Annotated in this window: 65 protein-coding genes, 1 pseudogene and 1 other annotated feature (1 of these 67 cut by a window edge); of the genes and pseudogenes, 54 read left to right on the top strand and 12 right to left on the bottom strand. The window is 54.8% G+C overall.

Annotated elements, in window-relative coordinates; all coding sequences use genetic code 11:
• Positions 1-360: 360 nt before the first annotated feature.
• From D3P08_RS11280 to pruA, 3 genes are all read left to right on the top strand, one after another.
• A complete protein-coding gene (locus D3P08_RS11280) occupies positions 361-1293 on the top strand; it encodes a manganese-dependent inorganic pyrophosphatase (RefSeq protein ID WP_119599786.1) in 933 nt (310 codons plus the stop codon).
• 102 nt (positions 1294-1395) lie between these two features.
• Positions 1396-1698 (top strand): DUF6509 family protein, encoded by a 303-nt coding sequence (locus D3P08_RS11275; protein WP_119599785.1) that lies wholly within the window; start codon positions 1396-1398, stop codon positions 1696-1698.
• 103 nt (positions 1699-1801) lie between these two features.
• On the top strand, positions 1802-3349 hold the full coding sequence (gene pruA, locus D3P08_RS11270; RefSeq protein ID WP_119599784.1) for an L-glutamate gamma-semialdehyde dehydrogenase: 1548 nt from the start codon (positions 1802-1804) through the stop codon (positions 3347-3349).
• A 33-nt stretch (positions 3350-3382) separates the two neighbouring features.
• On the opposite strand, the gene D3P08_RS11265 is transcribed toward pruA, so the two are convergent.
• Positions 3383-4027 carry a metal-dependent hydrolase gene (locus D3P08_RS11265; RefSeq protein ID WP_119599783.1) on the bottom strand — a complete coding sequence of 215 codons (645 nt, stop codon included), beginning with the start codon at positions 4025-4027 and terminating at the stop codon, positions 3383-3385.
• Positions 4028-4086: 59 nt separating this feature from the next.
• The gene (locus D3P08_RS27290) at positions 4087-4248 is read right to left on the bottom strand and encodes a hypothetical protein (RefSeq protein ID WP_162848435.1); all 162 of its coding nucleotides are present in this window, start codon (positions 4246-4248) and stop codon (positions 4087-4089) included.
• A 255-nt stretch (positions 4249-4503) separates the two neighbouring features.
• Here D3P08_RS27290 and D3P08_RS11260 point away from each other — a divergent pair, with 255 nt between their 5' ends.
• The 18 genes and pseudogenes from D3P08_RS11260 to D3P08_RS11180 all read left to right on the top strand — a co-directional run bounded on the left by D3P08_RS11260 (position 4504) and on the right by D3P08_RS11180 (position 30206).
• Positions 4504-5874 (top strand): ABC transporter substrate-binding protein, encoded by a 1371-nt coding sequence (locus D3P08_RS11260; protein WP_119599782.1) that lies wholly within the window; start codon positions 4504-4506, stop codon positions 5872-5874.
• Positions 5858-7678 carry a sensor histidine kinase gene (locus D3P08_RS11255; RefSeq protein WP_162848434.1) on the top strand — a complete coding sequence of 607 codons (1821 nt, stop codon included), beginning with the start codon at positions 5858-5860 and terminating at the stop codon, positions 7676-7678. The genes D3P08_RS11260 and D3P08_RS11255 overlap by 17 nt, the downstream gene beginning before the upstream one ends.
• Positions 7656-9680, top strand: a complete 2025-nt coding sequence (locus D3P08_RS11250; RefSeq protein ID WP_119599780.1) for an RICIN domain-containing protein — start codon at positions 7656-7658, stop codon at positions 9678-9680. Before D3P08_RS11255 ends, D3P08_RS11250 begins: the two co-directional genes overlap by 23 nt.
• Before the next feature lie 191 nt (positions 9681-9871).
• Positions 9872-12706, top strand: coding sequence for a beta-galactosidase (locus D3P08_RS11245; RefSeq protein ID WP_162848433.1), 2835 nt, complete (start codon positions 9872-9874; stop codon positions 12704-12706).
• Positions 12703-13665: an ABC transporter permease gene (locus tag D3P08_RS11240; RefSeq protein ID WP_119599778.1), complete on the top strand. Its 963-nt coding sequence runs from the start codon at positions 12703-12705 to the stop codon at positions 13663-13665. The genes D3P08_RS11245 and D3P08_RS11240 overlap by 4 nt, the downstream gene beginning before the upstream one ends.
• A 12-nt stretch (positions 13666-13677) precedes the next feature.
• Positions 13678-14589 carry a carbohydrate ABC transporter permease gene (locus D3P08_RS11235; protein ID WP_119599777.1) on the top strand — a complete coding sequence of 304 codons (912 nt, stop codon included), beginning with the start codon at positions 13678-13680 and terminating at the stop codon, positions 14587-14589.
• Between the two features lie 71 nt (positions 14590-14660).
• Positions 14661-16259 (top strand): ABC transporter substrate-binding protein, encoded by a 1599-nt coding sequence (locus D3P08_RS11230; RefSeq protein ID WP_119599776.1) that lies wholly within the window; start codon positions 14661-14663, stop codon positions 16257-16259.
• A gap of 778 nt (positions 16260-17037) precedes the next feature.
• Positions 17038-17169: a hypothetical protein gene (locus tag D3P08_RS27875; protein WP_276311148.1), complete on the top strand. Its 132-nt coding sequence runs from the start codon at positions 17038-17040 to the stop codon at positions 17167-17169.
• Positions 17170-17420: 251 nt separating this feature from the next.
• On the top strand, positions 17421-18347 hold the full coding sequence (locus D3P08_RS11220) for a carbohydrate ABC transporter permease (protein WP_119599774.1): 927 nt from the start codon (positions 17421-17423) through the stop codon (positions 18345-18347).
• A gap of 18 nt (positions 18348-18365) precedes the next feature.
• Positions 18366-19202, top strand: a complete 837-nt coding sequence (locus D3P08_RS11215) for a carbohydrate ABC transporter permease (RefSeq protein WP_119599773.1) — start codon at positions 18366-18368, stop codon at positions 19200-19202.
• A 126-nt stretch (positions 19203-19328) separates the two neighbouring features.
• Positions 19329-20732 (top strand): ABC transporter substrate-binding protein, encoded by a 1404-nt coding sequence (locus tag D3P08_RS11210; RefSeq protein ID WP_420819028.1) that lies wholly within the window; start codon positions 19329-19331, stop codon positions 20730-20732.
• Between the two features lie 193 nt (positions 20733-20925).
• The gene (locus D3P08_RS11205) at positions 20926-22689 is read left to right on the top strand and encodes a cache domain-containing sensor histidine kinase (RefSeq protein ID WP_162848432.1); all 1764 of its coding nucleotides are present in this window, start codon (positions 20926-20928) and stop codon (positions 22687-22689) included.
• Positions 22682-24277, top strand: coding sequence for a response regulator transcription factor (locus D3P08_RS11200; protein WP_119599771.1), 1596 nt, complete (start codon positions 22682-22684; stop codon positions 24275-24277). Before D3P08_RS11205 ends, D3P08_RS11200 begins: the two co-directional genes overlap by 8 nt.
• 26 nt (positions 24278-24303) lie before the next feature.
• Positions 24304-25533 (top strand): annotated as a pseudogene (locus tag D3P08_RS27510) (alpha-L-fucosidase); the annotation flags it as partial.
• Positions 25534-25542: 9 nt separating this feature from the next.
• Entirely contained in the window at positions 25543-27375 is a 1833-nt protein-coding gene (locus tag D3P08_RS27505; protein WP_206098950.1) for a glycoside hydrolase family 35 protein, read from the top strand.
• Positions 27376-27392: 17 nt separating this feature from the next.
• Complete coding sequence (locus D3P08_RS11190; protein ID WP_119599810.1) at positions 27393-28514, top strand: glycoside hydrolase family 88 protein; 1122 nt, start codon at positions 27393-27395, stop codon at positions 28512-28514.
• Between the two features lie 85 nt (positions 28515-28599).
• Positions 28600-28971, top strand: a complete 372-nt coding sequence (locus D3P08_RS11185) for an ArsR/SmtB family transcription factor (protein WP_119599769.1) — start codon at positions 28600-28602, stop codon at positions 28969-28971.
• Between the two features lie 233 nt (positions 28972-29204).
• On the top strand, positions 29205-30206 hold the full coding sequence (locus D3P08_RS11180) for a cation diffusion facilitator family transporter (protein WP_119599768.1): 1002 nt from the start codon (positions 29205-29207) through the stop codon (positions 30204-30206).
• Positions 30207-30279: 73 nt separating this feature from the next.
• Here D3P08_RS11180 and D3P08_RS11175 read toward each other — a convergent pair whose 3' ends face one another.
• The 3 genes from D3P08_RS11175 to argS all read right to left on the bottom strand — a co-directional run bounded on the left by D3P08_RS11175 (position 30280) and on the right by argS (position 34156).
• On the bottom strand, positions 30280-31398 hold the full coding sequence (locus tag D3P08_RS11175; RefSeq protein WP_240647426.1) for an ABC transporter permease: 1119 nt from the start codon (positions 31396-31398) through the stop codon (positions 30280-30282).
• A 3-nt stretch (positions 31399-31401) separates the two neighbouring features.
• Positions 31402-32331: an ABC transporter ATP-binding protein gene (locus tag D3P08_RS11170; RefSeq protein ID WP_119599767.1), complete on the bottom strand. Its 930-nt coding sequence runs from the start codon at positions 32329-32331 to the stop codon at positions 31402-31404.
• A 109-nt stretch (positions 32332-32440) separates the two neighbouring features.
• Positions 32441-34156 carry an arginine--tRNA ligase gene (gene argS / locus D3P08_RS11165; RefSeq protein ID WP_119599766.1) on the bottom strand — a complete coding sequence of 572 codons (1716 nt, stop codon included), beginning with the start codon at positions 34154-34156 and terminating at the stop codon, positions 32441-32443.
• A gap of 56 nt (positions 34157-34212) precedes the next feature.
• Positions 34213-34437: a binding site (T-box leader), on the bottom strand.
• Positions 34438-34600: 163 nt separating this feature from the next.
• Between argS and D3P08_RS11160 the strand changes: the two genes are divergently transcribed.
• Positions 34601-35533 carry an EamA family transporter gene (locus D3P08_RS11160; protein WP_119599765.1) on the top strand — a complete coding sequence of 311 codons (933 nt, stop codon included), beginning with the start codon at positions 34601-34603 and terminating at the stop codon, positions 35531-35533.
• 18 nt (positions 35534-35551) lie between these two features.
• Positions 35552-36589 (top strand): leucine-rich repeat domain-containing protein, encoded by a 1038-nt coding sequence (locus D3P08_RS11155; protein WP_147381797.1) that lies wholly within the window; start codon positions 35552-35554, stop codon positions 36587-36589.
• 55 nt (positions 36590-36644) lie between these two features.
• On the opposite strand, the gene D3P08_RS11150 is transcribed toward D3P08_RS11155, so the two are convergent.
• From D3P08_RS11150 to D3P08_RS11140, 3 genes are all read right to left on the bottom strand, one after another.
• On the bottom strand, positions 36645-37499 hold the full coding sequence (locus D3P08_RS11150; protein ID WP_119599808.1) for a Cof-type HAD-IIB family hydrolase: 855 nt from the start codon (positions 37497-37499) through the stop codon (positions 36645-36647).
• A 97-nt stretch (positions 37500-37596) separates the two neighbouring features.
• Positions 37597-38343: a twin-arginine translocase subunit TatC gene (gene tatC, locus D3P08_RS11145; protein WP_240647424.1), complete on the bottom strand. Its 747-nt coding sequence runs from the start codon at positions 38341-38343 to the stop codon at positions 37597-37599.
• The gene (locus D3P08_RS11140) at positions 38340-38594 is read right to left on the bottom strand and encodes a MerR family transcriptional regulator (protein ID WP_119599763.1); all 255 of its coding nucleotides are present in this window, start codon (positions 38592-38594) and stop codon (positions 38340-38342) included. The genes tatC and D3P08_RS11140 overlap by 4 nt, the downstream gene beginning before the upstream one ends.
• Positions 38595-38935: 341 nt before the next feature.
• Between D3P08_RS11140 and D3P08_RS11135 the strand changes: the two genes are divergently transcribed.
• From D3P08_RS11135 to D3P08_RS11100, 8 genes are all read left to right on the top strand, one after another.
• A complete protein-coding gene (locus D3P08_RS11135) occupies positions 38936-40537 on the top strand; it encodes a flavin monoamine oxidase family protein (protein ID WP_119599762.1) in 1602 nt (533 codons plus the stop codon).
• 33 nt (positions 40538-40570) lie between these two features.
• A complete protein-coding gene (locus D3P08_RS11130; RefSeq protein ID WP_119599761.1) occupies positions 40571-41125 on the top strand; it encodes a RidA family protein in 555 nt (184 codons plus the stop codon).
• A gap of 44 nt (positions 41126-41169) precedes the next feature.
• A complete protein-coding gene (locus D3P08_RS11125; protein WP_119599760.1) occupies positions 41170-41367 on the top strand; it encodes a twin-arginine translocase TatA/TatE family subunit in 198 nt (65 codons plus the stop codon).
• A 147-nt stretch (positions 41368-41514) separates the two neighbouring features.
• Positions 41515-43275, top strand: a complete 1761-nt coding sequence (locus tag D3P08_RS11120; protein WP_119599759.1) for a sensor histidine kinase — start codon at positions 41515-41517, stop codon at positions 43273-43275.
• A gap of 1 nt (position 43276) precedes the next feature.
• Positions 43277-44065, top strand: coding sequence for a response regulator (locus D3P08_RS11115; RefSeq protein WP_119599758.1), 789 nt, complete (start codon positions 43277-43279; stop codon positions 44063-44065).
• Positions 44066-44176: 111 nt separating this feature from the next.
• Positions 44177-45505: an extracellular solute-binding protein gene (locus tag D3P08_RS11110; protein WP_119599757.1), complete on the top strand. Its 1329-nt coding sequence runs from the start codon at positions 44177-44179 to the stop codon at positions 45503-45505.
• Between the two features lie 89 nt (positions 45506-45594).
• A complete protein-coding gene (locus tag D3P08_RS11105; protein ID WP_119599756.1) occupies positions 45595-46476 on the top strand; it encodes a carbohydrate ABC transporter permease in 882 nt (293 codons plus the stop codon).
• 47 nt (positions 46477-46523) lie between these two features.
• A complete protein-coding gene (locus D3P08_RS11100) occupies positions 46524-47384 on the top strand; it encodes a carbohydrate ABC transporter permease (protein ID WP_240647440.1) in 861 nt (286 codons plus the stop codon).
• Between the two features lie 75 nt (positions 47385-47459).
• Here D3P08_RS11100 and D3P08_RS11095 read toward each other — a convergent pair whose 3' ends face one another.
• Positions 47460-48485, bottom strand: coding sequence for an ABC transporter substrate-binding protein (locus D3P08_RS11095; RefSeq protein ID WP_119599754.1), 1026 nt, complete (start codon positions 48483-48485; stop codon positions 47460-47462).
• 196 nt (positions 48486-48681) lie between these two features.
• Between D3P08_RS11095 and D3P08_RS11090 the strand changes: the two genes are divergently transcribed.
• The 9 genes from D3P08_RS11090 (at position 48682) to D3P08_RS11050 (ending at position 59164) form a co-directional block, all read left to right on the top strand.
• On the top strand, positions 48682-49665 hold the full coding sequence (locus tag D3P08_RS11090; RefSeq protein WP_119599753.1) for a FecCD family ABC transporter permease: 984 nt from the start codon (positions 48682-48684) through the stop codon (positions 49663-49665).
• Positions 49662-50690: a FecCD family ABC transporter permease gene (locus D3P08_RS11085; protein WP_119599752.1), complete on the top strand. Its 1029-nt coding sequence runs from the start codon at positions 49662-49664 to the stop codon at positions 50688-50690. Before D3P08_RS11090 ends, D3P08_RS11085 begins: the two co-directional genes overlap by 4 nt.
• A gap of 156 nt (positions 50691-50846) precedes the next feature.
• The gene (locus tag D3P08_RS11080; protein ID WP_119599751.1) at positions 50847-52583 is read left to right on the top strand and encodes an ABC transporter ATP-binding protein; all 1737 of its coding nucleotides are present in this window, start codon (positions 50847-50849) and stop codon (positions 52581-52583) included.
• Positions 52580-54475, top strand: a complete 1896-nt coding sequence (locus tag D3P08_RS11075; protein WP_119599750.1) for an ABC transporter ATP-binding protein — start codon at positions 52580-52582, stop codon at positions 54473-54475. The genes D3P08_RS11080 and D3P08_RS11075 overlap by 4 nt, the downstream gene beginning before the upstream one ends.
• A 307-nt stretch (positions 54476-54782) precedes the next feature.
• On the top strand, positions 54783-56114 hold the full coding sequence (locus tag D3P08_RS11070) for an ABC transporter substrate-binding protein (protein ID WP_240647422.1): 1332 nt from the start codon (positions 54783-54785) through the stop codon (positions 56112-56114).
• A 34-nt stretch (positions 56115-56148) separates the two neighbouring features.
• Positions 56149-57777 carry an FAD-dependent oxidoreductase gene (locus tag D3P08_RS11065; protein ID WP_119599748.1) on the top strand — a complete coding sequence of 543 codons (1629 nt, stop codon included), beginning with the start codon at positions 56149-56151 and terminating at the stop codon, positions 57775-57777.
• A 6-nt stretch (positions 57778-57783) separates the two neighbouring features.
• Positions 57784-58164 (top strand): 4Fe-4S dicluster domain-containing protein, encoded by a 381-nt coding sequence (locus D3P08_RS11060; RefSeq protein ID WP_119599747.1) that lies wholly within the window; start codon positions 57784-57786, stop codon positions 58162-58164.
• 129 nt (positions 58165-58293) lie between these two features.
• Positions 58294-58938 carry a nitroreductase family protein gene (locus tag D3P08_RS11055; protein ID WP_119599746.1) on the top strand — a complete coding sequence of 215 codons (645 nt, stop codon included), beginning with the start codon at positions 58294-58296 and terminating at the stop codon, positions 58936-58938.
• Between the two features lie 43 nt (positions 58939-58981).
• A complete protein-coding gene (locus tag D3P08_RS11050; protein ID WP_119599745.1) occupies positions 58982-59164 on the top strand; it encodes a YezD family protein in 183 nt (60 codons plus the stop codon).
• A 136-nt stretch (positions 59165-59300) separates the two neighbouring features.
• Here D3P08_RS11050 and D3P08_RS11045 read toward each other — a convergent pair whose 3' ends face one another.
• From D3P08_RS11045 to D3P08_RS11035, 3 genes are read right to left on the bottom strand one after another with little or no spacing between them, the layout of a single operon-like run.
• On the bottom strand, positions 59301-60884 hold the full coding sequence (locus D3P08_RS11045; RefSeq protein WP_119599744.1) for an FAD-dependent oxidoreductase: 1584 nt from the start codon (positions 60882-60884) through the stop codon (positions 59301-59303).
• Between the two features lie 13 nt (positions 60885-60897).
• Entirely contained in the window at positions 60898-62292 is a 1395-nt protein-coding gene (locus D3P08_RS11040; protein WP_119599743.1) for an ABC transporter substrate-binding protein, read from the bottom strand.
• A gap of 14 nt (positions 62293-62306) precedes the next feature.
• Positions 62307-62654, bottom strand: coding sequence for a 4Fe-4S dicluster domain-containing protein (locus D3P08_RS11035; RefSeq protein ID WP_119599742.1), 348 nt, complete (start codon positions 62652-62654; stop codon positions 62307-62309).
• Between the two features lie 368 nt (positions 62655-63022).
• On the opposite strand from D3P08_RS11035, the gene D3P08_RS11030 reads away from it, so the two are divergent.
• The 14 genes from D3P08_RS11030 to D3P08_RS10960 all read left to right on the top strand — a co-directional run.
• Positions 63023-63832, top strand: a complete 810-nt coding sequence (locus D3P08_RS11030; protein ID WP_119599741.1) for an alpha/beta hydrolase family protein — start codon at positions 63023-63025, stop codon at positions 63830-63832.
• Positions 63833-64570: 738 nt separating this feature from the next.
• Complete coding sequence (gene cysK, locus D3P08_RS11020) at positions 64571-65515, top strand: cysteine synthase A (protein ID WP_119599739.1); 945 nt, start codon at positions 64571-64573, stop codon at positions 65513-65515.
• Between the two features lie 184 nt (positions 65516-65699).
• Positions 65700-66287, top strand: coding sequence for a thioredoxin family protein (locus tag D3P08_RS11015; RefSeq protein WP_119599738.1), 588 nt, complete (start codon positions 65700-65702; stop codon positions 66285-66287).
• A 353-nt stretch (positions 66288-66640) separates the two neighbouring features.
• The gene (locus D3P08_RS11010; protein WP_119599737.1) at positions 66641-68008 is read left to right on the top strand and encodes an ABC transporter substrate-binding protein; all 1368 of its coding nucleotides are present in this window, start codon (positions 66641-66643) and stop codon (positions 68006-68008) included.
• Between the two features lie 85 nt (positions 68009-68093).
• The gene (locus tag D3P08_RS11005) at positions 68094-69200 is read left to right on the top strand and encodes an ABC transporter ATP-binding protein (RefSeq protein WP_119599736.1); all 1107 of its coding nucleotides are present in this window, start codon (positions 68094-68096) and stop codon (positions 69198-69200) included.
• Positions 69201-69228: 28 nt separating this feature from the next.
• Entirely contained in the window at positions 69229-72210 is a 2982-nt protein-coding gene (locus tag D3P08_RS11000; RefSeq protein ID WP_119599735.1) for an extracellular solute-binding protein, read from the top strand.
• Positions 72200-73228, top strand: coding sequence for a carbohydrate ABC transporter permease (locus D3P08_RS10995; protein WP_119599734.1), 1029 nt, complete (start codon positions 72200-72202; stop codon positions 73226-73228). The genes D3P08_RS11000 and D3P08_RS10995 overlap by 11 nt, the downstream gene beginning before the upstream one ends.
• 1 nt (position 73229) lies before the next feature.
• On the top strand, positions 73230-74111 hold the full coding sequence (locus D3P08_RS10990; RefSeq protein ID WP_240647420.1) for a carbohydrate ABC transporter permease: 882 nt from the start codon (positions 73230-73232) through the stop codon (positions 74109-74111).
• A gap of 18 nt (positions 74112-74129) precedes the next feature.
• Complete coding sequence (locus D3P08_RS10985) at positions 74130-76289, top strand: YIP1 family protein (RefSeq protein ID WP_119599732.1); 2160 nt, start codon at positions 74130-74132, stop codon at positions 76287-76289.
• Positions 76286-78538 (top strand): DUF5696 domain-containing protein, encoded by a 2253-nt coding sequence (locus D3P08_RS10980; protein WP_119599731.1) that lies wholly within the window; start codon positions 76286-76288, stop codon positions 78536-78538. The genes D3P08_RS10985 and D3P08_RS10980 overlap by 4 nt, the downstream gene beginning before the upstream one ends.
• Before the next feature lies 1 nt (position 78539).
• Entirely contained in the window at positions 78540-79448 is a 909-nt protein-coding gene (locus D3P08_RS10975; protein ID WP_119599730.1) for a carbohydrate ABC transporter permease, read from the top strand.
• Between the two features lie 24 nt (positions 79449-79472).
• Positions 79473-80387 (top strand): carbohydrate ABC transporter permease, encoded by a 915-nt coding sequence (locus D3P08_RS10970; protein WP_119599729.1) that lies wholly within the window; start codon positions 79473-79475, stop codon positions 80385-80387.
• A 24-nt stretch (positions 80388-80411) separates the two neighbouring features.
• Entirely contained in the window at positions 80412-82166 is a 1755-nt protein-coding gene (locus tag D3P08_RS10965; RefSeq protein WP_119599728.1) for an ABC transporter ATP-binding protein, read from the top strand.
• Positions 82150-83598, top strand: partial view of an ABC transporter ATP-binding protein gene (locus tag D3P08_RS10960; RefSeq protein ID WP_119599727.1) — the 5' portion only. The gene runs 390 nt beyond the window's last position; the window shows 1449 of its 1839 coding nt (coding positions 1-1449); the start codon lies at positions 82150-82152; its stop codon lies off the right edge, out of view. The genes D3P08_RS10965 and D3P08_RS10960 overlap by 17 nt, the downstream gene beginning before the upstream one ends.

Below are 83598 nucleotides of genomic sequence, written 5' to 3'. Positions count from 1 at the left end.
TTGCGGGGGCTGCGGAACGTAACCGAGCAAGCGCTGATGACCGCAGCGGTCCAGAACATGAAAAAGATCGCCTTCCATCTAGACCGGAAGGCGAAAGAGGCGTAAGCCATCTTAAAACGCCTCAAAAACAACTGAAAAAACAAAAAAGAAACCCCGACGTTTGAAAAAACGTGGGGTTTCTCTACAATCTGCGGCTGCCCTTGGGGCAGCCGTATTTTTTTACGTGTAATTCAGTGTAAAGGTATAGGAATAAGGTGGACTTAAGGTTATAATCGGTAATAGTGTATAATCAATTCAAACGGGCCAAGCGCGAAGGGAACTTAGCGGAAGGCTAATCTATTGGTTAAGGAGTTAGTGGAAATGGCAAAAACGCTTATTTTCGGGCACAAAAACCCGGACACGGACACGATTACATCGGCAATCGCATATGCGGAGCTGAAAAAACAGCTGGGCGCTGACGTTGAAGCAGTCCGTCTTGGCGAAGTGAACGGCGAAACGGCATACGCGCTGAACTACTTCGGCATCGAAGCTCCTCGTCTAGTTGAGAACGTAGCGGACGAAGCGCAGGACGTTATCCTGGTCGACCACAACGAGCGCCAGCAAAGCGCTAACGATATTGAGAAGGTACGCATCGTCGAAGTTATCGACCATCACCGCGTCGCAAACTTCGAGACGGCTGGTCCTTTGTATTTCCGCGCGGAGCCTGTAGGCTGCACAGCTACGATCTTGAATAAGCTGTACAAAGAAAACGGCGTTGAAATCCGCAAAGAAATCGCAGGCCTCATGCTGTCCGCGATTATTTCCGACTCCCTGCTGTTCAAATCGCCGACTTGCACCGAGCAAGACGTTGCGGCAGCACGCGAGCTTGCGGCAATCGCCGGCGTAGACGCGGACAAATACGGCTTGGACATGCTGAAAGCAGGTGCTGATCTGAGCGACAAAACAATCGAGCAGCTGATCTCCATCGACGCGAAGGAATTTTCGATGGGAAGCTACAAGGTTGAGATCGCGCAAGTGAACGCGGTTGACGTCAACGATGTTCTGAACCGTCAAGCGGAGCTTGAAGAAGCGCTGAACGGCATCATCGGGGCGAAAGGCCTGGACCTGTTCCTTCTGGTTGTTACGGACATTCTGAATAATGATTCCGTCGGTCTTGCGCTGGGCAGCAAAGCGGAAGGCGTGGAGAAGGCGTTCGGCGTGAAGCTGGAAAACAACAAAGCCGTGCTGAAAGGCGTTGTTTCCCGCAAATCGCAAATCGTGCCTCCGCTGACAGAGACACTGAGCGCAATGTAATCTTTTCGAAAACTTCATTTTGTTTGAGGCAGTCCGCGGCTTCTTCACGAAGCTTCGGGCTGCCTTTGCGTTATTCAAGCGAAAGCACAGGAGGATGATGGCATGTTTGAAATTAGGGAATATACGATTGAACGGATGAGGGATCCGTACGGCATTTTGGCCGGCGAAAGGTACGAGCTTTTTTTGGAGCTGGAGGTTGACGAGGAGGACGAGCTGTATATGGAGGAAGGCGTGCGGCTCCGAATCGTATATATGAAGGGAGAAGACGGCGCTGCCCGCATCGTCAAATACGAGTTTTTGAATGCCGGAACCGGCGCTTATATCGATATGGAGATGACCGAAGAGGAAGAGGCGTTCATCGATTCGTTCTGCAAGGAGCAAATCGAGCAGCCGATCGAGGAATAACGACGCTCACAAGTGTTATGAGCCGGCCCGGCGCCGCATAAGTTTCATACAAGAGCCCTTTACACGCTTGGTAATGAACATTTATGCATAGGGGGAGATACTCATGCGGGAACCGTTCCGGAACGAGCCGTTTACCGATTTTACCGTCAGCGACTCCATTGCCGACTTCCAGGCTGCGATCCGTCTTGTGGAGTCTCAGCTTGGCCTTGAGTATCGCCTCAAAATCGGTTCCGACCGCATCGAAACGGCAACGAAGCGGAAGTCGGTGAACCCTTCCGATTTCAAGCAGACGGTCGGTATCGTCTCGCAGGCGGACGAGGAGTATGCGCACAAAGCGATTCTCGCGGCGGCGGCGGCCTTCGAGGAGTGGAAGCGGGTGCCTCCCGCGGCGCGCGCAAGAGTGCTGTACAAGGCTGCGGCTATTTTAAGGCGGCGCAAGCATGAGTTTTCGGCTTGGCTCGTCTACGAAGCCGGCAAAACATGGACGGAAGCCGATGCGGACACGGCGGAAGCGATTGATTTTATGGAGTTTTACGGCAGGGAAATGGAACGGCTTGCGGAGAAGCATCCGCTGGTGCCCTATGCCGGCGAGCACAACGAGCTTACGTACATCCCGCTTGGCGTCGGCGTTGTGATCCCGCCATGGAATTTCCCTCTGGCGATTATGGCCGGCATGACGATGGCTTCCGTGGTGGCGGGAAATACCGTCGTGCTGAAGCCAGCGAGTCCGACCGCCGTTATCGCGGCGAAGTTTATGGAGCTGCTGGAGGAGGCGGGGCTGCCGGACGGCGTCGTCAATTATTTGCCTGGAGCGGGCGGAGAGATCGGGGATTTCCTGGTGGAGCATCCGCTCACCCGGTTTATATGCTTCACGGGCTCGCGCGAGGTGGGGTTACGTATCAACGAGCGGGCATCGGCCGCGAAGCAGGATCAAAAATGGATCAAACGCGTCATTGCGGAGATGGGCGGCAAGGACACCATCATCGTTGCCGAGGATGCGGACTTGGATCTGGCGGCGGAGGCGATAACGGCATCCGCATTCGGCTATGCCGGACAGAAATGCTCCGCTTGCTCGCGCGCGGTCGTGGAAGAGCCGGTATACGAAGAGGTGCTGGAGAAGGTAATGAAGCGCGCGCAGGCGCTGAAGCTCGGCCTCGCTGTCGAACAGTCCACTTCGGTCGGACCGGTTATCGACGAACGGGCGTATCTCAATATTTTAAAATATATCGAGGTCGGAAAGTCGGAGGGGACGCTTGTGCTCGGCGGGAATGTGAGGGGCGGCTCCGGTTATTTCATCGAGCCGACAATTATCCGGGATGTGGCGCCTTATGCGCGGATCGCGCAGGAGGAAATATTCGGGCCGGTGCTTGCCTTCATTAAGGCGGGGAACTTCGACGCGGCTCTCGATATCGCTAACAATACGGAATATGGACTGACCGGGGCTGTTATTTCGCGCGACCGCGCCAAGCTGGAGAAAGCCCGCGAGGAATTTCACGTAGGCAATCTCTATTTCAACCGCAAGTGTACCGGCGCGCTTGTCGGCGTGCATCCATTCGGAGGCTTCAATATGTCCGGCACGGATTCCAAAGCGGGCGGCCGCGATTATTTGCTGCTGTTCACGCAGGCGAAGGTAGTGTCCGAGCGGTTTTAGAGGGTTGTTCAAAAATCCACCTTTAAACGTTTATTAGATTTTGATTTTAAAGGTGCGTTTCGTTAGCGGGTACAGCCACTTCACGCCGCTCGGCGTGAGGGTGTCCGCTACAAGATGGGACAAGTAGCCGGCTGCGGCCGTTACCGCCAAGCCCTCAAGACGCAGCTCCTGTTCAGCCCCGGAGGCCAGCCACCACCAAAGCGGAATCATCCAAACGGTGTGCGTCATGCCCCGGTGATTGAGCCAAGGCGCCCAAGCGACGAACGCGCCGAGTCCGGCAAGCCACCATTCGCCCCGCGATAAGCCGAGCCATATGATAAAAGCTCCGACCATGCTGACGAGCGCGTTACGGATGGCGCCGTTGCTCATCGTAAGGCCGATCAAAGCGGCGGCTACGCTTCCTCCCGCAAGAATAGGCGACACGGTGGAGCCGGTTACGTACAAAATAAGAACGGCCGCCGCGCACACCAGTCCTCCCCATAGCGCAAGCTGCCGGAGCTGCCTGCTCAGCTTGGTCAGCTTGCCGCTCAGCATGCTGGTCCCGTCCAGATCCGCGGCCAGCGCCGAAAACGCCGCGGCTCCGATATACGTTAAGCTATTCGATAAATCAGGCGAAAAGTAGACCGCGGCGCCCGCGCCGACGGCTGCTCCAATCGCCAGATGCGTTTTTCCCCTCATTATCGCAACCCCTTCCCTCTGTCTGTTCATTGCTGCTTTTTGTCATTACGACGACGATCCTATAAGTGCTCTTTGTTCACCTGCTCGTTGCGAACCATTTGCTCCAGCTTCTCCACGAGCTGGTCGTGAACGGGATCCTTTTTCCGGAATCCCCAGAACGATTTCCGTTTCTCCGCTTTTAGCAGCTTCAGCAAGTACAGCTTCTCTTTCAAGGTCAGCATGGACAGGCTGCCTCCTTTCTGTAGGGTAACGAGATGAAGATGCCCTCCCATTCTATCGGCTTCTACTATTATAATCAATTCGCAAGGCATGTGATATTTCCGCTAACGATTCGGTTGATTCCGAAAGAGGACAGTGAAGAAAATTTTTATAAGGAGTAAAAATTCAGTTATGCGCGAGGAAGGGGAATGCGTTACTATTAAAATGACACCGCTTACATTTCTGTAGAGAAGCTCAACGGAAAGTGGGGATGGTTGATGAAAACGAGATGGCTGCTAATCTCATGCTTCCTGCTGCTCACAGCCGCAGCGTCAGCAATGGCGCTTGCGGGCATGTTCCAAGACAGCAGCGAGCTGTCCGCGACCGGCAATGGGGCGGCAGATGCACCCGAGCCTGTCCGCCTTGTATGGCTGCATCATTTCGGAGAAGACGGCAGCCGCAAATGGATCGATTCGGGCATCCGTAAATTTCAGGAGAAGTACCCGGGCGTAACGGTAACGGTTGTGCCGCTCAACGGCGGCGATTACATGTCGATGCTCAGAATGAGGGTTGCGACGGACGAAATGCCCGATCTTTATATGATAGACAATATTCAAGGCGCTAGGGATCTAATCGATTCCGGCTATGCTGCGGATTTGACCGGCAAGCCGTTTCTGGAGCGCTTGAAGCCGGAATATTTGAACGGAGCGAAGACGGAGGACGGCCGCATATGGGCGCTTCCGATCGACGCGAACGGTCTTGGCGTGACGTACAACAAGGATGTTTTCGCAAGAGCGGGCATTACAACCGTCCCGGAGACATGGAGCGAATTTCTGGATGTATGCCGCAAGCTCAAAATGCGCGGCGTTACCCCGATTGCGGCCGGCTATAAGGAAAACTGGACCCTATTCTGGGACCTTGCCGCCGACCTCATCCCGTCCGCTCTTGTGGCGAATCCCCGTTTGATCGACGATCTAAGCACGGGCGCCGCGACGTTCGAGCAGAGCAAAGCCGTCTTTGAAGGTCCGTTCACGCGGCTCGCCGAGCGTTATCGGTACGTGAATGCCGATCCGTTCGAGACGAGCTGGGACGAAGCGCGTTCGATGGTGGCGGAAGGCAGGGCGGCGATGATGATCGGCGGCACGTGGAGCGTAGACGGCGTTCGGTCGAAGCGGGAGGACGCGAACATCGGCCTGTTCCCGTTTCCCGCCTCCGAAGTTCCCGGCGCCGCCAAATTCGCTATGAAATCGACGGGCGGCATTGTCGTTAATCCGCATTCGCGGCATGCCGATCTTGCAATGGAGCTGCTGGAGCTGTACGCCGAGCCGGAATTGGGCTTGTCGCTGCAGCTGAACAAAAAGGGCATTTCCGTCATAAAAGAGGTGAACGGCAATCTTGATCCTGCGCTTGCGGAGCTTAACGAGGCTTATATGAAGACCGGCAGAACGGTAGATTGGTCGGGCATTTTGCCGGACTTTACCGATCCGGAGCTGGGGCGCGCCTACAGCGCGGCGGTAGCGGATTACTTGCTCGATCCCGATCATGATCTGGATGCCGCGCTTCGGGGGCTGGATGAAGCATTCGGCCAAATCCGCCCTGCGGCCGTCCCGAACGGGGAGGAGGAGACCGCAGATGAGGAAGCTGCGTAATCTGTTCGGGAGTATGCTGATCCGCACTAAAATTTTGATCTCCAATTTAATTTTAATTGTACTGATGGCGGTCGCAGTCGGGAGTCTCGCGATTTATGCAGCAAGGCACTATACGGAAATACAGACGCGCGATTTGACGCGGCAGCTTGTTCATCAGGCATCCGACAACATTGAGTACCGGGCCAAGGAATGGGTCGGCTCGACGGTTGACCTGCTGGCTAATAGCCGTCTCAAGTCCATGATGGCAGTGGAGTCTTCGGCGGAGCTGGACAATCCGGCGTCAAATCGGCTTCGCGCGAATACGTTGCTGTCGGAATTCGCCAATAATAATGAACACGTCAGGGCGGTCATCGTCCGCAATACGCGCGGCACCGTTTATTGGTGGGAAAATCGAGACGGCGGAGCCGGGCAGCTGAGCGAGCAGGACGCGGCAAAGATGGCGGCTGATTCGGAGGCGAAGATAAAAGGGTCTGGTCCCCAGCTGCTATGGTTATCTTCCCCGCGCGGAGAGGACGAGATTTTGTTTGCGCGCGCCTTCATCGATTTGAGCAATGTCAGCCGCAGCTACGGCGTCATCGTCGTGCTGCTGGACTCCCGGTATTTCTGGAATCCGAATGCAGCCGGTTCGCTCATTGTGAGGGAGAACATGGCCATTATAAGCGGCTCCGGCGATTTGATTATGGGCGAATCCTATCCGAAGCTTCGGGAAGCGGCCGCACGGACGGCGGAAGTGCGGAATCATGCCGCTGCCTTCGCAGACAGCCGAATCGTCAAGATGAACGGAAGCAGCTACTTGATCACGCAGGAGAAGCGTTCGCCGGACGGATGGACGATTCTAAATATGATCCCGATGTCGCAGCTGTTCGGGAAGATCCGTCTGCTCCAGCTGGTGATCGCGCTTGCTTCTATTGCGGCAGTCATCGTTTCCGCCATCATCGCGGTTTATCTTTCGAAATCGACGACCAGAGGGATTAAGCTGCTGGAGAGGACGATGCGCCGGGTCGAGGACGGCGATTTCGGCATACGGATCAAGCCAGCCGGAACGGACGAGGCGGGCGTGCTCGCCCTCCGCTTCAACACGATGCTCGACCGCATCGACGAGTTGATCACGACGGTGTATAAAGAGCGCATGGAAAAGCAGCAGGCCGAATTTTCGGTGCTGCTCGCGCAAATTAATCCGCATTTTCTATACAACACGCTCGGCACGATCCGCTGGTACGCCCGCATGAAGCAGCAGCCGGAAATCGAACGGATGACGGCGGCGCTGATTGGCCTGCTCAAGTCATCCATAAGGAAAACGAGCGAATGGCATACACTTCGGGAGGAACTGCAGGATATCGCGCGCTATATTGAACTGCAGCAAATCGGCTATGGCGACGCCTTCACCGTTTCCTACGACTTCGACGAATCGCTGCTTTCGTTTCAGGTTCTTCATTTGACGCTTCAGCCGCTCGTGGAGAATGCTATCCTTCACGGAATCGAGATGTCGAAAGCAAGCGGCCTGATTACGATCCGTGGACGGCGGGCGGCGAATCGGCTGGTGCTGGAGGTCGAGGATAACGGCAAGGGAATGGAGGAGGAATGCTTCGCCAAGCTTCTGGCGGCCGACAGGCGCACGTCATATCCGGGTCTCCACAGCATTGGCATTCGCGGCGTCAACGAGAGGATCCGATTATATGCCGGCGAGGAGTTCGGATTAAGCTACCGGAGCGGGCCAGGCAAAGGAACGACGGCTATTGTCACGCTGCCCATTATTGAAAGCGAGAAGGGAGACGAGGTTCATGCTGAAAGCGATGATCGTTGAGGATAACGCCATATACAGGTACGCCATTAAAACGATAATCGACTGGGAGCGCTGCGGCTTCGAGCTGGCCGCGGAAGCCGTGAACGGCAGGCAGGCTCTGGAGCGTCTTGTTGATTGCCCTGTCGATCTCATCGTAACCGATATCAGCATGCCCGAAATGAACGGCATCGACCTTATCCATTCCGTAAAGCAGTCGGCGCCGGAGACGAAGGTCATCGTCCTTAGCTCGTATGACGACTTCCATTTCGTTAAGGACGCCCTCAAGCTCGGAGCGCTCGATTATTTGCTGAAGCATGATCTGGAGGAGGAGGGGCTGATTCAGGCGGTAACGCAGGCAAGGGAAAAGATCGAAGAGGAGCGGAGCAGACGCTCGGACGACAGACCGCAGCAGCGCCAGGCTGCTCTTCAGCTTTTGCGCGAGGCGCTGCTTAGCTCCGAAGACGCCAATGACTTGGGCCGGAGGGGAGAAGCGGCGGACGCAGCGCTGCGCGAATCCTCGATCGTTCTGCTTGCCGTCAGCATGGATGCCGCCGCATGTAAAAATATCGCTTCACTTGAGGCGGTCTTTGGATCCGCAATAGGGCAGATGACCGATGTCTGGCAATGCGTGACGCTGGCGCCCCACCGGGTTGCCGTTGCGCTGGATTTCGGCAGGGAGAGAAGCGAAGCGCGGCTGGCAGGCGCCGCGCATCAGGCTGCGGAGCGCATCAAAGCCTCTTTGGATGGCATGGGCATTGCGTGCAGCATCGGCATCAGCCGGGCAGGTCTCGGCCTTAAGGCAGCCCGCGGGCTGCTCGCCCAGGCGGAAGCTGCTTTATTCCGGAGCATTTATGCGGAACGGGAAAGCAGCCGGATCTTTGCGCCTCTAACCGAGCAAGGCCAGCCTGAGCCGGACCTGGGCGGCAGCGTCAGCTCGTTGTCCAAAGCGCTGAAGAACGGTTCGGCGGAATCGATTGAGCTTCATGCCCGGCGCCTGTTTCAAGATATGAGAAGAATGAAGCCGGGAAAGGGCGTTGTGCGCAAGGTGCTGCTTGATTTGTTCGCTCAGCTGGTTGTCCTCGCCTCAGACCGGGGAGTCGAGTGCGAGCCGATGGAGCATTGGCACGACAGAATTGCCCGCGCGCTGGATCGGCTTGAGGATATCAAAACGATTCAGTCCTTGTTCCTGGAGCAATGCTTGCGCCTGACGGGAGGACAGCCGCACGGGGAACGGACGGAAATTCGGCTGGCGCGGGAGTATATTCTCGCCAGGCTCGGCGAGGATTTGAATGTTGCGGATATCGCGGCCCGGCTAGGACTAAGCCCTAACTATTTGTCGGTCATCTTCCGGCAACAGACCGGGCAGCGGCTCGTGGAATTCATTCAGCATAGCCGGGTGGAAGCGGCCAAGAAGCTGCTTCGGGAAACGACGCTCAAAGTATACGAGGTTGCGGAGCGCGTAGGCTTCAAAGACACTTCGTATTTCTGCAAAGTGTTCAAGGAGTATGCCGCGATGACCGTATCCGATTTCCGATGCTACGGCCAGCCCGCCGGCGGCTTTTTGCCGGAAGCGGATTATTTGCTCGTTAACCGAGGCAGCGGTATGGCGCTCGACGTGCAAGGCGAAGCGAGGGAAGCGGGAGCGGAGCTCATCCAATATCATCCGCATGGCGGGAAAAATCAGCTGTGGCGTCTGCTGCCGGCGGGCGATGGCGTATTCAAGCTGGTTAACCGGTGGAGCGGGTTGCTGCTCGACGTGGAAGGTGCCTCGGCCAATGCGGGCGCACGGCTTGTTCAAGCCGCCGATCACGGAGGGGAGAGCCAGCGCTGGTCGGTCGTGAAGGCCGGCAGCTATTTCAAGCTGGTCAACATCGGCAGCGGGCTGAGGGCGGATGTTAACGGCTGCTCCAAGGAAGCGCATGCGCCCGTCATTCAGTGGAAAGACAACCATGGCGCGAATCAGCAGTGGAGCATTGTGAATGCGCACAGCGCAGGCATCGTAAAATTTTCATACATTTCATAGAAAAGTAATGGAACGCTATTCCTATCCGTCCCATCGACAAGCATCGAGGCTTTCGTCATTCCGGCCATTCGCCGGGAGATGGAAAGCCTCTTTGTTTTTTTCTATATTTCTTAGTTTATTGGAATGCCGTATGCTCGCCATGCTTCTAAAATAAAGATATGAAATCGCTTACAAAAAGGAGTCGATGTTGCGTGAACGTACAAACCACAAGTCCCGTCCAGCTGACGCCGTCCGGCATTCGAATCCAAGGCGAGAGCAGAATTCTGCTCTGCGCCTCTCTATTCTATTTCCGAATACCGCGCGGCTTATGGAAGACGCGCCTTGAGCAAGTCAAATCGTCCGGCTACGATTGCATCGACGTATATTTCCCGTGGAACTATCATGAACGATCCGAAGGCGAATGGGACTTCGCTGGCGACAGGGATGCGGAAGTTTTCCTGCGGCTGGCAGCGGAGACCGGTCTTCTCGTCGTGGCTAGGCCGGGACCCTACATCTGCTCGGAGTGGGATGGGGGAGCGCTTCCCGCCTATTTGTACCCGATGGAAGATGTGCGCTTAAGAGACAATAATCCCGGGTTTCTTCGGCACACGGCGAGGTGGTTCGACCGGATCATGCCGCTGCTTGCGAAGTATCAGCTAGGCGGACAAGGCACGGTTGTCTGCGTCCAGCTTGACAACGAGCTTGATTTCTACGGATGCAGCGATCCCCAAGGTTATATTGCGGCGCTGCGCGATATGGCGCTGTCGCACGGCGTGACGGTTCCGCTTATCGCCTGCGCAGGTCAAGGCGGGTTAGCAGAAGCTTCCGGGTTCGCCGAAGGCGTCGTGCCGACGTGCAACTTCTATCCGCATGACCGGGACCCGGAATTCGAAGCCAAGGTGCTGGCATACCGGCGCGAGCTAGCGGATATGGGGCTGCCGCTCATGGTGACCGAAACGAACCGCTCTCATTTTTTGCTGAGGCGCTTGCTTTCTTGCGGAGCGAAGCTGCTTGGACCTTACCTGCAAGCGTCAGGCCACAACTTCGGCTTTACCAATGCCACGAACAACTGGGGCAAGCCCCTCGCCTTCCTTGCCTCCGATTACGATTTCGGCGGCATGATTTCCCCGGATGGCGTCCTTAGGCCGGAAGCGTATGAAGGAAGGCTGCTGAGCCGTCTTATTTCGGCTTACGGCGCCGCGCTCGCCGAGGCTGCCCCGGACACCGGCAATCCGGCGGCGCAGCTTCTGCGGCGCTCCGGCTCCGCTGCCGGTCCAACCGAGCTGCGGCTTCATGGAGGCGGAAGGCTGCTGTTCGCCGCAAATACCGGAGCCGAGGACGCGGTGCTCGAGCTCCGGCCGGCATCAGCTCCGGAAGCAGCCGGAATGAGTCTGCTGCTAAAGCCGAATCGCTGTATGGCGCTTCCGTGGGAGGTGCCGCTCGCGCACTGGGGACTCCGCGGCACGCTTCTTTACGCAACCGCCGAGCTCTCGGATGTGCAGGCCGGCGAGCATAAGACGGTTATGCTTTTCCATACGGAGGGTCCGGCCGAGATCGCGTTCGCGTTCGCGGAGGACGTTCCCGCGGAAGCGGAAGGCATGACGGTCCGGAAAAGCGGGGGAGCTTTGAAGCTCGCGTTTGACGATTCGGGCGTCGCCGTGTGCCGGTTCTCTCTGCAAGGCGGGCATATGCTGGAGGTCGTCACGATGAGCCGGAAAAACGCGCTGATGGTGGAATCTGTAGACGAACAAACCGGTATCGTTTATTCCGCGGAGCCAATGGAAGGCAATTATGCGGATTCTTCTGTGCCGCTCGCCGCTCGGTGGTCCGCGGCCCCTGTCAACCCGGCCGAGCCTCTGACAACAACGGCGCCTTCAGCTGTCACCCACGCCGATTACTTGGAAAAACACGGCATTTATAGCGGGTATGCCTGGTACGAAGCCGAATGGAAGGCGGGCGCCTCGGAGGCGAAGGGGCTGCTGCTGCACAAAGCCGGAGACGTTGTCTCCCTATATGACGGAGGCCGGTATCTCGGCACATGTACGCCGGGAGGGGCTAGCCGGTATATCGAGCTCGAACAGCCGCTGTCCAGCGCTCATATAACGGCCCGCGCGGAAATCTGGGGCCACTCCAATTTCGACGACCCGAGACTGCCGGGGCTGCGGCTCGGCTCGATGAGAGGATTGCGCGGACTTACGGCTGTAACCCGTATCCGCGATTTAAGCGGCAACTGGCGGTATGCTCCATCCGACAACGCTTCCCCGGCGGAGCATCCGGACGATGTGTTCGGCGCCCCGGTATCCCGTCCGATCGTCGGCTTCGGGGGTTGGCTGTCGGAGCGCCGCTTCCGCCGCGAATGGTTCGCGCGAAGCTTTGACGCTTCTCCTGGCACCGATGCTTGGGCGCTTCATTTCGACGGGCTCGAAGGAACGGCCGCCGTCTACGTGAACGGCCGAGCGGCAGGGAACGTTCAGCCGCTTGATCCGATCGTCGACATTACGCCGTTCGTCCTAGCTGGCGAGGCTGTCGAGCTCGCCATCCTTCTGGAGCGCCACGTCGGCCGTCCTGCGGGACGCGTCAAGCTCCTTGAGGGAAGCGAAGCGGTGAGCTGGCGGCTTTCCGGCAGCGGTGAAGCCGAGCTCGCAGCGCATGCCTCTCGTTCCAAGCCGGCTGCGGCTGCGGCCGAGCTGCCGGTCACGATTCAACCCGGCGGCATGGCGTGGCTCTACGCGGGACTGGAACAGCTGCCGCATGCTGCCCGCGGCGGCTGCCGTATGACGATCGACGCAAGCTTCGTCAAAGTAACCGCTTTTATCGACGGCAGGCTCGTCGCGCGGCTGTGGACGCCGGGAGGAGCGTCCAGACCGCATATGACGGGCGGCAGCCAAGACTCGTTTTTTCTGCCTGGTCCTTGGCTTCATAAGGATAACGGCAGTCCGGCCGAATTGGCCTTGCTTCTGGAGGCGGTCGATACGGAACATGCGGCGGAGCTGCGGGCGGTTTCCGTTCGCTTCACGCCTGCTCCCGGGGAGGTGCCAACGGCATGAAGACGGCCACTCATGCTTCGGCTGCCGGTCCGGTCAAGCCGGTCCGGTCGCGTTTCAAGCGGTTCTGGAACAACAAGACGCTCATGCTGATGTGCGTGCCGGCCATCCTGTTTTTTATCGTATTCGCCTATTTGCCGATGCCCGGGCTGTATTTGGCCTTTATTAACTACAACTACTCGGACGGCATCTTCAAGAGCCTGTTCGTCGGCTTCGATAATTTCAAGTTTCTCGTCATGACGGGCGATCTGTGGCGCTTGACGCTGAACACGGTGCTGTACAACCTGGCCTTCATTCTGCTCGGGAACGTGCTGCAGATTGTCGTCGCCGTCTTCCTGAACGAGCTTCGGCTGAAATGGTTCAAGAAGGTGTCGCAGACCCTGATGTTTCTCCCGCATTTTATTTCGGCGGTGCTAATCGGCCTTATTGCGTACAACATTTTAAGCTATGATTACGGCCTGCTGAACGGCATATTGACCGCCCTCGGCTTTGAGCCCGTCAAAGTTTATTCCAATGCCAGCGTGTGGCCGTTCATCATCGTTTTGACTTTCCTGTGGCAATCCACGGGCTACGGCTCGATCGTCTATTTTGCGGCCATTATGGGTCTCGACAACGAAATTATCGAAGCATCGGAGATCGACGGGGCGAACGCTCTGCAGCGGATACGCTATATCGTGCTTCCATGGCTGAAGCCGACGTTTATCATCCTGCTGCTGTTCTCGCTCGGCGGCGTGCTCCGGGGCAACTTCGGCTTGTTCTTCAACCTTGTCGGCGCGAACAATACGGCGCTATACGCAACGACGGACATTATCGAGACGTACGTCTTCCGCGCGCTGATGACCAACTTTAACTTCTCGATTGGCAGCGCCGTCAGCCTGTATCAATCCGTGTTCGGCTTTATCGTGGTCATCACCGCAAACTGGCTGGTCAAAAAGTTTTCGCCGGAAAATTCACTCTTCTAGGAGGCTGATCCTATGGATGACGCACAGGAATCCCGAAGCATTCGGACCGATCTGAGCGGGCATGTCGTCAAAACCGTCGGCTACCTCTTCATTGGTCTCTTCTCTCTCTGCTGCCTGCTCCCGTTTATTCTGGTTCTGGGCACCTCATTCACGTCCGAAACGGCGATCAAAAAGTTCGGGTTCAACTTCTGGCCGCGAGAGTTCAGCACCTTCGCGTACAAGATCGTATTCGAGAACCCGGACATCATCGTGGGCTCTTACCTGGTGACGATCGGCATAACGGCGGTCGGTACGGCGCTTGGCCTGTTTCTCGTCGCCATGACGGGATACGCGCTGCAGCGGCCCGACTTCGAATACCGGAACAAAATATCGTTTTTTATTTACTTCACGACGCTGTTCACCGGCGGACTCGTGCCGTTCTATCTGCTTATCACGCAGTATCTTAGCTTGAAGGACAATTATTTGGCCGTGCTGCTGCCGGGACTCATGAGCCCTTTTCTGATCATCATGATGAAAAGCTTTGTCAGGAGCATTCCCCATGCCATTACGGAATCGGCCAAAATCGACGGAGCCGGCGACTTTACGATTTTCCTCCGGCTGATTCTGCCGATGACGACGCCGGCTTTGGCGACGATCGGCTTGTTCATCGCGCTCGGTTACTGGAACGAATGGTATAACTCGATGCTGTTCTTATCGCCCGATATGAAGTACCGCCCGCTGCAGCTGTTTCTGTACAACGAAATAACGCGAGCCGATTTCATTCGAAATTCGGCGGCGGCGTCCAACGTGCCGTTGCGCGATGTGCCGCTCGAATCGATGAAGATGGCGACGGCCATCGTCGCGACAGGGCCGGTCATTATGTTTTATCCGTTCGTGCAGCGTTATTTCATCAAAGGCATTACGGTGGGAGCCGTCAAAGGCTGAAGATGTGCCTGGAGCCGTTAACGCGGCTTCTTCACATAGGAAAGACCAAAGCGAAGGGGAGGCAAGTTGAGATGACCAACGTGAAAAAAGGAATGATTGCCGCGCTCGCTGCCATGCTTCTATTTATGCTGGCGGCCTGCACGGGGGGGAACAACGCGAACGTCGGGGGAAAACCGGACGCCACGAACGGAAGCGCAAGCTCGGAGCCGTCGGTCGATACAGAGGCGGACACGTCCAAGTTCGTAAAAATCAGCTACCTGGTGCTCGGCGATAAGCCTAAAAACGGGCAATTCGATAAGGTGCTGAAGGAAGTCAACGTCATCATGAAAGAAAAAATTAACGCCGAGCTGGAGTGGAAATGGATCGAGTGGGCGGACTGGCAGACGAAATACAATCTCGCTCTCGCCTCGGGCGAACCGATCGACCTGATTACGATCGGCACGGACTGGCTGGACACATGGGGCAACGCGCAGCGCGGCGCATTCATGAATTTGGACGATCTGCTGCCTAAATACGCGCCGGAGACCTGGAACTCCATTCCGCAGGAGGACTGGGATCAAAGCAAATATAACGGCAAAATCGTGCTCATCCCGGAGAACGACTACACCCAGTGGGTCAACCACGGCTTCTTCTACCGCGGCGACTGGGCGAAGGAAGCAGGCATCACGGAGCCGATCAAGGATTGGGAGGGCATCGGCAAGTACCTGCAGTACATTAAGGACAACAAGCCTGACGTGATTCCATGGGATGCGGCTTCCGGCACGCAGACGTTCGGCGGATTCGTGCAGTCTTATACCGATATGCTGGAGCTGCCGATTTCGACGGGCTTCCTGCCGGTATTCACAACCAAATCGTTCGAGGATAAATATACGGTCACGAGCCCGATCTACGAGGATGTATTCCTTCAGTACGCCACGATGATGAAGGATTGGGGGGACCGCGGGTTTTGGCGCGAGGACGCTTTGAACAACAAAGGCAACAACCGCGACGCGCTCAAAGCCGGTCTCTCCGGTCTCGACCAGCACCATACGCAGACATTCTCGGGGCTTCGCGTGGAGATGGATAAATTGCAGCCGGGCTCGGAGCTGCAGATGTTCCCGTTCTCCCGCACGCGCGGCACGAACCTGATGGAGCTGTCGATCACGCACGGAGGCACTTCCGTCGGCGCGCACAGCAAAAATCCGGAGCGCGCGCTTATGGCTTATGAGCTGATCCGCAACAATGAAGAGATTTACCACCTGCTTAACTACGGCTTGGAAGGCGTTCAATACGAGATTAAGGACGGCAAGCGTGTACGTCCGGCGGGCTATGACGAAGCGAGAGACGGCTTCTACTCCGATTTCTGGGGCGGCCGCGTCGACAAATTCGAAATTCCGAGCGAAACGACCTGGGATCAGATCGAAGAAACGCTGTACGCCGAATACGACCAAATCAAAAAACCTTACGTGTACGGACAGTTTGTCTTCGACAAAACGCCGGTCGACGCCGAACTGACGGCGATCTCTCAAGTAACGGGCGAGCTTGGCCCGGCCATCGTATTCGGCAAGGCAGGCGATCCTGCCGCGGCTGTCGAGGAGTTCCGGAACAAGCTGAAGCAGGCCGGCTACGACAAAGTGCTGGCTGAGCTGCAGAAGCAGATGGACGCCTATAAGGCGCAGATGGGAGAATAAAGCCAGAGGGTAAAATTGTAAAAAAGGCGGAATGGGAGCTTTACTCCTGTTCCGTCTTTTTTTCGTTCCGCTCCTGCAACTCTGGTAAGATGCCGCAGTGCTAGCGGACGCTGCAATGGCAAAAAACGCCGTTAGAGCTACGCGGTACGCCGTCCTTCTCGCTGCAATGGCGAAAAACGCCATTAGAGCAGCGCGACGGGCCTTTCCTCTCACTGCAATGGCGAAAAACGCCATAAGAGCAGGGCGAGGGGCCGTCCTTCTCACTGCAACGGCGAAAAACGCCATTAGAGCAGCGCGACATGCCTTTCCTCTCACTGCAATGGCGAAAAACGCCGTTAGAGCAGGGCGAGGGGCCGTCCTTCTCACTGCAACGGCGAAAAACGCCATTAGAGCAGGGCGAGGGGTCTTCCCTCTCACTGCAATGGCGAAAAACGCTGTTAGAGCGAGACCAGCAGCGCGAATTGAAGCTGCAATGGCGAAAAACGCCATAAGAGCAGGGCGAGGGGCCATCCCTCTCACTGTAATGGCGAAAAACGCCATAAGAGCAGGGCGAGGGGCCATCCCTCTCACTGTAATGGCGAAAAACGCTATAAGAGCAGGGCGAGGGGCCGTCCTTCTCACTGCAACGGCGAAAAACGCCATTAGAGCAGCGCGACATGCCTTTCCTCTCACTGCAATGGCAAAAAACGCCATTAGAGCAGGGCGAGGGGTCTTCCCTCTCACTGCAATGGCGAAACACGCTATTAGAGCGAGTCCAACGGGGCGAATCGAAGCTGCAATGGCGAAAAACACCGTTAGAGCGAGTCCAACGGGGCGAATCGAAGCCGTAATGGCGAAAAACGCCGTTAGAGCGAGTCCAACGGGGCGAATCGAAGCTGTAATGGCGAAAAACGCCATTAGAGCAGCGTGAAGGGCCGGCCTTCTCACTGCAACGGCAAAAAACGCCGTTAGAGCGAGTCCAGCAGGGCAAACCGAAGCTCCAGTGGCGAAAAACGCCATTAGAGCAGCGCGAGGGGCCTAATCTCTCACTACCGCCGCGATCCGATGAGCTCACCTGCTGAAGTCAAAATTTTACCCCTTCCAGGTCATAATCTCTCCTATGAAAACCCGGCGGCTATATTATCATTAGTCCAACAAACTAGACTGCTGAGGTGATTCAAGGTGGATGCTATCCGTACAGAAAATCCGCAGGCTGCCAAAAAGTTCTGGTCGCCGCGCCGCAAGGAAGCGCTCATCGGCTGGCTGTTTCTCCTGCCGGAAATTTGCGGCATGCTGCTGCTGAACGTGTTTGCGCTTCTATTTTCTTTATATTTAAGCTTCTCCGAATGGGACCTGCTGTCCGGCATTTCCGGCATCAAGTTCATCGGTATCGACAACTATGTGAAGATGTTCCAGGATGAGGCGATCGGCAAGGCGCTGACGAATAATCTGCTTTACACCGTGTTGACTGTGCCGCTTTCTATCGCGATTGCGCTTGTCATGGCCGTGCTCATTCACTCGAAGGTGTATGGAAAAGACTATTTCAAGGTCGTTTTTTTCCTGCCTTATATCTCGTCCATCATTGCGATCGCCGCGGTATGGAGCGTCCTGCTGCATCCGTCGCTCGGTCCGATTAACCAATTTTTGCTTGAGCTTGGCATCCAGAATCCGCCGAAATGGCTGGTCGATCCGAAAACCTCGCTGCTGTCCATCGCGATAATCAGCACTTGGGCAGGCATTGGCTATACGATCATTATTTATATGGCGGGCCTCGCGAATATTTCGAATGACCTGTACGAGGCGGCCGACATCGACGGCGCGTCCCAGATTCAGAAGTTTTTCAAAATAACGGTGCCGCTCCTTCGGCCGACGACGTTTTTCTTGTTCGTTACGATGCTAATCGGTTCCTTCAAGGTGTTCGATATCATCGCCTTCCTGACGGAAGGGGGACCTCACAATTCGTCGACCGTGGTCGTGTTCCGCATCTACGAAGAGGGCTTCCGCAACTATAATATGGGCTACGCTTCCGCCATCTCCTGGCTGCTGTTCGCGATCATCGGGATTTTGACAGCCGCTACCTGGAAGATGAGGAAAGAAGACGCCGCATAAACAAGGGAGGGATACTGCATGCTGGCACTGCGAAAGAATGCTTCAAGAATTATCATTACTGCCGTTATGGGCGCTTTGTCAATTTTTTTTCTTATCCCGTTTATCTGGATGATATCCTCCGCTTTTAAATTCGAAAATGACGTCATGCGATTCCCGATTCAATGGATTCCCGAATCCATTAACGTCGTCTACAATTTCAAAGCGGTGTGGATGGGCAATGTCCCGTTTTATTTGTTCTATTTCAACTCGATCAAAGTGGCGCTCAGCGTTACGCTTATTACGCTTGTGTTCTCTTCGATGGCCGCGTACGCCTTCACGAAGCTCCAGTTCAAAGGACGAGATCTTGTATTCCTGCTGCTGATTTCGTACATGATTATTCCGGCGCAAGCGACGCTCATCCCCAGATTTATGATGATTCGCTGGATGGGGTTGTACGATACGCACGCTGCGCTTATTCTTATGGATATGTTCTCGATTTATTTCACCTTCCTGCTTCGGCAGTTCATGATGGGGGTCAGCAATGACTTTATTGAAGCGGCCAAAATCGACGGAGCGGGCTATTTCCGCATCTTCTGGTCGATTATGCTGCCGCTCTGCAGACCGGTGCTTGCGACAGTCGCGATCATTAAGTTCATCTGGACCTGGAACGATTACCAGAATCCGCTGATCTTCCTGCTCGACAAGAAGCTGTACACGATTCAGCTCGGCATGGCGCTGTTCCGCGATGACTACACGAACAATTACGCCATTATGATGATGGCCTCCTTATCCGCGATCATTCCGCTGCTTATCGTATTCGTCATCTTGCAGAAGCAGGTGATCAACGGCATTGCGCTGGGCGGCGTGAAAGGCTAATCTAGGCAGAAGTCAAATATTTTCTCTCCCCACCTAAAAATTGTACACACCGGCGGCGAAAGCCGGTTCTATAATCAGAAGCATGCAAGGCCAAAGTGAGTTGACAACGACAAGGGGGAAGCGCAAGTGAAAAACAAAAGCTTTACGCTGATTTTGAGTCTTATGCTGGCGATCGTCACAGTCCTCAGCGCATGCGGAAATTCCGGCAACGGAGGCAGCAATAACGGCGGCAATACGGGCGGAGACAGCTCGGCGGCGCCAAGCGCGTCGGCGGGGACGAAGCAAGAGCAAGTGACAATCAAATATTACAACTGGGATAACGAAGCGCAGGCTCAGAGCACACGGGCTATGCTGGATCAATTCGAGCAGGAGAATCCGAACATCAAGGTCGAGCACGTCGTGCTTGTGCCGGGCAACTCGGTCGAGATGCTGAAGAAGCTTGACTTCCTGCTTTCCTCCGGCGAGGCGATCGACGTCATTAGCGTGCCGAGCCTGGATGCGGTAATTGAAAGAGCGTCCCGAGGCGCGCTGGAGCCTCTTAACTCGTTCTACGAATCGGAAGGGCTTGTTCCTGAGGAGGAGTATTACGTCAATCCAAAGATCGGTGACAAATACTACGGCATGCAGAGCACGACAACTTACCAGTTCGTGCTTCTGAACAAAGACGCGCTGGACGAAGCCGGACTGCCGGTTCCAACCTACGGCTGGACTTGGGACGACTTCCGCGAATACGCGAAAAAGCTGAACAAAGGCGAAGGCGTTGACAAGCGTTACGGCAGTTACTTCCACACATGGGAGCTTTACATGAACCCTCCGGCACAGACGGTGATGAAAAATCCGTTCCGTTACGAAGACGGCACAACGAACTTCTCCGATCCATCGTACAAATATTTCTTCCAGCTTCGCAAAGATATGGAGACGATCGATCAATCGGCCAAGCCATACTCCGATGTATTGGCAGCCAAGCTGAACTACCGCACGGAATTTTTCAACGGCGACGCCGCGATGGTTCTAGCGGGCAGCTGGATGGTTCCGGATCCGGGCAACCTGGAGCAATATCCGCATGATTTCGTCACGGCTTTCGCCCCGGTTCCACTGCCTCCTGCAGGCGCCGAGCCGAAAGATTACGAGGGCGGCAAATATTTCGTAGGCGGCGGCCATTTGACAATGGGCGCAACGTCGAAGCATAAAGAAGCTTCCTTCAAGCTGATGCGCTTTATGACAACCGCCGATTCCGAGCACCGCGCCGAGTTTAACGGCTGGAAAAAAGCCGATCCGAATCCGCTGCTTGACCGTCTGATCGGCGAGAACAAACAAATGTACGATGTGGAATCGCTGAAAAGCACGTTGTTCGGCGAAAACATTCAATATCTTGACGCCTCCCAGGTTGTCACGACCTTCGGCTCGCAGCTGGCGAAGGTGCTGGCGGACAACTTCAGCAAATTTATGCTGGGCAACGATTCCGTCGACGACATTCAAAAAGCGATGGTTGATGAAGCGACCAAAGTGATTCAGGAAAATACGAAATAAAGCCCACAAAGCTCCAAAGCGCCCGAGCAGGCCGTCTGCCTCTCGCGGCGCTTTTTTTTACGTCCGCTGCTGAATGAAGCAAAAAGGTAAAAATTTTACCCCCCGCTGCCAAAAATCGTACTATCTCTGAAAGGGCTTGGTACCTATAATGAGGGGTATATCAAGCGCAAGCGGACGAACGGGAGAGGCTTCTATGTCATCGAGATTAAAGAGACTGTTCCGCAGCACCTATTATCGAAAAATTCAACTATCGTTTATTCTTCTTATTTTACTGCCGATTGTGACGGTTACGGTCATCTCGTATACGATCAACCGAAACGCCAGCATGGAAAATATCGAGCTTACCCATCGCAGCATCATGCAGCTGATGGAGAAGGACATTGAAGAGACGATCAGCGATCTTGCTTACGCTTCCCTAATTGTTGTCGAGAACGACATGCTGAAGCCGTATTACAAGCATTACGCGGAATTGGAAAGCATCAGCAATTATGATGATTACGAGATATACAGCGGGATCGAAAGTCTGCTTAACCTTGTATCCTTCAAAGCGTCGCCGAATCATGTTCATTTGTTTATTACGAACGAGCAGGGACTGATCATTTCGACGCCGGGCTTTTTTGCCAAAGGCAAAAGCATTGAGCAGCTGCAGGATCATTGGGCGCAGATTCAAGCGAAGGAGCAGTTCACGAATTCGAGCCATTTCCAGTGGCTCGGGTCCGTTTCGTCGGAAGCGTATCCGGAGAGGTTCTTTTACGGCTCCAGGGTCATAAGGGAAAACGGAACGGGGCGCGTATTAGCCGTGCTCAATGTCGGAATCTCCGAAAATTATTTCAAAGAGCTGTTCGATCCGATCAAGACGGGGCAATTCGCCTTGTTCGACAGCAGCGGAGAACGGTTTGCGGGTTCGGCTGACGTAAGCCTAACGGATTCCGGCAATGATGACGCGACGATTCGCAGCAAGGCCTCCATCCCGATCGTCGATTGGAATCTCGTATTCGAAACGTCGAAATCCGATGTTGTCGGTCCGATGACGCAAACCTTTTATTTCAGCGGCATTATTATTGCCGTCTCGATGGTTTTGTTTTTGCTGCTGTCGCTGGTGCTCGCGCGGAGGCTTCACCGGCCGATTCATAAGCTTCAGCGGATCGCGGTTCAGTTCGGCGGGGGCAATCGGTCCATGCGGTTTGCCGTATCCGGCGACGACGAGATTAATGAGCTGGGACGAACGCTGAATCAGATGCTCGACCAAATCGAGGAGCTCATCGCGGATATGAACCGCGAGCAGGACGCCAAGCGCAGCATGGAGCTGCAGGCATTGGCGAACCAGATTCGCCCGCATTTTCTCCTGAACACGCTGAATGCGATCAAGATCAGCCTTATTATGGGCGCGGATTCGATGCATGCGGAGAAGATCAATTCGCTGATGTCGCTGCTTCGCAACTATTTGAGAATGGATGAGCGCTCCATGCTGAAGGAAGAATGCGAGGTGCTTCGGCATTACGTCAGCTTGATGGAGATGCGCAGCGATATGCAAATCGCGCTGTCCGTTGAATATTCCGACGAAGCGGGTGACTGCTATATTCCGAAGCTGCTGCTGCAGCCGGTTATTGAAAACGCGATTGTCCACGGTTTTATGGAGCGGGATGCCGATTCTTCGATAAAAGTAAAGGCTGAAATGATGGGCGGCAGGCTGATTATCGCGGTTGAGGATAACGGAATTGGCATGAAGGAGCAACAAATCGCGGAGATGAACGCGAGGCTTGAGGCGGTGAGCGCCGCGGACTATCGGGATCCCGAGCATATTGGTCTAAGGAACATTTTACAGCGCATGAAGCTCGTTTATGGCGAAGCGGCTTCCATGCGAATGGAATCAAACCCGAAAGCAGGCATTACCGTTTATTTGCATATTCCCATCGTAGAGCAATATTTCGCATTGGAGGGCGAGAGAAATGGTTAAGGTGCTGATTATCGATGACGACGCGTTGATGCTCAAATATTTGCGGGGATTGGTCGATTGGAAGGCGCTTGGGTTTACGGCCATGCTTGAGTCCTATTCCAGCGTCAAAGCGCTGCAGCTGTTCAAGAGGGAGAAGCCGGATGTTGTCGTGACCGATATTGGCATGCCTCAGATGAACGGCCTTGAGCTCGCGGAGAAATTCAAGCAGATAAAGCCGGATGTCCGCATCGTATTTCTCACCTGCTATGAAGAGTTCGATTACGTCAAAACGGCGCTCAAGCTGAATGCGGACGAATATCTGATTAAGGATAAGCTGGTCGGATCCCAGCTTGAGGAGACGCTGCAGAAATCGATCGCATCTGTGAAACGGCTGGCTAAAATCGAGGCGCAGGCGTCGTACGAAGAGGATTTTATCCGGAACCTGGATGTGCTGAAAGCTTCGTTCTTCGAACAGCTGACGAGAGGCGGCAGCGATGAAACGTCGAAAGTGAACTATGCCAGGCGCTTAGGGATCCAATGGACTTATCCGTCTTTCCGAATGAGCGTCGGTCAAATTCCCTATTCCAGTCTGCAGAACCGGTACCCGTTCAAAGATATCGAGCTGCTCCGCTATTCCGTCTATAATATCGCCGCGGAAACCGCCCTCGGGTACGAGGGAATTACGGTGTTCAAGCATAAGAACAGCATCGTTCCGATTCTCAATTATCGAAGCGGCGTCACTTCCACGCCTCAGAGCCATATGGAAAATTTCCTGCAGCAGGTTCAGCGCCAGGCGGATGAGCTTTTGAAGATTAGGGTGCATTTTATATGCCCGGCATCGGAGATGGCCATAAGCGATATACCGGACGTTTATCGAAAGCTGCAGCGGGAACGGCACGGGGTGTTCTATGCCAGCATGCCGATCGCGCAGTGGCGTCCGGATAGCAGGTCCGCCGTATATTACCCGGCCGTAAGCAGCTTCGATCTGTACAAGAAAAAGCTGACAGCGGCTGTGCTTGAGGAGGATAAAACGGCGGTGATGGAGCTGCTGCATGCGATGAACAAGGATGCGGCGGAGAAGCGGATTCAACCGAAGGATTATATCGGCGCAAGCTTGGAGATCATCCGCGCTTTGGAAACGCGCATTGGAATCAAAGCAAGGGATGACTTGTTTTATTACGCGTTGGAAAGCGCGGTTCACGCGGAGGATCTGCTGGGCCTTATGTCCGGCAAGCTTCTGGAGCTCCTTGAGGCCGGCCGAAAGCCGGCTGCGGCGAGCGCGCAGCCCGAGCCTAAGCTGCAAGCGATCGACCGCTATATCGCCGATCATTTGGAAGAGAACATCAGCTCCATCGATATCGCGAATTTTTTGGAGCTGAACGCCAGCTATTTTTCCCGTTATTTTAAGCGGGTGACCGGCATAAATTTCACCGACTATGTGCACCGGTATAAGATCGGCATCGCGGAGCAGCTGCTCAAAAACTCGGATGAGACGGTTGAGCTCGTAGCGGCTAAGCTGGGTTATTACGAACGCAGCTACTTCTCGAAGGTGTTTAAAAAATATACGGGAAAGACGCCGACAGAGCTTAGAGGGTCTTCGTCTGCATAGTTGTTACGAATAGGAGATGGAACGATATGAACCAATTATCAGAACTGCCCGTACTGACCGAAGAGCAGCTGCGCTGGCAGGACTATGAGCTCGGCATGTTTTGCCACTTCGGCATCAATACGTTCTGCGATCAAGAGTGGGGGGACGGCAAGGATTCGCCGGCGCTGTTCCATCCTCGGGAGCTGGATGCAAGGCAGTGGGTCCGGACCGCAAAGCGCGCCGGCTTCCGTTATTTCATATTGACGGCCAAGCATCATGACGGCTTCTGCCTGTGGCCGACGGCGACGACGGATTATTCCGTCGCGTCGAGCCCGTGGAAGGACGGCAAGGGCGATGTGGTGAAGGAATGCGCGGATGCCTGCCGCGAGGAAGGAATCGGCTTCGGCCTCTATTTGTCGCCTTGGGACCGGCATGAGCCTTGTTATGCCGATAAAACGGCGTATGACCATTTCTATACGAGGCAGCTGGAGGAGCTGCTGACAGGATACGGCCCGCTCGTTGAAATATGGTTCGACGGAGCGGGATCGGAGGGCCGGGAATATGATTGGCCATCCATCATCGGGCTCGTCAAGCGGCATCAGCCGGGGGCGATGATCTTCAACATGGGGGCGCCTACGATAAGATGGGTAGGCAATGAAGACGGATTGGCGCCGTATCCATGCTGGAATACGGCGGAATCGGCGAGGGTGAGCATGTTCAGCGACGCTTCGCTGGATTGGCTGCCGGAGACGCCGCGCTGGGTGCCGGCCGAATGCGACGTCCCGATTCGCAAGGACCGTTGGTTCTGGCATCCGAACGAGGAAGAGCTGCTGCTTTCCTTAGACGAATTGATGGATATTTATTACCGTTCCGTCGGTCATGGGGCAACGCTGCTGCTTAATGTCGCGCCGGATGACCGGGGATTGCTGCCGGAGGCGGACGTTTGCAGGGTTGTCGAGTTCGGCGATGAAATCCGCAGACGGTTTGGAGCACCGGTTACCGGGATGAGCGGGGAAGGAGACTGCTTGGAGCTTCCTTTGGCGCCCGGTAAGGCGATCGATCATGTCGTGCTGATGGAAGACATCCGTCATGGGGAGCGTATCCATGCTTATGCTCTTGAAGCTTATGCGGGCGGGGAATGGAAGGAATTGACCCGGGGCAGCGCAATCGGCCACAAACGGATCGAGCGGACGGACAGTGTCATCACAGAGCGCTTGCGGCTGCGGATACTGGAAAGCGTTGACCGGCCGAAGCTGAGGTGCTTTGCCGCTTATCGCAACGAAGTCATGAGCCGATTGGAGTGGAAGGAAGGACGGTATTTGCTGGACGGGGAGCCGTTTCGCATCATGTCGGGAGCGATCCATTATTTTCGGGTGGTGCCCGAATATTGGCGGGACCGGCTGCTGAAGCTGAAGGCTTGCGGCTTCAACACCGTTGAAACCTATGTCGCATGGAACGTTCACGAGCCGAAGGAAGGGGAGTTCCGCTTTGACGGCATCGCGGATTTGGAAAGCTTTATCCGTCTTGCCGGAGAGCTGGGGCTGCATGTGATCATTCGTCCGAGTCCTTATATATGCGCGGAGTGGGAGTTCGGCGGCTTGCCGGCATGGCTGCTCAAGTACAGCGATATGCGCCTGCGATGCAGCGATCCTTTGTTTTTAGAGAAGGTTGACCGCTATTACGATGAGCTGATTCCAAAGCTAGTTCCTTTGTTATCTACAAACGGGGGCCCGATCTTAGCTGTTCAGGTCGAGAATGAGTACGGCAGCTTTGGCAATGATACGAATTATTTAATGTATTTGCGTGACGGACTTCTCGCTAGAGGGGTAGATGTCCTGCTGTTTACGTCGGACGGTCCTACCGACGAGATGCTGATCGGCGGCGCGATCGACGGCGTGCACGCAACCGTTAACTTCGGCTCCCGCGTCGAAGAGTCGTTCGGGAAGTACCGGGAATATCGCTCGAATGAGCCGCTCATGTGCATGGAGTATTGGAACGGCTGGTTCGACCATTGGATGGAGCCTCATCATATCCGCGACGGCGAGGAAGTAGCGGACGTGCTGGATCAGATGCTGGCGAAAAACGCGTCGGTCAACTTCTATATGTTCCACGGCGGAACGAACTTTGGCTTTTACAGCGGAGCTAATCATATCCAAACGTACGAGCCGACCGTTACCAGCTACGATTATGACGCTCCGCTGACAGAGTGGGGCGACGTGACGCCGAAGTACGAAGCGATCCGGAAGGTGATGGCGAAGCATGGCTTCGAAGCGGGCTGCCCTCTGCCGGCCGCTATTCCGAAAAGGTCGTACGGCAAGGTTGAGTTGACGCAGAAGGGCAGTCTGTTCCCGCAGCTCGATGCGATGGCAGAATCGGTCGAAAGCGTTTGGACGCTGCCGATGGAGAAGCTCGGCCAGTCTTATGGCTTTATTTTGTATTCCACATGGGTACGGGGACCGAGAAAGGGACAGCAGCTGCACATTCAGGACGTGCGTGACCGGGCGCAAGTGTTCCTAAGCGGTAAGCCTCTGGGCATTATCGAGCGTTGGAATCCGAAGCCGATTCCGATCGAAGTGCCGGCTGAAGGCGCAAGGCTGGATATATTGGTCGAAAATATGGGCCGCATTAACTACGGACCGCTGCTCCGGGATGCGAAAGGCATTACGGAAGGGGTTCGCATCGACAACCAATTCCAATATCATTGGACGATAACGCCTCTGCCGCTTGAGGAGGAGATGAGAGCGCTCGTAACGTATGAAGCCGCATCGGGGAGCTCGGAGCATGCCGGGCCGGCCTTTTACAAGGGGACGTTCGAAGCGGAGGAGATCGGCGATACGTTCCTCCGATTCGATGGCTGGAAGAAGGGCGTGGCATGGGTAAACGGCTTTAATCTGGGAAGGTATTGGAAAGCCGGTCCGCAGCGCGCGCTGTATGTGCCGGGGCCTCTCCTCCGGAGAGGACACAACGAGATTGTGCTGTTCGAGCTGGAGGGCGCTTCCGAGGATCGGTGCGTAGCTTTCACCGATATTCCGGATCTGGGCGATACGGCCGCCGTTGACGATGCCGTACTGAATTTCGTGAGCGAGGATGAACGGGACAAGGAGGAGCAACCTGTATGATTAACGGCGACAATACGATGCTGCAAGCCGCGCTGAAGGATGCCATTGATAAAACGAGAAAAAATATCGCGAGGTTTAACGGAAAATTTCCGCATGTCAGCGAAAACGACGTCTATCAATTAAATGACAATACGGATTGGACGAACGGGTTCTGGTCCGGGATGCTATGGCTAAGCTATGAGCTGACGAAGGAAGCGGACTTTCGCGAAGCGGCGGTTCGGACAGTGGGAAGCTTCCGTGACCGCCTCGCCTCTCATACGGTGCTGGATCATCATGATATCGGCTTCCTCTATTCCCTCTCCGCCAAGGCGCAGTGGATCATAGAAGGGGATGAATCGGCAAAGTCCCTTGCTTTAGGAGCGGCCGATGTGCTAATGAAAAGATGGAGGCCGAAATCCGGTCTCATTCAAGCGTGGGGACAGGAAGGCCATGAGAAAAATGGAGGCCGGATTATTATCGACTGCTTAATGAACCTTCCGCTTTTATTTTGGGCTGCGAAGCATACTGGGGATGACCGTTATGCGGAGATTGCCGTGCAGCAAGCCGAAAAAAGCAGACGCTTCCTCGTTCGGGGGGACGACTCCTCCTACCATACGTTCTATTTCGACCAAGAAACCGGCGAACCGCTGCGCGGCGGCACGGAGCAGGGCTATGCCGATGGATCGACATGGACGAGGGGGCAGGCTTGGGGCATTTACGGCTTCGCGCTGCTGTATCATTTTACCGGGGACACGTGCTACCAAGAGACCTCGCTTCGAATGGCGAAGCATTTCCTGGAGCGTCTGCCGGAGGACGGGGTTGTGTATTGGGATTTCAGCGCGCCGATTACGCCGGAAACGAAGCGGGACAGCTCCGCTTCCGCCATTACCATTTGCGGAATACATGAGTTGTTGAAACGGCTTCCGAGCGGGCATCCGGACCGGGCCGTTCTCGAGGAAGGCGTTCGCCGTCAGCTGGACGGGCTGATCGGCAAATACGCGACAATTGGGAAGCCCGATGCGGAAGGTTTGCTGGAGCGGGGATCGTACAGCGTCCGAGGGAACGCTTCGCCGGATGACTACATGATCTGGGGCGACTATTATTACATGGAGGCGCTGGCGCGATTGACAGAAGGCCATAAAGGATACTGGTACGAATAACCGTCCTCTGATTGCTGCATGGTAGCGGCTGCGCCGGTCAAATGCTATAATGTCACTAATTCGATGAGGTTGGTGGGGATGCGGTATGACGGAGAATGGGGTAGCTTCCGCTACATGCGAGGACGCATGCGGAGGGACGGAAGCGGATATCGAAAGCGTTAAAGAACGGCTGGTAGACGATGCGACGGCGTCGGAGCTCGCGGACCTGTTCAAGGCGCTTGGCGATCAGACGCGTATTCGAATCATCCATGCGCTGCTGCAATCGGAGCTGTGCGTCCATGATTTGACCGAGGTGCTGGAGATGGGGCAATCCGCAGTTTCCCATCAGCTCCGGCTATTGCGCAATATGCGCATCGTGAAACGCCGCAAGGAAGGCAAAACCGTCTATTATTCGCTGGACGATGACCATGTCGAGCAATTGATCCGGTTGACGCTTCAGCATTTAAAGCATGAGTAATATTTCTTTCAAGAGAAAAACCGCGCGTATCGCTTGTTCCGGTAAGAAGGAACAAACGGCGCGTGGTTTTTTTATGTGGGAAGAAAGATAGCGAATAAAGGGTGTTAGGCGTATGATGCAACAAAAAAAGGGGATTAGTAAAAAGTGGTTGTCATGACGGAGCGGAAGTAATATAATACATATGAACATGTATTCATATATTAAATTGTACATCATAGACAGGAGGAGCTATCATGAGCAGTCGCCAACATGATTCAGAATGCTCTCATCATCACCAGCATAATGAAGCGGGCCACGGGGGCCACGATCATTCGCAAGGACATCATCATTCCCATGGGCATCATCACGGACATCACCATCATCACGGCCCCAACAACAAAGCCGGCTTAGCAATCGCGCTTTTTATTACGGCCGGCATCATGTTCCTTGAATTTGCAGGAGGTCTGCTGACCGGCTCGCTCGCGCTGCTGTCCGATTCCGGGCATATGCTGAGCGATGCGGGAGCGCTTGCGCTTAGCTTGGCCGCCATGTGGTTCGCGGCGAGACCCGCTTCTCCGAATAAGACATACGGCTATTACCGATTCGAAATATTAGCCGCTCTGCTTAATGGCGTCGCCTTGTTTGTGATCGCCGGCTTTATCGTTGCGGAGGCGGTCGAACGAATCCAGAATCCGCCGGAGGTTGCGAGCGGATCCATGATGCTCATCGCCGGTATCGGTCTGCTTGCTAATTTGATCAGCGCGTGGGTTCTCATGCGCAAAGGCGACGTGCACGGCAATTTGAACGTTCGCAGCGCTTATCTGCATGTGCTGGGCGACGCGCTCGGCTCGGTCGGCGCGATTATTGCCGGCCTGCTTATGATGCTGTTCTCCTGGTACATCGCGGATCCGATCATTAGCGTGATCGTGGCGCTACTTATTTTGAAAAGCGCGTGGGGCATCATTAAATCGACGGTCCATATCTTGATGGAGGGTACGCCAATTACGGTAGATGCGGACAAAGTAACGGCGTCCCTGCTGGCGATCGAAGGCGTCAAAAACGTGCATGATCTCCATATTTGGACCATTACTTCAGGACTCGATTCGCTCTCCTGCCACTTGCTTATCGAGGACAGCGCCAGCAGCCAACAGGTGCTGCAGCAAGCGGTCAAACGGATTGAAGAGGAATTCCGAATTCAGCACACCACGATTCAAGTGGAAAAATCGCAGCTGCAGCATTCGGAGATGAAGGTGTAGCGGGAGAAAAAAACAGCGTCCGATATCGTGATAGATTTCGAACGCTGTTTTGATTTCTCGAAAAAGGTATTCGTTACCTTACTGCAGAAATCGATTTGGACTTATAAACCTGCGAGGCGACGAGGTAGCAGGCAACGCCCCATATCGTCATGATGCCGATACCCATCCAGAAGGAGCTGGACGCGATGCCGTTCGCGTAGATCAGACCGTCGCGCATGCCGTCGACGAAATAGGTAAGCGGGATAATTTTCGGCACGATTTGAAGCCAATCCGGCAGCGTGTTTATCGGGAAGAAGACGCCGCTTAGGAACATCATGAGCATACTGGCGATGTTGGCCATGCCCATGTATGCCTCCATCGTTTTGCTGAAGGAGGAGAACAAGTAGCCCATGGCGCTGAATACAAGCGCGCCAACGATAAAGGCGATGACCAAGCTGAATATATTAATATGCAGCGTTGCTCCGAAGGCGAACACTCCGACCAGCGCGAGACACACGATTTGGATAATGCCGAGCATCAGCCTTACGAGCATGCCTGCCAATCCGAATAACCCCATTCTCGCCGGCGTCATGCTCAGACGTTTCAGCAGCCCGCGTTTGCGCATATCCACGATCTCCACCATGCCGAACAGGCCGCCCTGCGCGACGGATAAACCGATCATTCCGGTTAGGAGAAAGTCCTGATATTTCACATCGTCGGCAGCTGTCGTTATCGATTCCATGCTGACCGTATAAGTGGCTGTGGCGCCGACAGCCGAAAGATTCGCCTGCTGAACGATCGTATTCAGGATGCTGGATACCGCTTGCGTTGTCGCGCTTTGCTCGCTCGCGCGGTTGACGATCAGGCCGACCTCGGAGACGCCTTCGGTCTTTGGCAGGACGATAAGCGCGTCGACATCTTCCTGTTCGACCCAATCTCTGCCTTGATCGACCGTTACCGGCTGATCTTCCTTCAGCTCAAACACGGGGATTTGCTTAAGCGTCTCCAGAATCGCCGTGGAGGACGCGTTCGGCGAAGGATCGGCGACAGCGATCGTAGCCTTGAAGCTGCTTGAGCCTCCGCCTCCGAATATGATCATAAATAAGACCATCAGTATGATAGGGAAGAAGAGACTCCAAAACCAGGTCTGCTTATCGCGGAACATCGTTTTGACTTGCGCTGCGAACATGCCGGCGAATTGTTTGGCGGCCATAAGTTAATCCCTCCATTCCTTGCCCGTGAACGCGATGAATACATCCTCGAGGCTCATTTCGCGAATCGAAATTTGTTCGACGCGGAAGCCCCGGTCCTTCGTATAACCGAACAGCTCATACAGAGTCTCCTCCGGCTTGGTCGACCATAGCTTCAAGGAAGCGTCCTCCCGCTCTGTCCGCACGACGGAGCTTATTTGCCGGGCGGCTTGTTCCGTCTCGGCCGCGGCGGCTTCCCCGTCAAGGAACGACAGCCGGACCTCCCTCTCCATCGTAAGCCGTTCAATTAACGCGGCAGGCGTATCGAGCGTTACGATTTGGCCTTGATCTACAATACATACGCGGTCGCTTAGCTTCTCGGCCTCTTCCATATAGTGGGTCGTCAAAATGGTGGTTTTGCCCAGCTCCTTCAGCTTCAGAATAATGTCCCAAATGTTGCGCCGGGCTTGCGGATCGAGGCCGGTCGTCGGCTCATCGAGGAAAATAATTTTCGGATCGTTGATCATCGCAAGTCCGATTGCCAGCCGCTGCTTCTGGCCGCCGGAGAGCTTCTTCACATGCCGGCTTCGCTGATCGGTCAAATTGATCATGTCCATCACTTCTTCGGCGGAGCGGGAATGAGAATAGAAGGTGGCGAACAGCTTCAAATTCTCCTCCACGGTCAGCAAATCGAACAAGGCGCTGGACTGCGGCTGAACGCCGATATCTTGCTTAATCTGCTCCCCATTTTTCGCCCAGTTCAAGCTTCCGAACCGGATATCTCCGGCATCCGGCGGAAGCAGGCCTTCGATCATTTCCAAGGTTGTCGTTTTGCCTGCGCCGTTGGGGCCGATGATTGTGAATATCTCGCCGGGCTCCACGGCGAAGCTGATGCCGTTCACCGCATGAACATCGCCGAACGATTTACGCAATTGGTTCACTTCCAATACGGGCATCCTAATTTATCACTCCCACAAAATAACATATGCTTCCATTGTAAGGCTCGCGGAATGCTCCAGCTACCGTCCATGGTATGCTATTCCCTCCGTCTAGAGACGGAGATGCTTACATTTGCTTAGGCGCTTCAAGACCGATGAGGTGAAGGCCCGATTTTAGAACCATTCGGACAGCTTCGCACAACGCCAGGCGAGCCTCTCGGACATCCTTGTCTTCCGCATTTAGTATCGGACACTCGTGATAGAAGCGATTGAAGGCTTGAGCCAGATCGATCAAATACCTCGCAAGAATGGAAGGCTCAAGCTTTTTCGCCGCAAGCTCCACCCGTTCGCCGAATACCGACAGCTCGCGAAGCAGCAGATTCGTCGCGTCATTCTGCAGATGGAAGGAAAGCTGCGCAAGAGCGCTCTCTGAGGCGGGAGGAGCATCCTTTGCTTTGGCTAAAATGCTGCAAATGCGGGCATGCGTGTATTGGACGTACGGTCCCGTCTCGCCTTCAAAGCTGAGCACCTGCTCCCATGAAAAAACGACGTCCTTAATCCGGCTTGCGCTCAAATCATGGAAGATGACGGCTCCGACGCCCACCTGTCTCGACACTTCATCGATATTAGGCAAGGGGTGGTTTCTCGCTTCCATAACCTTTTTTGTTTTTGCAATGGCTTGCCCGAGCACCTCCTCCAGTTTGATGACATTCCCTTTACGCGTGGAGAGGCTCATGCCCTCCAGACTAACTCTGCCGAACGCCACATGGACGAGATCGCCCGACCATTCATATCCCATCAGCTCCACCACTTTGAACCATTGCTGAAAATGGAGATTTTGAGCATAGTCCGTCACATAAATCGCTTTGTCGAATGAATAGGCTTCCTTCCGGTAAATCGCGGCCGCAATATCCCGGGTATGGTACAGGGAGCTTCCGTCCTTTTTCAAAATAAGCGCCGGCGGCATGCCGTAATCGTCCAGTCTGACCAGCGAGGCACCGTCATCTTCTTCAAGCAGGTCTTTGCTCTTAAGCTCCCGGATTACCGCATCCATCTTATCGTTATAGAAGCTTTCCCCCGCGTAGGAATCAAAACGGATGCCGAGCAGATCATAAATGCGTTTAAATTCTTCTAGGCTAATGTCTACGAACCAGCGCCACAAGGCCAGCGCCTCTTCATTCCCTTGCTCCATCTTTGCGAACCATGCGCGCGCTTCATTCTCTAAAGAGGCGTTTCTTTCCGCTTCATCATGAAACTTGACATAAAGGCGAAGCAGCTCGTCTATTCCGCGCTGCTCGACATCCTGCCTGCTGCCCCACATCCGGTACGCGACGATCAGCTTTCCGAATTGGGTCCCCCAATCCCCCAAGTGGTTAACGCCAACGCATTCGTAGCCGAGAAAGGAATGGATTCTGTATAAGGCGCTCCCGATCACCGTCGATCGCAGGTGCGCGACGTGAAACGGCTTGGCGATATTGGGAGACGAATAGTCGATTACGATCGTTTTCCCTTCGCCCAGCTTTTGCGAGCCGTAATTCTCCTTCTGTCTCCGAATTTCGTTCAAGACGCTTTCCGCGAATAGCGGTTTGTTCAAATAAAAGTTCAAGTAGCCGGATACGGCTTCAATCCGTTCGAACGCATCCGACGAGACCGCTGCTTTTAACTCCTCCGCCACGGCGGCGGGAGACTTCCGAAGCTGTTTGCTCAGCTTGAAGCAGGGTACAGATAAGTCGCCCATTTGCGCATTTGCCGGATATTCGATGAGCTGGAAGATGTCCTCCGAAGAAATTCCTTCGTAGAGGGAGGAAACTTTGCCAGCTATCAGTCTTTTATACTTTTGCATGTCCGTCGCTCCTCTTATGCTTGTGATGAATGTAACGCAAAAAAGACCCTCGTCTCCTAAGAGACGAGAGCCTGATCGGTTCCCGCGGTACCACTCTAAGTGCCGGGCTTTTGCCCAGCCGCTCGTTTGTTGTAACGGTCGCATGACCGGATTTGCCTACTTCCGAATGGTTCGGCAAACCATCTCCCGGGTCCGTTTCCCGCATACGCACGTACCGGCTCCCACTAACCCGGCTCGCTTGGACTGTACGGAATGGGTACTCTCCCGTTCATTGATGTTGCTGTTTATATGGAGTTGAATGGTAAGATATCACATCCGGTGAGGGATTGCAACCTGAAAAATTTTTGATAAAGATGCGATCGATATGAACCGGGGCTCTTATTTCGATGTAGAATGAGATGCAGAGGAACAACATGATTTCGGGTGGAAGGAGAAGCGTTACTGATGTGGCTTACTTATTCCGTTTTGGCTGCGATTGGATTTGGTCTTAGGGGGATTCTGTATCATTGGACCAGTCAAAAACCGCTTAGCCGCAACGCGCTTCTATGCGGCACGTTCACGATGGGGGCCGTCATCAATTTGGCGCTTGCGCTGCTGCTGGATGCGGAATGGACGGCGGCTTGCCTGATCGGGGTTCAAATGGGGCTGTTTTCGTTCGGGGCCAACGCCAGCATGTTCAAAGGGTTCGCGGTCGGAAAAGCGTCGCTTGTGGCCATCTTGACGGCGCTGCCTTCCGTCGTTGTCGTAGCGGTCGCGTATTTTTTATGGGATGAAAGGCTGTACACCATGCAGCTCTTATCCTTTCTCATCATCATAGGCGGCGTACTGCTCGTCCGTTATTCGAACGATCTTTCCCTTCGGAACCTGCAAGGCGCGGGTTGGGGACTGCTGGCGATGCTGCTGTTTGCGGGCAACGATCTGTCGGGCAAATGGTCGACGATGATGGAGGCGTCCTTATATCCGACGATGTTCATGATGTTTTCGACAGGCGCGGGATGCTTCGGCTTATGGTGGTTGAATGACCGCCGGAAGGCGGCTGAAAAAGCGGCGGCGAAGGTCGTGATCGCCTCCGCGCTGCCGGACGAGGAAGACCGCGCTGACCGAGGAGTAACGGCGAGCTCCGCGAGTTGGAGCGGAAAAAAGGCTTTCGTTACGGGGATGGCGGTTGGCGTTACGAATGCGGCAGGGATGATGATGATTGTGACCGCATTCGATTTAGGCAAAGCGGGGCTCGTGTCGGCCGTTGTGGCGGCTAACGTGCTGCTTGTGCTGCTGTACACTAGATTCGTCGTAAAAGAGAGGTTCAAACGTACCGAGCTGGCCGGCATTTTCGTGGCTTTCGCCGGCCTCGTGCTGATGCGGCTGTTCGGGGAGTAAATGCGGGAGCTGATAGAGATGAGATTTTATACCGATCCAAGGGGCGAGGCGTACGAGCAAGTCATTGATTTGGCCATCAACCATTCGGAATGCTTTGTGCTGAAGGTACAGAAGGACAGATTTGCCGCTATGGTCCGGAGCGACGGTTACAACCGCATATTGGAAGCGTTGGAGCCTTTTCTGGTGAACAAAATCAAGCTTCATGGAAATGGGATGGGTGCGATTGAGCATGCGAGAGACGCCTACCAGAGCAGTGCTTTTTATACGGCGGGAACCTATCATATGTATAGATGCTGCGAAGAAAGCGGGGCTCTTCTTAAGCGAGCGGCGTACCGTCTGGCGGATTGGATATATCCAAAGCTTCCGGAGGACTTGTGCTTCGTGAAGAAAGACGGCGGAGATTACCTCGACTCCATTGTTCATGAACAAATGTACGGTCTGGAAGTAACGGAGGCGGAGGCGCTTGAGCTGCTGGACCGGATTACGGGGCTTTTTTTGGAGCTGGAATCCCACCGGGATCTAGAGCGCTTGCTGGACGATGCGATAAAGCATAAAACCGACAAGCTGTATGTAAGCGGACATAGGCTGACGGAGCTTCCCGAACGAATCAGGGAGCTTTCGGAATTGCGCGATCTTGAAATTTTCGAACAGGATGTATACCGTCTGCCCGAAGGGTTGTTCGAATTAAGCAAGCTGGAAAGCTTAAAAATTATGACGGCTAATTTGGAAAGCATCCCCGCATCCATCGCTAAGCTGAAAAATCTTAGAGAGCTCAGCATTTATTGCGGGAGCTCAGATCGGCCTGATCCCGGCTGGCGGGTTAAGCCGAAGGAAGAAATCAGCCTGAACCGCATACCGCCGGAAATCGGCGAGCTGGAAATGCTGGAGCGGCTGACCATTGTGTATTCGGCGATTCATGAGCTTCCGCCGGAGATGGAGAAGCTGAAGCGTCTGCGCTCCATAAACATTGGATGCTGCAGTATGAAGCGGAAGCCAGCCTTCCTGAAGCGGATGAAGCAGCTGGAGCATGTGCATGTGTCAGAGGGGTTATACTGAACAATTGGCAGCCTTGGGAGTTTATTCCCTAGGCTGCCTCTTATTTTTCGTGAGATCAGCTTGTGCTTTTTAACTCCCCTGCAAGCATATTGCGAATAAACCGCGCGACGCCGTCCTCATTGTTGCTGTCGGCATGGTGCGACGCCATGGAAATTAATGACGGATGCGCGTTCGCTACCGCAACTCGGATGCCTGCCGCTTCGAATAGCCCGACATCGTTCAGGTTGTCGCCGAATACGGTCAGCTGCTCCAGCCCGCATCCGACGAAGCTGGCCCATTTGCGGGCTCCTTCCTTTTTGTTCGCGTCGGGATGGCTGAATTCGAGAAAGTAGTGATCCCGAATATAGCTGTCTTTCATGAAGTGGATGCAAACTTGGCTTCCGAACTGCCGGCGAATGCGCGCTTCGAGCGGCTCGAGCTCGTTCAAGAGACCGATGTAAGTGATGATCAGCGTTCGGGAGTCGGCGGGACAGTTCAGAGATTTCTGCTCCGTAAACCGGGGGTCGTTCGGCCGGCTTTCATAAAAAGCTGCGTCGCCGGCGCGGCTGAGCCGTTCGTGATATACCTTCTCCTGGTCCTCCGAATCAAGCGCAAACAGCAAAGGCGTTAGGCCGAATGCTTTGCCGACCTCTATAATCTCGTTGGTAATCCCGCGGTCCAGCCAAGCGCCGCCGAGAACCTGCTCGGTGAGCGGGTCGACCACCATGGCACCGTTGTACAGCACGAGAGGATGCTTCCATGGAATCGCGCCGGCGGCGCGCTGCGAGCTGATGTAGCTTCTTGCCGTCGCGTAGCCGATTGTAGCCCCGGCTTCAATGGCCTCCGTCATGATTTGTTTGGAATAAGGCGATAATGTAGCGTCTGAACGCAGCAGCGTTCCGTCCAGATCGGTAAGTACATAGAGAGACATATTGAATTCGTCCTCCGCATCCGTAATAGGATCCTTGCTATCCAAGCATCGCACAGGCTTCGCGGAGCGTCAATAAGCGCGCTGTTTCGTTGGAAAGCTACACTGCGGGGAGCTCCGCCTGAAGCGCGGCGCGCTTTCGGAATGCGGAGCGCGAGAGCAGGACGCTGAGCTCGAATAAGGCGCTGAGCGGGATAAGAATGATAAATGCCGATACGAAGTCCGGCGGCGAAATGATGTTCGAGACGATGACGAGCACGAGATAGGCGTAACGGCGTGATTTGCGCAGCCGATCGGGCGTGAGCAGCCCGATGCGGGTGAGGAACATGACGACGATCGGCAGCTCGAAAGCAGCTGCAATCGGCAGGACAACGTTCATTATAAAGCTGAAATATTGCATCACGCCGTACGTTTCGACGAGATTCAGCTTATCCGAAATATCGCTGACGAAGGAGTAGCTGATCGGCAGAAGCACGAAATAACCGAATGCGATGCCTAATAGGAGGAAGAACACGCTGTAAGGAATGTACCGGAGCACGGCCGACCGCTCATGCGGATGTAGACCCTCCTTGACGAAGCCCCACAGCAGGTACAAGGCAATAGGCAGCGTAACGACGGCGGCCATAACAAACGCGAGATTCATATACATCCGGACCCCGTCGAACGGGGAGAAGGTGTTCCATTCCAGCTCGGAAGCCGGCGGCGTGCTTTTGATGTAATCCAGTAAATAAGGTGCGGCAAACAGTCCGCCGGTCAAACAGACGGTAAATACGATCAGGATTGTAATCAGCTGCTTTCGAAGCTCCAGAACATGGCTGAGCAGCGGCATAACCTTAAAGTTGATCAATGGCGTGCGCTCCCTCCGCGTCTGTCGTATGTCTTACTCAAGCCTTTGCGCAGCTCGAACGTGTGAAAGCCGTCTTTGAGCTTCCGGTGGATTTCCTTCAAAAGCTCCACGTCCTCGAACGAAAATTTTCTTGCTCCTCCATTCGATCTTTCCGGGAATACGAGCTGTCTGTCCTCGTAATACCGAATTTGACGTTCCGTCAATCCCGTCAGTTCTTTTACGGTGCCAATGCTCATGACCTTTAGACTCATTACTTCGCCTCCTTGAACGATTGATGAACCTTTCGGATGAGACCTTCCTGTTTGTCAGGTAAATGTAACAATAATTAACACCATATGCTGTTGGTTGAGATTTTAGCAAGCCGCCGATTAGTTTGACAATGGTTAAAGTGACCTAACCGCTTGCAAACCGTCCTGTTTTTTTGCCATTATTCTAGGATGATCAGCCTATATTCAGGAAGCTTATCGGCGCTGTTTATTGTTAAAGAAATAATTTATGTCAGATAATCTAACAAAATATTGGAAGCCTCTCGCGGCCTCATGGTATCTTCACGGTGTGTTCACAACGAAGCCGATGAATGGGAGTGAGCGGGATGGAAACGACAAAAACGCCGGATATGTCCAGGCGGCAATTTCTCAGCACAGTAGGAAAGCTCGGCGGAGGCGCGGCGGTGTTCAGCGTGATGGGGACGCTGGGGCTGCTGTCGCCGGAGACGCTGAAGGCTGCGGATTTCACACCACCGGATGGCAACGAACTCGCGATGACCAAGCGGAACGGCAAAAAAATCGTTATATTGGGCGCCGGGATCGCGGGGATGACGGCTGCGTATGAGCTGGGCCTCGCCGGGTTCGACTGCACGATATTGGAAGCCCGGGCCCGGTCGGGCGGCCGGATCTGGTCGGTCCGGCGAGGGACGACCGTTGCCGAGATCGGCGCTGCAAAGCAAGTGGCGAGGTTTGACGATGGTCTCTATCTGAACGCCGGTCCGATGCGAATCCCGCAATTCCACGTCACCATGGAATATATCCGCAAGTTCGGTATTCCGATCGAGCCGTTCAATAACGTAAACGACCATGCTTATTATTACAATGAGAATGTCGGCGAGCTATCGGGCAAAAAAATTCGAAAACGCGAAGCGAAAGCGGATGTCCGCGGCTACGTAAACGAATTGATGGCGAAAGCCGTGAACCAGAACGCGCTGGATATGCCTCTAACGCCGGAGGAGAAGGAAAAGCTGGTCGCCTATTTAAGGTCGGAAGGCGGACTGGATGCCGATTTATTTTACAAGGGTACGTCACGCGGCGGTTACAAGGATGAGCCGGGAGCCCGCCTTGATGCCGGCGTTATCCGGGATCCGTTCAGCATGAAGGCGATCATCAATTCCGGCTTCGGCAACTACTTGAGCAGCGAATACGGCTACGACCAGCAGATGATGATGTTCCACCCGGTCGGAGGCATGGACGCCATATCGAGCGCGTTCGAAAAGCGTCTTAAGGGCAAAATCAAGTTCCATTCGGAAGTGACCGAAATTAAGCAAAGCGGCAGCGGCGTCACGGTCAGCTACATAAATCTCGCGACGGGCGAGGCGAAGCAGATTGAAGGGGAATACTGCATCTGCACGATTCCGCTGTCCGTTCTGAAGCAGATCAAAGCGGATTTCTCGCCAGACATGAAGAAGGCGATCGACAGCATCGGCTATGCCTCCGCGGGCAAGATCGGTCTTCAGTTCAAGCGCCGCTTCTGGGAAGAAGACGAGCAAATCTACGGCGGCAATACGCTGACCAACATGGATATCTCGTCGATCTATTACCCGCCGACAGGTTACATGCAGAAAAAAGGGCTGCTGCTTGGCTATTATGCATTTGGAACGAGCGCAGACAGTCTCGGAAAAATGACTTTCCAGGAACGCGAGGCGCATGCGCTGAAGCAAGGCGCTAAAATCCATCCGCAGTATCACAAGGAGTTCGAAGCGTCCTTCTCCGTCGATTGGAAAAAAATTAAATACAACGAAGGCGGCTGGGTGTCTTATTCGGGCGATCAGCGCCAGACGGTCTATCCGACGCTCTGCAAGCCGGATCGAAGGGTGTACCTCGCGGGGGAACACATCAGCTACGTGACGGCATGGATGGCAGGCGGCATCGAGTCGGCTCGCGCGGTAGTCACCGATATTCACGAGCGGGTTATGAAGGAATAGCACTTATTCATCTAAATGAAAGGTCGTGAACCAATGGGATTGAATCGAAATATTAAAGTCGTGATTTTTACTGCGCTTGTGTCCTGCTTTGTCGGGGTCTCCGTCTACGCGGCCGCGACGCCGAACAAACTGCCTCTAACGCCGGTCCACGAGCCGGAATTTTACGGCAGCCCCAGCTCTTCCATCGCCAGCGCGGTTGCGGTGCCGGAAGGGGTGGCCACCTTTATGACGAGCGGTACGGTTCCGCCGCTGCTCAATAAGGACGGCAAGACGGTGTACGAGCGCTATGGCAACACCGAGAAGCAAGCCGAGGGGATCTTGCTGAACATCGAAAAGCAGTTGAAGGAGCAGGGGCTGTCGCTGAAGGATGTAATCTATCTTCGCGTATACGTGACACCGGACGCGGCTTTGGAGGGCAAGTTCGATTATACGGGCTGGTTTAACGCGTACGCGAAATTTTTCAATACGAAAGCGAATCCGGTTAAGCCGGCCCGTTCGACCGTCGGGGTGGCGGGTCTCGTCAATGCAGACTGGCTTATTGAAATCGAGGCAGTTGCCGCTTATCCAAAAGGTCACAATCAGGATTGATGCACGGCCGATAATTTCCAAAAAACGAAAGGGGATGTATGTTTATGCTGCAAAACATTGGGTTTCCTGGGTTGCTTATGATATTGGTTGTCGTGCTCATCATATTCGGTCCTTCAAAGCTGCCTGAGCTCGGGAGAGCGGTTGGACGGACGCTTCATGAGTTCAAATCCTCTGCGAAGGAGCTTGTATCCGATACGAAGGAAGACGTGATCGAAAAACAAGAAACGGCCAAACAAAGCTGATTCGAAGCTGGCGTCATCATCCGCAACCGATACAGCCGCCGCCCTCCGAAATGGGGGGAGGGGCTGTTTTTTTGTTTGCAGGGGGTATTTATTTTTGTGTCGATTTTTGTGTATAGTAATGGCTAGCATGGACGGGAGGTGCAGAAGTTGAATCGTTGGGGCAATATGAATACGCTCCGCAATCAAATTTTTATCGGATTTATGCTTATTATGGTCATGGTGCTTACTTCGGTGGGGTTATACGCTTATGACAAGGTGGCCGCTATGCTCCGCAATAACGCGGAGAAGCATATTCAGCAGACGGCGGTGCAGGCTTCCGGTCAGCTGGATGTGCTGCTCAGAGGAATTGACACGCTCACAGCGCAGATTGCGACCAGCGCATCGGTGCAAACGATGCTGACGCGCATGCTGGACGGCGATGAGATCACCTTCCCGGAAAGGCAGCTTTTGCAGCAGGATGTGCGCAAGCAGGAGGCTTACGGGACAGGGATTCGGTCTCTCGAATTATACACCACCGATTACCAGCGGGTGCTGCCTCTAACGAATGTCAGCCTCATTAACCGCGTTCGGCCCGATTGGATCTTTAAGGCAGATCTTGCAAGAGGCGATATCGTTTTTCTCGGCATGGATCCGGACTTTCCGGATGTCGTCATCGCGATGCGGCATGTCCGTCTCATTGACCGCTCTTTCGCGCATGCGGGATATTTGATGGTGCAGATCGACAAAAGCTACTTTGGGCTCACGGATGCGGCTGCAAATGCAAGCGCTGACATCAACTTGCGGGAATCGTTGGGACTCCTCGACGAGCAGGGCCGGATCATCGTTTCGGACTTTCAGGATGAGCAAAATATTGCGGCCCGCATCGGTGAAAATTCGGACGAGACCTTAACGTTAAATGACGATGAGTATTTCGTCGTTGAACGGTTATCCGAAAGAACGGGCTGGAAAATTATTATTTTGACGCCCGTGGCTTCCGTTATGGAAGGGATCACGGTGCTGCGAACCGCGATCATCGTATCGGTGATGGTAGGAGGCGTGCTGTTCCTGATTCTCACCTTTATTTTGTCGACGATGATTACGCGTCCGATTTTGAACCTGATCAAAGCGATGCGCGGCGCAAGGTTCGGGACGCTGAAGCCGATTCCGATCCAAACGGCGACGATGGAGATTAATGAGCTGGGCAATACTTACAATCAGATGGTTATATCGCTGAACGAACTGATCGAAGTGGTGTACCAGAAGGAAATCATTCAAAGCCGCACGGAGCTTAAAGCGCTGCAGGCGCAGATCAATCCGCATTTTTTGTTCAATACGCTGGAAGCTTTTTATTGGGCGCTTGATGAAAAAGGCGACGAAGAGCTGGCTCATATAGTGGTCGCGATGTCGGGATTATTCCGGTATGTGATCAGCAGGCCGGATGAGGATGAATGGGTCACCGTCGGCGATGAAATGGATCATGCGGAACGCTACCTGAAGATTATGGAGATGCGCATGCTTGATCGATTGTCATGGCGAATTGATGCCGATGAAGCAAGCCGCAAGGTGCCGATTCCGAAGCTGCTTGTTCAGCCGCTTGTGGAGAACGCGATTTTGCACGGGGTGGAGCAGCGGGTCGGGCACGGAACCGTTATCGTGAAGGTTAAACCGTCCGAGAAACCGGGATATACGCGCATTGAAGTATCCGATGACGGTCCGGGCATGTCGGATGAGAAGCTTAAAACATTGCTTGAAGCCCTGGAGAGGGGACAAAGCGAATCGGAAAAAGGCAAAGGCGTCGGATTAGCTAACGTCGAAAAAAGGCTGCACCTCTATTACGATTCCGATACAGGATTGATCATTCGGAGCGAGGCGGGAAAAGGAACGACGATGGCTTTTGAAATACCGGACGAGCTGGAGAGGAGAACGTAGGTTGAAGACGATATTGGTTGTGGACGATGAGCCAAGAACAAGAGAAGGCGTCCGCAAAGCGCTGGAAGCATGGTCGAACGGAAAGCATCGCATTGCGACAGCGACGAGCGGGGTGGAGGCGCTTGAATGGCTGAAGGAGAACGAAGCCAACTTGCTTGTTACGGATATCCGAATGCCGGAAATCGGAGGATTGGAATTGGTGGAACGCATTAGCCGTCTGCCCCATCCCCCGGTCACGATTATTATATCCGGCCATCCGGAATTCGACTATGCGCAAAAGGCGCTGCAGTTCGGGGTTGTCGAATATTTGCTAAAGCCGCTGGATAAATTAAAGCTAGTTCAAGCGGTTGAACTAGCCTTGAAGCGTGAGGAAGAGCAGAGCAGGATCGAGCGTATGGAGAAGCTTGTGGACAGGAAGCTGCTGGAATCAGCCGGTCAGGATAATCGGTATAGTCCTCCGGTTCAGGAAGCCATCAAATATTTGGATGATCACCTCGAGGAGCCTTTATCCATGAAGGAAGTGGCGGATTTTCTTCACATGAACGCAAGCTATTTCAGTGTCTTGTTCAAGGAGCAGACCGGTTTAACCTTTACCGAATATGTGACGCGGCGCCGAATTCAACGAGCCAAAGAGCTGCTGTCGGGGACGCGTCTGTCCGTAGCGGAAATAGCGGAACGCGTGGGCTATCAAACCGACAAATATTTTGTAAAAGTGTTTCGTTCCCTGGAGGGCACCAGTCCAGGGCAATACCGGAAAAGCGTCTCGGCTTCCGAAGAAACGATCCAATAAAAATAGAACTATTCCCAATCTGCATGACCTTATCGCGTGAGAGGCTCGTTGCTACAATAGGAGTGTGCAGGAGAGACTCCAAGACACATCAGCAGAAAAGGGGATGAAAACGTGTTCAAGAAAAAATGGACAACATTATTGCTGACAGCAAGCCTTGCATTCGCGGTTGCCGGCTGCGGTAACAACGGGGGCAACGCGAACGAAGGCGCGGCTAATGACGGCGCGAATGAAAGCGGTAACAAGGTGACGGTTAACTTCATGCACCTGTGGCCGGAAGGCGTATCCGCAGGTCAGAACAAAATCGTAAACCAAATCATTAGCGACTATCAGAATGAAAATCCGAACGTAACCATCAAGCAAGAAGTGCTGGATAACGAACAGTATAAAAATAAACTGAAGGTCCTTTCGGCTTCGAATCAATTGCCTGACGTAGGCGTAACTTGGGCGGCTGGCTTCATGCAGCCTTATGTGGAAGGCAACCTGTTCACGCCGGTTGACGATCTTCTGAGCGGCGAGCTGAACGGGAAGTTTGTGGCAGGCACGACGGAAGCTTACGCGATGAACGGCAAGACGTACGCGCTGCCGCTGGAATTCAATATCGCTCCTGTCTACTACAACAAGGCGATCTTCGAAAAATTCAACCTGGAAATTCCGCAAACGTACGATCAATTCAAGACGGTTGTGAAAACGCTCTCTGATAACGGCGTAGCGCCGATCGCCCTTGGCAATAAAGACCGCTGGACGGGCTCGCTCTGGTACATGTACCTGGCAGACCGTATCGCCGGCCAAGACACGCTGGCTAAAGCCATCAAAGGCGAGGCTTCCTTCACGGACGCCGGACTGGTACAAGCCGCTCAAGAAGTGCAAGCTCTTGTAGACGGCAACGCATTCGTGAAAGGCTTCAACGGCCTATCCAACGAAGAAGCAAAATCCGAGTTCATTAACGGCAATGCGGCAATGTATCTGATGGGTACTTGGGAGCTGCCGAACTGGACGACGAACGAAGACATTCCGCAAGAATTCCGCGACAGCGTAGGATTCTTCAAGTTCCCTACCGTTGACGGCGGCAAAGGAAACATCGACAGCTGGGTAGGCGGACCGGGCGTTGGCTTGTTCGTTAGCGAAAACTCAAAAGTAAAAGACGAAGCGAAAAAATTCGTTGAATACTTTGTAACGAAATGGGGAGAACAGTCTGTAACAGGCGCAGGCGTCATCCCTGCAACAAAAGTGGATACTTCGGCGATCGAACTGCCGCAATTGTATATCGACCTGTTCACCGAAATGAACAAAGCAAGCAGCATCACGCTGTTCGCAGATGTTCAAATGAAAGCGGACGCTGCAGAAACGCACCTGAACCAAATCCAATCGTTGTTCGGCAAAGCTTCCACTCCGGACAGCTTCGCAAAAGAACATGACGCTGCCATTAAAGCAGGCAAATAAAGAGAGAGAAGGGAAGAAGTTCGGCTTACTTGGCTTTAATGCCGGGTAAGCCTGATTTCTACCGCGTAAGAGAGAGGAGCCCTGATGAAGTGGACAAGGTGATGTCGAACAAAAAAATAATTGCGCTTTACGTATTGCCGGCTTTGCTTCTCATATTGGCCGTTGTCTATATTCCCATTATACTTACAGGCTATTACGGCTTGACGGAATGGAACGGAATCGGCAGTCCGGATTTTGTTGGTTTTGAAAACTATGCTGCGCTTTTGAAAGACTCGGCGTTTTGGAGCAGCGCATGGCATGCTCTGCTGCTGGCCATATTTTCAGCATTAAGCTTAATTATTTACTTGGCGGTTGCAATGGTTCTGGCCTCGAAAATTAAAGGAGCGAATTTATTCCGTAAAATTTATCTAATCCCAATGCTGCTATCGTCTGTTGCGATCGCGCAACTATGGCTCCGAATTTACCATCCTACAAACGGTATATTGAATAGCGTATTGGAATCCTTTGGCGTTGAAAATACTCCCGAATGGCTTGCAGATCCGAATCTCGTCCTATTCGCGATATTTATTCCGATCCTGTGGCAATATGCGGGCTTTTATATTTTGATCTACTACGCTGCGCTTAAGAACATCCCGGCTTCCTTGGAGGAAGCGGCGAAAATCGACGGCGCAAACGCCCTTCAAATCGCTTGGAAGATCAAGCTTCCGCTGGCGATGGAGGTGATCAAGGTTACGATCGTCCTTGCGGTCGTCGGTTCCTTGAAATATTTCGACTTGATTTATGTCATGACCAACGGCGGTCCTAACGGCGCGAGCGAAGTAATGGCATCTTATATGTATAAAGAAGCGTTTAAATCCTATGATTTCGGCTACGGCAGCGCGATCGGCTTCTTCCTGCTGCTCATTTGTTTGGTCGCGACTTGGATTATCCGCAAACTTACCGCAACAAAAGACACGATCCAATACTCGTAAGCTGAAGGAGGGACGACACGAATATGATGTCCGTATCCGCATCGCAGATGCATAATGGAAAAGCAGGCTCCGGTAAAAGCACCGCTTTAAAGCTCGGATATATCTTGCTATATGTTGTACTAATCGCCGTAGCGGTGTTTCAACTATTCCCGCTTGTATGGCTTCTGTTCTTCTCGCTGAAGAACAACCAGGAAGTGTTTAACCTGCCTCCTCTGTCGCTTCCGACAGATCCGAAGTGGGAAAACTACACCAAAGTGTGGGAAGCGGGAAATATCGGCGTTTATTTTTTGAACAGCGTATGGATTACGCTCGCGGCAACGGCGCTAACCGTTGTTATCGCCAGCCTCGTGACCTTCGCGATCACAAGGATGAAGTGGAAGGCCAGCTCGCTGGTGCTCGGTTTGTTCATGTTAGCGATGATGATTCCGGTTCACTCCACGCTGATCCCGCTGTTCAGCATGTTCAATAAGGTGCATCTGATCGACAATCCGCTGTCTCTGATCTTGACGTACGTGGCGTTCAATATGCCGATTACGATCATGATCCTGCTCGGCTTCTATTACGCGCTGCCGAAGGAAGTGGAGGAAGCGTCGGTCATCGACGGCTGCTCGGTGAATCGGATGTTCTTCCGGATCGTATTCCCGATGACGAGCTCCGTATTGGCGACAACGGCGATTATTAACATCATCTATAATTGGAACGAATTTATTTTCGTCAACACCTTCATTAGTTCGGATACGCTGAAAACTTTAACGGTCGGCGTGCAGAACTTCATCGGCCAGTATACGACGGATTGGGGGGCGATCGGCGCGACGTTGATGATCAGCATTCTGCCGATCCTGATCGCCTTCCTGTTCCTGAGCGACCGCATTGTCGAAGGCATCGCTGCAGGCTCGGTCAAAGGTTAAATCTCGTTTGCGCAGCATGAAAAAGGCAGTCCCTTCATATTCGATGAAGGGACTGCCTTTTATTTAATGAAGAGATTACTTCTGCAGGCCATAAATATCGTAAAGCTCATCCAGCATCAGGTTAGCCGCTTTAATGCCGCCGGCCGTGTTCCAGATCGCGTCGTCCACTTTGTACACTTGGCCGCTCTTCACTGCTCCGAGGTTTTTCCATAGCGGATCGTTCGTCCATTCTTGCTCCGTTTGGCTCGCTCCGCCGTCCCCTGTCTCGTACGTAAAGTAGAAGATGCGGTCCGCATCCGCTTCCGGCAGGCGCTCCTTCGTAATTTCGTCAACGAAGGCGTCCTTCGCGTTTTTCGTCATTTCATTGCGGGCAAGCCCGATCTTCTCAAATATAATACCGGAGAAGGTGTTGGTATGATAAACACGCGTTTTGCCGGCCATAAAGCGGACGACGGAAACCGTCTCGTTCAATTTGTCTCCGGCTTTCGACTTAAAGTCCTGGATGCGCTCGTCGAAAGCGGCAAGAAGAGCTTCGCCTTCGGCTTTTTTGTTCAGCGCCGTCGCGTACAGCGTAAAGTTTGTTTGCCATTCGCCGCGAAGATCCTCAGCGAACACCGTAGGCGCGATCGCTTTTAATTGCTCGTACACTTTTTCTTGACGCATTTTGTTGCCGATAATCAAATCCGGCTCAAGGCTTGCGATCAGGTCGATATTCGGCTGGCTTTCTTCGCCGACAACCGTAACGCCTTCCATATCGGCTTTAATATGCTCGTACCAAGGATCCCCCGTCCACGATTTAACCGCGCCGACCGGCTTCACGCCAAGCGCAAGCAGCGCCTCGGTTCCTTCGTTCGTCAGAATGACAACCTTCTGCGGCGTTCCTTCAATCGTTTCCGTTCCCATCGCATGAACAACCTCGTAAGATTGACCGGACGCGCTGCCGTTGTTTGCTGCGGCATTGCCGTTTTCCGCCGTATTCCCGGCATTGCCTGCGTTATTCTGAGCGTTATTTGCGCCGCATCCCGCCAGCACCAGGACCATGATGACGACAAGCGAACTCCACCATAATCCAGACTTCTTTTTCATACCCGAATTTCTCATCTTGTAAGTATCCCCCTTGGGTCTTTTCAATTGCTGATAATGATTATCACTGCCTGAGATCAAACTATAAAGAATAAAGGGAGCTTTGTCAATAAAAAATGAGAACGATTATCAAGTTCGTTGACAGAAGGAAAGCCTTCCCCTAAAATGCTAATGAACATGAACAACATTCTAATCAGCAGAAAGTGGAATCATTATGCGTCTATTCGGGTTAATCGTTTCCTTATTGGCCTTGGCGGCCGCCATGATGGGAAGCATCACTTTTGGAGTAACGGATATCCCCATTTCCACCGTGTGGGATTCGTTTGTCGCCTTTAATGGAGGAAACGAGCACCTTATTATACGTACGGCCAGACTGCCTCGGGCGCTAATCGCGGCGGCTGTAGGCGGAAGTCTTGCCGTGGCCGGCGCCGTTATGCAGGTCATTACACGCAATCCGATCGCTTCGCCCAGCACGCTTGGCGTCAACGCCGGAGCCGCTTTTTTTATCGTGATGGCGGCGGGCTGGCTTGGCGTAAGCGGGCTGCAGTCCTTCACTTGGATCGCGCTTATCGGAGCGGCAGTCAGCGGAGGGATCGTGTTTCTGCTGGGCAGCATGGGCAGAGACGGCATGACGCCCGTCAAGATTACGCTTGCTGGCGCTTCGATGGCCGCATTTTTCCATTCCTTAACGCAAGGCTTAATGCTTTCGGACGGTAAAATGTTCGATCAGGTGCTTATATGGCTGGTCGGCTCCGTCGCAGGGCGGGATATGGCTCAGCTGGCTGCCGTCTGGCCGTATATGGCGGCCGGGATGGTTATTGCCCTCCTGCTTTCCCGTCAATTGAACGTGCTGTCGATGGGAGATGAAATCGCCCAAGGCTTGGGACAGAAAATCGTCTATATGAGGATGATCTCTGCGGCTGCCGTTATTTTGCTTGCCGGCGGTTCGGTCGCCGCAGCGGGACCGATCGCGTTCGTTGGCATCATTATTCCACACATTGTCCGGCACTTGGTCGGCAACGATTACCGCTGGATCTTGCCTTACAGCGCGGTGCTGGGAGCGCTGCTGTTGGTCGCGGCCGATCTCGGCTCAAGATACATCGCCATGCCGAAGGAAGTGCCGGTAGGCGTAATGACCGCCATTATCGGGGTGCCGTTTTTTGTGTATATCGCTAGGAAAGGAAGGAAGGCGCTATGAGGAATAACCGCAGAGCCGTTCAAGTATCCTTCATCCTGTTAGCGATATGCGCAGCGGCAATTGTCGTCAGTACGGGGGCGGGCGCCCAGTTTATCTCGCCGCTGCATGTCGTGAAAGCTATCCTGGGCCAAGTTCCATTCTTGAAAGAGATCGTCGGTCATGTGCCGCGGGCCGAGGAGGTTGTGATTCTTAAGCTGAGACTTCCCCGCATCGCGGCCGCGGTGTTGATTGGAGCGGCGCTGGCCGTGGCGGGGGCGATCCTGCAAGGGGTGATCCGCAATCCGCTTGCGTCGCCGGACGTCATCGGGATAACGGAAGGGGCATCGCTCGGGGCGGTATTGTTTATTTTTATTTTTACGGGCACCGTTTCCATCCATTGGATGCCTGTGTTTGCGATTATAGGCGCATTTGTTATATCGGGGCTGCTGTACGTATTTGCCTGGAAAGGAGGCGTTTCGCCTCTCCGCCTCGTGCTGATCGGAATCGGGATATCGGCCGCTGTAAAGTCGGTCTCCTATATGCTGATCATTTCCGGCCCGCTGCAGCTTGCGGACCGTTCCTTGACCTTCATGACGGGAACCATCTACGGCATGTCATGGGACAAGGATGTGCTGACGCTGCTGCCATGGGTGGCGGTGCTGCTGCCAATCGCTTGGCTGCAATCGCGAAGCGTCGACATCCAAGCACTGGGAGACGAGATAGCCAGCAGCGTCGGCGCGCGCGTTCAGCTTCAGCGGCTGCTGCTGATCGGGCTTAGCGTAGCGCTTGCCGGCGCGGCCATCTCAATCGGGGGCGCGATTGCTTTCATCGGGTTAATCGCGCCTCATATGGCGCGCAAGCTGGTGGGGCCGGCCTTCGGGAAAGTGCTGCCGGTCAGCGCGCTGCTTGGAGCGATCCTGCTGCTTCTAGCCGATTTGGTGGCGCGCACGGCCTTCCTGCCGCGCGATGTGCCGGCGGGCGTCTTCACCGCGGCGATCGGCGCGCCGTTTTTCCTGTATCAGCTGTATCGCAACCGCAATCGATAGCAGACCATCATTCTTTAAGGGCTGCCGGTTATTCCGCGAGGATGCCGGCAGCCCTTTTGCGTTTCAGGAAGATTTGTATCCGGTATCATTTTCGTTATAATTAAACTATTGAAATGTTAAGGACTAAAGTATTACAGAGGGGGATGAAGCGAAGCGATGTGGAAGTTGTTCCGGTTTCTGCGGCCTTACCGCGCTTTAATCGCACTTGTTATGATTCTAATTCTGCTGCAGGCGCTTGCGGAGCTGTATTTGCCTACACTCATGGCGGACATTGTGAACAATGGCGTTCAGCTAGGGGATACGGCCTACATTTGGCGGATGGGAGCTTTGATGCTCGGCATTACGCTGCTTGGAACGGGGGTTGCGGTGGGGGCCAGCTTCTATGCCTCCCGTATATCTTCCTCTTTCGGACGCATCGTCAGAGGCAAGGTGTTCGCCCATGTCGAACGATTCTCTCTGCAGGAATTCGGGGAGATCGGTACCGCGTCGCTCATCACAAGAACGACAAACGACATCAACCAAGTGCAGCAGGTGCTGATGATGATGCTGCGACTGATGGTAATGGCGCCAATGATGTGTATCGGCGGTATTATTATGGCGCTTTATAAGGATGCGGAGCTGACGCTTGTGCTCCTTGTGGCGCTGCCCGTCCTCGCCGGCGCGATCTGGCTTATTACTTCAAAAGGCATGCCGTATTTCAAGGCGATCCAGAAAAAGCTCGACAGGCTGAACCTCGTGCTGCGCGAAGGATTGACCGGCATTCGGGTTATCCGTTCCTTTAACCGGACGGAGCACGAAGTGAAAAGATTCGAGCAATCGAATCGCGACTTAATGGAGACAGCGGTAAAAATCAATCAGATCATGGCGGTTATGATGCCGCTGATGATGCTCATTATGAATTTGTCGACCATTGCCATCGTTTGGTTCGGCGCTCACCGCATTGATGACGGAGCCATGAATGTCGGCGATCTTATGGCGTTTATCCAATATGCGATGCAGATCATGTTCTCTCTGCTTATGTTCTCGATGATGTTCGTGATGGTTCCCCGCGCTTCGGTGTCCGCAAGCCGGATCAACGAAGTATTGGAGAAGCATCCTGCCATTTCGGATGATGCCGCTGGCGGCATGCAAACAGGAAGCCGTCCGGCCGAAGGCGTGCTTGAGTTCGACGGGGTGTCGTTCAATTATCCGGGCGCCGAACGTCCCGCGTTATCCGGGATCAGCTTCCGGGCGAATCCGGGCGAAGTTACGGCGATTATTGGCGGAACGGGTTCGGGCAAAACGACGCTGCTTCATATGATACCGCGGTTTTTCGACGCGGCCGGCGGATCGGTGCGGATCGACGGCAAGGATGTGAGAGAGTGGCCGCAGGAGGAACTCCGCGGCAGCATTTCTCTTGTCCCGCAGAAGTCGGTGCTCTTTACGGGGACGATCGCGGACAATATCCGTTACGGCAAAGAGGATGCCTCGGACGATGAAGTGCGCAAGGCGGCGGAGACTGCCCAGGCGCTCGATTTTATTACGGCGATGCCGGAAGGCTTCGATTCCAAGCTGGACCAGGGCGGAGCCAATTTATCCGGCGGGCAGAAGCAGCGTCTGTCCATTGCCAGAGCGCTCGTGCGCAGGCCGAAGCTGTATTTGTTCGATGACAGCTTCTCCGCGCTGGATTACAAAACCGACGCGAAGCTGAGAGCGGCGTTAAAGGGAGAAACAACAGACGCAACCGTCATTATAGTCGCGCAGCGCGTAAGCACCGTAATGGATGCCGACCGCATCATTGTGCTGGATGAAGGACAAATTGCCGGAATCGGCAACCATAAGGAGCTGATGGAAGGCTGCGGCGTTTACCGTGAAATCGTTGCCTCCCAGCTGTCGGAGGAGGAGATTGCATGAGCCGCGAAGCAGGAAGAAAGGACGGTCAGCGCAGCGGTCCTCCAGGCGGGAGGCCGATGGGCTTCGGGCCGGGACCGGGCATGATGGGCATGCCGGGGCAGAAGGCGAAAAATTTCAAGTCGTCCTTCAAGCGGCTTGCCGGTTATTTGAAGCCGTTCCGGCTTCATTTGATCGCAGTATTTGTTGCGGCGATTTTAAGCACGGTGTTTTCCATCTTTACTCCGAAAATTTTGGGGAGAGCGACGGATAAGCTGGTCGAACCGATTATGGCAAGGCTTGAAGGCGCGGAAGCGGCAGTCGATTTCCGCGCGATAGCTTCTATATTGGCTCTGCTTGCGGGATTATATGTCATCAGCTCGCTGTTCGGCTTTTTCCAGCAATATTTGATGGCGGGCGTTGCGCAGAAGGTGGTCTACCGCCTGCGGAACGAAGTGAACGAGAAGCTCGGCAAGCTGCCGCTCAAGTTTTTCGACGCCCGTTCGAACGGCGATATTTTGAGCCGGGTCGTCAATGACGTCGACAATATTAGCAATACGCTCCAGCAGAGCTTGACGCAAATTATAACTTCCGTCGTTACGCTAATTGGCGTGATCGTCATGATGCTGACGATCAGCCCGCTGCTGACGCTCATTTTGGTGCTGACGCTCCCGCTTAGCTTTATCGTAATCGCAGCGGTTGCAAAGCGATCGCAGCTGTATTTCAAAAGCCAGCAGACCGAGCTTGGACTGCTTAACGGCCATGTCGAGGAGATGTATACCGGACACACGGTCGTGAAGGCGTTCGGCCGCGAGCGCCAGTCGATCGATCGTTTCGAGGAAATTAACGGCAGGCTGTACGCCTCCAGCTGGAAAGCCCAATTCATTTCCGGGATCATCATGCCGCTTATGAGCTTGATCGGAAATATTGGCTATGTCGCCATCTGCGTAGTCGGCGGGGTGCTGGTTACAAGGCAATCCATCTCCGTCGGCGATATTCTCGCCTTCATCCAATATGCGCGGCAATTTACGATGCCGATTACGCAAACGGCGAATATCGCCAACATCATTCAATCGACTATCGCGTCTGCGGAGCGCGTATTCGAGCTGCTTGACGAAGAGGAAGAATCGCCTGAAGCCGCCGGAAGCTTGAAGCAGTCTGCTGTGCGCGGGGACGTGGAGTTCCGCAATGTCCGTTTCGGCTATAAAGAAGACGCGCCGCTTATCGAAGATATGAATATCGAGGTGAAGAGCGGCCAAACGGTCGCTATCGTAGGTCCTACGGGAGCGGGCAAAACGACGCTTGTCAATCTGCTTATGCGCTTCTATGAGGTGAACGGCGGAGCGATCACGATTGACGGCCGCGATATCCGCGAGTTGGAACGCGGGAAGCTTCGCAGCTTGTTCGGCATGGTGCTGCAGGATACTTGGCTGTTCAACGGCACGATCCGCGACAATATCGCTTATGGACGCGCCGGCGCAACCGAAGCGGAGGTGGTGAGCGCGGCCGTCGCCGCTCATGCGGACCATTTTATCCGCACGCTGCCTGAAGGCTACGACACCGTGCTGAATGAAGAAGCCTCGAATATTTCGCAAGGCCAGAAGCAGCTGCTTACGATCGCCCGCGCGATATTGGCCGACCCGGCCATTCTCATTCTGGACGAAGCGACAAGCAGCGTCGACACGCGGACGGAGGTTCAAATTCAGCAGGCGATGAACAATTTGATGACCGGACGGACCAGCTTCGTTATCGCCCACAGACTGTCGACGATCCGGGACGCTGATCTGATCCTGGTCATGAATAAGGGCTCTGTCATTGAGCAGGGCACCCACGAGGAGCTGCTGGCAAAGGGCGGCTTCTATGCGGAGCTGTATAACAGCCAGTTTTCGGAAGAAACCGAAGTTCAGGCAGTATAGATTTCAAATAAATGACCGCGCGAATGGAATCCGTTCTGGATCCGGCCGCGCGGTTTTTTCGCGATTAATTGACGCTGGACGGAAGAAAAATAGGTTGTTGACACCTTAAAAAGTCAGTGCTAATATTAGGGCAAGAAATCACACTAAGTCGCTTGGTATTATAGGAATTTATAAATGGCATTGACCATTCCAATGGAGATGTATGTTCTCTTTTCTTATGGAGCCGCGTGTTTGCGCGCTGCATGAGACGAGAGAACATGCATCTTTTTTTTATCAATAGCAGCTATTGGAGAAGGAGGGAACGAACGTGAGGAAAAAGAGGGGGATCGGTTTATTGCTTGCGGCGGCTATCGGATTTGGGGTGCTGGGCGCTTGCGGCGGGCCGGCAGACACGAAGCAGGCGAACCAGGCGGAACAGAAGGAAGAGGAGAGGGAGCCCGTCACGCTGAAGTTCTGGAACTACGGCAACACGATTACGGATACGGAATTTAATAAGCTGATCGTGGAACCGACCAAGGCGAAATATCCGCATATTACCCTTGAGCGGATTAAGACGGATGCGGACACGACGCCTGAAGACCTGGTTGCGACTGGGGAAATCCCGGATATTATCTATACAAGCAGCGGGCCTGCGTACTATCGGTTTCTGGATATCGGCATTGTCCAGGAGCTGGATGAGCTGATTGAGAAGCACAAGGTTGATACAAGCCGCATCAAACCGGCCATATTGGAATCGATCAAGAGCTATACGCCCGAAGGGAAAGTGATTGCGATCCCGCTGTCATTCAATTTATTGATTACGTATTACAATAAGGAAATTTTCGATAAGTTCGGTGTGCCCTATCCTTCAGACGAACCGAAGACTTGGAGGGAATGGCTGGAGCTTGGACGGAAGCTGACGGTTCAAGATAACGGCGTGCAGTATTTGGGCATCGATCTCGGAGGGCCCGGCAATCTCGTCCGCAGCTTGAATCTGGGCAATGTGGATCCGGCGACGGGCCGTTCCTCCTTGGCGGACCCCGGCTGGTCCGAATTGTACGGCTTACTGAAGGAGCAATACGAGCTACCCGGCTTTATCGGTCCGGACAATCAAATCGTTTATGACCGGGTGACGTTTATGGAAGAACGCAGGCTGGCGATCAGGCCTTCGTTCCTTGCGAATATGGTCGGTCCGCTGGAGGAGCTGCGGCAGCAGGGGATAGAGCTGGACTGGGATATCGCGCCTGCTCCTCATTTTGGAAACAACGAAGTCGGAGGAAGCATTCACTCCTTGATCCTGTCGAATCAGAGCAAGCATGCGGATGACGCCTTTCTCGTGCTGGCCCTTATTTTATCGGATGAGACGCAGCGGCTAGTCTCGAGGAACGGGCGTGTGCCGTCCATTATCAATCCGGAGCTGGAGAAGGAGTTCGGCGCGGATATCGAGGTGCTGAAGGGCAAGAAGGTGGAAAATGTGTTTAAGCTGACGGCGAAGCCGAACAATCCGCCTCACCCGCTCGATAATGAGCTTGGCGAATTGCTGACGAAAGCGGCCGAGGAAATCGCGCTTGGCGGAAGAGATGTGAACTCCGCGCTCAGAGCGGCAGAGGAAGAGAGCAATCGGATTATAGACGCATGGGAGAAAACGGGAATCAAATAACGCGAAAACGCGATCGAGAGACGGAGGCATAGGGATGAGCGGGGAAACGGATGTGAAGCTGACAGCGGATGTGCTTGTCATTGGAGGAGGGCCGGCCGGCGCATGGGCGGCTTGGAGCGCGGCATCAAAAGGCGCCAAGGTTGTGCTGGTGGATAAGGGCTATTTGGGATCGAGCGGTGCGACCGCCCCAGGCGGAACCAATCTGCTCTATCTTCCCCCGGATAAGGAAATGCGGGAGAAGGCCGTGCAGCAGCGAATGCAATCAGGCGGCTTCTTGTCGGAAGAACGGTGGATTCACCGGGTGCTGGACCAGGTGTATGAGAACCTCGAGCTTGTCGAGCAATGGGGGTACCCGTTCGTGAAAGACGAGAACGGTGTTACGCAGCGTAACCATCTGCAAGGACCGGAGTACATGGCGCTTATGCGAAAGGTTGTCAAAAAAGCCGGCGTCAAAGTGCTGGATCAAGCTCCGGCGCTTGAGCTTCTTATCGATGACCATGGCGTAGGCGGAGCCCGGGGCGTTCTTCGCCAAGAAGGCAGGGATTGGGAAGTAAAGGCGAATGCGGTCGTGATCGCGACCGGCGGCTGCGCTTTTCTGAGTAAAGGGTTAGGCTGTAACGTGCTTACCGGAGACGGCTATCTCATGGGAGCGGAGGCAGGGGCCGAGCTTTCGGGGATGGAGTTTACGCGCAGATACGCGCCTGCCCCTGCCTTCAGCTCCAATACTCGCTCCCGGCTGCTCGGCTGGGCGACGTATTACGATAAGGATGGGAACGAGCTTCACGGCTCCCGCAGCGGAGATTTTTTGGCCGAGCGGCTGCTCGAGGGGCCGGTGTACGCCATTATGAACAAGGCGGATACGCCGGAGAAGCAAGCGATATTACGCTCGTCCCATGCGATATTTTTCCTTCCGTATGACCGCGCCGGCATCGATGTGTTCACGCAGCCTTTCCCGCTGACGTTAAGGTACGAGGGGACGGTCCGCGGGACGGGCGGCCTCCGCATCGTCGGCGATTATTGCGAGACGACGGTGCCCGGCCTCTATGCTGCCGGCGACGCCGCGACAAGGGAACGCGTGACGGGAGCCGCATCGGGAGGAGGAGCCTTCAACGCTTCTTGGGCGATCTGTTCGGGAACCTGGGCCGGCCAGGGCGCTGCGGTACATGCGCTGGGGCAGGGTGCCGGAGCGCCTGAGCGGAAGCTCCGTTCGGCGGGCCGGTACGGACTCGCTGACGGACGGACGAATTTGACGACCTCGCGGGCGGATACGCAGGAATTGATTCAAGCGGTTCAAGATCAGGTGCTTCCGCTATCAATCAATTACTTCCGGTCCGAGGCAGGCTTGACCGCCGCGCTGAATAAGCTGAACAGCTACTGGCCCGGCGTCAGCGAACAGGCTCCGGAAAGTGCCTACGATCGAATTAGGGCTAGAGAAGCGGCCGCGATGGCTGCAACCTCGAGATGGATGTATACGGCGGCGCTTGCGCGGAAAGAGAAGCGCGGCGAAGGGCTGCATGTGCTGGCGGGGTATACGGAACTGGATCCGAATCAGCATCACCGTATACTCGTATCGGGCTTCGAGTCGATACAGGTTAGACCGGATCGCACCTTTTTGGCTGGGGTTGCGGCAGGATCCCATCAGGGAACAGAACAGGGGGCTTGATGCGTCATGATTGAATTGGTTAGCGCCGAACGCTGCATCGGCTGCAATCTGTGCGTAAAAGTATGTCCGACGAACGTGTTCGACAGGACGGAGCATGAGCCCGTCATCGCGAGGCAAAGCGACTGTCAGACCTGCTTCATATGCGAGGCCTATTGTCCTGTGGACGCGCTTTACGTGTCGCCTTATACGGATGAGCAGGTAGATGTGGATGAAAGGCGCCTTGCGGAGGAAGGGGTCCTCGGGAGCTGGCGGGCGACGCTTGGCTGGGGACCCGGCAGGACGAAGCTCGCCGCGATCGATCAAACGCCCTTTATTAACCGGATATTGCCGGAGCGGCCGATACGCGCTGCAGGGATTTCCGATGTCCGGTCGCCCGCCACAAGTTAACACGGAAGCTCAATTGCCAGCTTGCTGTAACCCGGAGGCGTACCTATTCGGCGGAGTCAGTCCGGATTCCGCCGAATAGATGCCTCCTTGTCTTCAACCCCCCATATTATTAGAGAGGAATGATGAATAATGAGTCTATTATCGAATCCGTTTACCGAGCGGCAGGAACTGGAGCAAGCCTATACCCCCGAGGTGGCGGCTGCCAGAAAGCCGGATCGCCCGGTGCACCCTCTTATACTGAACCGGTGGTCCCCTCGCTCTTACGATGACCGCGCCCTAACGGATGCCGAGCTGTTCACGGTGCTGGAGGCTGCGCGCTGGGCGCCTTCCTCCGGCAACCAGCAGCCATGGCGCTTTTATGTCGCGCGGACGGAAGAGGAACATGAGCAATTCCGCAAGTTCATCAAGCCTCGCAATCGCCTCTGGACGGATAAGGCGCCGGTCCTGCTGCTGCTTGCCTCCGTTAAAACAAGGGAAAACGGGGAGCCGAACGGTGCCCATGCCTTTGACGCGGGAGCGGCTTGGGCGACGCTGGCGTTCCAGGCTAGACTGCTGGGCTTGTCGACCAGGGCGGTCGGAGGTTTCGAGTATGATGTCGCAAGAGAGATTCTCGAAACGCCGGAGCATGTCGCCCTGCACGCCGTCATCGCGCTCGGCCACCGCGGGGAGACGGAGGCGCTCGACGAATCCTTTCGCGAGCTCGAGAAGCCGAATGGAAGACGTCCGCTTGCCGAAAGCATTTTGCCGGTTCCAACTGAAAGCGCGAAAGTTTGAGCGGTACTTTAACGTTATAGACGAAAACGAAAGGATGATGGGCATGTCTCGTAAACTCGAAGTGACGAATACATGGTTGGACCGCATTGTTGAGCAGGTGCGCGGTTTGACGTACGGCGTCGTGCAAATTACGGTGCATGACGGGCAAATCGTTCAAATTGACCGGACGGAGAGAAGCCGCTTCGATAACGTGAAGCCGCCATCCTCGGGGACGAAGCGTAAATGACGAGCATGGCGGACGCCCTAATCGGGGATGTCTAGGCAGAAGCGAAAGCGATTGGCATTAGATTCACGTCGAAAACGGCCGTTTAGGAATTCGTTCCTGAACGGCCGTTTTGTTTAGCGGCTGCTATAGGATCCGCTTAGACCGGAACCTTGTCATATCTTACAGCAATTTGTTCGATTCCGCTGAGAACGATGCGATGGAGCTGAGCCGGATCCTGTTCCGGATATTCTTCCAGCGTATGCATGCCCCTCGTTTCTTTGCGCTCGAGCGACGCCGTATGCATCCATCTCGCAGTAGCCGTCATGGCTGCGATTTCCCTCGCTCTGACGCGCTGCTGCACATTATCTCCTCGAGCCGAGCTCCCGGCAACCCCCCAAAGCGCGTTTAACCGGTCAAGCGATGCGCGCAAATTCGGGACATTGCGGAAATAATTGATTTTGAGCGAAACCTCCTGCTGAACCGCTGTAACCAGCTCTTTGTTATCCGGGCGCCAGGTGGCAGGTCCTTCTGAATCATTCCGTTGCAAGCCATAACGGCCTGCTGCCCGCAGCCGGCGATGCCCGGCATGCTTGGCGAGCGATAAGGCGTAAGCGGCAGCGGCCTCGCCGGACCAGGTGCCGGAGCAGATCGCCCATGACGCGTTGAAGGCGCCGCCACCCGACATGCCGCCCATCAGCCGCTCCCGCGACGCGGCGTCGCCGGCGGCGTACAAACCGGCCACCGTCGTGGAGCAGTCCTCCGCCGCAAGCCTGATGCCGCCTGTTCCGCGCACAGTACCCTCGCAGCGGACGGTCAGCGGAAATTTTTGCGTGAACGGATCGATTCCGGTTCTATCGTACGGCAAAAAAAATACGGCATGAGAACGTCTTAGAATCGCTCTTTTTTCCGGCGTGTCCGCTTTATTCAGCATCGCGTATACGGTACGTCCCTCGCTGACGGCTCTTTGCAAAATTTGTCCGCGGTTGCCGTCCGCATTTAAGATGTTGCCGGCCTCGTCGTAATACGTTGCCCAGCCAAGCAGGCGGCCGCGCGTAATAGTGCCGAACGCGGCGCTTGGTGCGTATGCGCGGCTGAACTCCATGCCGGAGAGCTCCGCGCCAAGCTCGGAAGCCATTAATAATCCGTCGCCCGTCAGCACGTTGCAGCCGAGCCCTTTGCTCAGGAAAGCGCAGCCTCCGGTCGCCAGCACGACGGCGTTCGCCCGCACCTCCCATTCCTTGTTGTCGAGCCGGGATATGCCTCTCGCTCCGCCGACGCCATGCTCGTCGACGAGCAGCTCCAGCGACGGGTGATGGTCCAGCACCTTAACGCCGGCCTTCAGCACCACTTTGCGCATGAGATTCATATACTCCAAGCCTTGCAGGTGTCCGCGTTTCGGTACGCCCTCCTCGTCTCTTACGAAAGGGTAGCCCCATTGCTCGATGCGTTCAAGATTGATGTAGACTTGATCGAGAACGCGGTAAGTCCAGGAAGGCTCCGACAGAAACCCGCCTCCCTTGTAGCGCTGCTCGACGGCCTGATCCCGAAGTTTCTGGTCGGGAGGCAAGTAGAGCAGATTCGTCCCCCCGGGCGCGGTGGCGCCGCTCGTCCCTAGATAGCCCTTGTCGACCAGCACCACCTCCGCTCCTTTCGAGGCCGCACTCCAAGCGGCCCAAGCGGCAGCGGGACCGCCGCCGATGACGAGCACATCCGCCGTTAATCGGGTATCGAATTCATTCATCGTCATCGCTCCTTTACTCCGGCTTGGTCAGCTTAAGCGTCTCGAGTTCTTTGCGGATGGCGTCCTCCGCCGTGCGGATCGCGGTATTGACATCTGTGCCGCTTAACGCGATATCTTTGAAGGCTTGCGTCAAATATTTCGAAATGTCGTTTTCCCAGCGGTGCTGCTTCAGCACAGGAGGCTCGGCTTTAAAAATATTTTCGATTTTTTTGCCTTTCAGCACCTCAATATCGGCGCCGAATTCCTTCTCCAGCTCCGGATTATCGATCGCCGGGACGCGTCCGTTACGGGAGACGATCCGCTGCACGTCATCCGACAGTATGTTCGCGAGCACCTGAAACGCGATGTCCTTATGCTTGCTGACGCTTGAAATCGAGACGGAATGCACATTCGCCACTTTCCCTTGGCCCAAGTTGTCCGCAAAGTTAGGAATGGGGGCCAGATCCCAGTTAAGCGGTTTGCCTTGAGCGCGTAGCTCTTCCAGCGGGCCGATCAAGTTAGCAAGCAAGGTAGGGCGCATCGCTAGGTTTTGGTCGACCAAGAAGGAATCTCTGCTGTACTCAAACTGCTCGCCTTGCACGTATCCGGGAATTTGCACGCTTTTTTGTACGGTTTCAAACACGCGTCGCCACTGCTCGGACTGCAGCGTCGGTTCGCCGGTCTCCGAATCAAGCGCGAAGATGCCGTAGCTTCCCTGCAGCGTCGCGGGACCGTTGTTCAAGTCGGTGCCAATATATTGAACGCCGCCATCGTTTACGGTAAGCTTCTGCGCGATGGCAAGCAATTCGTCCCATGTGATCTGCTCGTCGGGGGGATAAGGAACGCTGAATTTATCGAAAATGTCCTTGTTATAAAACAATGCCGCTACGTTAGAGGAGAACGGCAGCGTAAACAGCTCGCCATTTTTGGAGAAGTTCAATACGGATTCTAGCAGAACAGGCTTCAGCCGCTTCGTGTCAAAGCCGTGCTTCTCGGCTAGCGGCGTTAAATCGGCCAGCGCTTCCAGCTCCTGAAAGGCGTAGTAGGAGCCGCTTGTCTGATAAATAATATCCGGCGGCTCATTGGAAGTGAGCACCTCCGCCGGGGTGACGCCTTCGGCCGGCACTATTTTTTCCAGCGTCACATGCGGGAATTTTTGCTTGGTCGGCTCGACAAAAAATAAGTTGAACTCCGTGTCGGTCAGCGTCCCCCCGCCGACATAAAAGGTAAGCGTAACAGGCTCCGCGTTCGCGCCTGCTTCTTGCGTCTCGCCTGACGGGGCAACGGACGGCGCGGCGGTCTCCTGGCTATTGCCGCCTGCGGTCCCGCTGCCGCTGTTGCCCCCGGCGCAGCCGGACAGCAGCAAGCTGAACAGAATGATGCCGGCAGCCGCGGAATAGGCTTTTTTTCGTTTATTGATTGTTTTCATAGGAGAAACCCCTCTCAAATGTTTGTTCGCCGTGGCGGCAAGATCCGGTCTATAAACTCCGTCGTGTCGATCGAAGCGAGCTTTGTGCGGCCGGGTCCCCAGCCGACTGTGGCGCGCCAGCTTCCAAGCAGACCGGACGCGATTAATTCCTCTTCCTCCACGTCGACGGAGACATCGGCGTAAGGGGAGACGTACAGCGCGTCCGCAGGACAATGCGCTTCGCAGACAAAGCAGGTTTGACAGTCCTCCTGCCGTGCGATAAAAGGCAAACCTTCTGCGTCAACGTCGAAAACATGCGTCGGGCATACTTTGACGCATATCCCACATCTGATGCACCGATCGTCGCTTACGAGCTCAATCATAGGGCGTAACCTCCTTTACTCGAGATAAAACCACGAGTCATGAAAACAAAAAAAGATGCTCCACGACTGTGGGCATCTCCGCTCATACGGTTGATTGGGGTAGAAAATTAATAATTTCCATAAGAATACTTGGATATATACGTATCATACCTTCGCTCGTTCGAATGGTCAACAATAAATATTTCTCTCCATTGACAAAGAAGGGAATCACTGTTAGCATGCGATTATAACCAAGTATTGTGATGGGGATAGAGTGAATCATGTATTTTTTAATTGAATGCTATTATGACCGTTCGAACGGAAGCTGCCTTGGCGTCAAGGTAAGTCTTCTGTTTTTTAATTTATACGAAGTGGAGGAGTGATGGAGAATGTCTGAACAAACATTGCGGTCCGCCCCGTTCGAAATTGCTGTTAGCGACGGGCTTAAGGTAAGAGGGCGGGTGAAAACGCAGGAGAACGGAGTTCGCAAGCCGATTGTCGTTGTTGCCCATGGCTTTAGGGGGTTCCAGGATTGGGGGTTTTGGCCGGACGTGACGGACCGGTTCGCTTCTCGGGGCTACTACACGGTCAGCTTCGATTTCTCTCGTATCGCGGCGAAGGAGGAGGGGCTGGACGATGGGCGTGTCGCCCGTGCGAGCACGCAGTCCCAAGACGTGCTGGATATTGAAGCTGTTATACGCCTTATCGGGGAAGGGCGTCTTCCGCTTCAGGAAGAAGCCGATTCGAACCGGGTCGCTTTGCTTGGACACAGCCGTTCGGGCGGAAGCGGCATATTGTATGCCAGCGAAAATCCCGAGCAGGTTGACGCGGTCATTGTGTGGAACGGCGGGCCTGCACCGGCGAAATCGTCGAAGGAGCCGGATTTGACGCCGGTGCAGTTGGCCGTGGCGCTCGATTACGAAGCCAATCCGGAGCGCTTTGATATCGCGTCACGATTCCAGGAGCTCAGTCAGCCGGCGCTTATCGTGCAAGGAGACAGCGACAGTGAGCGACTGCTGGCTTTCGTCGACAGGCTAAAGGAGCTTGCCCCCCACCAAAGCTATGTGTCGATCCAAGGCGCGAACCATACGTTCGGCGCGGTTCATCCTTACGAAGGGTCGAATGAAGGGCTGGACGCGGCCTTTGAGGAGACGGCTGCTTTTCTGGCCAGAACATTTCAGCCGAAAGCGGCGGTTTAAGAGCGGCGGGACCGCCTTATCGGCCCCGGAATGGCCATCGGGGGTGATGTAAGGCGGCCGGACCGCCTTATCGGTCCCGGATTGGCCATCGGGGGTGGTGTAAGGCGGCAGGACCGTCTTATCGGTCCCGAATTGGCCATCGGGGATGGTGTAAGGCGGCGGGACAGCCTTATCGGTCCCGGATTGGCCATCGGGAGGGGGGAAGGCGGCGGGATCGTCTTATCTGTCTATGAACGGCCAGTTGGTGGGGATTGAGTTGTCGAGACCGCCTTATCCCCTAAAGCAGCCGGACGAGTAATACGGCAGGACAAACGAAAGGGGCGTCCCCCGTCATTCGTGATGACTAGGGATGCCCCTTTCGTTACGCTAATCGCCTATACCCCTCAGTTCTCCATTCTTCAGCCGCGCGCCCTTGAATGAATATTTTTTTCTGCCTAAAGCGACTCCAGTCTGATAGTGAACGCCGTTATCGTTACGCGACAATTGCGATCCGAACGACAGCGCCTTATCCAAAGTCACTCGTCGAGAAGGTAAGGCACGCCGAATATATCAATACGTCTAATGCCCGCCTAAAAACCGGAAAATTGGTGTTGTACGCAGGAGTAGGCTATGCTATAGTGAATAAAGTGCAGGAAACCACTTGGATTAATAGGCATTAACGCATTCAACCGTACAAACGGAGATGCGCTTTCGATCATGGATCGGAGGCGCATTTTTTATTTTGAAGGAGGGAAGGATATGGCGCTTATTGCAAACAACATCACGGAACTGATCGGGGGAACGCCTTTGGTCCGCCTGAATAAGATCGTTCCGGAAGGAAGCGCGGAAATTTATGTGAAGCTCGAATTTTTTAATCCCGGAAGCAGCGTGAAGGATCGAATCGCCATCAGCATTATCGAGGAGGCGGAGCGCGAAGGAAAGCTGAAGCCGGGCGCGACCATCATTGAAGCGACGAGCGGCAATACCGGTATCGGCATCGCGCTCGTGGCTGCGGCGAAAGGCTATCGGGCGATTCTGGTCATGCCGGAGACAATGAGCATCGAGAGGCGGAATCTGCTTCGAGCTTACGGAGCGGAGCTCGTCCTTACGCCCGGAGGCGAAGGCATGAAAGGCGCGATTCGCGTCGCGAAAGAAATTTTGGATAAAAATCCGGACTACTTTCCCGCGCAGCAATTCGATAACCCGGCTAACGTCAAAATTCACCGCGAGACGACAGGGCCGGAAATTGTAGAGGCGATCGATTCGCTGGACGGACGGCTGGACGGCTTCGTAGCGGGCATCGGAACCGGCGGCACGATTACGGGCGCAGGCGAAGTGCTCCGCGCGCGCTATCCGGACATTCATATTGCGGCCGTCGAGCCGGCCTCTTCTCCGGTATTATCCGGCGGAAGTCCAAGTCCGCATAAGATTCAAGGCATCGGCGCCGGTTTTGTGCCGTCTATTCTGGATACGGGTATTTATGACGAAATTATCCAGGTGACGAATGAGCAGGCGTTCGAGACGGCTCGGCTCGCGGCCAAATCGGAAGGCATTCTCGGAGGCATCTCTTCCGGTGCGGCTATTTATGCGGCTCTTCGACTCGCGGAGAAGCTTGGTGCCGGCAAACGCGTCGTCGCCATCGTTCCGAGCAACGGCGAGCGCTATTTGTCGACCGTACTGTATGCGGAGGAGCAGCAAGCCTAGTCTAAAAAGCGGGCTGCCGCCTTTAAATCCTACTTGACAGATAGGAATTATGTGTTATTATCCGAATATAATCATTCATAAGTCGACTGGACGTCCAGAGACATGACCGAATCCTTATAGAGGAGAGGTTATGTCTCTTTTTTTCACCCGTCGTTCATTCCATTTTATTAAGGGGGAAGCAATGATGGCTTACACTTTGCAAATCGGGGAGTCCGCTCCTGACTTCAATCTGCTGGCAACGGACGGAAAGCGTTACAGCCTGGAGAATTTTGCGGATGCAAAAGCGCTTGTCCTATGGTTTACCTGCAATCATTGTCCTTTCGTTCAAGGCTCGGACGAAGTAACGCGCGAAACGGCGCTGAAGTATGGCCCGCAAGGCGTCGCGTTTGTAGCGGTCAACTCCAATAGCGCAACCTCGTATCCGGATGATTCTTACGAGAAAATGATCGAACGAATCGACGAGCATAAGTTTCCATGGACGTACCTCCATGACGAGAAGCAAGAGACCGCGCTTGCCTACGGCGGGCTTCGCACGCCCCACTTCTACGTATTCGACGCGGACCGCAAACTGATCTACACAGGGCGCGCCGTCGATTCGCCGAAGGACTCGGAAAAAATTACTTCCTACGATTTGAACAATGCGCTTGACGATTATTTGGCGGGACGCGAGGTAGCGGTGCCGCTTACGAATCCGATCGGCTGCAACATTAAATGGGAAGGCAAGGATAAAAAATGGATGCCCGCAGAGGCATGCGATTTGGTGCTTAACTAGCGGTTTGAAGGGAAGGGACTTCCAAGGCCGAGGCATCCAAGCGTCGGGCGGAGGTCCTTCTTTTACCACAATAGAATGTATAAGTTTTCGAGAAATCGAAAACCGAAATTCGATTTGGTGATAAAAACCTCATCTAAACGCGGTCGCGCATCCTCGAAGGACTCCGCTAGGAGTTTTTCTTAAAAGTAAATTCCAACTAAACTGATCTGAATGATAAACATAAGTGGATCGACCGTATAAACGGAGATGTGCTTCTCTCGCATTGGCTTTCGCGGAGCAGGGGAAGCGCGTCTTCTTTTTTTGTACAAGAGAAGCTTACGTCAGTCACAGGACAAAAAAAGAGGAGAATCGATATGAAAAAAACGGGGATATCTTTGCTCTCCATTATCCTTTTACTGAGCGTACTTGCCGCATGCAGCGGGGGAGGCAACGCCGGAACGCCGTCAGACATCTCGAATAACCAGCCGGGAAGCCAGCCGCAAGCAAGTGAAGAAGGAGGCGGGGAGCCGGTAACGCTGAAGGTGCTTCGCGCGGGCATTACGGTTACCGAGACGGAATTCGAGAAGGTGCTGGTTGAACGAACGAAGGAGAAGTTCCCGAACGTCACGCTGGAATGGGTGGACGCTCCGGAGGATGTCGAGCTGGAGCCGCTGATTACATCGGGTACGGTGCCGGACATTATGTTCGTGTCCACCTCCTCGCTTTCGACAACGCTTAAGGATTTGGATCTTGCGGAAAACCTTCAGCCCTATATCGAAAAGTACGAGGTGGATCTTACTCGTCTAAAACCGGTCGTGCTGGACACTATTCAGAAGTACTCGCCGGACAACGAGCTGCATGGGATTCCATTTTCGGTTAACTTGCCGGTCCTGTTCTACAACAAGGATATATTCGATAAATTCGGAGTCCCTTACCCGCCGAACGATCAGATGAGCTGGAATCAGGCGATCGAGCTCGGCAAACAGGTGACCCGCAGCGATAACGGCGTCGACTATGTCGGTATCGACCTGTTCGGCTCGAGCAATATCGCGACGGGACTCGATCTATACATCGTCGACCCGGAGACGGGCGAAGCGAACGTCACGACGCCGGAGTGGATCAAAGTATTCGAGCAGCTGAAAAAGAGCTATGAGGTGCAAGGCTATATCGGCGCAGACGGCCGTTATCAATACGCGAACGACGACGATATTTTCTATAACGAGCAGAACCTGGCCATGGTCGCCTATAATATCGCTCATTTGCTCGGGCCTTTGGAGGAGCTGCGCCAGCAGGGCGTAGAGCTGAACTGGGACTTCGCCCCGTTCCCGAATTTCGAAGAAAATCTGGGCACGGGCAAAGCGGCTAACATTCATTCGATGATCGTAACGAAATCAAGCAAGCACAAGGATATCGCGTTCCAGGTGATCGCGAACGTCCTTACCGACGAGTCCCAGCTTGCGCTGGCGAAGGTCGGCCGTGTTCCGACGGTGGAAGGCAAGCAGTTCGAAGAAGCATATGGCCAGGATATTCCGGTGTTGCAGGGCAAAACGGTTGAGAACATCTTCAAGGCACCGCCTCGAAACGTCATTAAACCGCATAAGTTCGAAAGCAAAGTGCGCAAGTTTTTGGAGGAAGCGGAAAGAAGCATCGCGGTTGACGGCCAAGACGTCAATACGGCGCTCCGCATCGCCCAGGAATCGATCGAGAAAGAGCTTGAAACGCTGAACAACACGTCGAACTAACCGATCAAGAAAACAAACGAAGCAACCGGCGCGGGCGCCATAGCCATTATGGCGCCGCGGCTGCCGTCTTAGGAGGGTGAGCCTGATGGCCAGCATCTCGATCCAGCATCTGTATAAACGCTACGGCAAGGAGAAGCAGCCTGTCGTAAGCGACTTTCATTTGGATATTGAGGACAAAGAGTTTCTGGTATTCGTCGGCCCTTCGGGCTGCGGAAAATCGACGACCCTTCGCATGATCGCCGGCTTGGAGGATATTTCGGAAGGCGAGGTTTATATTGGCAGCCAGCTGGTGAATCACCTCCCGCCGAAGGACCGCGACATTGCGATGGTTTTTCAAAACTATGCATTATACCCCAATATGAGCGTCTACGAAAATATCGCATTCGGCTTGCGTCTTCGCAAGCAGCCGCGGCATGAAATCGATCTTGCGGTGCGCCGCGCGGCACGGGTGCTCGAAATAGAACCCTATTTGAACCGGAAGCCGAAGGAGCTGTCCGGCGGCCAGCGTCAGCGGGTCGCCCTCGGCAGGGCGATCGTGCGCAATCCTAGCGTATTCCTCATGGATGAGCCGCTGTCGAACCTCGACGCCAAGCTGCGCGTGCAGATGCGGATGGAGCTGATCCATCTTCATAAAACGCTCGGCGCCACGTTTATTTACGTGACGCACGACCAGATTGAAGCAATGACGATGGCCGACCGGATCGTCGTCATGAAGGACGGCGTCATTCAGCAGATCGGCACGCCGGAGGCGGTATACATGACGCCAAGCAACCGGTTTGTGGCGAGCTTTATCGGATCGCCCGGCATCAATTTTATTGAAGGAAAAATAACGGACGGACCGGACGGCAGGCTGCATTTTACGACGAACCGTTTCTCCCTGCCGGTTGCCAAGGACACGGCCGAGATGCTGAAACGGCATAACAAGGTGGACCGCCGGGTGACGCTTGGCGTGCGTCCCGAGCATGTCGGGCCGGAGGGGCTCTACTCCGAGTCGGTATTCACGGCGGTGTTCAAAGTAAGCGAGCTGATGGGAGCGGACCGGTTCCTGCACCTCGATATCGGGCAGGACCGCCTTCTGGTAGCCCGAGTGGACGCGCATTACCGCTGCGAAGAAAACGAGCGTTTACGGATCGTGATCGATATGTCCAAAGCGCTGTTTTTTGAACCGGACAGCGGAGAAAGGCTCGCCTAGGCGGTGAAACGGAAGGAGAGTGAAAACGATGCGGAATATCGGCAAACGGCGTTACCTCTACTCGGCGATTCTGCTCCTTGCCGTCATCATCCCGATTTTGGCGTTCGGGCTCGGGTTTTCGAGCGCCGGCTCAAGCTCCTTGGACGGTCCCTACGAGACGGTGCTGGAACTGGAGGGCTTCCGGGAATGGGCTGACCGCTCGATCGCGGAAGCCGAGCTGGAGCCGTATTATGCCGACGTGCTCTTGGACGAATATGCAAGTATCCCGCATGCAAGCTCGCGTATTGCCGTCGAAGCATCGGCTCCTGCCGCCCGTTCCGACGAGTCCGCATTGCGAAAGGGAGCGTACGGAGGCAGGGACAACGTGCTTGTGTGGGACTCGATGGATACCCATTGGGCGGAATATAAGGTAACGGTCCCTGAAGACGGGCTGTATGAAATGCATGCAACGTATTTGCCGCTGAAGGGCGAGGACAACACGCGTCCAGTCGTATGGGATGTGAAAATAGACGGAGCGCGTCCGTTCCGGGAGGCTTCATCGATCACGCTGTACCGGCAGTGGAAGGATGCCGGCGACATGAAAAAAAATGACGACGGCGACGAAATCCGGCCGGTTGCCGCGGATATATCCGACTGGCAGACGCATCCCCTCGTCGATTCGGGGGCGAACTACGCCGAGCCGTTCAAATGGCATTTCACGAAGGGGACGCATACGATCCGGGTCGAAGGGTATGAGCCGGTCGCAATCGCCGAGCTTGCGCTGGAGCCTCCGCAGGAGCTTCCAACCTACCTCGAGGCAAAGTCGTCCTACCCGTCTTCCGAGTCGCCGGATGCGGACGACATCCTCATCCAGGCGGAGCAAATGACATGGAAAAACGACCCTTCCGTCGTCATGATGTGGGACCGCGATTGGCGGTCGGTTCCGCGGGCGGAAGGGCGCATCACGTACAATACGATGGGCGGCGTCCGGTGGGACTGGCCGAATCAGGAAGCGGCATGGGAGTTCGAGGCGCCGGAGAGCGGGTTGTACAAAATCGGGTTGCGGGCGCTGCAAAACCGTTTCTCGCAGAAGGCATCGTTCCGCACCATCAAGATCGACGGCAAGGTGCCTTTCAGGGAGCTGCTCACGTACCGGTTCCCTTATGGCAGCACATGGCAAAGCGTCGTGTTGTCCGACGGGTCTGGCGAACCTTTCGACATTTATTTGGAGAAGGGCAAGCATACGTTGTCTATCTCGCTTACGCACGCATCGGTCAGCCCGATCGTGCGGGGCATCGAGAACCTGAGCGCGCTGCTCCGCGATATCGACACCGATTTGAACGCGCTGACGAGCGGGCAGGTCGACCGCAACCGGACGTGGAAAATCGACCGCGATTTGCCGGGCTTAAAAGGCCAGCTCGAGCAGGCCGCACATAACCTGGATGTGCTCGCGGACGCGATGACGGAAGTGAACGGACGCAAGGACAGCGCCAGCGAAGGGTTTCGTTCCTCGGCTGGCGATCTGCGGGCATTGCTGGAAATACCGGACGACATTCCGTACCATGTGGACGAAATTGCCTCCATTACGGAGAAAATCAACAATTTCGTTGTTAATTTGCACAAGCAGCCGCTTCAGCTCGACGAGATCTATATTGCTCCCGCAGACGGCGAGTTCCCGGATATGCTGGCGTCTTGGGGAGAGCAGGCCGTCGGGATTGCCGCTAATTTCTTTTATTCCTTCAATACGCGCCAAAGCCTTGGCGAGCTGGATGATAACGAGCTGAACGTCTGGGTGCTTCGCGGCCGCGACTACGTGACCCAGCTGCAGGATCTGGCGGACGAGACGTTTACGCCCGTCACGGGCATTAAAGTGAAGGTCAATCTGCTGCCGAATCCGGAGCTGCTCGTAATGTCGAACGCGGCGGGGCTGCAGCCGGACGTGGCGCTTGGGCTGAATCAGGATTTGCCCGTCGATTACGCGATTCGCGGCAGCGTGTACGACCTGAGCCGCTTCGGCGATTTCAAGGAGGTATACGATAAGTTCAGCCCCGGATCGTGGCAGGCGCTTTATTACGACAAGGGCTATTACGGCTTGCCGGAGACGCAGTCGTTCCAGGTGCTCTATTACCGCAAGGACATCATGCGCGAGCTGGGCCTTGCCATCCCGCAAACCTGGCAGGACGTATACGACATGCTGCCGACGCTGCAACAGCATGAAATGAACTTTTATATGGATCCTCAGCAATTTTTGCCGTTTATTTCACAGAACGGCGTGGAGTTTTATACGCCTGACGGGTTCCGTACCGGGCTCGATACGCCGGAAGGATTCCATGCCTTCAAGCAATGGACCGACCTGTACAATATGTACGCGATGGAGAAGCAAGTGCCGAGCTTCTACCAGCATTTCCGGACCGGCACGATGCCGATCGGCATTTCCGATTACAACATGTATGTCCAGCTTGCCGCGGCGGCGCCTGAGCTGAACGGCCGCTGGGGAATCGCTCTCATCCCAGGCGTGGAGAAGCAGGATGGCACGGTCAGCAGATGGGCCGGCGGCTTGCAGACGACGGGCGTCATCTTCCAAGAGTCGAAAAAGAAGGAGCAGGCTTGGGCGTTTCTGAAATGGTGGATCTCGACGGACACGCAAGTGCGTTACGGCTCGGACCTTGAAGCGATTAACGGGGTCTCCTTCCGGTGGAATACCGCGAATGTGGAGGCGTTCGTGCGGCTGCCATGGAAGCGGGAGGACGCGAACGTGATCCTGCAGCAATGGGCGTGGTACAAGGAAAAGGAAAACCCGCCCGGAGGTTACTTCATGGGGCGGGAGCTGAACAACGCCTGGGTGCGGTCCGTCATCGACGGAATGAACTACCGGGCGTCGCTTGAAAGCGCGATTCTGGACATTAACCGCGAGCTCAGGCGCAAGCAGCAGGAGTTCGGCTTTATTGACGAGAACGGCCAGCCGCTGAAGTCGCTCGACTTCCCGGTCGTGAAGGAACCATGGGACGGGGTGAATCCATATGTCAAATAAACTCGGGTCGGGCGGCATAGCCGTCCGGGGCCAATCGAAGCTGGGCGTTCAGGAGACGGACATTCCTGCTGCGGAGCTCGGGAGGGAGCGGGTCCGCGCGAGGAGCCGGGTAACGGCGCTGCTCAAGGAAATATGGCGTTATCGGCTCAGCTACTTGTTCATCTCGCCGTTTCTGCTATGCTTTATCGCTTTTATCGTCATTCCGGTCGTCGCTGCCGTGGCGCTCAGCTTTACGTATTTCAACGCGATCGAGAGGCCAAGGTTTATCGGGTGGCAAAACTTTCAATATCTGATCTCGCAGGATTTGCTGTTTTTGAAATATGCGCTCCCGAATACGTTCAAATTCGCCATTATCGTAGGCCCCGGCGGCTATATCGCGGCGTTTCTGCTCGCGTGGCTGATCTCGCAGCTGCCGGGCAAGCTGCAGAAATGGTTCTCTCTGGCGATGTATACGCCGTCTCTTACGATCGGGATCGCCATGTCCATTGTCTGGCTTCCGCTCTTAACGGGGGATCGAATCGGATACCTGAACAGCATTTTGCTCCGTCTCGGATGGATCGAGGTGCCGCAGCTTTGGGTGACGGACCCGGCCTACCTGATGAACGCTATGATCGGCGTCACATTATGGTCCAGCATGGGCGTCGGGTTTCTCGCGATGCTGGCGGGCATACTGAACGTCAATAAAGACTACTACGAAGCCGCGCGCATTGACGGGATGAAAAGCCGGCTCCAAGAAATCTGGTATATTACGATCCCTTCCATGAAGCCGCAAATGCTGTTCGGAGCGGTAATGGCGATTGTGACGACGTTCAAAACCGGCGCGATTGGCGTCGAGCTGTCCGGCGTCAACCCGACGCCTGCATATTCCGGCCATTTGATCATTAACCATATCGACGATTTCGGCTTTATCCGGTTTGAGATGGGGTACGCCGCCGCGATATCCGTCTTTCTGCTTATTCTAATGTACGTCTCCAATAAGCTGAGCTGGGGCTTGTTCGGCTCGAAGGGAGATGAATGATATGCTTCACTTTTTATGGAAACGAAGGCGCTCGAAGCTGAACCGGATGGACGGCTTTCAAAAGCTGCTCACGCTGCTGCTCAGCGTTCTGGCCGTTTTTATGCTGCTGCCGATCGTTTATATTTTCAACCATGCGTTTAAGCCATACCACGAATTGTTCGTCTATCCGCCGACTTTTTTCGTGAGGGAGCCATCCTTTCAAAACGTCAACGAGCTGCTTGCGGTTACGTCACGCTCCACTGTGCCGATGATCCGTTACCTGTTCAACAGCGTGTTCGTCTCGACGCTGGCGGTTATTCTGGTAACGGGCATAAGCGCCTTGTGCGCCTACCCGCTGTCCAAACACCGGTTCCCGGGCGCGGGCTTCGTTTTTGCCGCCATTCTTCTGACGCTTATGTTCGCGCCGGAGGTCGTGCAAATTCCCCGCTATCTGGTCGTAAGCGAGCTGGGCATCATGAATACGTACTTCGCCCACCTGCTGCCGCTTATCGCTATGCCGATCGGCGTGTTTCTGCTCAAGCAATTCATGGACCAAATTCCCGACTCGCTGCTGGAGGCGGCTAGGATTGACGGCGCGAGCGAATTTACCGTCTTTCTGCGTATCGCGGTTCCCGTCTGTATGCCGGCGATCGCGACTGTCGCGATTTTGGCGTTCCAGAACGCGTGGGGGAACGTTGAAACCTCGTCCTTGTTCATGTTCGACGAAGAGATGAAAACCTTCTCCTTCTTCTTGTCGACGCTTACGAGCAACCTGGCGAACAACGTCGCCATGCAAGGGGCGGCGGCAGCAGCGGCGCTCATCATGTTCGTGCCGAACCTGGTCGTGTTCGTCATTCTGCAGGGCAAAGTGATCGCGACGATGGCGCATTCGGGTATCAAATAAAGAGCGGAGGGAGTTCGCATGCACAAACGGCTCGCGCTGCGCATCGCGTCGCTTGCGATTATAACAATCGCGGCGGCGATTTCGGCTTACCCTCAGCAGGCCTGGGGGGATGTGCCGTATGAAACCTATTACAAAGACAACTATAACCGGCAATACAAGATCCAAACGGCATATATGCCCTCGGCTGCGCTCGGCAACGAGCTGTTTATCGACGACCCGGAGCATCCGGGACAGCAAACATTTTCGCCGCTCAATCAGCCGCAGGATTTGTTCATTGACGAAGACGACAACATGTACATTGCCGATACCGGCAACAACCGGATCGTCCATCTGAATGCGGAAGGGCAGCTCGTCCGCGTGCTGGAGCTGAAGGACAAACCGCTGAACCGCCCTCAGGGCGTCTACGTGCATGATAACGGCGACATCTATATCGCGGATACCGGCAACAACCGGGTGGTCCGGCTGGATAAGGACGGAGCGGTGCTGAAAGAGTTTGTTCGTCCGGAGTCGAAGCTGATTCCCGATTCGTTCAAGTTCGATCCCGTTAAGCTGGTCGTCGATAAGCGCGGTTTCTTGTACATTGCGACGCTCGGCGGCTACCAAGGGCTGCTGGAGCTTGATCCGGAAGGGCAATTCCAGGGCTTCTTCGGAGCGAATAAGACGAGCGTGTCCTTCATCGACAGCCTTAAGCGGCTGCTGTATTCGAGAGAGATGTACGAACGGGAAATCAGCAAGCTGCCCGGCTCCATTACGAGCGTTGATAAAAACGAAGAAGGCTTCATCTATACCGTAACGAAGGAAGTCCGCAGAGGCCAGCTGAAAAAGCTGAACATCGCGGGTCTTGACCAGCTTGCCGGCAAAGGAGAATTCGCCGATACGCTGTCAGACGGCAGATACGGCGAGTTTATTCAGGGCGCAAAGAACGGAGGCGCACACGAGTCGCCGCAGTTGAACGATTTGACCGTCGACGGGGACGGAAACATAACGGTCATCGACACGAAGCTGAATGTCGTCAGCCAATACGACGGGAACGGCAACCTGCTGTTCTATTGGGGCGGCTCCGCCGGCGATACGACAACGAAGCTGGGTCTCGTCAAATTGCCGACCGCGATCGCCAGCGATTCGGCGGGCAGGCTGTATATTCTCGACAGCGAAAACAATGTGGTGCAAAAATACGAGCTTTCCGAGTTCGGCCGGCTGGTTCATCAGGCGAACAGCTTGACGCAGGACGGCCGCTATGAAGAAAGCGAGCCGCTGTGGCGCGAAGTGTACCGCCAAAATTCGTATTATGCTCCCGCCGTTCTCGGCCTTGCGAAGGCAGCCTATAAAAGAGGCGAATACGAGGAGGCGCAGAAGCTGTTCCGCGACGCGGGCTGGGCGCAGGGCTACTCCGATTCGTTCTGGCAAAACCGGCTGCTCTGGTTCCAAAATAACTTCGGACTGTTTATGAATATTATTTTTGCCGTTCTGATTGTCGGCTGGGTCCTCAGGGTTATGGCGAGGCGGTTCGGCGGACGGCTGCTTAAGCGCAGCTCGCGGGAAGCGCGGCGGCCGCGAAGCGAGCTCGCGGGGCAGCTCAGGCACGCGCTTTATATCGTCAAGCATCCGCTAGACGGCTTTTACGGGATCCGCCATGAAGGCAAAGGAAGCGTCCTGAGCGCGACCATCGTGCTGGCGGTCGCGCTTGCGGCATACGGCTTTATGCGGTCGCGGACGAATTTTATTTTTAACCCTTCCGTTATCGTCGAGCCGGGAGTGATCAATGCGTTGATCCAATTTAGCGTCGTATGGCTGGGATTTGTCATCGCGAACTACTTGACCAGCTCTCTGAGTCAGGGAGAGGGACGGTTCCGGGATGTCTATACGGGAAGCGCGTATGCCATGCTGCCGCTCGCGGCGGTCGGCATTCCGCTCACCGTTTTATCCGGCGCGATGACGCTGAACGAGTCTTCGATTTTTTATTTTCTGCAATACGGATTATACGGCTGGGCGGCGCTGCTCCTGTTCTGGCAGGTTCAAGGCGTTCAAAACTTCAGTGTATGGGAAGCGGTGAAAAATGTGCTGCTGACCGTATTGACGCTGTTCGTTATCGCGATATTGATTTTTATCGTGTTCAGCCTGACCAGCGAGCTGGCCGACTTTATTTATTCGATTTATCAGGAGGTGGCGATCCGATGAAACGTCAGTTAACGGCTTTTATTGTGACGGCGGGCGTGACGGGATTGCTCCTTCTCGGACTGATTTGGCTTATTCAGAAGGATGCCGAAGGCTCTATTCCGGCGGCGAATCCAGCGCCGGCGGAGATCGCCGCCGATGCGTCGGCGCCGATCGAGCCGGGCTTGCCGGATGAGAGCCGTTTCACGGCTGCGGGCGAAAGCGAGTCGTTCCGGTTATGGGCGGATGCGGTGACGGGGCACTTCAAGGTGGAGAGCAAAGCGAGCGGGCGGATCTGGCGTTCGTACCCGGATCCCGCTTATTGGGGCGTGGAGACCGCAAGCGGCGTCTGGAAGACGAACTTCCTGTCGCCGGTCATGCTGGAATATATCGACGCGACGAATTCCAAATCGCAGACCAAGCTGACGAATTGGATGGAGGAGAAGGGCGTGCTCGAAGGGTATGAGCGGCTGGAGAACGGCTTCCGCGCCGTATTCCATCTGACATCGTCAGGGTTCAAAATTCCGGTCGAGGTTCGGCTTATCGAAGATTACGTCGAGATCAAGGTGATCGACGGCGAAATCGAAGAAGGGGCTTTCAGCCTGCTGAACCTGAAGGCTTATCCGCAGTTCGGCGCTCAGCCCTCCAAGGATAAAAACGGTTATTTATTGCTGCCCGACGGCTCCGGAGCGCTGGTCCGTTTCGACGAGAACCGGACGGGCGATAAATCGGTTTACCGTGAACCGGTCTATGGGGCGGACCTCGCCTTTTACAATGAAATGACGAGCCGCAACGAGATTCGGATGCCGGTGTTCGGATTGAAGTCCGGCGAACAGGCTTTTCTCGGCGTGATGACGGAAGGCGAGGCTTACGCGAAGCTGTTCGCGGCGCCGGCAGGCTCGCTGGGGACTTCCAATTGGATTAGCCCGGAGTGGCAGTACCGGATCAAGTTTTTCCAAAGCACGGACCGGGAAGGCACGGAGGGCTTTTATACGTTCAGCAAGGACCGGTTCGAGGCTTCGTCGCGGAGCGCGAGATACTACCTGCTCGAAGGAGAGGCGGCCGGTTATGATGCAATGGCTTCCCGTTACCGGCAATATTTGATCGAAGAGAAGGGGCTTGCGAGGCTTCAGCCGGATGGGGAGGACATTCCGTTCTACGCCGATCTGATCGCCGCCGATCTTCAGCAGGGCGTGCTGTGGGACGACTATATCGTCGGCACGACGACCGGCCAAGCGGAGAAGCTGGTGTCTGAGCTGAAGCAAGCGGGGATCGGGAGCGTTACAGCGATCTACCACGGCTGGCAGAAATGGGGATACAGCTCGTATGGCGGACTGTTCCCGGCGGATAAACGGATCGGCGGCAATCAAGGAATTAAAAAGCTTGCGGAAGCGGTGCAGGGAATGGGAGGCAGGCTGCTGCTTGCGGCCAATTACTCGCTGAACAACAGCGGCCGAGGGGGCTTCTGGCATTTGAACGACGGCCTCCGCAACTTGGCGGGCACGCTGCAGGAGACGGAAGCCGGCAGGCAAAGCGACATCCCGATCGTCAGCCCGCTTTATGCCTTCCGCGAGGCAAAGGACGATTTGAGGGCCTATAAGGAGCTTGGAATTGACGGCGTCCTGTTCACCGGCGGTATAGGAAGCGCGCTGCATACCGACTATAACAGTCGCAACCGCGCAACGCGCCTCGAAGTGCAGGAGGGCCAGCGCTCCGTTCTGCACGAAACGGCGAACGCGCTCGGCTTCGCTGCCGTGGAGGACGCAGGGGTGTATGCGCTGCCCGAAGCGGGACATATTCACCGTATTGCGGATGATTATTCCTATGATCTATTCACCGACGAAGCGGTTCCGTTCGCTCAGATCGCCCTGCACGGTCTCGTTACGTATACGCTGGAATGGGGCAATCTTCGAGACGAATATGTGGAGGAATATCTCCGGAGCGCGGAATACGGCGCTTATCCGGCTTATGTGTTCACGGCCGCTCCGTCGGAACGGTTCAAGGAAGCCTACTCGGTCTGGTATTACAGCATGAACTACCGGGATTGGATCGGTACCGCGTCGGCGCAATACAAAAAGCTGAACGAGACGCTGCGCGAAGCGCAGGACCAATACATTGTGAGGCACCGCGAGCTTGCGCCGGGCGTGAAGGAAACGGTCTACGAGAACGGACTATCCGTTATCGTGAACTACAATGATGCCCGGTATCAAGGCGCAGGGTTCGAGGTCCCCGCCAAAGACTTTATTTCGCTGACAAAGGAAGGTGGGGAATAACATGAGCTTGCTGCCTCTCAAGCCCGGGCCTGGAACGGGGAAACGCCTCGGGAGAAGGAAAAGTCCTGCAGCGCGCCGCAAGCTGGAAGGCTCGCTGTTTATCGCGCCGTGGGTCATCGGCTTTTTAACCTTTGTCGCCTTCCCTTTGGCCTATTCGCTCTATATGAGCTTCCATCAAGTACGGATTACGGTTACAGGCGTCAATACGAGCTATGTCGGCACGCAATATTTCCGCGAAATTTTGTTTGCCGACGGCGGCTTGCTGTATGACGACTTGTTCCCATTCCTGAAGGAAGCGCTCGTCATGATTCCGATCATTATCGTCTTTTCGCTGATGATCGCGATTCTGCTTAATCTGAAATTTTGGGGGCGAGCCGCCTTTCGGGTCATCTTCTTCCTGCCGGTTATCTTCGCTTCGGGTCAAATAATCGGAGAGTTCATCGCGCAGGGCGAAGGCTCCTTAAGTATTATTACATCGCTGCAAATGGATGCGGTGCTGGCCAACTATTTGCCCCCCTCATGGGCAGGCCCGATCGGCAACGTGATAGGTTCTTTCGTGCTGGTGCTCTGGTATTCGGGCGTGCAAATCTTGATCTTCCTCGCGGGGCGCCAGACGATCTCGCCCAGCGTATATGAAGCGGCTCGCATCGACGGCGCCGATCCGTGGAGCACGTTCTGGAAAATTACGCTGCCCGGCATGGTGCCGTTTATCTTTTTGAATGTCATCTATACGATTGTCGATCTATTCACCTACCCCACGAATCCGATCATCGGCAAGGTGACGACGGAAAACTACGGGCTGTCCAGCGCGCTGGCATGGATTTATTTCATCCTGGTGCTTCTATTTATTGCCATTGCGCTGGCGATTTACGCGAGAGTGAACCGGTCGTTGTCGCCGCGCAAGCAATAGTCCACTTGAAGGGCTGTGTTCATTATGGGAAAGCTGTCTTGGCTCAAAAACAAACTGATCGGCAGGGAAGCGGACAAAGGGCTGCTGTTCCGCGCGCTTCTGTATCTGCTTCTGGTCGATGTTGCGTTTATCTACTTGAAACCGGTCATATATATGATAACGACGATGGTCAAAGACGCGTCGGATTTGCTTGACCCGGCTGTCATATGGGTGCCGACGGGCATTTATGGCGGACATTTGGCCGAGGCGGTCAAGATGCTGGATTATGCAAAAAGCTTCGGCGTCAGCTTGTCCGTCTCCACGCTGTCTGCCGTTATTCAAGTCATTTCCTGCTCGATCGCGGGCTACGCGTTTGCAAGGCTTGATTTTCCGCTCAAAAAGTTGTGGTTCGCGGCGCTGCTTTTTACTTTCATCATGCCGGCCCAAGTCACGATTCTCCCGTCCATTCTGCTTTTCAAAGAGCTTGGCTGGATTAATACGTTCTGGCCGATCTTAGTGCCGACGCTGTTCGGACACGGGCTGAAGGGCGCGTTGTTCGTGCTGATTTTCCGGCAATTTTTCTCCACGCTTCCGAAGGAGATGGAGGAAGCTGCCCGCATTGACGGAGCGGGGGCTCTCCGGATATTTTTCAAAGTGATGCTTCCGATCTCCAGGTCCGCGATCGTCGTCGTGTTTCTGTTCTCGTTCGTATGGGCGTGGAATGACGCGTATTTTCCATCTATGTACATGTTCGGGGCATCCGACGTGCCGCTGTCCGTTGGGCTATCCAAACTAAATGCGCAGCTCGCCATGGAGGCGCAGGAAGGAGGCTTAAGGGCTTTTCTCGAACCTATTAAAATGGGGGCTTCCTTTCTCATCATTTTACCGCTGCTCGTGCTGTACGCCTTCACGCAGCGATGGTTCGTCGAAGGCGTTGAACGGACGGGGCTAGTGGAATAACCTACGACAGGATGTGATTTGCGGTTGGACTCACAACGGATTTTGCGGGACTTTTTTCGGAAGACATGGCTGGCTTACGTGATCTCGATTGCGCTGCACACGGTCGCGAACATCATTCACGTTAATTTTCCGAAGGTGCTCGGAAGCTTTACGGACGAATTGAAGGCCGGTCAGCTGTCGATGGACGGGGTGGCGCGCTACAGCTTAACGCTCCTCGCCATCGGTGTCGGGTTTGCGGCGATTGGAGGAGTTGCTCAATATTTGGTCATGTACACGGGACGGTACTTCGAGTTTATGAACAGGCGCCGGCTGTACGCGCATTTTACGGGACTCGGCGAGAAGTTTTATTCCAAAAACGGCGTCGGCAAGCTGCTCAGTTATTTCATGAACGATGTGACGGCGGTGCGGGAATCGATCTCCATGGGCGTGAACCAGACTGCGGGCGCGTCGATCCTGCTCGTGTCCACCATCGTCATGCTGCTGCTGACGGATGTGCCTGTCTATCTGGTCGCCGCCTGCATATTCCCGCTGCTGCTTATTCCCGTTATTGTCGTGTATTTCGGTCCGATCATTCGGGCGCGGTCGCTGAAGGTGCAGGAAGCGATCGGCGCCATGACGGAGTCGGCGGAGGAGCAGTTCGGCGGCATTCGCGTGACGAAAAAGTTTGCGGTCGAACAAACGATGCGGAACCGGTTCGGCGAGACGGTGGAGCGGATACGCGAGAGGCAGCTGCGGCTTGTCCGGGTGTCCTCGCTGTTCCAGGCGCTTATCCCGTTCCTCGGAGCGCTTTCGCTTATTATTGCAATATCGTTCGGAGGCTACTTAACGATTACCAATCGGATTTCGCTGGGCAGCTTCGTCGCGTTGACGCTGTATATCCGGATGCTGATGAACCCGCTGCAGCAAATTGGGAACGTTATCAACGTCATTCAACGGGCGCGGGCGTCGTTCGACCGGCTCAATGATTTGCTAGGCAAGCAGCCGGATATTCGCGAAGCGGAGAATGCCGTCGAGGTCGACTTCAGCCGCTCGGGAATTGAGCTGAGACGGCTGTCCTTCGCCTATGAGGACGGGCGGGACGTCTTGCGCGATATTTCGCTCTATGTGCGGCCAGGCGCTACGCTCGGCATCGTAGGGCGTACGGGAAGCGGCAAGACGACGCTGATGAAGCTTCTGCTTCGAACGTACGATCCGCCGGAAGGCACTATATTTTATGGCGATACCGATGTTCGCAGCCTGACGCTCGCGAATTTGCGGGGCGGCATTGCTTACGTGCCGCAGGACGGCTTTCTGTTCAGCTCCACGATTCGGGAAAATATCGCGTTCTATAAGCGCGATTCGGAGCTGCGGGATGTCGAGCATGCGGCAAAGATGGCGAAGGTGTACGACAACATCATCGAGTTTCCGGATAAGTTCGAGACGAGGCTCGGGGAACGCGGCGTCACCCTGTCCGGCGGCCAGCGGCAGCGGACCAGCCTCGCCCGCGGCATGATTAAAGACGCGCCGATCCTCATATTGGACGACAGCGTCAGCGCGGTCGACGCCGTGACGGAGACGGATATTATGGAGACGATCCGCGAAATACGGGAGGGGAAGACGACGATCATTATCGCGCACCGAATCAGCGCGCTGAAGCACGCGGATGAAATCGTCGTTCTCGACGAAGGCGAAATTGTGCAGCGCGGCACGCATGAGTCGCTGCTGGCGGAAGACGGATTGTATCGGACTTTGCATGACATACAAGAGGAGGGGACGCGTCAGCATGGCACAGGCAATTAACAATTGGCAGGCGGACCAAAAGGCCGATCTGAGCGAACCGAAGGCGAAGCCGAAATACATCTCCACCTTCCGCGCGTTATCCGGCTACATGAAGGAGCATCGGCTTACGTTCGCCGGATTTATCGCATGTACGCTCGTCGCGATCGCGGCGGAGCTGCTCCAGCCTTATTTGCTCAAAATCGCGATCGACGACAACTTGATGGTCGGCAAAAACGACTACAGCAGTCTTATGTTGATATGCGGCACGTATTTCGCGCTTTCGATTTCGGCTTTCTTATTTTCTTATCTGCAAAACAATCTGCTTCAAAAGGCTGGCCAAAGCATCGTTGCCAGCATCCGTAAACGTCTGTTCGAGCATATTACGAAGCTGTCGATGTCGTATTTCGACCGCGTGCCGAGCGGCAGCCTCATTACCCATGTGTCAAGCGACACGGAGGCGATCAACCAGTTTTTCAATCAGGTTGTGCTCAGTATTTTCCGTGACGGCCTTACTTTAATTTTCATTTTGGTGCTGATGTTTCAGCTGGACGCCGAGCTGACGCTTTATTGTCTTATTCTGGTGCCGATCATTGCGGGCATCGCGATCGCGTTCCGCTCGTACATGCGCACGACCTATCAGATGGCGCGGACGCGGCTGTCGCGTCTTGTTGCGTTCGTGGCGGAAAACCTGGCGGGGATGAATATTATTCAGGTGTTTCACCAGCAGGAAGAGCAGAAGAAGCAGTTCGGCGAGCGGAATAACTCCTATTTCCGCGCGAACATTCGCGAAATCCGGACGAACGTGCTGTTCAACCGGTCGTATGAGGTGTTAAACAATTTGGCGATCGCGTTCGTGGTCTGGATCGGCGGGCAGGCGGTGCTCGGCGTGAACGGCACGACGCTGGAGTTCGGCGTGCTATACGCCTTTATTACGTATATCCGGCTGTTTTTCCAGCCTATCAATACAATTACGCAGCAGTGGAATACGCTGCAATCCGCTACTGTCGCGATTAACCGAATATGGTCAATATTCGCGATTGAACCGGACGTTCAGGATCAGCCGAAAGCGTTGAGCGTCGATAAGGATTCGATTGCGGGACGAATCGATTTCAACGATATTACATTCGCGTATCCCGAAGGGACGACCGTTATTCGCAAGCTGGATCTGCATGTCCGTCCCGGCGAGATGGTTGGCATCGTCGGCACGACGGGCGCGGGCAAGAGCTCTTTGATCAGCTTGCTTTGCCGTTTTTACGATGTGAGGGAAGGCAGCATTCTGATCGACGGCCACGATATCCGGGATATTTCGCAGCACGATCTGCACCGGATCGTAGGGCTAGTGCAACAGGAGCCGTATTTGTATTCGGGCACGGTGCTCGACAACGTACGGATGTTCGACGAAAGCATTTCGAGAGAGGACGTCATTCGCGCCTGCGAATTCATCGGCGCCGAT

The organism is Paenibacillus nanensis (assembly GCF_003583765.1).
GTDB lineage: Bacteria > Bacillota > Bacilli > Paenibacillales > Paenibacillaceae > Pristimantibacillus > Pristimantibacillus nanensis.
Note: the sequence above shows the minus strand (reverse complement) of the source record. Positions and strands in the feature narration are given on the sequence as shown.

What these genes read in the sequence shown, in the direction of transcription:
- D3P08_RS11265 (WP_119599783.1), bottom strand. Translation starts at nt 4,027, where the DNA reads ATGAGGGGAAAAACGCATCTGGCGATTGGAGCAGCCGTCGGCGCGGGC.
- D3P08_RS11100 (WP_240647440.1), top strand. Translation starts at nt 46,524, where the DNA reads ATGCATAATGGAAAAGCAGGCTCCGGTAAAAGCACCGCTTTAAAGCTC.
- D3P08_RS11280 (WP_119599786.1), top strand. Translation starts at nt 361, where the DNA reads ATGGCAAAAACGCTTATTTTCGGGCACAAAAACCCGGACACGGACACG.
- D3P08_RS11260 (WP_119599782.1), top strand. Translation starts at nt 4,504, where the DNA reads ATGAAAACGAGATGGCTGCTAATCTCATGCTTCCTGCTGCTCACAGCC.
- D3P08_RS10970 (WP_119599729.1), top strand. Translation starts at nt 79,473, where the DNA reads ATGGGAAAGCTGTCTTGGCTCAAAAACAAACTGATCGGCAGGGAAGCG.
- D3P08_RS11250 (WP_119599780.1), top strand. Translation starts at nt 7,656, where the DNA reads ATGCTGAAAGCGATGATCGTTGAGGATAACGCCATATACAGGTACGCC.
- D3P08_RS11040 (WP_119599743.1), bottom strand. Translation starts at nt 62,292, where the DNA reads ATGAAAACAATCAATAAACGAAAAAAAGCCTATTCCGCGGCTGCCGGC.
- D3P08_RS11185 (WP_119599769.1), top strand. Translation starts at nt 28,600, where the DNA reads ATGACGGAGAATGGGGTAGCTTCCGCTACATGCGAGGACGCATGCGGA.
- D3P08_RS11095 (WP_119599754.1), bottom strand. Translation starts at nt 48,485, where the DNA reads ATGAGAAATTCGGGTATGAAAAAGAAGTCTGGATTATGGTGGAGTTCG.
- D3P08_RS11050 (WP_119599745.1), top strand. Translation starts at nt 58,982, where the DNA reads ATGTCTCGTAAACTCGAAGTGACGAATACATGGTTGGACCGCATTGTT.
- D3P08_RS10990 (WP_240647420.1), top strand. Translation starts at nt 73,230, where the DNA reads ATGCTTCACTTTTTATGGAAACGAAGGCGCTCGAAGCTGAACCGGATG.
- D3P08_RS10975 (WP_119599730.1), top strand. Translation starts at nt 78,540, where the DNA reads ATGAGCTTGCTGCCTCTCAAGCCCGGGCCTGGAACGGGGAAACGCCTC.
- D3P08_RS11230 (WP_119599776.1), top strand. Translation starts at nt 14,661, where the DNA reads ATGACCAACGTGAAAAAAGGAATGATTGCCGCGCTCGCTGCCATGCTT.
- D3P08_RS11175 (WP_240647426.1), bottom strand. Translation starts at nt 31,398, where the DNA reads ATGGCCGCCAAACAATTCGCCGGCATGTTCGCAGCGCAAGTCAAAACG.
- D3P08_RS11155 (WP_147381797.1), top strand. Translation starts at nt 35,552, where the DNA reads ATGAGATTTTATACCGATCCAAGGGGCGAGGCGTACGAGCAAGTCATT.
- D3P08_RS11055 (WP_119599746.1), top strand. Translation starts at nt 58,294, where the DNA reads ATGAGTCTATTATCGAATCCGTTTACCGAGCGGCAGGAACTGGAGCAA.
- D3P08_RS11045 (WP_119599744.1), bottom strand. Translation starts at nt 60,884, where the DNA reads ATGAATGAATTCGATACCCGATTAACGGCGGATGTGCTCGTCATCGGC.
- D3P08_RS11030 (WP_119599741.1), top strand. Translation starts at nt 63,023, where the DNA reads ATGTCTGAACAAACATTGCGGTCCGCCCCGTTCGAAATTGCTGTTAGC.
- D3P08_RS27290 (WP_162848435.1), bottom strand. Translation starts at nt 4,248, where the DNA reads ATGCTGACCTTGAAAGAGAAGCTGTACTTGCTGAAGCTGCTAAAAGCG.
- D3P08_RS11150 (WP_119599808.1), bottom strand. Translation starts at nt 37,499, where the DNA reads ATGTCTCTCTATGTACTTACCGATCTGGACGGAACGCTGCTGCGTTCA.
- pruA (WP_119599784.1), top strand. Translation starts at nt 1,802, where the DNA reads ATGCGGGAACCGTTCCGGAACGAGCCGTTTACCGATTTTACCGTCAGC.
- D3P08_RS27875 (WP_276311148.1), top strand. Translation starts at nt 17,038, where the DNA reads ATGGCGAAAAACACCGTTAGAGCGAGTCCAACGGGGCGAATCGAAGCC.
- D3P08_RS11215 (WP_119599773.1), top strand. Translation starts at nt 18,366, where the DNA reads ATGCTGGCACTGCGAAAGAATGCTTCAAGAATTATCATTACTGCCGTT.
- D3P08_RS11190 (WP_119599810.1), top strand. Translation starts at nt 27,393, where the DNA reads ATGCTGCAAGCCGCGCTGAAGGATGCCATTGATAAAACGAGAAAAAAT.
- D3P08_RS11035 (WP_119599742.1), bottom strand. Translation starts at nt 62,654, where the DNA reads ATGATTGAGCTCGTAAGCGACGATCGGTGCATCAGATGTGGGATATGC.
- D3P08_RS11125 (WP_119599760.1), top strand. Translation starts at nt 41,170, where the DNA reads ATGCTGCAAAACATTGGGTTTCCTGGGTTGCTTATGATATTGGTTGTC.
- cysK (WP_119599739.1), top strand. Translation starts at nt 64,571, where the DNA reads ATGGCGCTTATTGCAAACAACATCACGGAACTGATCGGGGGAACGCCT.
- D3P08_RS11170 (WP_119599767.1), bottom strand. Translation starts at nt 32,331, where the DNA reads ATGCCCGTATTGGAAGTGAACCAATTGCGTAAATCGTTCGGCGATGTT.
- D3P08_RS11000 (WP_119599735.1), top strand. Translation starts at nt 69,229, where the DNA reads ATGCGGAATATCGGCAAACGGCGTTACCTCTACTCGGCGATTCTGCTC.
- argS (WP_119599766.1), bottom strand. Translation starts at nt 34,156, where the DNA reads ATGCAAAAGTATAAAAGACTGATAGCTGGCAAAGTTTCCTCCCTCTAC.
- D3P08_RS11080 (WP_119599751.1), top strand. Translation starts at nt 50,847, where the DNA reads ATGTGGAAGTTGTTCCGGTTTCTGCGGCCTTACCGCGCTTTAATCGCA.
- D3P08_RS11235 (WP_119599777.1), top strand. Translation starts at nt 13,678, where the DNA reads ATGGATGACGCACAGGAATCCCGAAGCATTCGGACCGATCTGAGCGGG.
- D3P08_RS11065 (WP_119599748.1), top strand. Translation starts at nt 56,149, where the DNA reads ATGAGCGGGGAAACGGATGTGAAGCTGACAGCGGATGTGCTTGTCATT.
- D3P08_RS11135 (WP_119599762.1), top strand. Translation starts at nt 38,936, where the DNA reads ATGGAAACGACAAAAACGCCGGATATGTCCAGGCGGCAATTTCTCAGC.
- D3P08_RS11140 (WP_119599763.1), bottom strand. Translation starts at nt 38,594, where the DNA reads ATGAGTCTAAAGGTCATGAGCATTGGCACCGTAAAAGAACTGACGGGA.
- D3P08_RS11160 (WP_119599765.1), top strand. Translation starts at nt 34,601, where the DNA reads ATGTGGCTTACTTATTCCGTTTTGGCTGCGATTGGATTTGGTCTTAGG.
- D3P08_RS11090 (WP_119599753.1), top strand. Translation starts at nt 48,682, where the DNA reads ATGCGTCTATTCGGGTTAATCGTTTCCTTATTGGCCTTGGCGGCCGCC.
- D3P08_RS11075 (WP_119599750.1), top strand. Translation starts at nt 52,580, where the DNA reads ATGAGCCGCGAAGCAGGAAGAAAGGACGGTCAGCGCAGCGGTCCTCCA.
- D3P08_RS10980 (WP_119599731.1), top strand. Translation starts at nt 76,286, where the DNA reads ATGAAACGTCAGTTAACGGCTTTTATTGTGACGGCGGGCGTGACGGGA.
- D3P08_RS27505 (WP_206098950.1), top strand. Translation starts at nt 25,543, where the DNA reads ATGAGCCGATTGGAGTGGAAGGAAGGACGGTATTTGCTGGACGGGGAG.
- D3P08_RS11130 (WP_119599761.1), top strand. Translation starts at nt 40,571, where the DNA reads ATGGGATTGAATCGAAATATTAAAGTCGTGATTTTTACTGCGCTTGTG.
- D3P08_RS11060 (WP_119599747.1), top strand. Translation starts at nt 57,784, where the DNA reads ATGATTGAATTGGTTAGCGCCGAACGCTGCATCGGCTGCAATCTGTGC.
- D3P08_RS11180 (WP_119599768.1), top strand. Translation starts at nt 29,205, where the DNA reads ATGAGCAGTCGCCAACATGATTCAGAATGCTCTCATCATCACCAGCAT.
- D3P08_RS11240 (WP_119599778.1), top strand. Translation starts at nt 12,703, where the DNA reads ATGAAGACGGCCACTCATGCTTCGGCTGCCGGTCCGGTCAAGCCGGTC.
- D3P08_RS10985 (WP_119599732.1), top strand. Translation starts at nt 74,130, where the DNA reads ATGCACAAACGGCTCGCGCTGCGCATCGCGTCGCTTGCGATTATAACA.
- D3P08_RS11005 (WP_119599736.1), top strand. Translation starts at nt 68,094, where the DNA reads ATGGCCAGCATCTCGATCCAGCATCTGTATAAACGCTACGGCAAGGAG.
- D3P08_RS11205 (WP_162848432.1), top strand. Translation starts at nt 20,926, where the DNA reads ATGTCATCGAGATTAAAGAGACTGTTCCGCAGCACCTATTATCGAAAA.
- D3P08_RS11275 (WP_119599785.1), top strand. Translation starts at nt 1,396, where the DNA reads ATGTTTGAAATTAGGGAATATACGATTGAACGGATGAGGGATCCGTAC.
- D3P08_RS11085 (WP_119599752.1), top strand. Translation starts at nt 49,662, where the DNA reads ATGAGGAATAACCGCAGAGCCGTTCAAGTATCCTTCATCCTGTTAGCG.
- D3P08_RS11255 (WP_162848434.1), top strand. Translation starts at nt 5,858, where the DNA reads ATGAGGAAGCTGCGTAATCTGTTCGGGAGTATGCTGATCCGCACTAAA.
- D3P08_RS11010 (WP_119599737.1), top strand. Translation starts at nt 66,641, where the DNA reads ATGAAAAAAACGGGGATATCTTTGCTCTCCATTATCCTTTTACTGAGC.
- D3P08_RS11200 (WP_119599771.1), top strand. Translation starts at nt 22,682, where the DNA reads ATGGTTAAGGTGCTGATTATCGATGACGACGCGTTGATGCTCAAATAT.
- D3P08_RS11015 (WP_119599738.1), top strand. Translation starts at nt 65,700, where the DNA reads ATGGCTTACACTTTGCAAATCGGGGAGTCCGCTCCTGACTTCAATCTG.
- D3P08_RS10995 (WP_119599734.1), top strand. Translation starts at nt 72,200, where the DNA reads ATGTCAAATAAACTCGGGTCGGGCGGCATAGCCGTCCGGGGCCAATCG.